The 114,601-nt window shown below is 63.1% G+C and carries 99 protein-coding genes, 1 tRNA gene, 1 other RNA gene and 1 pseudogene (2 of these 102 cut by a window edge); 38 read left to right on the top strand and 64 right to left on the bottom strand.

Annotated features, from left to right (window positions below):
* Positions 1–1,546: the 3' portion of an ABC transporter transmembrane domain-containing protein gene (locus tag ACN6KF_RS01535; protein WP_434955138.1), read on the top strand. Its footprint begins 257 nt before the window's first position; only the last 1,546 of its 1,803 coding nucleotides appear in the window; its start codon lies off the left edge, out of view; it ends in the stop codon at positions 1,544–1,546.
* Positions 1,547–1,649: 103 nt separating this feature from the next.
* Here the strand turns inward: ACN6KF_RS01535 and ACN6KF_RS01540 are convergent, their stop codons facing one another.
* Positions 1,650–2,066 carry a hypothetical protein gene (locus ACN6KF_RS01540; protein WP_434955139.1) on the bottom strand — a complete coding sequence of 139 codons (417 nt, stop codon included), beginning with the start codon at positions 2,064–2,066 and terminating at the stop codon, positions 1,650–1,652.
* A 376-nt stretch (positions 2,067–2,442) separates the two neighbouring features.
* On the opposite strand from ACN6KF_RS01540, the gene ACN6KF_RS01545 reads away from it, so the two are divergent.
* Positions 2,443–2,814, top strand: a complete 372-nt coding sequence (locus ACN6KF_RS01545) for a hypothetical protein (protein ID WP_434955140.1) — start codon at positions 2,443–2,445, stop codon at positions 2,812–2,814.
* An 89-nt stretch (positions 2,815–2,903) separates the two neighbouring features.
* On the opposite strand, the gene ACN6KF_RS01550 is transcribed toward ACN6KF_RS01545, so the two are convergent.
* The 4 genes from ACN6KF_RS01550 to ybgF all read right to left on the bottom strand — a co-directional run bounded on the left by ACN6KF_RS01550 (position 2,904) and on the right by ybgF (position 8,766).
* Complete coding sequence (locus ACN6KF_RS01550; protein ID WP_434955141.1) at positions 2,904–4,205, bottom strand: IS4 family transposase; 1,302 nt, start codon at positions 4,203–4,205, stop codon at positions 2,904–2,906.
* A 133-nt stretch (positions 4,206–4,338) separates the two neighbouring features.
* Positions 4,339–6,267 (bottom strand): ATP-dependent zinc metalloprotease FtsH, encoded by a 1,929-nt coding sequence (gene ftsH / locus ACN6KF_RS01555; RefSeq protein ID WP_434955142.1) that lies wholly within the window; start codon positions 6,265–6,267, stop codon positions 4,339–4,341.
* A gap of 243 nt (positions 6,268–6,510) precedes the next feature.
* On the bottom strand, positions 6,511–7,554 hold the full coding sequence (gene tilS / locus ACN6KF_RS01560) for a tRNA lysidine(34) synthetase TilS (protein WP_434955143.1): 1,044 nt from the start codon (positions 7,552–7,554) through the stop codon (positions 6,511–6,513).
* A gap of 72 nt (positions 7,555–7,626) precedes the next feature.
* The gene (ybgF, locus tag ACN6KF_RS01565; RefSeq protein ID WP_434955144.1) at positions 7,627–8,766 is read right to left on the bottom strand and encodes a tol-pal system protein YbgF; all 1,140 of its coding nucleotides are present in this window, start codon (positions 8,764–8,766) and stop codon (positions 7,627–7,629) included.
* A 197-nt stretch (positions 8,767–8,963) separates the two neighbouring features.
* Here ybgF and ybgC point away from each other — a divergent pair, with 197 nt between their 5' ends.
* The 5 genes from ybgC to tolB all read left to right on the top strand — a co-directional run bounded on the left by ybgC (position 8,964) and on the right by tolB (position 14,022).
* Positions 8,964–9,398, top strand: a complete 435-nt coding sequence (gene ybgC / locus ACN6KF_RS01570; protein ID WP_434955145.1) for a tol-pal system-associated acyl-CoA thioesterase — start codon at positions 8,964–8,966, stop codon at positions 9,396–9,398.
* 530 nt (positions 9,399–9,928) lie between these two features.
* Positions 9,929–10,648, top strand: coding sequence for a protein TolQ (tolQ, locus tag ACN6KF_RS01575; protein WP_068285660.1), 720 nt, complete (start codon positions 9,929–9,931; stop codon positions 10,646–10,648).
* A gap of 40 nt (positions 10,649–10,688) precedes the next feature.
* Positions 10,689–11,144: an ExbD/TolR family protein gene (locus ACN6KF_RS01580; RefSeq protein WP_434955146.1), complete on the top strand. Its 456-nt coding sequence runs from the start codon at positions 10,689–10,691 to the stop codon at positions 11,142–11,144.
* 147 nt (positions 11,145–11,291) lie between these two features.
* The gene (tolA, locus tag ACN6KF_RS01585; protein ID WP_434955147.1) at positions 11,292–12,656 is read left to right on the top strand and encodes a cell envelope integrity protein TolA; all 1,365 of its coding nucleotides are present in this window, start codon (positions 11,292–11,294) and stop codon (positions 12,654–12,656) included.
* A 37-nt stretch (positions 12,657–12,693) separates the two neighbouring features.
* Positions 12,694–14,022, top strand: a complete 1,329-nt coding sequence (gene tolB, locus ACN6KF_RS01590) for a Tol-Pal system beta propeller repeat protein TolB (protein ID WP_434955148.1) — start codon at positions 12,694–12,696, stop codon at positions 14,020–14,022.
* A 46-nt stretch (positions 14,023–14,068) separates the two neighbouring features.
* On the opposite strand, the gene ACN6KF_RS01595 is transcribed toward tolB, so the two are convergent.
* The 6 genes from ACN6KF_RS01595 to ACN6KF_RS01620 all read right to left on the bottom strand — a co-directional run bounded on the left by ACN6KF_RS01595 (position 14,069) and on the right by ACN6KF_RS01620 (position 20,666).
* Positions 14,069–15,103: a bile acid:sodium symporter family protein gene (locus ACN6KF_RS01595; RefSeq protein ID WP_434959587.1), complete on the bottom strand. Its 1,035-nt coding sequence runs from the start codon at positions 15,101–15,103 to the stop codon at positions 14,069–14,071.
* A 223-nt stretch (positions 15,104–15,326) separates the two neighbouring features.
* Positions 15,327–16,439, bottom strand: coding sequence for a sulfate/molybdate ABC transporter ATP-binding protein (locus ACN6KF_RS01600; protein ID WP_434955149.1), 1,113 nt, complete (start codon positions 16,437–16,439; stop codon positions 15,327–15,329).
* Positions 16,440–16,453: 14 nt separating this feature from the next.
* Positions 16,454–17,359 (bottom strand): sulfate ABC transporter permease subunit CysW, encoded by a 906-nt coding sequence (cysW, locus tag ACN6KF_RS01605; protein ID WP_434955150.1) that lies wholly within the window; start codon positions 17,357–17,359, stop codon positions 16,454–16,456.
* The gene (cysT, locus tag ACN6KF_RS01610) at positions 17,352–18,206 is read right to left on the bottom strand and encodes a sulfate ABC transporter permease subunit CysT (protein WP_434955151.1); all 855 of its coding nucleotides are present in this window, start codon (positions 18,204–18,206) and stop codon (positions 17,352–17,354) included. The genes cysW and cysT overlap by 8 nt, the downstream gene beginning before the upstream one ends.
* A 180-nt stretch (positions 18,207–18,386) precedes the next feature.
* Positions 18,387–19,361 (bottom strand): sulfate ABC transporter substrate-binding protein, encoded by a 975-nt coding sequence (locus tag ACN6KF_RS01615; protein ID WP_434959588.1) that lies wholly within the window; start codon positions 19,359–19,361, stop codon positions 18,387–18,389.
* A gap of 255 nt (positions 19,362–19,616) precedes the next feature.
* Positions 19,617–20,666 carry a sulfate ABC transporter substrate-binding protein gene (locus tag ACN6KF_RS01620; RefSeq protein WP_434955152.1) on the bottom strand — a complete coding sequence of 350 codons (1,050 nt, stop codon included), beginning with the start codon at positions 20,664–20,666 and terminating at the stop codon, positions 19,617–19,619.
* Between the two features lie 362 nt (positions 20,667–21,028).
* Here ACN6KF_RS01620 and pal point away from each other — a divergent pair, with 362 nt between their 5' ends.
* Positions 21,029–21,559 carry a peptidoglycan-associated lipoprotein Pal gene (pal, locus tag ACN6KF_RS01625; protein WP_434955153.1) on the top strand — a complete coding sequence of 177 codons (531 nt, stop codon included), beginning with the start codon at positions 21,029–21,031 and terminating at the stop codon, positions 21,557–21,559.
* A gap of 122 nt (positions 21,560–21,681) precedes the next feature.
* Here pal and ruvB read toward each other — a convergent pair whose 3' ends face one another.
* From ruvB to ACN6KF_RS01675, 10 genes are all read right to left on the bottom strand, one after another.
* Entirely contained in the window at positions 21,682–22,755 is a 1,074-nt protein-coding gene (gene ruvB / locus ACN6KF_RS01630) for a Holliday junction branch migration DNA helicase RuvB (protein ID WP_434955154.1), read from the bottom strand.
* Positions 22,752–23,369: a Holliday junction branch migration protein RuvA gene (gene ruvA / locus ACN6KF_RS01635; protein ID WP_434955155.1), complete on the bottom strand. Its 618-nt coding sequence runs from the start codon at positions 23,367–23,369 to the stop codon at positions 22,752–22,754. Before ruvA ends, ruvB begins: the two co-directional genes overlap by 4 nt.
* Before the next feature lie 72 nt (positions 23,370–23,441).
* Positions 23,442–24,260, bottom strand: a complete 819-nt coding sequence (locus tag ACN6KF_RS01640) for an isocitrate lyase/PEP mutase family protein (protein ID WP_434955156.1) — start codon at positions 24,258–24,260, stop codon at positions 23,442–23,444.
* A gap of 118 nt (positions 24,261–24,378) precedes the next feature.
* Positions 24,379–24,888 carry a crossover junction endodeoxyribonuclease RuvC gene (ruvC, locus tag ACN6KF_RS01645; protein WP_434955157.1) on the bottom strand — a complete coding sequence of 170 codons (510 nt, stop codon included), beginning with the start codon at positions 24,886–24,888 and terminating at the stop codon, positions 24,379–24,381.
* A 93-nt stretch (positions 24,889–24,981) separates the two neighbouring features.
* A complete protein-coding gene (locus tag ACN6KF_RS01650) occupies positions 24,982–25,728 on the bottom strand; it encodes a YebC/PmpR family DNA-binding transcriptional regulator (protein WP_434955158.1) in 747 nt (248 codons plus the stop codon).
* A gap of 134 nt (positions 25,729–25,862) precedes the next feature.
* On the bottom strand, positions 25,863–26,681 hold the full coding sequence (locus ACN6KF_RS01655) for a TIGR00282 family metallophosphoesterase (RefSeq protein ID WP_434955159.1): 819 nt from the start codon (positions 26,679–26,681) through the stop codon (positions 25,863–25,865).
* Positions 26,682–26,997: 316 nt separating this feature from the next.
* A complete protein-coding gene (locus ACN6KF_RS01660) occupies positions 26,998–27,576 on the bottom strand; it encodes a 5-formyltetrahydrofolate cyclo-ligase (protein WP_434955160.1) in 579 nt (192 codons plus the stop codon).
* Between the two features lie 22 nt (positions 27,577–27,598).
* A non-coding RNA gene (gene ssrS, locus ACN6KF_RS01665) (6S RNA) lies at positions 27,599–27,756 on the bottom strand.
* Positions 27,757–27,862: 106 nt separating this feature from the next.
* Positions 27,863–28,228 (bottom strand): cell division protein ZapA, encoded by a 366-nt coding sequence (locus ACN6KF_RS01670; protein ID WP_434955161.1) that lies wholly within the window; start codon positions 28,226–28,228, stop codon positions 27,863–27,865.
* 1 nt (position 28,229) lies between these two features.
* Positions 28,230–28,511, bottom strand: a complete 282-nt coding sequence (locus ACN6KF_RS01675; RefSeq protein WP_434955162.1) for a DUF4164 domain-containing protein — start codon at positions 28,509–28,511, stop codon at positions 28,230–28,232.
* 265 nt (positions 28,512–28,776) lie between these two features.
* Between ACN6KF_RS01675 and tkt the strand changes: the two genes are divergently transcribed.
* From tkt to ACN6KF_RS01695, 4 genes are all read left to right on the top strand, one after another.
* A complete protein-coding gene (gene tkt, locus ACN6KF_RS01680; protein WP_434955163.1) occupies positions 28,777–30,765 on the top strand; it encodes a transketolase in 1,989 nt (662 codons plus the stop codon).
* Positions 30,766–30,902: 137 nt separating this feature from the next.
* A complete protein-coding gene (gap, locus tag ACN6KF_RS01685) occupies positions 30,903–31,913 on the top strand; it encodes a type I glyceraldehyde-3-phosphate dehydrogenase (protein ID WP_434955164.1) in 1,011 nt (336 codons plus the stop codon).
* Positions 31,914–32,085: 172 nt separating this feature from the next.
* Positions 32,086–34,203, top strand: a complete 2,118-nt coding sequence (locus ACN6KF_RS01690) for a tetratricopeptide repeat protein (RefSeq protein WP_434955165.1) — start codon at positions 32,086–32,088, stop codon at positions 34,201–34,203.
* A gap of 2 nt (positions 34,204–34,205) precedes the next feature.
* The gene (locus ACN6KF_RS01695) at positions 34,206–34,919 is read left to right on the top strand and encodes a DUF3142 domain-containing protein (protein ID WP_434955166.1); all 714 of its coding nucleotides are present in this window, start codon (positions 34,206–34,208) and stop codon (positions 34,917–34,919) included.
* A gap of 46 nt (positions 34,920–34,965) precedes the next feature.
* Here ACN6KF_RS01695 and ACN6KF_RS01700 read toward each other — a convergent pair whose 3' ends face one another.
* Complete coding sequence (locus tag ACN6KF_RS01700) at positions 34,966–35,514, bottom strand: TetR/AcrR family transcriptional regulator (RefSeq protein ID WP_434955167.1); 549 nt, start codon at positions 35,512–35,514, stop codon at positions 34,966–34,968.
* A gap of 120 nt (positions 35,515–35,634) precedes the next feature.
* Positions 35,635–36,510 (bottom strand): NmrA/HSCARG family protein, encoded by an 876-nt coding sequence (locus ACN6KF_RS01705; RefSeq protein ID WP_434955168.1) that lies wholly within the window; start codon positions 36,508–36,510, stop codon positions 35,635–35,637.
* Between the two features lie 96 nt (positions 36,511–36,606).
* Between ACN6KF_RS01705 and ACN6KF_RS01710 the strand changes: the two genes are divergently transcribed.
* From ACN6KF_RS01710 to ACN6KF_RS01760, 11 genes and pseudogenes are all read left to right on the top strand, one after another.
* The gene (locus ACN6KF_RS01710) at positions 36,607–37,503 is read left to right on the top strand and encodes a LysR family transcriptional regulator (RefSeq protein WP_434955169.1); all 897 of its coding nucleotides are present in this window, start codon (positions 36,607–36,609) and stop codon (positions 37,501–37,503) included.
* Between the two features lie 167 nt (positions 37,504–37,670).
* The gene (locus ACN6KF_RS01715) at positions 37,671–38,861 is read left to right on the top strand and encodes a phosphoglycerate kinase (RefSeq protein ID WP_434955170.1); all 1,191 of its coding nucleotides are present in this window, start codon (positions 37,671–37,673) and stop codon (positions 38,859–38,861) included.
* A 47-nt stretch (positions 38,862–38,908) separates the two neighbouring features.
* Positions 38,909–39,973, top strand: coding sequence for a class II fructose-bisphosphate aldolase (fba, locus tag ACN6KF_RS01720; protein WP_434955171.1), 1,065 nt, complete (start codon positions 38,909–38,911; stop codon positions 39,971–39,973).
* 129 nt (positions 39,974–40,102) lie between these two features.
* Positions 40,103–40,753 carry a thiamine phosphate synthase gene (locus ACN6KF_RS01725; RefSeq protein WP_434955172.1) on the top strand — a complete coding sequence of 217 codons (651 nt, stop codon included), beginning with the start codon at positions 40,103–40,105 and terminating at the stop codon, positions 40,751–40,753.
* A complete protein-coding gene (locus tag ACN6KF_RS01730) occupies positions 40,750–41,856 on the top strand; it encodes a tetratricopeptide repeat protein (protein WP_434955173.1) in 1,107 nt (368 codons plus the stop codon). Before ACN6KF_RS01725 ends, ACN6KF_RS01730 begins: the two co-directional genes overlap by 4 nt.
* Before the next feature lie 56 nt (positions 41,857–41,912).
* On the top strand, positions 41,913–42,359 hold the full coding sequence (locus ACN6KF_RS01735) for a pyridoxamine 5'-phosphate oxidase family protein (RefSeq protein WP_434955174.1): 447 nt from the start codon (positions 41,913–41,915) through the stop codon (positions 42,357–42,359).
* 138 nt (positions 42,360–42,497) lie between these two features.
* Positions 42,498–43,286, top strand: a complete 789-nt coding sequence (locus tag ACN6KF_RS01740) for an inositol monophosphatase family protein (protein WP_434959589.1) — start codon at positions 42,498–42,500, stop codon at positions 43,284–43,286.
* A gap of 137 nt (positions 43,287–43,423) precedes the next feature.
* Positions 43,424–43,500: transfer RNA gene (locus ACN6KF_RS01745), tRNA-Met, on the top strand.
* A 165-nt stretch (positions 43,501–43,665) separates the two neighbouring features.
* Positions 43,666–43,797 (top strand): annotated as a pseudogene (locus tag ACN6KF_RS01750) (DUF2190 family protein); the annotation flags it as partial.
* A 382-nt stretch (positions 43,798–44,179) separates the two neighbouring features.
* Positions 44,180–44,611: a hypothetical protein gene (locus ACN6KF_RS01755; protein WP_434955175.1), complete on the top strand. Its 432-nt coding sequence runs from the start codon at positions 44,180–44,182 to the stop codon at positions 44,609–44,611.
* Between the two features lie 352 nt (positions 44,612–44,963).
* Positions 44,964–45,785: a GIY-YIG nuclease family protein gene (locus tag ACN6KF_RS01760; RefSeq protein ID WP_434955176.1), complete on the top strand. Its 822-nt coding sequence runs from the start codon at positions 44,964–44,966 to the stop codon at positions 45,783–45,785.
* A gap of 492 nt (positions 45,786–46,277) precedes the next feature.
* Here ACN6KF_RS01760 and ACN6KF_RS01765 read toward each other — a convergent pair.
* The 3 genes from ACN6KF_RS01765 to ACN6KF_RS01775 all read right to left on the bottom strand — a co-directional run bounded on the left by ACN6KF_RS01765 (position 46,278) and on the right by ACN6KF_RS01775 (position 48,791).
* A protein-coding gene (locus ACN6KF_RS01765; protein WP_434955177.1) for an IS5 family transposase occupies positions 46,278–47,035 on the bottom strand; the annotation gives its coding sequence in 2 pieces (ribosomal slippage) (positions 46,278–46,702 and positions 46,702–47,035; 759 coding nt in all).
* A 411-nt stretch (positions 47,036–47,446) separates the two neighbouring features.
* Positions 47,447–47,710: a hypothetical protein gene (locus ACN6KF_RS01770; protein WP_434955178.1), complete on the bottom strand. Its 264-nt coding sequence runs from the start codon at positions 47,708–47,710 to the stop codon at positions 47,447–47,449.
* An 871-nt stretch (positions 47,711–48,581) separates the two neighbouring features.
* Positions 48,582–48,791, bottom strand: coding sequence for a cold-shock protein (locus ACN6KF_RS01775; protein WP_434955179.1), 210 nt, complete (start codon positions 48,789–48,791; stop codon positions 48,582–48,584).
* A 511-nt stretch (positions 48,792–49,302) separates the two neighbouring features.
* Between ACN6KF_RS01775 and ACN6KF_RS01780 the strand changes: the two genes are divergently transcribed.
* The 4 genes from ACN6KF_RS01780 to ACN6KF_RS01795 all read left to right on the top strand — a co-directional run bounded on the left by ACN6KF_RS01780 (position 49,303) and on the right by ACN6KF_RS01795 (position 51,410).
* A complete protein-coding gene (locus ACN6KF_RS01780) occupies positions 49,303–49,842 on the top strand; it encodes a hypothetical protein (protein WP_434955180.1) in 540 nt (179 codons plus the stop codon).
* A 305-nt stretch (positions 49,843–50,147) separates the two neighbouring features.
* Positions 50,148–50,294, top strand: coding sequence for a hypothetical protein (locus ACN6KF_RS01785; protein WP_434955181.1), 147 nt, complete (start codon positions 50,148–50,150; stop codon positions 50,292–50,294).
* The gene (locus tag ACN6KF_RS01790) at positions 50,294–50,491 is read left to right on the top strand and encodes a hypothetical protein (RefSeq protein ID WP_434955182.1); all 198 of its coding nucleotides are present in this window, start codon (positions 50,294–50,296) and stop codon (positions 50,489–50,491) included. The genes ACN6KF_RS01785 and ACN6KF_RS01790 overlap by 1 nt, the downstream gene beginning before the upstream one ends.
* 226 nt (positions 50,492–50,717) lie before the next feature.
* Positions 50,718–51,410 (top strand): alpha/beta hydrolase, encoded by a 693-nt coding sequence (locus ACN6KF_RS01795; protein WP_434959590.1) that lies wholly within the window; start codon positions 50,718–50,720, stop codon positions 51,408–51,410.
* 109 nt (positions 51,411–51,519) lie between these two features.
* Here the strand turns inward: ACN6KF_RS01795 and ACN6KF_RS01800 are convergent, their stop codons facing one another.
* Positions 51,520–51,960, bottom strand: coding sequence for a baeRF12 domain-containing protein (locus ACN6KF_RS01800; protein WP_434955183.1), 441 nt, complete (start codon positions 51,958–51,960; stop codon positions 51,520–51,522).
* A gap of 435 nt (positions 51,961–52,395) precedes the next feature.
* On the opposite strand from ACN6KF_RS01800, the gene ACN6KF_RS01805 reads away from it, so the two are divergent.
* Positions 52,396–52,617 carry a hypothetical protein gene (locus tag ACN6KF_RS01805; protein WP_434955184.1) on the top strand — a complete coding sequence of 74 codons (222 nt, stop codon included), beginning with the start codon at positions 52,396–52,398 and terminating at the stop codon, positions 52,615–52,617.
* Positions 52,618–52,638: 21 nt separating this feature from the next.
* Here ACN6KF_RS01805 and ACN6KF_RS01810 read toward each other — a convergent pair whose 3' ends face one another.
* Positions 52,639–53,268: a TetR/AcrR family transcriptional regulator gene (locus ACN6KF_RS01810; RefSeq protein WP_434955185.1), complete on the bottom strand. Its 630-nt coding sequence runs from the start codon at positions 53,266–53,268 to the stop codon at positions 52,639–52,641.
* Between the two features lie 140 nt (positions 53,269–53,408).
* Here ACN6KF_RS01810 and ACN6KF_RS01815 point away from each other — a divergent pair, with 140 nt between their 5' ends.
* Positions 53,409–54,932, top strand: coding sequence for an MFS transporter (locus ACN6KF_RS01815; protein WP_434955186.1), 1,524 nt, complete (start codon positions 53,409–53,411; stop codon positions 54,930–54,932).
* Between the two features lie 306 nt (positions 54,933–55,238).
* Positions 55,239–55,748, top strand: coding sequence for a Ros/MucR family transcriptional regulator (locus ACN6KF_RS01820; RefSeq protein ID WP_434955187.1), 510 nt, complete (start codon positions 55,239–55,241; stop codon positions 55,746–55,748).
* 328 nt (positions 55,749–56,076) lie between these two features.
* On the opposite strand, the gene ACN6KF_RS01825 is transcribed toward ACN6KF_RS01820, so the two are convergent.
* The 7 genes from ACN6KF_RS01825 to ACN6KF_RS01855 form a co-directional block, all read right to left on the bottom strand.
* Positions 56,077–57,075, bottom strand: coding sequence for an NAD(P)H-quinone oxidoreductase (locus tag ACN6KF_RS01825; protein WP_434955188.1), 999 nt, complete (start codon positions 57,073–57,075; stop codon positions 56,077–56,079).
* A 194-nt stretch (positions 57,076–57,269) separates the two neighbouring features.
* Complete coding sequence (locus ACN6KF_RS01830; protein ID WP_434955189.1) at positions 57,270–58,004, bottom strand: GntR family transcriptional regulator; 735 nt, start codon at positions 58,002–58,004, stop codon at positions 57,270–57,272.
* A gap of 330 nt (positions 58,005–58,334) precedes the next feature.
* A complete protein-coding gene (gene sucD / locus ACN6KF_RS01835) occupies positions 58,335–59,252 on the bottom strand; it encodes a succinate--CoA ligase subunit alpha (protein ID WP_434955190.1) in 918 nt (305 codons plus the stop codon).
* Positions 59,252–60,451: an ADP-forming succinate--CoA ligase subunit beta gene (sucC, locus tag ACN6KF_RS01840; protein ID WP_434955191.1), complete on the bottom strand. Its 1,200-nt coding sequence runs from the start codon at positions 60,449–60,451 to the stop codon at positions 59,252–59,254. The genes sucD (ACN6KF_RS01835) and sucC (ACN6KF_RS01840) overlap by 1 nt, the downstream gene beginning before the upstream one ends.
* Before the next feature lie 171 nt (positions 60,452–60,622).
* A complete protein-coding gene (locus ACN6KF_RS01845; protein WP_434955192.1) occupies positions 60,623–62,773 on the bottom strand; it encodes an acetate--CoA ligase family protein in 2,151 nt (716 codons plus the stop codon).
* 409 nt (positions 62,774–63,182) lie between these two features.
* On the bottom strand, positions 63,183–64,490 hold the full coding sequence (gene oxlT, locus ACN6KF_RS01850) for an oxalate/formate MFS antiporter (RefSeq protein WP_434955193.1): 1,308 nt from the start codon (positions 64,488–64,490) through the stop codon (positions 63,183–63,185).
* Between the two features lie 558 nt (positions 64,491–65,048).
* Complete coding sequence (locus ACN6KF_RS01855) at positions 65,049–65,186, bottom strand: hypothetical protein (RefSeq protein WP_434955194.1); 138 nt, start codon at positions 65,184–65,186, stop codon at positions 65,049–65,051.
* 642 nt (positions 65,187–65,828) lie between these two features.
* On the opposite strand from ACN6KF_RS01855, the gene ACN6KF_RS01860 reads away from it, so the two are divergent.
* From ACN6KF_RS01860 to sucD (ACN6KF_RS01875), 4 genes are all read left to right on the top strand, one after another.
* Positions 65,829–67,586 (top strand): thiamine pyrophosphate-binding protein, encoded by a 1,758-nt coding sequence (locus ACN6KF_RS01860; RefSeq protein ID WP_434955195.1) that lies wholly within the window; start codon positions 65,829–65,831, stop codon positions 67,584–67,586.
* 81 nt (positions 67,587–67,667) lie between these two features.
* Entirely contained in the window at positions 67,668–68,942 is a 1,275-nt protein-coding gene (gene frc / locus ACN6KF_RS01865; RefSeq protein WP_434955196.1) for a formyl-CoA transferase, read from the top strand.
* Positions 68,943–69,182: 240 nt separating this feature from the next.
* Positions 69,183–70,346: an ADP-forming succinate--CoA ligase subunit beta gene (gene sucC / locus ACN6KF_RS01870; RefSeq protein ID WP_434955197.1), complete on the top strand. Its 1,164-nt coding sequence runs from the start codon at positions 69,183–69,185 to the stop codon at positions 70,344–70,346.
* 77 nt (positions 70,347–70,423) lie between these two features.
* A complete protein-coding gene (gene sucD / locus ACN6KF_RS01875) occupies positions 70,424–71,314 on the top strand; it encodes a succinate--CoA ligase subunit alpha (protein WP_434955198.1) in 891 nt (296 codons plus the stop codon).
* Positions 71,315–71,647: 333 nt separating this feature from the next.
* On the opposite strand, the gene ACN6KF_RS01880 is transcribed toward sucD (ACN6KF_RS01875), so the two are convergent.
* The 5 genes from ACN6KF_RS01880 to gcl all read right to left on the bottom strand — a co-directional run bounded on the left by ACN6KF_RS01880 (position 71,648) and on the right by gcl (position 77,397).
* Entirely contained in the window at positions 71,648–72,421 is a 774-nt protein-coding gene (locus tag ACN6KF_RS01880) for a fumarylacetoacetate hydrolase family protein (RefSeq protein WP_434959591.1), read from the bottom strand.
* 88 nt (positions 72,422–72,509) lie between these two features.
* Positions 72,510–73,538, bottom strand: coding sequence for a 2-dehydropantoate 2-reductase (locus tag ACN6KF_RS01885; RefSeq protein WP_434955199.1), 1,029 nt, complete (start codon positions 73,536–73,538; stop codon positions 72,510–72,512).
* 103 nt (positions 73,539–73,641) lie between these two features.
* Positions 73,642–74,532, bottom strand: coding sequence for a 2-hydroxy-3-oxopropionate reductase (gene glxR / locus ACN6KF_RS01890; protein ID WP_434955200.1), 891 nt, complete (start codon positions 74,530–74,532; stop codon positions 73,642–73,644).
* Positions 74,533–74,638: 106 nt separating this feature from the next.
* Entirely contained in the window at positions 74,639–75,415 is a 777-nt protein-coding gene (gene hyi / locus ACN6KF_RS01895) for a hydroxypyruvate isomerase (RefSeq protein ID WP_434955201.1), read from the bottom strand.
* A 212-nt stretch (positions 75,416–75,627) separates the two neighbouring features.
* A complete protein-coding gene (gene gcl / locus ACN6KF_RS01900) occupies positions 75,628–77,397 on the bottom strand; it encodes a glyoxylate carboligase (RefSeq protein ID WP_434955202.1) in 1,770 nt (589 codons plus the stop codon).
* Between the two features lie 261 nt (positions 77,398–77,658).
* Here gcl and ACN6KF_RS01905 point away from each other — a divergent pair, with 261 nt between their 5' ends.
* The gene (locus tag ACN6KF_RS01905; protein WP_434955203.1) at positions 77,659–78,081 is read left to right on the top strand and encodes a lysozyme inhibitor LprI family protein; all 423 of its coding nucleotides are present in this window, start codon (positions 77,659–77,661) and stop codon (positions 78,079–78,081) included.
* Between the two features lie 322 nt (positions 78,082–78,403).
* Positions 78,404–79,759, top strand: coding sequence for a bifunctional UDP-N-acetylglucosamine diphosphorylase/glucosamine-1-phosphate N-acetyltransferase GlmU (glmU, locus tag ACN6KF_RS01910; RefSeq protein ID WP_434955204.1), 1,356 nt, complete (start codon positions 78,404–78,406; stop codon positions 79,757–79,759).
* A 202-nt stretch (positions 79,760–79,961) separates the two neighbouring features.
* Here glmU and ACN6KF_RS01915 read toward each other — a convergent pair whose 3' ends face one another.
* The 13 genes from ACN6KF_RS01915 to ACN6KF_RS01975 all read right to left on the bottom strand — a co-directional run bounded on the left by ACN6KF_RS01915 (position 79,962) and on the right by ACN6KF_RS01975 (position 99,342).
* A complete protein-coding gene (locus ACN6KF_RS01915; protein WP_434955205.1) occupies positions 79,962–81,137 on the bottom strand; it encodes an endo alpha-1,4 polygalactosaminidase in 1,176 nt (391 codons plus the stop codon).
* Between the two features lie 87 nt (positions 81,138–81,224).
* Positions 81,225–82,259 (bottom strand): tetratricopeptide repeat protein, encoded by a 1,035-nt coding sequence (locus ACN6KF_RS01920; protein ID WP_434955206.1) that lies wholly within the window; start codon positions 82,257–82,259, stop codon positions 81,225–81,227.
* A 116-nt stretch (positions 82,260–82,375) separates the two neighbouring features.
* Positions 82,376–83,377, bottom strand: a complete 1,002-nt coding sequence (locus ACN6KF_RS01925) for an NAD-dependent epimerase/dehydratase family protein (RefSeq protein WP_434955207.1) — start codon at positions 83,375–83,377, stop codon at positions 82,376–82,378.
* Positions 83,378–83,524: 147 nt separating this feature from the next.
* Complete coding sequence (locus tag ACN6KF_RS01930) at positions 83,525–84,364, bottom strand: hypothetical protein (RefSeq protein ID WP_434955208.1); 840 nt, start codon at positions 84,362–84,364, stop codon at positions 83,525–83,527.
* A gap of 80 nt (positions 84,365–84,444) precedes the next feature.
* Entirely contained in the window at positions 84,445–85,623 is a 1,179-nt protein-coding gene (locus tag ACN6KF_RS01935; protein ID WP_434955209.1) for a KpsE/RkpR family capsule polysaccharide export protein, read from the bottom strand.
* On the bottom strand, positions 85,601–86,305 hold the full coding sequence (locus ACN6KF_RS01940) for a P-loop NTPase family protein (RefSeq protein WP_434955210.1): 705 nt from the start codon (positions 86,303–86,305) through the stop codon (positions 85,601–85,603). Before ACN6KF_RS01940 ends, ACN6KF_RS01935 begins: the two co-directional genes overlap by 23 nt.
* 5 nt (positions 86,306–86,310) lie before the next feature.
* A complete protein-coding gene (locus ACN6KF_RS01945; RefSeq protein WP_434955211.1) occupies positions 86,311–87,567 on the bottom strand; it encodes an ABC transporter permease in 1,257 nt (418 codons plus the stop codon).
* Positions 87,568–87,779: 212 nt separating this feature from the next.
* A complete protein-coding gene (locus tag ACN6KF_RS01950; RefSeq protein WP_434955212.1) occupies positions 87,780–89,063 on the bottom strand; it encodes a nucleotide sugar dehydrogenase in 1,284 nt (427 codons plus the stop codon).
* Positions 89,064–89,213: 150 nt separating this feature from the next.
* Entirely contained in the window at positions 89,214–91,097 is a 1,884-nt protein-coding gene (locus tag ACN6KF_RS01955) for a tetratricopeptide repeat protein (protein WP_434955213.1), read from the bottom strand.
* A gap of 27 nt (positions 91,098–91,124) precedes the next feature.
* Positions 91,125–93,221 carry a glycosyltransferase gene (locus ACN6KF_RS01960; protein ID WP_434955214.1) on the bottom strand — a complete coding sequence of 699 codons (2,097 nt, stop codon included), beginning with the start codon at positions 93,219–93,221 and terminating at the stop codon, positions 91,125–91,127.
* Complete coding sequence (locus ACN6KF_RS01965) at positions 93,218–95,410, bottom strand: glycosyltransferase (protein ID WP_434955215.1); 2,193 nt, start codon at positions 95,408–95,410, stop codon at positions 93,218–93,220. The genes ACN6KF_RS01960 and ACN6KF_RS01965 overlap by 4 nt, the downstream gene beginning before the upstream one ends.
* 121 nt (positions 95,411–95,531) lie before the next feature.
* A complete protein-coding gene (locus tag ACN6KF_RS01970) occupies positions 95,532–96,917 on the bottom strand; it encodes a tetratricopeptide repeat protein (protein WP_434955216.1) in 1,386 nt (461 codons plus the stop codon).
* A gap of 334 nt (positions 96,918–97,251) precedes the next feature.
* Positions 97,252–99,342 carry a glycosyltransferase gene (locus ACN6KF_RS01975; protein ID WP_434955217.1) on the bottom strand — a complete coding sequence of 697 codons (2,091 nt, stop codon included), beginning with the start codon at positions 99,340–99,342 and terminating at the stop codon, positions 97,252–97,254.
* Between the two features lie 1,094 nt (positions 99,343–100,436).
* On the opposite strand from ACN6KF_RS01975, the gene glmS reads away from it, so the two are divergent.
* The gene (gene glmS, locus ACN6KF_RS01980) at positions 100,437–102,260 is read left to right on the top strand and encodes a glutamine--fructose-6-phosphate transaminase (isomerizing) (protein ID WP_434955218.1); all 1,824 of its coding nucleotides are present in this window, start codon (positions 100,437–100,439) and stop codon (positions 102,258–102,260) included.
* Between the two features lie 289 nt (positions 102,261–102,549).
* Positions 102,550–103,893: a phosphoglucosamine mutase gene (glmM, locus tag ACN6KF_RS01985; protein WP_434955219.1), complete on the top strand. Its 1,344-nt coding sequence runs from the start codon at positions 102,550–102,552 to the stop codon at positions 103,891–103,893.
* A 135-nt stretch (positions 103,894–104,028) separates the two neighbouring features.
* Here the strand turns inward: glmM and ACN6KF_RS01990 are convergent, their stop codons facing one another.
* The 11 genes from ACN6KF_RS01990 to ACN6KF_RS02040 all read right to left on the bottom strand — a co-directional run.
* On the bottom strand, positions 104,029–104,475 hold the full coding sequence (locus tag ACN6KF_RS01990; protein ID WP_434955220.1) for an NUDIX hydrolase: 447 nt from the start codon (positions 104,473–104,475) through the stop codon (positions 104,029–104,031).
* 16 nt (positions 104,476–104,491) lie between these two features.
* Positions 104,492–105,601, bottom strand: coding sequence for an aminotransferase class I/II-fold pyridoxal phosphate-dependent enzyme (locus ACN6KF_RS01995; RefSeq protein ID WP_434955221.1), 1,110 nt, complete (start codon positions 105,599–105,601; stop codon positions 104,492–104,494).
* Between the two features lie 16 nt (positions 105,602–105,617).
* Positions 105,618–106,883 carry a cysteine desulfurase-like protein gene (locus ACN6KF_RS02000; protein ID WP_434955222.1) on the bottom strand — a complete coding sequence of 422 codons (1,266 nt, stop codon included), beginning with the start codon at positions 106,881–106,883 and terminating at the stop codon, positions 105,618–105,620.
* Positions 106,884–106,906: 23 nt separating this feature from the next.
* Positions 106,907–107,716 (bottom strand): inositol monophosphatase family protein, encoded by an 810-nt coding sequence (locus ACN6KF_RS02005; RefSeq protein ID WP_434955223.1) that lies wholly within the window; start codon positions 107,714–107,716, stop codon positions 106,907–106,909.
* Positions 107,703–108,434: an ABC transporter permease gene (locus ACN6KF_RS02010; RefSeq protein ID WP_434955224.1), complete on the bottom strand. Its 732-nt coding sequence runs from the start codon at positions 108,432–108,434 to the stop codon at positions 107,703–107,705. Before ACN6KF_RS02010 ends, ACN6KF_RS02005 begins: the two co-directional genes overlap by 14 nt.
* A complete protein-coding gene (locus ACN6KF_RS02015; RefSeq protein ID WP_434955225.1) occupies positions 108,431–109,129 on the bottom strand; it encodes an ABC transporter permease in 699 nt (232 codons plus the stop codon). The genes ACN6KF_RS02010 and ACN6KF_RS02015 overlap by 4 nt, the downstream gene beginning before the upstream one ends.
* A 220-nt stretch (positions 109,130–109,349) precedes the next feature.
* Positions 109,350–110,165 carry a transporter substrate-binding domain-containing protein gene (locus ACN6KF_RS02020; protein WP_434955226.1) on the bottom strand — a complete coding sequence of 272 codons (816 nt, stop codon included), beginning with the start codon at positions 110,163–110,165 and terminating at the stop codon, positions 109,350–109,352.
* 34 nt (positions 110,166–110,199) lie between these two features.
* Complete coding sequence (locus tag ACN6KF_RS02025; protein WP_434955227.1) at positions 110,200–110,970, bottom strand: ABC transporter ATP-binding protein; 771 nt, start codon at positions 110,968–110,970, stop codon at positions 110,200–110,202.
* Positions 110,971–111,087: 117 nt separating this feature from the next.
* The gene (pdxR, locus tag ACN6KF_RS02030; protein ID WP_434955228.1) at positions 111,088–112,563 is read right to left on the bottom strand and encodes a MocR-like pyridoxine biosynthesis transcription factor PdxR; all 1,476 of its coding nucleotides are present in this window, start codon (positions 112,561–112,563) and stop codon (positions 111,088–111,090) included.
* Between the two features lie 164 nt (positions 112,564–112,727).
* Positions 112,728–113,396: an SDR family oxidoreductase gene (locus ACN6KF_RS02035; protein ID WP_434959592.1), complete on the bottom strand. Its 669-nt coding sequence runs from the start codon at positions 113,394–113,396 to the stop codon at positions 112,728–112,730.
* Positions 113,397–113,669: 273 nt separating this feature from the next.
* Positions 113,670–114,601, bottom strand: partial view of a GH1 family beta-glucosidase gene (locus ACN6KF_RS02040; RefSeq protein ID WP_434955229.1) — the 3' portion only. The gene runs 487 nt beyond the window's last position; only the last 932 of its 1,419 coding nucleotides appear in the window; its start codon lies beyond the right edge, outside the window; its stop codon occupies positions 113,670–113,672.

A 114,601-nucleotide genomic window follows, 5' to 3' on the forward strand; every position in this document is an offset into this window, starting at 1 on the left:
CGTGGTGCTGATTCTCGCTTTGGCCAGTGCCTGCCGCTATTATCTGGTGATGACACTGGGCGAACGGGTGGTCGCCGACGTGCGTACCGCCGTGTTTGCCCACTTGACCGAACTTTCGCCAGTGTTCTTCGATACGGCCAAGACGGGCGAGGTGCTCTCGCGCCTCACCGCCGACACGACCCAGATCAAGGCTGCGTTCGGTTCGTCCGCCTCGGTGGCCCTACGCAATCTTTTCCTGTTCGCCGGCGCTGCGGTGATGATGGTGTGGACCAGCCCCAAACTCTCGGCGCTGGTGCTGATCGCCATTCCCATCATCGTACTGCCGCTGGTTGCCTTCGGCCGGTCCGTGCGCACCCGCTCGCGCAAGGCGCAGGACACCCTGGCCGATGCTTCCGCCTATGCCGGGGAGATCATCGGTGCCATGCGGGCGGTGCAGGCCTTCACGGCCGAGCGCCTCGCCATAGGGCGCTTTTCGGGCGAAGTGGAGAATGCCTACCAGGCCGCTGCGATTTCGACCCGCTCGCGCTCCGTGTTGACGGCAATCGCCCTCTTCCTGGTATTCGCCTCGGTGGTCGGCGTGCTCTGGCTCGGCGCTCATGATGTGGTGGCGGGTGTGATGACCCCGGGCACCCTGTCGCAATTCGTGCTCTATGCCGTGTTCGGTGCCGGTGCCCTTTCGGAGCTTGGCCAGGTCTGGGCGGAGATCGTGCAGGCGGCCGGTGCCGCCGAGCGTCTGGGCGAACTTCTTGGCGAAAGGCCGGCGATATCGGCGCCGGCCCGGCCGCTGGCCCTTCCCGAGCCGGCGCGCGGTGCCGTGGCCTTCGAGGGCGTGACCTTCGCCTATCCCACCCAGCCGGACAGGCCGGTGCTGCACGATATCGATCTTGCGGTGAAGGCGGGCGAGACGGTCGCCATCGTCGGGCCGTCCGGAGCCGGCAAGAGCACGCTGTTCCAGCTCCTGCTGCGCTATTACGACCCCCAGTTCGGCCTGATAACGCTGGACGGCGTGATGCTGCCGCAGGCCGATCCCAAGCGCGTGCGCCAGCGCATCGCGGTGGTGGCCCAGGATCCGGTGGTCTTCGCGGCGACCGCCCGCGACAATATCCGTTTCGGCCGTCCTGACGCCAGTGACGCCGAGGTCGAGGAAGCAGCTCGCCTGGCCGCGGCCGACGGCTTCATCCGAGCCATGCCACAGGGTTACGACACGCCGATCGGCGAGCGCGGCGTGACGCTGTCGGGTGGCCAGCGCCAGCGCATTGCCATCGCCCGTGCCATCCTCAAGGATGCCCCCGTGCTGCTGCTCGACGAGGCGACCTCGGCGCTGGATTCGGAAAGCGAAAAGGCGGTGCAGGCGGCGCTCGACGGCCTGATGACCCAACGCACCACCCTGGTGATCGCCCATCGCCTGGCCACGGTGCAGGCTGCCGATCGCATCATCGTGCTCGATGACGGACGCATCGTCGAAGAGGGCACACATGAGGCCCTGGTGGCGCGCGGTGGCCTCTATGCCCGGCTGGCACAGCTGCAATTCAGGGACGCGGCCTGAGCCGGAGGAGCGGTGTGCCGGTCTTCAGACCGGCATTTCCCGTGTTGATGAACGCGGTGTTTTCAAGAATGTCGATCTGAAGATCGGCACACCAGCCGCGCTCCTATCGTCCCGCCGCGTTCACGACGGCGCAGATATGGGTACGCAGGGCGCTTTCGGTCGAGAACTGGCCGGGCTGCACATGGAATTCGAGATCGACGCGGGTCGCGCTGCCAGTCTTGCGGGCGATGACCCGGATTGTCTGGGGTCGGCCGGAATTGGCGCCGTCCTGGGTTGCGATCAACACACCGGCCTTCTTGTTGACGCTGACGACGTCGATACCCTCGGCGGACAGGGCACGCCCGACATTGTCGAGCGCCTTGGCCGGAGCAACCTTGGGAAAGACTGCCCAGGTGCTGTAGGTCAGGCCGGTGAGCAACGGCACGCCGGAACTCTTGAAATTCTGCGCGCAGCTTTGCGCAGCGGCGGGTGAGGCGATCAGGAGAGCGAGCGCGGCGGCGCCGGTAATATTCTTCAGCATGGAAACATCTCTGGCTGCCGCCGGGCCCCGGTCGGCGATGGCTTAAAGCGTTTTGCGATTTGACGGGATCACTTCAAATCGCAAAGGCGCTCTCGCCAATCCGTTGGATTGGCCTGGAAACAAGGAGTTAGAGCAAGGCACGGTTCGGATAAACCGCACTTTGGTCCGGGGACATCACAGTGGAGAGCGAGGCAATCCATCATGACCATCCGTGCATAAGCTACCTACCACTACGGGAATAGAAGAAATTCGATGGCTATTGGGTTGCTGTTTCGCAGGGTACTTGCCGACCGAGGATGACAAGGCAGATCGGTAGATGGGATACGCCGTGACATAAAGAGTTCGGCTACGGCCTCTCTTCGATCGGAGATTTGGGGTGGAACAGGCTCCTGGGAACGAAGATCGCGGCCTTGCGGACGAGAAGAGCCGGGCTTGGCGCGATCTTGGCTGGGGGATCGGGTGGTCATGCCTGCTTCTGGTACTGATCATTGCCCTGATGTGGAGCGCGCTTGCCTTGGAAGGCATCCTGCCGAGCGGGGCAGTGGCCCTGTTATTCTTTTTCTCCCTGGCCGCCATCATCCAGCTCGTCTTCCTTTATCCGGTCTTCTCGGCGATGGGCACTTTGTTCAAAATCTATGTCGGGCGCCGTCTATGGCGGCTGACATGGGTACGGTGGCTGGTATGGTCCTTCCTCGCCGTGATCGCGGTCAGCGGCCTCTACCAAGCCTGGTCGGATCTGATGTCCTGAAATGCGGCTCGTCTCCGATTCCCCGGCGGCCAGCCGCAACCTTCGACGGCCGAGTCACGAAAAAGGCCGGTCGCGAGACCTAATGCGGTTCACTTAAGAGCCTTGACGAACCGAGTGGCATATTTTTGAGATCGGCTTTTCACGGCACGAGGGTATGTTCGCCCCCGTTTTTGCTGCAGGAGCAGGTCGCCGAGGCGGTTGCGTAGGCGAACGAGGTGGGCGGGTATTTTGCCTGGGGCCTCGATCGCCATCCAACCCCATTCATGGCGCAGATAATGGAGTGCGGTGGTGAAGCTGAGTTGGGTGGGGTTGACCTCAGCCTCGCCCGCCACTTCGGCCATCTCCAGCCGAACCAGATTATAGGCCAATAAAGCGCCCCAGACTTCCTGATAGACGGTCTCGGGTGTACCGCTGCGCAGGGTCAACTCGCTGCCAAGCATATCCTGCTTGATCTCGCGATAACTCGTTTCGATCCGCCAGCGTTCTTCATATTGATGCACGATCTCATGGGCTGGATAGGCTTTGGTATCCATGAGGGACGTCAAGAGGATACGCTTTTTGCCATGGCGGTTGGTTGTCTCGATAGCCCGTGCCTCCCAGAAGGCCGGCAAGCTCGGGGCGGCTTTGCGCGCTTGCAGGGAGACGCTCATCCGCACTCGGTAATCGTTGGGATTTGCATCCAGCCGCTCCCATACCAGGGATCTCTTGGCCGGGATCAGCCAATGACGCTGCTCCCCCGTCATCTGAAGCTGCAGCAGCAGGCCGGCACTGAAGAAGCCCTTGTCGAACACCGTCAGGGATCGGTCCGGTACTCCGACAAGCAGATCCTTGGCATAGAGCATTTCGTTCTTGCCATAGGCCCCGAATACCGCATCGCGAACCAGATGAGTGGCAAGGGCCGTCAAGATGAGGAGGCGCACCTGCGGATAGCTTGATACCAACCCCTCAGAATGAGCCTGGCCGCCAAAATGCGCGCGGTTTTCCACGCTGTCGCTGGCACGCAACGTGCTCCCATCCAGCGCATAGCGGGCAAGACCGCGCCAAGCCTTCCCCGCCTGGTGACGCTCATCCCAGCACGAGGCACTCATTGCAAACAACTGGGCGAGAGGCGCTCGCCCCAAGCGCTGGCGCGCCTGGGTCAACGCACTCTTGGCTATGTCCGGATTAACCGCATCCGGCAACGCCAGATCAAGATGGGCGGCCACTTCCGCAATGGACTGATGTCGGTATAGCGCTAATGCGATAACCAGCCAGACAACCTGCTCGGCCGGCAGCTTGCGTTTGCGAACGCTGGCCTTGCCCGTCAGCGCAAGCGCCTGCGCTATCCAGTCCACATCAAGCGATCGCGATAAGGCCGAAAGCTCGGGATAGCGACCAATCGTGCGCGTCATTCCAAAACAAAATCAGGGTGGGAAACAAATCCCACCCTGCCTCGTAAATCCTACTTTTTCGTGCAGCCCATCCTTAAGTGAACCGCATTAGGTCGCGAGACCGGCCTTGATCGTATCGAATATCAATGCGCCATCAGGCCGAAGGGGCCGGCTCCATGCCGCCTTCCGTCTGCGGGGGCGGGCGACGTGGCTTGCCGGCGGAGATGGCCGAGCCGCGGGTCGTCTGGGGCTCGTCCAGCGGATCGCGCGAAGGCGGCTTGCCGTTGAGGAGGTCGCGGATCTCGTCGCCGGTCAGCGTTTCATATTCGAGCAGCGCCTGAGCCAGGGCCTCGAGCTCGTCCCGTTTTTCGGTAAGGATGTGCTTGGCGTCTTCCCAGCCCTGATTGATCAGGCGGCGCACTTCGGCGTCGATCTTCTGGGAGGTCGCCTCGGACACGCTTTGCGTACGGCCCATGGACATGCCGAGGAAGACCTCGTCCTGGTTCTCGCCATACATCACGGTGCCGAGCTCATCCGAATAGCCGTAGCGGGTGACCATGGCCTTTGCCATGCGCGTGGCCTGCTCGATGTCGCCGGCGGCGCCGGAGGTGATGTTCTCCTTGCCGAAGATCATCTCCTCGGCCACGCGGCCGCCCATGGCGACGGCGAGCTGGGAGGTGAACTCGACAAATTTCATCGAGTAGCGATCGCCCTCGGGCAGGAACTTCACCATGCCGAGCGCGCGGCCACGCGGGATGATCGTGGCCTTGTGCACCGGGATGCCCTTGGGCACGTTGAGGCCGACGACGGCGTGGCCCGCCTCGTGATAGGCGGTGAGGCGCTTTTCCTCCTCCGACATCGCCATGGTCTTGCGCTCGGCGCCCATCAGGATCTTGTCTTTGGCGTCCTCGAATTCGAGATGGGTGACCATGCGCTTGTTGCGGCGCGCTGCGAGCAGGGCAGCCTCGTTGACCAGGTTCATCAGATCGGCGCCCGAGAAGCCGGGCGTGCCGCGGGCGATGATCTTGAGGTCGACGTCGGGGGCGAGCGGAACCTTGCGCACATGCACGCGCAGGATCTTCTCGCGGCCGGACAAATCAGGGTTGGAAACCACGATCTGGCGGTCGAAGCGGCCGGGACGCAGCAGGGCAGGGTCGAGCACGTCGGGGCGGTTGGTCGCCGCGATGATGATGATGCCCTCGTTGGTTTCGAAGCCATCCATCTCGACCAGCAACTGGTTGAGGGTCTGCTCACGCTCGTCATTGCCGCCGCCCAGGCCGGCGCCACGATGGCGGCCGACGGCGTCGATTTCGTCGATGAATATGATGCAGGGCGCGTTCTTCTTGGCCTGCTCGAACATGTCGCGCACGCGGCTGGCGCCGACGCCCACGAACATTTCGACGAAGTCGGAACCGGAAATGGTGAAGAAAGGCACGTTGGCTTCGCCGGCGACGGCACGCGCCGTCAGCGTCTTACCGGTGCCGGGCGGACCGACCAGCAGCACGCCGCGCGGGATACGGCCGCCCAGGCGCTGGAATTTCTGGGGATCGCGCAGGAACTCGACGATCTCCTGCAGGTCCTCCTTGGCCTCGTCGATGCCGGCCACGTCATCGAAGGTGACGCGGCCATGGGCCTCGGTCAGCAGCTTGGCCTTGGACTTGCCGAAGCCCATGGCCTTGCCGCCGGCACCCTGCATCTGGCGGGACAGGAAGATCCACACACCGATCAGAGCCAGGATCGGCAAGGCCTGCAGCAGGAGCTGCAGCAGCCATGGTGTTTCGGCGGGCGGCGCGGCACTGACCTGCACGCCCAAATCATTCAATGTCTTGGCCAGTCCCGGGTCGTTGGGCAATTGCGTGGTGAAGTTCGAGCCGCCATTGACGTAGCTGCCCTTGAGCTCACTACCCGTGATGGTGACGTCCTTGACCTTGCCTTCCTTGGCCGATTTCACCAGTTCGGAATAGGAGATCGAACTGTCGGCGGAAGCGCTTTGGCTACCCGTCTGCCGGAACAGAGTGAAGAGTGCCAGCAACAGCAGCACTACGATCACCCAAAGCGCAAAATTTCGGAAGTTCGCGTTCATCTCTTGCCTTTCGCGGCGGACGGCCTGCCTGTGCAGGAGACGCCACAGCATATCGCGGCTAAAATAGGCACGGGCGAGCCAAATGCCAAGCCAAGCCCGTGGGATAGATAGCCCTGCGCTCCCTTATAGAAGTGGCGAGGGCTTGTCACGGTGAAGATTCGAGTGGCGCATGCGCCGCTAATTTCTTGAAATAGGCCATTATTTTGCCGCTTCTAGGGCAAGGCCGGTGGAAAATGACAATTTCTACATCTTGGTTTTTGCAGCACCGCGCCGGCGTTCGGGCTCACGGGTGATTTGCAGATTGCCGGCCTTGTCCAGCCGCAGCAGCGTGCCGCCGAGGCTGCGCTGCCAGGATCCGCCTTGGCCGAGAGCCGGGTCGAGGGCTTGATCGAATGCTGCGGCCAGCGCCTCCAACCGTTCGAGGCGCAGGCCATAGACTGATGCCTTGCTCTCGTCCTGCATCAGCAGGACGGCTCGCTCCAGGATACGCAGCCTGATATCGGCGGGGCAGGCCGCAAACCCCGGGCCGTCGAGATGCAGGCGGTCTTGTTCCCGTCGGGCGAGAATCTCGAAACGCTCGGCCGCAACGGCCTCAAGGGCATCGTTGCTGCGCGCGGCGCGGCGGGCGAGCAAGGCCAGGCGTGCCGGGTCGAGGCCGAGCGGTGCGAGCTGGGCGAGAAGGGCGCGCAGGCGTACGCGCTCGAATCGGGGATTGCGGTTGGAGGGATCTTCGAGCCAGGCCACCCCGGCGGCCTGCAGGGTCGCCACCAGCCGGGCCCGCGTCGTGCCGAGCAGGGGGCGGAGAAGGCTGAGGTCGGCCAGGGGCGTGAGGGGACGCATCGCCGCCAGGCCGTCGACGGCCGAGCCGTGAAGCAGCCGCATCAGCACGGTTTCGGCCTGGTCGTCGAGCGTATGGGCTGTGGCGATCGCGTCCGCTCCGACTTCGGTGGCCACCGCAGTCAGCAGGGCGTAACGGGCGCTGCGAGCCGCTTCCTGCAAGCGTGCGGCCGGCTTGTCGCCCTCCCAGCGCTTGACGATACAGGGCAAACCAAGATCGACGGCCCTTGCGGAAACGATACGGCATTCCTCCGCGCTTTCGGCACGCAGGGCGTGATCGATGCTCGCGACGGTGAGACGGGTTTGCGGGCTTTGCTCGCGCCAGCGCGCGGCCAGCAGCATCAGGGCGGTGGAATCGCCGCCGCCCGAGACAGCGAGGATTACATGGGCGCGATTGTGGAAATCGGCGAAGAGGGCAGGAAGTTCCTGCAGGGCAATGGCTGCGGACACGGCTCAGTCCCCGAACGCGCGGTTTGCGTCCGCAATGGCAATGTTCCGGTCAGGCATCTGCAGATGCCTGACTCACCCCACCTTGCAGGCGTTCTTCTTGATCTCGCGATCGGCACCGCTGAGGATGGTCGGGCCGGCCTTGGGGTATTTGCTGCCGACGGCCTGAAGAGCCGCGCAGGCTGCATCCTTCTCACCCATGGCCGCCAGCGTGATGCCCAGCTTGAGCATGCTGGCGGGTGCGCGCCTGGAATTGGAATAGGTCTTGGTGACCTTCAGGAACTGCTCGGCCGCATCGGTATATTGCTTGCGCTGATAGAGGCTCTCGCCGATCCAATGGATGGCGTCGGGCACGCGCTTGTCCTTGGGATGGCTGGCGACGAAATTGCGAAAGGCGGCCTCGGCCTGGTCGTAGCGCTGGGTCTCGATCAGGCGATAGTCGGAAGCATATTCGGCCTCCGGCGTAGCGGGGGCGGCCGGTGCCGGTGCCGGTTCAGCGCCGGCTTCCGGCGCATTGCTGGCCATGGGACGCGATGTGTCGACGGCGATACCCGGCAGGCCAGGGGAGACGGTGGAGTTGCGCGGGCGCGGCGTCGAGGGCGGCGGCGCCTGTTCGGGAACATCGCCTGTGGAGTCCTGCATGGCGACATCGTTGCCACCGCGGGCGGGAAGGCTGCCCAGGGAATTGGGCTGCGTGGCCGGGGCGCTCTGGCCGCTCTTCTGGCGCGAAGGCGCGCTGGGCGCCGGCTTTGGAGCGGACGCCTTGCCCCCGCCGCCTTCGAGGGCCTGCAGGCGATATTCGGTATCCTCCTGCTGCCGCTTCATGTCGTCCTGAAGCTTGCGCACCTGTGACTGTAGATCCTCGACGGTACCAAGCAGTCGGCGGTTCTCGCCTTCGAGCCGTTGTACGCGCACGAGAAGATCGCCCATGGTGGATTCCTGGGCTACGACATAACCGTTCTGCGGCGCGCTCGGGGCCGCAGCCGCGGGGGGCTGTTCATCGGTCGAGCCTGTGACGTTGCCGTCATACCCGGCCTGTGCGGGCGGCTGGGGGTAAGGCTGGTCGGGCGTGTAGCTGTTGTCCTGCGTGGACTGGTCCTGCCCGACGCTGCCGGGCGGCATCAGTCCCTCGTCATAGGACGCTGCGCGCACCGGGCCCAAGGGCAGGGCCAGGGTCACGGCCAGCAAAAGCGCGGCGGAAGCGGGGCGGAGCATGAGGCGGCTCATTCGGTTGCAATCAATCCAAAGCGTTCTGCGATCTGGCGGAATCGCCGTAAATCGCAAGGATGGGTCGAAACTCGGTATTCGGGCAAGGCGTGTTCTCATAAAAACACATCTTGCTCCAGTCACGTCGATACCACACAGGTCAAGTCAGGCGAAACTTTGAACAAACGGCTTTCCCCATGATAGAAATGGCGCAAACCCCGCCGAATTTCGGCGGCGTGCTTAATGAGGCGTGCCACAGCCTGCCTCTTCGGGTCTATTACGAGGACACCGATTTCTCCGGCATCGTCTACCATGCCAACTATCTGCGCTTCTTCGAACGGGGGCGAACCGAGTTCATCCGCGCGCTCGGTGTCGATCAACTCGCCCTTCACCGCGAAGAGGGCATCGCCTTTGCCGTGCGTTCGATCCAGGTCGAGTTCCTGCGCCCTGCGTTGATGGACGACATCGTCGAAGTGGAGACCAAGGCCGGCGAGGTGCGCGGGCCTTCGCTGCATCTCGAACAGAGCATCCGGCGGGGCGAGGAAGTCCTGACCACCGCCAAGGTTCTGGTGGTCTGTATCCGCAACGGCCGGCCCCAGCGCCTGCCGGAGAGTCTGCGCAACGTGTTGTCCAGAGCATAGTGCATTGAAGCGTAAATGCTTTTTTGCGCCAACGTCTTGTTTCCGCACTTCTTCGCGGTTTGGGCTGTTTCCATCAAATCGTAAAACGCTTTAGTCGGGATCAGTAATCGGTCGGCTTTGGAGCCGCCGTCATCAATGTTGCAGCGCATCGTAAATAAGAATTCGCGAATCGAGGTCGGCCGTAACCCGACATTAACGGTACCGATGATCAATAGGCCTGGAATCCGCCGTTTATCGCGGTCGGGAAGGGGTGCCGCACTGCGGTCACATTCAAACGTCAAAAGGAGCCCGTGACGCTTGGTGTTGTTGCTCTGCACAACCAGGTGCGTGGATTTCCCGAGTAACGTTTGGTGTGTGCCGGGGCGGTGCCTGAGGCAGGCTTGATCTCGGCTTGAAGCGCGGGATCGAGATCAGGCTCGCCGATTATTGTTGCGACTATGCCGATCTTGCACGGATCTGCTTAGCTACGAATGTGCCGATCCCCTGCGGACCGGCTTGGCCCGTCGGCCTCAGGACGAGGAATTGAAGGAATGGAAGCGACCGCCGATATGGCCCAGACGGCCCTGGCTCCGGTAACCGATGTGAGCCTGCTCGGATTGATCATGAATGCCGGTCTGGTCGTCCAGATCGTCATGCTGGGCCTGATGGCAGCCTCGGTGTGGTGCTGGGCCATCATCATCGACAAGGCCATCCTGTTCTCGCGTTCGCGTGCCGCCATGAATCGTTTCGAGCAGGTGTTCTGGTCGGGCCAGAGCCTGGAAGAGCTCTATCGTTCGCTGTCGCAGCGCCAGAACTACGGCATGGCCGGCCTGTTCGTCTCCGCCATGCGCGAGTGGAAGCGCTCGCTCGAATCCCCCGGCCGCTCCTTCCTCGGCCTGCAGGCCCGCATCGAAAAGGTGATGGACGTCACCGTTCAGCGCGAGGTGGAGCGCCTGGAATCCAAGCTCCTGGTGCTCGCCACCGTCGGCTCCTCCAGCCCGTTCATCGGTCTGTTTGGCACGGTGGTCGGTATCATGACCGCTTTCCAGTCGATCGCGGCCACCAAGAATACCTCGCTCGCCGCCGTGGCGCCCGGTATTTCCGAAGCCCTGTTCGCCACCGCGATGGGTCTGGTCGCCGCCATTCCGGCGGTGATCGCCTACAACAAGTTCAACGCGGAAGTCGCCAAGCAGCAGGCGCGCCTGGAAGGCTTCGCCGACGAATTCTCCGCCATCCTGTCGCGCCAGATCGACGAGCGCCTGGCCGCCTGAGCGGCCGCCTCGTTCCGGTCCCTCATTCAAGGAAAGCATCATGGGTGGAAGTGTCGCGACAGGTTCAGGCGGCTCGGGTGGCGGAACACGCCGCCGCCGCCGTCACAAGGCGCCGATTGCCGATATCAACATGACGCCGTTCATCGACGTCATGCTGGTGTTGCTCATCATCTTCATGGTCGCTGCGCCGCTGTTGACCCAAGGCGTCGATATCGATCTGCCACAGACCCAGGCGAAGGCCATTTCGGTGGACAAGCGCCCGATCACCGTCTCCATCAAGGCGGACGGCCAGTCCTATCTGAACGACAGCGACAAGCCGGAGCCTGATTTGCTCGGCCGCCTCAAGGCGATGACGGAGAACGGGGCAGGGGTCGAAGAGCGCATTTTCGTCAAGGGCGACGGCAAGGCAAGCTGGGATCAAATTGCCAAGGTGATGAGCGATATCACGAGCGCGGGGTTCAAGAAGGCAGCGCTGGTAACCCAGCCGCAGAGCTAGAAACGGGAATGCTCGCATTTACCTCGTTTCGGCTAATGTTCGCGCTGACAGGCGGGCGGCACGGGGGCGGGGTAGCTTGGCGACGTCGCGGAATATCGAGCAGGCGATGACGTCGGGATTGGGGTTTGAAAGGCCGGTTTGAGTACGATGCGTGATTATGGACTTCCCGTTTCGGCGGCGGTGCATGTAATTTTGCTGGGAGCGTTGCTGTTCGCGTTTCCGGCCGCCAAGCCGCTCGACTCGGCCCCGGCCGTTCCGGTGGATATGGTCACGCCGGAACAATACGACCAGATCATGAAGGGCGATCCGACACCGTCGGCCGGCGGTGGCGGCGGACAGGAAGCGCCGCAGCAGGTGCAGGCTCCGCCGACGCCGCCCACGCGTGACGTACCGGATGCCGAAGTCGCCGACAATTCCGACGACGCCCCGCCGCCCCTGCCGACACGCAAGCCCGAATCGAAACCGGATACGCAGGCCCTCGCCAAGCTGGCTGAGGCCGCTGCCGCTGCCGAGGCCGCCGCCAAGGCCCAGGAACAAGCCAAGGCCGAGGCTGCGGCCAAGACTGCGCAGGCCAAGGCGGAAGCTGCGGCGAAGGCGGCCCAGGCCAAGGCTGCCGCCGATGCTGCTGCCAAGGCGCAGGCCCAGGCCCGCGCCGAGCTTGCCGCCAAGGCCGATGCCGCGGCCAAGGAAGCGGCGGAGGCCGAAAAGCAGCAAAAGCTCGCCGAGGCCGCCGAAGCTGCCAAGAAGGCCGAGGCCGACAAGCAGCGCAAGGTCGCCGAGGCGGAAGCTGCCAAGAAGGCTGAGGCCGAGAAACAGCGCAAGATCGCCGAGGCGGAAGCCGCCAAGAAGGCTGAGGCCGAGAAACAGCAGAAGATCGCCGACGCCGAGGCCGCCAAGAAAGCGGAAGCCCAAAAGCAGAAACAACTCGCCGATGCCAAGGCCAAGGCTGATGCCGAGCGTCAGGCTGCCATCGACAAGGCCATCGCCGACAAGAAGGCAGAGGCTGCCAAGCAGGCTGCGGCCGCCAAGAACGCCAAGCAGCTCGACGGCATTGACGGTATCCTGGCCAAGCGCAAGGCCAAGGAAGGCCAGCAGGTGGCGAGCAATGTTCCGGCGACGACGCCGAGCAAGCCCTCCGGGCGGGCGGGCAATACCCGCGACAATGTCGGCCAGACTTCATCCACCGGCAGGCCGGATGCTAGTGCGCCCCGCCTGAGTATGGGCGAGCAAATGGCGATGCAGAGCATGATCAACAGTCAGATCAGGAGCTGTCTAAATCCCTCCTTTGGTAAGGATGGGGCCGGTGATAGCGCAACCATCCGCCTGCATATGAATGAGGACGGCACCATTGCGGACGCCCAATTGGTGAGTGCAAGCAATCCGACGGTCGCCGGTGCTGTTACGCGTGCAGTCAAGCGCTGCATCACAGCAGAGAACCCCTTGAAGTTCAAACGAGACCTCTACGCATCCTGGAAGGTCTTCAACTATGTCGTGAAGCCCGGCAGCTTTTGACCGAGTGTAAGGCCTTCCGAAAAATCGAGAGATGAGAATGTCCATCGCCTCCTTGTTACATAAAAAGGTCAGCCTTCTATTGGCCGCACTGGCCGTGGCCACTTTGAGCACGACGGTACCAGCGGCTGCGCAGAGCAGCATATTGACGCTGACCTATGATGGAGCGACGGCGGTTACCCCTGTTTCCGTTGCTGTTATGCCCATCAGCGGGGGCGGACGCGATCTCTCGGGCGTAATCAGCAACGACCTTGGTCGCTCGGGTTTGTTCCAGCCGATCGATTCCAAGGCTTTCGTCGAGCAGGTAGGACCAAACGCGGCGCCTAATTTCGCCAGCTGGCAGACGCTGAATGCCCAGGTCGTGGTGGCCGGCCAAGTAGTGGCAGGTGGGAGCGGTCTCAGCATCCAGGTTCGTGTCTGGGATGTCGTCCAAGGCAAGCAGATTGCCGGCCAGCAGTTCTCGACCTCTGCCAATAACTGGCGTCAGCTCGGCCATGTCGCCGCCAACGCGGTATTCAAGGCAGTGACGGGTGAGCCCGGCGCTTTCGACACACGCATCGCTTTTATCTCCGAATCCGGCTCCAAGGATAAGCGCGTGAAGCGTCTTGCCGTCATGGACCAGGATGGCGCAAATACCGTCTATCTCAGCCGTGGCACCGATCTGGTGCTGACGCCGCGCTTCTCTCCGACCAACCAGGAGCTGACCTATCTGTCCTTCGGCAATGCCGATCCCCGCGTCTATCTGGCCAATGTCCAGACCGGCCAGCGTGAAGTGGTCGGCAACTTCCCGGGCATGACCTTCTCGCCGCGGTTTTCGCCCGATGGCCGCAAGGTCATCATGAGCTTGGAGAAGAACGGCTCCTCGACCATCCAATTGCTGAATCTGCAGTCGAAGCAGGCGACGCAGCTCACCAATGGCAGCGCGATCGATACCTCGCCATCCTATTCACCGGATGGCAGCCGCATCGTGTTCGAATCGGACCGCGGCGGCACCCAGCAGATCTACATCATGAACGCCGATGGTTCGAACCAGCAGCGCATCACCGGCGGTGATGGCGGTGCTCGCTACTCGACTCCGGTGTGGTCGCCCCGCTCCGACCTGATCGCCTTCACCCGCCAGAAAGGCGGCCAGTTCGGCATCGGCATCATGAAGCCGGACGGTACGGGCGAGCGCATGATCACCGAGGGCTTCCACAATGAAGGCCCGACTTGGGCCCCCAACGGTCTCTATCTGATGTGGTTCCGCGACCTTGGCCAGGGCCCGCAGCTCTGGCAGGCCTCGATCTTCGGCACCCCCGAGCAGCGCGTGCCGACGCAAGGCTATGCCTCCGACCCGGCTTGGTCCGCCAATCTGTTCAAGCGGAATTAACGGGGAAAGCTGTTCGGCTTTCAGGTATCGGCTCAAGCCCTCCCCTTCATCGGGGAGGGTTTTTCATTTGGCCTGCGACGATTGCTTCCTTCGCGGCGGCCTTGCGGGTGGGCCAGTCCTCGTCCGCAATTTCAGCCTCGTCGAGTGCCACCGGTTTGAGGCGCCGGGCATAGCGCTGGGCCAGGATGGCGCAGGTCATCAGCTGGATCTGGTGGAAGAGCATCAGCGGCAGCACGATGGCCCCGATGTTCTGGCCGGCGAAAATCACGGTTGCCATCGGCACGCCGGTGGCGAGGCTTTTCTTCGAGCCGCAGAACACGATGGTGATCTCGTCCTCCTTGGAGAAGCCGAGACGGCGGCTGCCATAGGTGGTGATAACCAGCACCAAAGCGAGCAGGGCGGCATCGACGAACACCATGGTGAGCAAGGCCGTAGCCGAGAATTGCCGCCACAGGCCGCCCGTGACGGCATCGGAAAAGGCCAGATACACCACCATCAGGATCGAGCTGCGGTCGACGAAGCTCAGCACATAGCGGTGCCGGCGCACGAAACTACCGATCCAGGGTTGCAGCACCTGGCCGAGCACGAAGGGCAGCAGGAGCTGGGTGACGATGGTGATCAGGACGGAACCGGAAAAGCCCGCGCCGCGCGAAGCGAAAAGCAGGCCCGCCAGCAGCGGTGTGATGAAGATGCCGAGAATGTTGGAGCCCGATGCCGCGCAGACGGCAGCAGGGACATTGCCGCCCGCTATCGACGTGAAGGCGATCGAGGACTGTACCGTCGAGGGCAGGATGGCGAGGAAGAGGATGCCGCTGGCCAGCGTCGGCGTCAGCGCCGAGACCAGGCCGTAATCGAGGGCGAGCGCCAGTACCGGGAAGAGGGCGTAGGTCGATAGCAGGATGGTCAGGTGCAGGCGCCAATGCGAAAGACCGGCAATCACCGTTTCGCGCGAGAGCCGGGCACCGTGCAGGAAAAAGAGCAGGGCGATCGCGCCGTTGGTCAGGGCTCCGAATATCTCGGCCGGCTTGCCCGCGATGGGCATGAAGCTCGCCAACGCCACGACGCCCAGCAGCATCAGCATGAAATTGTCGGGGCGGAAGCGCGAGAACAAGTTGATGACCACCTGACGGGGAGAGACGGTGTTGCCGAAAAGACCGGCGCCGAAAATGCCGCTCAGCGTTAACCCATCCTTGCGAGGGGCGGAAGCCTCACCAGCGCCGTGGCGGGCAGGCGCAGACCTGCCATGCACGCGCCGTGTGGGAGCAGGACGCTCGCAGCGCTGCTGTGCCGCACCATCGGCGGGGTCAGGCGCGCTGGAAGGCGCTCGGCCGGACGACCACCGGTTCGGTGGCCGCGCCGCGGAAATAGCGGGCCTCGCCATTGCCGGCGAAAAGAGCGGCGTTGAGCAGCTTCAGGCCGACCGGCTTGTTGTTCTCGCTGGTCCTGAGACTGGGCGTATCGACCTCCACCACCGTGCCTTGGGTGCCCAGGGCCACCTCCAGGCGGCGGGTGGCGCCGACGCGGCGCTGCGCCACGATCAACCCGTTGAGGACCGATGCGCCCGGTTCGACCGGTGCGACGTCGTGCGGGCGTAAGAACAGGCTGGCCGGCCCGTCCGGCAGGCCGTCGGCATTGAAGGGCAAAGCGGTGCCTTCGAGCAGGATGCGACCCTGCGAAATCGTCACCGGCACACGGCTCGACTCGCCGATGAACCCGAAGATGAAGGGGGTGGCCGGATGGTCGTAGATTTCGTCGGGCACGCCGAGCTGGTCGATGCGGCCCTTGTCCAGCACGGCGATGCGATCCGACAGCTCCAGCGCCTCGTCCTGGTCGTGGGTGACGAAGATGGTGGTGTGGCCGGTCTTGTCATGGATGGTGCGCAGCCAGCTGCGCAATTCCTTGCGGACCTTGGCATCGAGGGCGCCGAAGGGCTCATCGAGCAGCAATACCTTGGGTTCCACCGCCAAGGCGCGGGCGAGGGCGACGCGCTGGCGCTGGCCGCCGGAGAGCTGGGACGGGAAGCGCTGGCCGAAAGCGCCGAGTTGCACCAGATCGAGGAGTTCGGCCACACGCCGGACGATTTCGCCTTCTGCCGGCCGCTTGGCGCGCGGGCGCACCCGCAGGCCATAGGCGACATTGTCAGCCACCGTCATGTGGCGGAACAACGCATAATGCTGGAATACGAAGCCGACCCGGCGCTCCTGCACCGTCAGGCCGGCCGTGTCGTCCGTGCCGAAAAAGACCGTGCCGGTGGTAGGGCGCTCGAGCCCGGCGATGATGCGCAGCAGCGTGGTCTTGCCTGATCCGGAAGGGCCGAGCAGGCCGAGCAACTCGCCCGACTTGATGTCGAGATCGATGCCGTGCAAGGCCGGCGAGACGCCGTAGCTCTTGGTCAGGCCAGTAACGCGGATATCCATGGATCTGGTCCTTATCAGTGCTTGGCGCCGTGGGCGAGTTCATCGCCATAGCGCCATTCGAGCAGCGTCTTGGCCACGAGGGTCACCAGGGCCAGCAGGGCAAGCAGGGAAGCGACGGCAAAGGCGGCAATCGCGGCCGAGCCTCCACCTTCATAGAGGATCTGGATATGCAGCGGCATGGTGTTGGTGCCGCCGATGACGTGGCCCGATACCACCGAGACCGCTCCGAACTCGCCCATGGCCCTGGCATTGCACAAGAGTACGCCATAGAGCAGGCCCCAGCGAATGTTGGGCACGGTCACCGTCCAGAACATTTTCAGCGGCGAAGCGCCCAGCGTCAGCGCCGCCTCCTCGTCCGCCTTGCCCTGGGCCTGCATCAGCGGAATGAGTTCGCGCGCCACGAAGGGGAAGGTGACGAAGATGGTGGCGAGCACGATGCCGGGCAGGGCGAAGATGATCTGGATGCGATGGGCTGATAGCCAGGGGCCGAGCAGGCCCTGGGCGCCGAACAGCAGCACGAAGACGAGGCCCGCCACCACCGGTGACACCGAGAAGGGCAGGTCGATCAGGGTGATGAGCAGGCTCTTGCCCTTGAAATCGAACTTGGCCACGGCCCAGGCCGCGATCACGCCGAAGACGATGTTGAGCGGCACCGCGATCAGGGCGACGATCAAGGTCATCCAGACGGCCGTGCGGGTATCCGGGTCCTCGAAGGACTCAAAATAGGCGGCCGCTCCGCTGCGGAAGGCCTGGTAGAACACCTCGATCAGCGGCATTACCAGGAAGGCCGCCAGGAAAGCGAGGGCGATGCCGATCAGCACGCGCCGGACCAGGCGGGATTCACTGGTGACGTTGTGTTCGCGCGAGACGGGCGGTTCGCGATAGAGCTCGATCGCGAGTTCGGAGGTCGCTTCAGGCATCACCCATCCTCCTGCGGCTCCAGGCCTGGATCAGGTTGATCGCCAGCAGCATGGCGAAGGAAATCGCCAGCATGATGATGGCGATGGCGGCGGCATCGGCATATTTGTTCTGCTCGAGCTTCTGGAAGATCAGGCTCGGCACGATCTCCGAGACATAGGGGATGTTGCCTGCGATGAAGATCACCGAGCCATATTCCCCGACGGCGCGGGCGAAGGCGAGGGCAAAGCCGGTCATCACCGCCGGCAGCAAGGGCGGCAGCAGCACGCGCGTCACCGTCTGGAAGCGCGTGGCACCGAGCGTGGCCGAGGCCTCCTCGATCTCCTTGTCGATCTCGGCGAGCACCGGCTGGAGCGTACGCACCACGAAGGGCAGGCCGATGAAGACGAGGGCGACGAAGATGCCCTTGGTGGTGAAAGCGACCTTGATGCCGGCAAGGGCGAAGAACTGGCCGATCCAGCCATTGGAGGCATAGAGGCTCGACAAGGCGAGGCCCGCCACGGCTGTCGGCAGGGCAAAGGGCAGGTCCACGGCGGCATCGACCAGGCGCTTGCCCGGGAAGTCATAGCGGACGAGCACCCAGGCGACGATGACGCCGAAGACGACATTGACCAGGGCCGCGAGGAGCGAAATGCCGAAGGTGACCCTCAGGGCGGCGGAAACCTGTCCCTCGGTCGCGATTGCCATGATGCCGGAAGGGCCGAGCACGGCCGCCTTCTGCAACAGCGCGGCCAGGGGGATCAGCACGATCAGGCTGAGATAGAAGATCGTGTAGCCCAGCGTCAGCCCGAAGCCCGGCAGGGCGGTCGGCTTGACGAAGGGGGCTCGCAAGGTGGCGGCAAGAGCCATGGGTGTCCTGTGGCGATCACATTCCCTTACCCTCCCCTGGAGGGGGAGGGTCGGCCCGAAGGGCCGGGGTGGGGTGAAATAGGGGGCGCTGGAAATGGATGCGGGGGGACCTCACCACGGAGAGTCATCCCACCCCGAGGCTTCGCCTCGACCCTCCCCCTCCAGGGGAGGGTAGGTCCACTACCCCTTCGGCTTGTAGATCTGGTCGAAGATGCCGCCATCGGCGAAATGCTTGGCCTGAACCTTGGCCCAGCCACCGAATTGGGGCTCGGAAATCGTAAACAGCTTCAACTTGGCAAAACGAGCGAGATCGGCCGGATCGGCGGCTGCCTCGTCGCTGGCGCGATAGCCGTTATGGGCGATGATCTTCTGGGCGGCCGGGGTGTAGAGAAAATTGAGATAGGCCTCGGCCTGCTTGCGCGTGCCCTTGGCGTCGACATTGGCGTCGACGATGCTGACGGGCGGTTCGGCCAGGATCGAGATCGAGGGAACCACGACCTCCAGCTTGTCCTCGCCGAATTCCTTCAGCGTCAGGAAGGCCTCGTTCTCCCAGGCGATCATCACGTCGCCGACTTCGCGCTGCGCGAAGGTGATGGTGGCGCCGCGGGCCGCCGAGTCGAGCACCGGCACGTTGTGGTAGAGCGCAGCCACGAAATCGCGGGTCTTGGTCTCGTCGCCGCCGGTCTTGTCCCAGGCATAGCCCCAGGCAGCCAGATAGTTCCAGCGCGTGCCGCCACCTGTCTTGGGATTGCCGGTGATCACGGCGACGTCGGGGCGCACGAGGTCGCCCCAGTCCTTGATGCCCTTGGGATTGCCCTTGCGCACCACGAAAACGATGGTGGAGGCATAGGGCGTGGAATTGCGCGGCAGGCGGGACTGCCAGTTTTCCGGGATCTTGTTGGTCGCCTTGGCGATGGAATCGATGTCGTTGGACAGGGCCAGCGTCACCACATCGGCATCGAGCCCGTCGATGACGGCGCGCGCCTGCTTGCCGGAGCCGGCATGGGACTGCTTGATGGTGACGTCCTCGCCCGTCTTGGCCTGCCAGTCCGCCGCGAACGCCTTGTTGATCTCCTTGTAGAGCTCGCGCGTGGCGTCATAGGACACGTTGAGAAGCTCGGCGGCATGGCCGCGCGCGGGCGCGCCAAAGGTCATCCACAGCACGAAGCCGAGAGCCAGCAGCACGGCGAGAGTGTCGCGAAGGCGGGTGGGGCTGGTCATGCCGTTCATTTCACAACCTGGAAGTGGGAAAGGAGAATTTACAACTTCTTTATATATCCACTAAATCAATCGACATTGTCAATGTGTTAAATGCAATAAATTCCACAACAATTGTGTGTTATATGGCGGCTGCCGCCAAAAGGAAAGCGGGCCCTTGGGGCCCGCTCTGATCGCGTTCGTTTGTGCGCCTTATTGCGGCTTGTAGATCTCGTCGAACACGCCGCCATCGCCGAAATGCTTGGGCTGGGCGGTCTTCCAGCCCCCGAAGCGGGGATCGTCGATGGTCACCAGCTTAAGCTTGGGGAAGCGGGCGAGATCGGCCTTGTCGGCTGCGGCTTCATCGATCGGCCGATAGAAGTTGTGGGCGATGATCTTCTGGGCGGCCGGGGTGTAGAGGAAGTTGAGATAGGCCTCGGCCTGCTTGCGCGTGCCCTTGGCATCGACATTGGCGTCGACGATGGCCACCGGCGGCTCAGCCAGGATCGAGGAGGAAGGTGAGACGATCTCGTATTTGTCGGCGCCGAACTCCTGCAGCGTTAGGAAGGCCTCATTCTCCCAGGCGATCAGGACGTCGCCGGTGTCGCGCTGGGCGAAGGTGACGGTGGAGCCGCGGGCGCCCGAGTCGAGCACGGGAACGTTGCGATAGAGCGCCGCCACGAAGTCGCGGGCCTTGGCCTCGTCGCCGCCATTCTTGTCGAAGGCGTAGCTCCACGCGGCCAGATAGTTCCAGCGAGCGCCGCCGCTCGTCTTGGGATTGGGCGTGATCACCGCAATGCCGGGCTTGACCAGATCGTCCCAATCCTTGACGCCCTTGGGATTGCCCTTGCGCACCACGAAGACGATGGTCGAGGTATAGGGCGAGGAATTGTGCGGCAGGCGTGACTGCCAATTGTCCGGAAGCTTCTTGGTCGCCTTGGCGATGGCGTCGATGTCGCCGGACAGAGCGAGGGTGACCACATCGGCTTCCAGGCCATCGATGACCGAGCGCGCCTGCTTGCCCGAACCGCCATGCGACTGCTTGATGGTCAGTTCCTCACCGGCCTTGGCCTTCCAGTCGGCGGTGAAGGCGGTATTGATCTCCTTGTAGAGCTCGCGCGTCGGATCATAGGAGACATTGAGCAATTCGGCGGCGCGGGCGCCGGCAAGAGCGCCGAAAACCAGCCAGAGCACGAGGCCGAGGGCCAGGAGTACGCCGAGCGTGTCCCTCAGGCGCGCAAGGCGGAGCGTTTTGATCGTCATGATGTCGGTTTCCAGTCGGGAGGAGCGTGTCCCGAATGTCCACTAAATCAATCGACCTTGTCAATCTATAAAATGCATAGATTAATGGTATTATAAATCAATTCACATGAAGTGAATGTGCGACAAGATTGCCACAGTGCATGAGAAAGGCGGCCTGCCTTGCCCGAGCCCAGCCGGAGCCACCTTTGCGCCGGAATTGATCAGCACTTGGTTAACCATAGTGGCAATTTGGCTCTTGCGGCGAGGCGCGGCGGTACCACAGCGGCCAAGAAATCGCCACGGGCCGTGTTTCCAGAACGTTCGATTAACCAGCTTTCGCTATGGCTGGTTTACCAATTCTGACGACCGGAGGAGTAACCGGAATGATGACGTCCCTGCGCGCGGTCCCCGCACTGCGCTTTGCCGCTGCACTGACCTGCGTGCTTGCACTGGCGGCCTGTAAGAGCAAATCGGGTGCCGATGGTGGCCTCGGCGGTCCCGGTGGAGCCGGCGGTGGCGGCTACGGAGCCGGTGGCGCTGCATCGCCCGGTAGCCAGCAGGACTTCGTCGTGAATGTCGGCGATCGCGTGCTGTTCCTCGTCGACCAGTCCGACATCACCCCTGAGGGTCAGCAGACGCTGAACAAGCAGGCCCAGTGGCTGAAGGCCTATCCGCGCTACTCCGTCACCGTCGAAGGTCATGCCGACGAGCGTGGCACGCGTGACTACAACTTCGCCCTCGGCCAGCGCCGCGCCCAGTCGGTGCGCGACTATCTGATGGCTCAGGGCATTTCCGGCGGTCGCATGCGCACGATCTCCTACGGCAAGGAGCGCCCGGTCGCGACCTGCAACGACATCTCCTGCTGGTCGCAGAACCGCCGCGCCGTCACCGTGCTGAACGGCGGCAATTCCTAAGTTGGGGGGCAGGTCTTCGGACCCGCCTGACCCGTGGCCGGATCGTGATTATGCATAAGAAGGGCGCCCATCGAGGCGCCCTTTCCATTGGAAGAAGACGGGTCCGAAGACCCACCCCACCATCACTCTTCGTCGGTGAACAGCGGCATCTGCGGCGTCGTCGAACTCGGCACTGCCAGGCCGAGATGGCGATAGGCATGCGGGGTCATCACCCGGCCGCGCGGCGTGCGCTGCAGGAAGCCCTGCTGGATCAGATAGGGCTCGATGATGTCCTCGATGGCATCGCGCGGTTCGGAGAGGGCTGCGGCGATGGTCTCGATGCCCACAGGGCCGCCGCCGAAGCTGAGGGCGACTAGATTGAGGTAGCGGTTGTCCATGGCATCGAGCCCGGCCTGGTCGACTTCCAGCGCGCTCAGGGCCTTGTCGGCGATGGTGCGGGTAATGGTCTCGGCGCCCAGAACCGAGGCGAAGTCGCGCACGCGGCGCAGCAGGCGCCCGGCGATGCGGGGCGTACCGCGCGCGCGCCGGGCGATCTCGTTGGCACCGTCCTCGGCGATCGGCGTACCCATCACGCGCCCGCCACGCTTCACGATGAGCTCGAGCTCCTCCACCGTATAGAATTGCAGGCGGATGGGAATGCCGAAGCGGTCACGCAGCGGCGTGGTCAACAGGCCGGCCCTGGTGGTGGCGCCGACCAGTGTGAACTTGGCAAGATCGATGCGCACCGACCGTGCCGCCGGTCCCTCGCCGATGATGAGGTCGAGCTGGAAATCCTCCATCGCCGGATAGAGGATTTCTTCCACCGCCGGATTAAGGCGATGGATCTCGTCTATGAACAAGACGTCGCGTTCCTCGAGATTGGTGAGCAGTGCGGCGAGATCGCCCGCCTTGGCGATCACCGGCCCCGACGTGGCGCGAAAATTGACCCCGAGTTCGCGCGAGACGATCTGGGCCAGCGTGGTCTTGCCCAGGCCGGGGGGACCGACGAACAGCACATGGTCGAGGGCGTCGCCTCGCTTGCGGGCAGCCTCGATGAAGACGGAGAGATTTTCGCGTGCCTTGGCCTGGCCGACGAATTCGGAAAGATCCTGCGGGCGCAGCGTGGAGTCGGTCGTATCCTCGTTGCGCTGGTCACCGTCCAGCAGGCGGGCAGCCTTGGGCGCCTCAGCGCCGGATTGTCGCCGCGTCGGCTTCATCGCGACAATTCCTTCAGGCCGAGGCGAATGAGCTTGGCCGTCTCGGCACTTTCGCCAGCTTCGCGCAGGGCGGAAGCGATGGCGGCCGAGGCCTGGGTCTGGCCATAGCCGAGATTGACCAGGGCTGAGACGGCGTCGCTGATCGGGCCGGCGGCGCGCTGCTCGCCGAGATCGGCCTGCAGGCTAATCACATCGGCGGGGACGTGGCCGAAGCTCGGCACCTTGTCCTTGAGTTCGGTGACGATGCGCTGGGCCACCTTGGGACCGACGCCAGGAGCCCGCGCCACGGCGGCTTTGTCCCCGAGCGCGATGGCAGAAGCAAGGTCCGCCGGTTTGAGCGTGGAGAGGATGGCGAGTGCCACCCGGGTGCCGATGCCCTGCACCGTCTGCAACAGGCGGAACCAGTCCCGCTCATTGTCGCTGGTGAAGCCGAACAGCCGGATCTGGTCCTCGCGCACATAGGTCTCGATGGCGAGCACAGCCGCTTCGCCGGCGGAGGGCAGGGCGCCGAGCGTGCGGCTGGAGCAATAGACGACATAGCCCACACCCTGCACGTCGAGGATCACCCAATCCTCGCCATAGCTGTCAACGATGCCGCGCAGTTTACCAATCATGAGACCCTCATCGGGCCATATCTAGCGGTTTCGATTGATTCGTGCGCCCGCTTCACGTGCCGAGGTCCCGTCTCAGGCGCCCTTGCCGAACAGGGCGCTGAGCTCGGCATAGGACATGGCATCCTTGGCAAAGCCGAAGCTCCCCTGGTCGCGCAGCTCGAGGGCGGCACGCTTCAAGGCGCCGAAAGCCGCCCGGGCGAAGGAGCCGCCGACGCTGACGCGGCGCACGCCGAGCCTGGCGAGATCGGCGACGGTGAAATCCTGCCCGCCCACGGTGAACAGGACGTTGAGCGGCCTGTCGATCGAGCTCAGCACGCTGGAAATCTGGTCGAGGCGGGTCAAGGCAGGCGCGTAGAGCACTTCGGCTCCCGCTTCCTGGAAGGCCTGGAGGCGGCGGATGGTGTCGTCGAGGTCGGCGATACCATGCAGAAAGTTCTCGGCGCGGGCGGTGAGCACGAATCCCCCGGCGCGTGCCGCCTCGGCCGCGGCGCGGACGCGGTCGACGGCATGGCCGAACTCGTAGATCGGCCGGTCGGGTCGACCGGTGGCATCCTCGATCGAGCCTCCGGCGAGCCCCACCTCGATGCCGGCAAGGATGGTGCGCCGGCAGTCCTCGGGTGAGTCGCCGAAACCGTTTTCGAGATCGGCGCTTACCGGCAGACTGGTCGCTTCCACGATGACCCGCGCATTGGCGAGGGTTTCCTCGCGCGTCATCTGGCCGTCCTTGCGCCCCACCGTGAAAGCCAGGCCGGCACTGGTGGTAGCGATCGCTGAAAAGCCTAGCGAATCAAGAAGCTTGGTGGACCCGGCATCCCAGGCGTTGGGTATGAGGAAAAGTTCGGGGCGCTGGTGCAGTTCGGAGAAGACGGCGGCGCGGCGAGCCTGGGTCATGGCGAATCCTTAGGTAAATTCACGGTTTGTTCTAGGGGTGCGAAGCGCGGGAGGCAAGCGCTATTTCCCTGGGGCCGGCGCTTCTCAACCTGCGGGTCCAGTGGGCACCGCCAGGGAATTACTTCAGGATCGCCGCCAGATTATGGCTGGTGCGGTGATGGGCGTGGGTGATGGCGACGGCGAGGGCATCGGCCGCATCCTCCGATTTCGGATCGGCCTTGGGCAGCAGCACCTTGATCATCAGGCCGATCTGCTTCTTGTCGGCGTGGCCGGAGCCGACCACGGTCTTCTTGACGAGGTTGGGCGCATATTCGCTGACGGCGAGGCCGGCCTGGGCCGGCACCAGCATGGCAATGCCGCGAGCCTGGCCGAGCTTCAGGGTCGCCGTGGCGTCCTTGTTGACGAAAGTCTTCTCGACGGCGGCCTCGTCCGGCTCGAAGCGCGTCATCACCTCCGTCAGGCCCTCATGCAAGGCGAGCAGGCGGTGGGCGAGTTCTTCGCTGTCATCGGAAAATACGGTGCCGCAGGCGATGAAGGTCAGCCGGTTGGCCAGTACCTCGATCACGCCCCAGCCGGTGCGGCGCAGGCCGGGGTCGACGCCGAGGATACGGATGGGGGTCTGTGACATGACTTCCTGGGACCGCCGGCATCCCTGCCGGCTCTTGGAATCGCTGTGCTTGCAGGATGGGAAGAGCCGGCTGGAAGCCGGCGATCCCAGGATTTACTCCGCCAGCTTCGCCATCATGGCGTCGGAAAGCTCGAAATTGGCGTAGACATGCTGCACGTCGTCATGGTCGTCGAGATTGTCGACCAGGCGCATCAGCTTTTCGCCGGTCTCGTCATCGACGGCCACTGTGTTCTGCGGCCGCCAGACCAGGCTGGATTTACGGGCTTCGCCGAGCTGGGTCTCCAGAGCCTTGGTCACTTCGGCGAGGTTCTCGGCGGCGCAGATGAATTCGTGGCCGTCTTCGGAGGAAGAACAATCATCGGCGCCGGCTTCCAGTGCCGCTTCGAGCATCGCGTCGGAGGAGCCTTTGTCCGCGTCATATTCGATCACGCCAACTCGGTCGAACATGAAGGACACGGCGCCGGTCTCGGCGAGATTGCCGCCAGCCTTGGTGAAATAGGAGCGCACGTCCGATGCAGTACGGTTGCGGTTGTCGGTGAGCGCTTCGACGATCAGCGCCACGCCGCCCGGGCCATAGCCCTCATAGCGGATCTCGTCATAGTTCTCGCCATCGGTGCCGGCGGCCTTCTTGACGGCGCGGTCGATGTTGTCCCTGGGCATGTTTTCAGCGCGCGCGGCCAGGATGGCGGCCCGCAGCCGTGCATTCATGTTGGGATCGGGCAGGCCGAGCTTGGCCGCGACGGTGATTTCACGGGCGAGCTTGGAAAACAGTTTCGAACGCTTGGCATCCTGCTTGCCCTTGCGGTGCATGATGTTGGCGAATTGGGAATGACCGGCCATTGTTTTGCCCTGGTTCGTTATGTGTGCGGGCTCGTCGGTGTGTACGAACCCAATGAATTGTGGCGCGGCTTATAGAAGCGGCGGCGAGAAAAATCCACCTTTGTGCGGAACGGGGAGGCGGGATGACCCGTCCTTCACCAGAAATCGGGCTCGGCCTGCGACAGCCTTCCACCGATGCGTACAGGCGCGATCTTCACCGCCAGGCCGGTGCGATCGTCGGTTTCCACGGCCAGGCCCGACAGGGTTGCCTCGCCCGTCGCCGGCTCGAAGCGCAGGCCCGGCGTCTTCTGGATGAAGCGGCGGATGGGCTCTTCCTTGTCCATGCCGAGCACGCTGTCATAGTCGCCGCACATGCCGGCATCCGACATATAGGCAGTGCCATGGCCGAGGATCTGATGGTCTGATGTCGGCACATGGGTGTGGGTGCCGATCACCAGGCTGGCCCGTCCGTCGGCGAAATGGCCGAGCGCCTGCTTTTCGCTGGTGGCTTCGGCATGCACGTCCACCACTACGGCGTCGGCGCCGAGGCCGAGCGGGCAGGCGGCGAGCTCGCGCTCGAGGGCCGCGAAGGGATCGTCGAGCGCGTCCATATAGACCCGGCCCATCACCTGGACGACCAGCAGCCGCATGCCGTTCTTCAGGTCCACCAGCGTGGCACCGCGCCCCGGCGTGCCCTTGGGATAGTTGGCAGGACGGATCAGCCGCGGTGCCCGCTCGATGAAGACGAGAGCTTCGCGCTGATCGAAGGAATGATTGCCGAGCGTCACGACATCTGCGCCGGAAGCGACGACCTCGTCGAAGATTGCCTCCGTCAGGCCGAAGCCGCCGGCGGCGTTCTCGCCGTTGATGATGACGGCGTCGAGCTTCCAGGCCTCGCGCAAGCCGGGTAGGCGTTCGATCACGGCGTTGCGGCCGGTGCGGCCGACGATGTCGCCCAGGAACAACAGACGCATATTAGGGCCTGCCCTCAGCTATGGATTGGATTTGACGGGAGCGATTTTGGCCGAGGATGTCCGCACTTGCTTCGCAAGTGCGTGGGAGTTCGAGGACGCAAGCCTTTCGGCTTGCTACGTCTGCCACAGGCTTTGCCTGTGGCAGGAATGACGTGCTCATCGGCCAAAAGCGCCCCGCCGCCGAAGGCGGTGAGGTGAAAAATGGTCGTCTGCAGCGTCGCTTCGCTTGCCAAGACAGAAGTCTTGGCAGCGCTCGCTCCTCCCATCCAACCATTTTTGACCTCATCAAATTCCAAACCATAGCTGAGGGCAGGCCCTAACGCCCCGTCACTGTGATGATTTCGTTTTCGGTGGCGATGGCATCGAGCGGCACGTCATGGTGCTCGGCCGGGAGGACCGCGACTTCCTGGCAGGCGAACGCGTAGCCGAGGGTGAAGACGGGATGCATCGCCCGCAATTGCGGTATGGTGCGATCGTAGAAACCCGCGCCATAGCCGATGCGGTAGCCACGCCGGTCGAAGGCGACGGGTGGCACCAGAAGCACCTGGGGATGCACTTCCTCCGCCTCGGGCGAGGGCTCGGGGATGTTGTGGCGTCCCACCACCAGCGGATCGCCCGGTGCCCAGGCACGGAAGGTGAGGGGGTGCCCATATTTCGGTGTGGTCGGCAAGGCCAGCTTGCGGCCCGTATGGTGCAGGCGCTCGGCGATTTCGCCGGGATGAATCTCGTCGCGAAAGGCCTGGTAGAGACCGACGATACCGCTGGTGTATTTCAGGCGGCTGAAGGCGTGATGGGCGGCTCTCGCCGTCGCTGACTGGCGCTGATGACCGCGGATCTCTGCACGTGCCGCCATTGCCTTGTGGCGCAACTGGGTCTTGTGATCGGTAGAGGCCATTACACGTTTGGAAAGAGGAGGGAGCGGGCCACCTCGGCCGTTGGACGTTTCGATCCCGGGTGCCTACTGATGTAGGTGGGCGCCGTAATGTCCGAGCCCTCGAGCAAGAACAGTGACAGCTCCCTTGGGAGTCGTATGGCCCCGGGGATACAGTTGTCCTGACGAACCAGGCAGCACCGCATTGAGATAATAAGGGCGAGACGGTGCGAGCGCCAGAGGGCGATGAAAATATTGCTGGAAGCGCTGGCTTCCTGAGATGCCCGCGCTCCCGGAAAATTCAGATGCCCTATACGCCTGTCTTCGACAGAGAATCGATCAGCTTCTCGACCCGGACGGCGGCATCGGTCAGGGCCTGGGTCACCCGCATCTGGGTCTGCTGCTCGCGCTGCAGCGCATTGTCGCGGGTCTGGCGCAATTCGTCGAGATCATGCTGCAATCCGGCCGCCCGCCGCTGCATCTCAGCCAGCTCGTCCGCGACCATGATGCCGGCCATCACGGCGAGACGCATATCCCCGATTTCGCCGAATGACGAACGCAGGGCATCGATCTTGGCATCGAGCTGGCGGCCGAGGCCGAGGAGATGTTCTTCCTGGCCCTCGTCGCACGCCATGCGATAGGCGCGGCCCGCAATGGTGACGGATACATGCGCCATGCTAGCTATCCTGCGGCTCAAGCACGTGACGGATGGAATCCATCGCCTGGTCGAGGCGTCGCGATACGTCGCGATTGGCGGTTTCCATCGCCGTGAAGCGTGCATAGCTCGCATCGAGTTCCAAGGCGAGGCGATTGCGATCTTCCGAGAGGGCCTGCACTTCGATGCGATGTCCGCCGATGGTCCGGTCGAGTTCCGCGCGATGCTCGGCGGCCTCTTCGAGCTGAACCAGGGCCATATTCAATCGTTGCAAGGCTGCATCCACAGACAAGGGCTTACTCACTCTTTCCCTATAGCGGCATTTCGTCGAATCATGACAGGGCCGCTCCGCGTTTTTGCTTAAATATCAAAGTATCGCGGTTTCGCCCAAGGGCCAAGTGAAAGCCGCCAGCCTTCCCCTGGTGATACGACCGGCTTTCGATCACCCCACCGCCGGTTGCGTGAATTTCAGGCACAAGCCCGGGGATCATTGACAGTCGGGGATGAGGTGCTAAGAACCCACCGCCCTTTTTTGCCAAATTCCGGCTGAAATCATCAGGAAACACTCCATGGCACTCACCGAAATGCAGAACCGCCTAGCCAATGCCATTCGTGGCTTGGCGATCGATGGGGTTGAGGCAGCCAAATCCGGTCATCCCGGCATGCCGATGGGCATGGCTGATGTCGCCACCGTGCTGTTCACGCGTTTCCTGAAGTTCGATGCCGCCAATCCCCATTGGGCCGACCGCGACCGCTTCATCCTGTCGGCGGGCCATGGCTCTATGCTACTTTATTCGCTGCTCTATCTGACCGGCGTCCCGGGCATGACGGTCGAGGAACTCAAGCATTTCCGCCAACTCGGCCACAAGACCCCCGGCCATCCTGAGAATTTCCACACCGTCGGCATTGAAACCACCACCGGTCCGCTCGGGCAGGGCATCGCGACCGCCGTCGGCTTTGCCTTCGCGGAGAAGATGCTCGCTGCCCAGTTCGGCAAGAAGGTTGTCGATCACTATACCTATGTCATCGCCTCCGACGGCGACCTGATGGAGGGCGTCAGCCAGGAAGCGATCGCTCTTGCTGGTCACTACAAGCTCAACAAGATGATCGTGATGTGGGATCACAATGGCATCTCCATCGACGGCCCGCTGACCCTTTCGGACTCGGTTGACCAGATCAAGCGCTTCCAGTCCGCTGGCTGGCGCGCGGTGAATGTCGACGGCCATGACCAGGATGCCATCGCCGCCGCCATCGAGGCTGCGCAGAAGTCGAGCAAGCCGACGCTGATCGCCTGCAAGACCACGATCGGCTTCGGTTCGCCCCATCGTGCCGGCACCTCCAAGGCCCATGGCGAGCCGCTCGGGCCGGAAGAAGCCAAGCTCTCCAAGGAGAATCTCGGCATCACCGGCGCGCCCTTCGAGGTGCCCGCCGACGTGCTCAAGGCCTGGCGCGAGGCGGGTTCTCGCGGCGTTGGTGCCCGCCAGGCCTGGGAAGAGCGTTTCGCCACTTTGTCCGAGCGCAAGCAGGCCGAGTTCACGCGCCGCATGGATCATGTGCGTCCCGCCAAGCTCGGCAAGGCCATCCTCGCCCACAAGAAGGCGCTCGCCGCCAATCCCACCGCGATGGCGACCCGCAAATCCTCCGAGGCTGCCCTCAACGTCATTGTCGAGGTCATGCCGGAACTGGTGCTGGGCTCGGCCGACCTGACGCCCTCCAACAACACCAAGGCCAAGGGCCTGGTGGAGATCACCCCGAAGGACTTCAAGGGCCGCTACATCCATTGGGGCATTCGCGAGCATGGCATGGCTGCCGCGATGAACGGCATCTATCTGCATGGCGGCTTCGTTCCGGCCGGCGGCACCTTCTTCGTCTTCACCGACTATGCCCGCCCCGCCATCCGCCTTGCGGCGCTGATGGGAACCGCTCCTGTCTATGTCATGACCCATGACTCGATCGGCCTCGGCGAGGACGGTCCGACCCACCAGCCGGTCGAGCATCTGGCGGCTTGCCGCGCGATGCCGAACATGCGCGTGTTCCGTCCCTGCGACGCGATCGAGACGGCGGAATGCTGGCAGCTCGCGCTGGAGCGCACCAACGGGCCGACCATTTTGGCGCTGACCCGCCAGAATCTGCCGCTGCTGCGAGAAGCCACCTCGGCCAATCTGTGCGCCCAGGGCGGCTATGAACTGGCCGGCACCGGCGGCGAGAAGGCCGCGGTGACGCTGTTCGCTTCGGGTTCCGAGGTCGAGATCGCCATGAATGCCCGCGCCATCCTCAACCAGCGCGGCGTGCCGACCCGTGTGGTCTCGGTGCCTTCGCTGGAACTGCTCATTGGGCAGTCGCAAGAGGTCAAGGCCAAGATCATCGGCGACGCTCCGGTGAAGGTCGCGGTGGAAGCCGCCGTCCGCTTCGGCTGGGATGCGGTGATCGGTGCTGATGGCGGCTTCGTCGGCATGACCGGCTTCGGCGCCTCCGGCCCGATCAAGGACCTCTACAACCATTTTGGCATCACGGCGGAAGCCGTGGCCGAAACCGCCTTGCGCCGCCACAATGGCTGAGCATGAGCTGTAAACGAGCAGGGCGCACGCAAGTGTGCTTTGCTCTAACTCTTTGTTTTGACGCATTTTCTTAATCGAAAAGCCTGTCGGCTTTTCTGTAAAATGCTCTAGCTGAAGGCAGAGAAAGGAAATATCGGATGACAGTTCGTGTCGCCATCAACGGCTTTGGCCGCATCGGCCGCAACATCCTGCGCGCAATCGTCGAGGGCAAGCGCAAGGATATCGAGGTCGTGGCCATCAACGATCTCGGGCCGGTGGAGACCAACGCCCATCTGCTGCGCTACGATTCGATCCACGGCATCTTCCCCGCCGAGGTGAAGGTCGAGGGCGACTCCATCGTCGTGCAGGGCAAGAAGATCAAGGTCACCGCCATCAAGGATCCGGCCCAGCTTCCCCACAAGGAGCTGAACATCGACATCGCGATGGAGTGCACCGGCATCTTCACCGCGCGTGACAAGGCGGCCGCCCACCTCAAGGCCGGCGCCAAGCGCGTGATCGTCTCGGCCCCCAGCGATGGCGCCGATCTCACCGTGGTCTATGGCGTCAATCACCAGGACCTGACCAAGGACCACCTGGTCATTTCCAACGCCTCCTGCACCACCAACTGCCTGACGCCGGTGGCCAAGGTGCTGCATGATGCCTTCGGCATCGAGCGCGGCTTCATGACCACGATCCACTCCTACACCAACGACCAGCCCTCGCTGGACCAGATGCACAAGGATCTCTACCGCGCCCGCGCGGCGGCGTTGTCGATGATCCCGACCTCGACCGGCGCCGCCAAGGCCGTCGGCCTGGTGATGCCTGAGTTGAAGGGCCGACTCGACGGCACCTCCATCCGCGTACCCACGCCCAACGTCTCGGTGGTCGATCTCAAGTTCAACACCAAGAAGAAGACCAGCGTCGAGAAGATCAACGAGGCTATCATCAAGGCTTCCAAGCGCGGCCCGCTCAAGGGCGTTCTGGCCTATACCGACGAGCCGCTGGTGAGCCGCGACTTCAACCACAACCCGGCTTCCTCGATCTTCGCGCTCGACCAGACCAAGGTCATCGACGAGAAGTTCGTGCGTATCCTGACCTGGTACGACAATGAGTGGGGCTTCTCGAACCGCATGGCCGACACGGCGGTGCATTTCGCCAGCCTGATCTGAGCGCCTTTTTTCAGTGAAGTGAGTAAGGTGCCGCGGGTAACTGCGGCGCCTTTTCTTTTGTGTAGCCTCCACATCCGAGTTTGCCGGCGCCAGGCATCGTTTGCTTGTCCCGGGATGGGGGGCTGTGATTGAGTGGCGCCGCAATGGGCGGCGCGAAGGGGAGTGAAGCCATATGGCTCGGCGAGGCGTCTGGTTTTTCGTTCTCATCGTCGCTGTCTTGAGCCCGATGGCGGCTCGGGCCAGTTCCGATGGCGACTGTAAGCCGAGTTGGAAGATTGCGGGCACGGGATCGAACAACTGCAGCAATCTCGCCGTGCTGCAACCCGGCAACGACACGCGTGCCAATCTGCTGCTCCTGCTCGCCGGCCAAGACGATGCGCAGCCCGCGCCGGTCCGGTCGGATGGGGAGGAGGCAAGCAAGGTGCTGGCTGAGCCGAGCGATTGGGCCACCTTCCGTAGCGCGCTCTACCCACCACCCTCGACGGGCGGCAACGGGCTCTATGCCGCGGGCGAGGGCTCGCGCTGCCGCAGCAACGATGCGGGTACAGCCGATTTCGTGACGGCTCTCAGGGCGGAGCAGGGCGTCACATCCGCTGAAAGGGATGAGTTGATCGCCGCCCGGCAGGGCCTGCGGCCCGATTGCAGCGGAGCCGGGGCGGGACGAGAGGCCGTTTCCGCGGCCGCCGAGCATGCCCAGTCGCCCCTGGCCAAGGACTTTGCTGCCTATCTGTCGGGAGCGGCAGCCTTCTATGCCGGTGATTTCGACGCGGCCGCCCGGCATTTTGCTGCCCTGAGCCGTTCGACCCAGCCCTGGCTGCGGGAGAGCGGACGCTATCTTCTGGGGCGCGTGGAGGTGAACCATCTGCAGGCCGGCGCCTTTGACGAATATGGCAATCTGAGGGAAGTCCCGCAGCGCGATACCGGCAAGGCGACCGAGGCGGAAACGGGCCTCCAGGACTATCTGACGGCCTATCCGAACGGGCGCTACGCCACCTCCGCGCGTGGCCTGTTGCGCCGGGTCTATTGGATGAGCGGCGCCAATGCCAAGTTGCTCGCCGAATATGAGCGCCTCGTGGAGCAGAAGGCGAGCGAGCGCGGCATTTCCGATGCCGATCTCGCTCAAGAACTGGATAGCAAGCTGTTGCCCCTTTTGGGGGCGGAACAGGTGCGCTCGCCCGTGTTGCTAGCAACCCTTGACCTGGTTCGCATGCGCAAGGGCGGCTCTCTCAGTGGTGAAGCGTGCTGCAGCAAGGCCCTGACCTTGGAGGAACTGAACGGGCAACGCGAAGTCTTCGCAGGCAAGACGGACCTGTTCGACTATCTCGTCGCTTCCTATCAGTTCCATGTCGCCCGCCAGCCGCGTGTCGTTCTGGGCTTGCTGCCGGATCGGGCACAACAGAAAAGCTATGGCAATCTCGAATTCAGCCGGCAGGTGCTGCGCGGGCTGGCGCTGGACTCGGTGAAGGACCGTAACGCCCGCGGCTTTTGGCTCGATCTCATCCAGGGGGCAAGCCCCGTGAGCCAGCGTTTGGTCATCGAACTCGCTTTGGCCCTGCATGACGAGCGGGCAGGGACGCCTGAACACATCTTCGAGCCGGCCTCGCCGGTCCGCAATGAGACCATCCGGCAAACCTTGCTGCGATACAGCGCCGGCCCCCAATTGCTGCGCCGCCAGGCAGGCGATGCCGCCGCCTCACCGGCCGAGCGGGCGACAGCCCTCTACACGCTGCTTTATCGCGATCTCACCCGCGGGGCCTACAAGGCCTTTCCGGAGGATGTGGCGTTGGTGCCTGCCGATGCCAAGGTCGAGACGGATCCCGGTGATGCGAGGGGCGACGATCCACCGTCCTCGGATTTGTTCGTCAAACCGCAAACGGCGTCGGATTTCACTTGCCCCGATCTCAAGAGCAGCGTTGCCACGCTGTCCGCCAATCAGCGCGACATCACCGGACGACTGTGCCTGGGCGAGTTCATTCGCCTCAACGATCTCGATCGCGCCTTCCTGGATACGCCGCCGGCCAAGGATGAACTCGGCGGCAAGGGGGTGCAGTTTCCGGGCAGGAAATTTTCGCGGCTCGACACATATCGCACCGTCATCGGCGCGGCGGGCGCGACATCGGATCAGAAAGCCTATGCCCTCTATCGCGCCGTCTGGTGTTTCGCGCCGACGGGCAAGAATGGCTGTGATGACAGCGAGGTTCCCGCTGCACAGCGAAAGGCCTGGTTCAAGGCGTTGAAACGCGATTACCCGCAATCACGCTGGGCCCAGTCCCTGGAGTATTACTGGTAGAGATGCTGCGGCCAGTCTGTGCCCTCGCGATTTTCCTGGCGGCAGCCGGTGCCGCCGCGACGGCCGCGCCCGTTGACATCAACCGCCATCACAGTTTCTGGCTGTGGGCGGGGGTAAAGACGCAGCCCGAACTCGCACGGGCTCGCGAACTCTATCTCCTCGGCTCGGAGGTCGGTGCCCGGGAACCGGTTCGCCTCCTGTCGCGGCGAAGCGCCGTTCCCCGCCTTCCCGACACGCCGCTGTGGCTGGTGGTGCGCGTCGAGACCCTGGCATGGCCGCCGCAGATCTACGATCAGGTTCTCGCTCAGCTCGGGCGCTGGCAAGCGGCAGGCAATCGTGTCATCGGCCTGCAGATCGATTTCGATGCCCGTACGCGCCATCTGGAGAGCTACGCCTCCTTCCTCTCAGGCCTGCGCCACCAACTGCCGGCGGAGTACAGGCTCGGCATTACCGGCCTGATGGATTGGAGCAGCAATGGCGATCCCAGGGGGCTCGAAGCGCTCGGCGGCGTCGTGGACGAAGTGATCATCCAGACCTATCAGGGCCGCATAACCATCCCCGGCTATGCCGCCTATCTTTCGCGTCTGGGCCGGCTGCAGATGCCTTTCCGCATCGGCCTCGTGCAGGCCGGCGACTGGCAGGAGCCGCCTGGCCTCACCGCCAATCCCTGGTTTCGCGGCTATGTCGTGTTCCTGCAGAATCCCAGGCAGCGCTGACTTAGGATTCGTCCGTCAACAAACGAGTCCAATTGGCTCGACCTTGTCATTGCCGGCTTGACCCGGCAATCCAGTTCCTCCTTCCGGACGTCGAAGAAGAGCCCCTGGATGCCCGGGTCAAGCATCGGCATGACAAAGGTGGCGCTTCAGTTATTTCCGGACAATGCCTTAGTGATGATTTGGAGACGGTCGGGGCCGCAGATGAGGTGGCCGTCTTGGCATGCTTCACGCGCGGTACTCTCTCTCGATCAATGCTCTGCCGAGCCGCGAGCCTTCGCCTCCTTCGCAAGGCGTCCGAGCTGGGCGGTCTGTGATGCATTGCGGTGATCGCTCCGGTAGCCGGCCGGAAAGAGGCGGACGCCGCTTTCGTGCTGCACCAGATCTCGATCGCGGCGGCGGCCATTTCCTGCACGACGAGCGATGCGAACAGCTCTTCCTGGCTGGCAAACAGGTCAAATGCCTTGGCCTCGGATAGGCCGGCGCGCGTGGCGATCTCCTCCATGCTCACGGCGTCATAGGGCTTGGTGAAGAACTTCCTGCGAGCGATGCGCAGCATCTGCCGGGCGCAGGCGATCATGTCGTCGTTGCCCTTCATGGGCATGAACGGGGAGGATAGGTCGGAGTTGAGATCGCAACTGTCTCCGACGGAAACGGCGCCTCGGATGATCCGGGGCTCCGTTTTGCGCATGATTGTCAGCGGCAATGGCCCGCATGTTTATTGCGGATCGAGGATGCGCCAGTCGAAGCTGCCTGCCCAGTCGGCGAAATTATGCCAGTTCACCTCGGGGAAATCCTTGTGCAGGCCGGCGACATCGACGTCGTAGCCGACCCGATCGAACCACTCGAACATGATGGCGGCATCCTCGCTCTGCTGGCGGATCGCGGCGGTCGGCACTTCCTGGTAACGGATCGGACGGTTGATTGCCCGCGAGAGAATTCTCACCAGCTCCTCGCCGGAGAGCTCGTCCCCTGCATAGTCGAAGCGTTTGCCGAAGACCTTTTCGCGACGCTCCACCAGGGCGGCATTGAACGCGCCGATGTCTGCCAGCGCCACCTGCTGCAAGGCGCGCTTGGCCGGGACAGCGAGGGCGTACACACCCTGGCGCAGGCTGTCGATCGACCAGGGGCCCACGCTGTTTTCCATGAAGAAGACCGGGGCGCTGATCGTATAGGGCACGCCGAGCCCAGCAATATGCTGTTCGACCAGATATTTGCTGTCGAAATGCGGAATGCCGGTAGCCTTGTCGGCGTCGGCGACGGATGAGTAGATCAAGTGCCCGATACCGGCTGCCTTGGCCGCGTCGGCGGCGGCGATGCCCTGGCGGGTTTCTCCGTCAGTCCCGTCAGCCAGCATGGTTCCCATCAAGAACATCGTGTCGACGTCGCTGGCTGCCTTGACGATAGAGGCCGTGTCGTCGAGGTCACCAGGCACAATCTGTGCGCCCGCCGCTGCCAGGGCCTGCGCACCGGCACTGTCGGGTCTGCGGCTCAATGCCTTGACGTGATGCCCCCTGGAAAGCAGGTCGCGGACGACTGCACCTCCCTGCTGACCCGTGGCACCGGTAACCAATACAGTCCGTTTGGTGGTCATTTCACCGCTCCTTGCTTGTGATGAAGCAAATTTAGCGCTGCCACATCGAACCATAATGGGCTATTATTGGAAAACATCGTTCCAAATTTGGATATAATGCTCGATCTCAACGACATTCTGGTTTTTGCCCGGGTGGTCGAGGCCGGCAGTTTCACCGGAGCCGCACGGCTGCTCCGTGCGCCCAAGACCACAGTGAGTCGCCGCATTGCTGCGCTCGAACAGGCCGTCGGTGCGCGCCTGCTGCAGCGCACGACGCGGAGCCTCGCCATGACGGAGGCCGGACGCCTCTATTACGAACGCAGCAGCGTGGCGCTGAGGCTGATCGAAGAGGCAAATCTGCGCCTTGCGGAAGCAAGAACGGAACCTTCGGGTACGATCCGCATTTCCGCGCCTGCCGGATTTGCCGACCATCTGCTCAACAGTGCCGTGTTCGATTTCCTTGCCGCCTATCCCAAGACCAAGGCTGAATTGATCCTGACCGATGACCGGCTCAATCTGATCGAGCATGGCATCGATCTGGCCTTCCGGACCGGTATCCTCCCGGATTCCACTTTGATCGCGCGCAAGCTCGGCGTCACGCATAGAATCTTGTGTGCCGGCCCGAATTATCTCGCGCAGTTCGGAACGCCGCAGGCCACAGCGGATCTCGCCCGGCATGCCTGCGTCATCGTCGGCCCATCGGTGGACGGCGCGCCATGGGTACTGGAGGGGCCAGGGGGCCAGGAAACGGTGACGGTTTCAGGCCGTTTCGCCGTCAACGACATGCATTCGGCGTTATCGGCGGCGATTGCCGGCTATGGCATTGCCCAATTGCCCTACCAGTTCGCAGAGTCTGCCCTGCAAGACGGGAGGCTGCGGCGTATTCTCGAAGATCATACCATGTCAGCCGGTGGCCTCTATGTCGTCTATCCCAGCAGCCGGCATCTATCGCCGCTGATCAAGGCTTTCATCGAGCTGGCGGTGCGAAAGCTCGATACGCAATTGTTCCGATGAGCGCTGAAGACGACCGCGCGCCGAGCAATCTTTTGACGCAATTTAGGTCCTTCCGTCGTCTTGAGCGCTTTATCGATCCGGCAGCTTGCTCTATTGCTCGCCGGTGATTTTGCGTGGCGGGCGCGGTATGCTAGGCACCTTGCCGAAAACAGATGGACAGGACAGGCATGAGCGCTTTTCGCACCCTCGACGACGTCAATGTGGAAAACAAGCGCGTTCTGGTACGCGTCGACCTGAACGTCCCGATGGAGAATGGCGTCGTCGGTGATGCCACCCGCATCGAGCGTGTGATCCCCACCATCCTGGAGCTGGCGCGCGCCAGGGCAAAGGTCATCCTGCTCGCCCATTTCGGCCGGCCCAAGGGCGTGGATCCCAAGGAAAGCCTGAAGCCTGTCGCCGCCAAGCTCGCCGAGATCGCCAAGCGTCCCGTCGCCTTTGCCGAGGATTGCATCGGCGAGGTTGCGGCCAAGGCGGTCGCCGCCCTGCAGCCGGGCGACATTCTCTGCCTGGAGAACACGCGTTTCCATCCCGGCGAAGAGAAGAACGATCCTGACTTCGTCAAGGCTCTGGCCGCCAATGGCGACATCTGGGTGAACGACGCCTTCTCGGCCGCCCATCGCGCCCATGCCTCGACCGAAGGCCTCGGCCACCTCCTGCCGGCCTATGCCGGACGCACCATGCAGGCCGAGATCGAGGCGCTGTCGCGCGCGCTCGAGCAGCCCAAGCGCCCTGTCGTCGCCGTGGTCGGCGGTGCCAAGGTCTCGACCAAGCTCGAGCTGCTCGGCAATCTCGTCAGCAAGGTCGACGCGCTGATCATCGGTGGCGGCATGGCCAATACCTTCCTGCACGCCCAGGGCGTCGGCGTCGGCAAATCGCTGGCCGAGCGCGACCTCGCCGATACCGCCCGCGCCATCCTCGCCAAGGCGGAGAAGGTCAACTGCGCCATCATCCTGCCGGTGGATGCCATCGTGGCCTATCATTTCGCTGCCGATGCGCCGAACCACGCCTATGGCCTCGATTCGATCCCGCATGACGGCATGATCCTCGATGTCGGGCCGCAATCGGTGGAGCGCATCAAGGGTGCCATCGACGAGGCGGAGACGCTGGTGTGGAACGGCCCGCTGGGCGCTTTCGAGCTGCACCCCTTCGACCACGGCACGGTGGCGGCGGCCAAGCATGTCGCCGCGCGCACCAAGGCCGGCAAGCTGCTGTCGGTCGCCGGCGGTGGCGACACGGTGGCGGCGCTCAACCATGCCAAGGTCGCCGAACAGTTCTCCTATGTCTCCACCGCCGGCGGCGCCTTCCTCGAATGGCTGGAAGGCAAGCCGTTGCCGGGCGTGGAGATCCTGCGCGCCTGACGCGTCCGGCCAATCGCTCGCGCCTCGGCAAATTTCGGAGACTTCTCATGGCACGCATCACCCTTCGCCAGTTGCTCGACCACGCCGCCGAGCATGGCTATGGCGTCCCCGCCTTCAACATCAACAATATGGAGCAGGTGATCGCCATCATGGAGGCGGCCAAGGCCACCGGCTCGCCGGTGATCATGCAGGCCTCTCGCGGTGCGCGCCAATATGCCAACGACATCATGCTGACCAAGATGATGGATGCGGCAGTCGAGATCTATCCGGACCTTCCGGTCTGCGTGCACCAGGACCATGGCAACAACGAAGCGACCTGCCTCACCGCCATCCAGGCCGGCTTCACCTCGGTGATGATGGACGGCTCGCTCAAGGAGGACGGCAAGACGCCGGCCGACTATGGCTATAATGCCGGCATCACCCGCCGCGTCGTCGACATGGCCCATTGGGTCGGCGCCTCGGTGGAAGGAGAACTCGGCGTGCTCGGCAGCCTCGAAAGCGGCACGGGCGAGGCCGAGGACGGCCACGGCGCCGAAGGCGATCTCTCGCATGACCAGCTCCTCACCAATCCCGACGAGGCGGTGAAGTTCGTCAAGGACACCAAGGTCGATGCGCTCGCCATCGCCATGGGCACCTCGCATGGCGCCTATAAATTCTCCCGCAAGCCCGATGGCGCCATCCTGGCGATGAACGTCATCAAGGAAATCAACCAGCGCATGCCCGACATGCATCTGGTCATGCATGGTTCTTCCTCGGTGCCGCAGGAGCTCCAGGACATCATCAACAAATATGGCGGCGAGATGCCGCAGACCTGGGGCGTGCCGGTGGAGGAGATCCAGCTCGGCATCAAATACGGCGTGCGCAAGGTCAATATCGATACCGATTGCCGCATGGCCATCACCGGCCAGATCCGCCGTATCTTTGCCGAAAATCCGGGCGAATTTGATCCGCGCAAATATCTCAAGCCGGCCCAGGATGCGATGATCAAGCTGTGCAAGCAGCGCTATGAGGAGTTCGGCACCGCGGGCCAGGCTGCCAAGATCAAGGTCATTCCGCTCCACGAGATGGCCAAGAGCTACAAGGCCGGCAAATTCGAGCCGAAATTCGCTTGAGCGGTTCCGGAAAACCGCCTCGCGCCTCTCGGCTTGAGCGAGACGACAACGAAATCGTACAGTATCGGAGCCGATCCCGGGATCGGCCCCGATGCCGTAGCAAGAAGAAGGACGCCCGGGATTCCCTCCATGGCTGAAGTTCCATCCCGCCCTCCCGTCCAGATCTATCTGGTCACCCCGGCCCTCGACGATGTCGCCCCCTTCCTGCCGGCCCTGCGGGCCGCGCTGTCGGCCGGCGACATTGCCTGCGTGTTGTTCACCCCGGTGGCCGGCGACGACAACGGCGCCAAGAAGCTGATCAAGGAGATCGCGCCGGTAGTGCAAGGCGCGGGCGCGGCGCTGCTCGTCAGCGGCTGGAGCGCGGTGGTGGCGCGGGCGGGTGCCGATGGCGTGCATCTCAATGACGGCCGCAAGGGCCTGACCGACGCGCTCGACAGCTTCAAGCCTGAGCGCATCGTCGGAGCGGGCGGCATCCGCACGCGTGACGAGGCCATGACCGTGGCCGAAAGCGGCGTCGACTATGTCATGTTCGGGGAGCCGGCGCGCGATGGCCGCCTGCCGCCGCTGGAGGGCGTGGTAGAGCGCACCGCCTGGTGGGCCGAGCTCTTCGAAGTGCCTTGCGTCGCCTTCGCGCCGGATCTGGCGGCGGTGCCGCTGTTCGCCGATGCCGGTGCCGATTTCGTGGCGCTCGGCAATGCCGTCTGGAATCACGAGCAGGGGCCCGCCGAAGCGGTTGCGCTGGCGGACCGGCTGCTGAAGCAGAGAGGAAGTCTCGCATGAAGCGCATCGCTGTTGCGGCCGCGCTCGCGCTGCCGGTCCTTCTCGCCTCGTTGCCGGGCCGCGCGGAACCCTCGCCCCCTGCCGACGCCGCACAGCCGGCCGAAGCCAATGGCGGCGAGGCGGGCAAGCCGGCAGAGGCAGGTGCGCCGGCCACGGCTGCTCAACCCGCATCGGAAGCCGCCAAGCCCGCGGAGAACGCGCCTGGCGAGGCCGCGCCGCCATCCGGTGCCGCCAAGCCCGCGGAGGTGGCAGCCCCCGCCGTGCCGGGCGGGCCGCCGCCGGATCTTGCCTATGGCGCTTTCCAGCGCGGCTACTATCTCAGGGCGCTGGAGGAAGCCACCAAGCGCGTGGTGGCCGACAAGGATCCTGCGGCGATGACCCTGATCGCCCAGCTCTATGCCAATGGCCTGGGCGTGCCGCCCGATCCTGTGAAGGCAGCGCAATGGTATTCCGAGGCGGCCGAGCGCGGCGATCGCAACGCCATGTTCGCCTATGGCATGACCAAGCTCCTGGGCAAGAACGTGCCCAAGGACGAGCCGGGTGGCATGCTGCTGCTCAACCGCGCCGCCGAATTGGGCGTGCCCGAGGCGGCCTATAATCTCGGCATCATCGCCCTGCGTACCACCAACGGTCCGCCCGACTACGCCACCGCCTATAAGCGCTTCAGCCAGGCGGCTCTCGCCAATAATGGCGATGCCCTCTATTCGCTCGGCGTGCTGACCAAGGACGGCAAGGGCGTGCCGGCCGACAAGAAGAAGGCGACCGAGTTCTTCCTGGCCTCGGCCAATGCCAGCAATATCGACGGCATGGTGGAATATGGCATCGCCCTCTTCAACGGGGAGGGCGTGCCGCGCGACCAGGAGATGGCGGCCGACTGGTTCGAGCGCGCGGCCCGGCGTGGCTCGCCGATCGCCCGCAATCGCCTGGCGCGGATGTATGCGGCCGGCATTGGCCTGGCGCCCAATCCGGTGCTGGCCTGCATGTGGCATCTGCTCGCCAAGGCGGCGGGGCTCGACGACAAGCAGCTCGACGAATATGTCGCCCGACAAACGCCGGAGGTGCGGGCGGCGGCCATTCAGGGCGCCCGCTACTACGGCATGTAATGCCAACCGATCTTTTTCTTCAGGTTGGTACGAAGGATCGATAGGGGAGGTTGGCGGTGCTGGATGCGGCGGCGAGGGCAGTGATCGAGCGCCATTCGCTCGGCTATGTGGCGAGCGTCAATCCTGACGGCACCCCGAATCTGTCGCCCAAGGGCATGATGCTGGCCTTGGACGACCACCATATCGTTTTCGGGGAGGCGCGCTCCCCGGGAACCTTGCGCAACATACGCGAGCGCCCGGTGGTGGAGATCAATTTCGTCGATGTGCTGGCCCGCAAGGGCGTGCGCATCCGCGGCCGTTGCGAGGTCATCGCCAAGGAGAGCGAGGCTTTCGCGGCTTTGCGTCCGCATTTCGACCGCTGGGGCGCCCTGGCCGACCGCATCCGCCATTTCGTGCGTGTTCGCGTCGAGACGGTGAAGCCGATTTCATCGCCCGCCTATGACATCGGCGCCGAGGAAGAGGCGCTGCGCAGCCATTGGAAGGCCTATTATCAGGGCCTGTGAACCTTAAGGGCCGCTGCGATTCGAATTTTCACGCCGGTCGCATTTTCCCGTTCATATCGGCGGCATTTTCCATTAGACAGGCCGCTTCCCATTCCCGTGCCCCGTGCTCCGGGGCGGCTGTTATTTGAAAGTTTCATGATGCTGCGTTCACCTTTGATGAATGTGATGGTTGCTGCCGTGCTCAAGGCCGGCAAGGGTCTCAAGCGCGATTTCGGCGAGCTGGAGAACCTGCAGGTCTCGACCAAGGGGCCGGGCGATTTCGTGTCCGTCGCCGACAAGAAGGCCGAGCGCACGCTGCATCAGGAACTGGAGCGGGCCCGTCCGGGCTATGGCTTCGTGATGGAGGAAGCCGGCGTCGTCGAAGGCGCGGACAAGACCCATCGCTGGCATATCGATCCGCTCGACGGCACCACCAATTTCCTGCACGGCGTGCCTTTCTTCGCCGTTTCCGTGGCCTTGGAGCGCGAGGGCCTGCTGGTAGCCGGCGTCGTCTACAATCCCGCCACCGAGGACCTGTTCGTGGCCGAGCGCGGCAAGGGCGCCTTCCACAACGAACGCCGCATCCGTGTCTCCGGCCGCCGCCTGATGGAGGATTCGATCGTGGGCATGAGCCTGGCGCGCCTCGGCCGCGGCCAGCACCAGACCAACCTCGCCGATCTCGGTACCGTGATGGGCAAGGTTGCCGGCGTCCGCAATTTCGGCGCCGCCGCCCTGGACCTGGCCTATGTCGCTTCCGGCCGGCTCGACGGCCTGGCCGCGCGCTGGCTCTCCTCCTGGGACCTAGCGGCCGGCATCGTGCTGGTACGCGAAGCCGGCGGCTTCATCTCCGACATCCGGGGTGGGGACACCATGCTGGACACCGGCGACATCGTGGCCGGCAATGAGGCCATCCACAAGGGCCTGCTCGGTCTGCTCACCAAGGCCTGATATTGGGCCTGACATCGCGGCCGCAGGGGCGAGACGCCAGCAAAAACGGGGAGGGGAGAAGATTTCCTCTCCCGCCCGCTTGACAGTTTCGGCCCAGCCTTGCATAAGCCGCCCGTCCCGGCAGTGCCGGGCTCCGTGGCGGGGTAGCTCAGCTGGTTAGAGCAGCGGAATCATAATCCGCGTGTCGGGGGTTCAAGTCCCTCTCCCGCTACCATTTTTCCCTGAGAAAAGACGATCGAGCAGAGCGCGGCTCTTAAGCGCAACCTTGCAAACGACTGCGGTCCTCTAGGCGTTTATGTCGGCTTTGGCGCGGGCGGCCGCTTCATGCGCCGCACATCGCCCATTGAGGGCACTGTCACCGTAATTCCAAGGCCTCAAGGTAGGCGGCTTGTTCGGCATCGCCACCAACGCGGCCAAGGCCGGCGAAATTGTCGAGGCCAAGCTGAAAGGTGTCTTGGAGATCGACAAGGCCGAAGCCCAAGCCTGGGTCCAAGGCCATCTCATCTACTGAGACAATACCGCCAGGGTTGCCACCGCTACCGTCGGCTCAAACGCCAAGATCGGTGTTGCCGTCCTTGATGCGGCCAATCGCTCCACGACCGGCCGAGTACGGCTCAATGGCACCTTCTGACAGCTAAGGCCGGCCCTGCCTTTCCCCGATATCCGGGCGCGGCCTACTGTGCCAATGCGCACAGCAAAGACTTCCCCAGATAAATAGGTTCCCCCTCGGCTCTTAATTGCACCTGGCGCTCTCCTCCCTGCGACTGGGAAGAGGGCGCTTTTTCTTATGTGCGAAATCGCACATTCAAATTTTATCACTGTGATTAGTCATGCGGCACCTGTCGGACAAATCGACAGCGCGCAAAGACAAGGCACAATCGAGAGCCCCGGAAATGCCCAACAAGACCACTATTCGCCTGGCCGTGATGGCTTCGGCAGCAATTCTGCTCGGCGTGCTCGCCGGCACCACCTATGCCAATGCAGCGTCCCGCGAGGACAACTGTCGGGTCGCCGACGGTGCCGATCGCGCTACCTGCTGCAGCAAGGTCGAAAGCACCTCATTCTTCGGCCGTCTCTTCGGTGGCGGCTGCACCGTCCTTTCGCGTGGCGACCTCGGCCACAGCGGCCAGCAATCGGCAAGCGCGACTGGCCCCAAGTCGAGCGGCGGCAAGGCGTCCAGCGGATCCGGCAGCACCGGCAGCGGTACCGGAAGCAGTGGCGGGGCCGGCGATAGCGGCGGTGGTGACACCGGTAGCGGAGGCCAGAATGGCGGCGGTAATAATGGTGGTGGCCATAACGGTGGCAGCAGCGGCGGCAACAACTGATCCAGTCAACTGGACGAAATGAAAAGGCCCCCGTCGGAAATGGCGGGGGCTTTACTTTGGGCTATCGTCCATCATGCGGGCACCCGATTGCGGCAACGATCGATCTGGTGAGTGCGCGACCATAGAGCGCGCTTTGTTTTGTTGCCGGCGGCAACGATGGTTCTGATGATGCCGACGGCCGGCCGATCTATACCCCCCTTGATCGACCCGCCGACAAACCCAACTGCGCCCGGCCCCCCACAAGGGTCGGGCTTTTTTGTTGTCGGCCGACTGCAGCGCGCTGTACGGGCAGCGTTTTGCGTCAGGGCGCTGCCATGTACTGTGTGCGGGTTCTCTAAAGCGGTGCCCCGAAATGCTCACCTTCAATTCTCTCCTCTCCGCCACTGGCATCGACCTCGCAAGCACCAAGTTCGTCCGACACCAAGACAATCGCGCAGGTAAGGGGCGATCCCCGTATGACCTATGGAGGGCGGCGGATGGGCGTTTCGATCTTTTCCAGCGGATCCAAAGTCGCCGGGCGTTCGATGGAGCTAAATGGATCGCATCCTTTGTCGCGACGCCGCTGGGCGAGACTTTATTCGCCGGAATATATGAGGTCGGCTCCGTCTCGGCAGTGGCCTCGGGGACGCTTTATCCCCTGGACGACACACTGGTTAGTGAAAGCGAGCACCTGTACGAGTTACGCCTGTCACCACTTCTTGCCGATTATCGCGGGCGTGTTGTCATCGAATGGTGCCCGGGCTATCGGACCTGGGCTCAGCGTGCTGACCGGAAAGAAAAACCTATCGTCGAGATCCGCCGAACTGTCGTCGATCCGCCTTTCCCAGGCTTCGGTGCTTTCATGTGGCGGATCCGCGATCTGGCAACTGTACCGGTGGCATGGCGCCAAGCGCTGGCGGCGGTGGCTGGCGTCTACCTTTTGGTTTGTCGATCGACGGGACAGCGCTACGTCGGATCGGCCTACGGCACCGGGGGCTTCTGGGGCCGGTGGGAGCAGTATCTAGCGACCGGCCACGGTGGAAACGTGGGAATGAAGACCCACGGGAGCGACGACTTTCAGGTTACGATCTTGGAACTGGCGTCCCTGTCGACGACGGTCGATGAGGTCATCGCGCTTGAAAACCGATGGAAGGACAAGCTGCTGACACGCCAATTCGGGCTGAACCTGAACTGACGGGTCACGCCGGGCGGCCCGTCATCGGATCGGGCTTTTTGCACCCATCTCTTTCAATTTGCGATGTGTCTTGAATACATCAGTTGGGGGAATAAGCAGGCTTTGCCGGATATGATCCCATAGTTACTTGTTGATCAACTCTCTCAAGTTCGGTAGCCAACGAAATTGGGGAGTGATGGAAATGGAATACGCTGAGGCATTGCCGGCCAACTGCCCGCCCGACGCGGCGGCTGACATTGAATTGAAATCGGTATTTCGTGTTGTCAGGAAATTGCAGCCGGTGCGAGAGGATTTTCTCTCTCACGCTACGTTGGGCCGTCAAAAGCTTCCGGACATGGATGACTGCCGCTTCGCTTCGTGCTCGCTGTTCTCTTGCAAGGATAAGGCTCGAAATCTCGCCAAGCGGCTGCCAAAAACACAATGTGAAACCCCCCACATAAGTGAGTTGAAAGTGGCTGCCGGCAGCGGCCGCTCCTTAGGGTTCAGACTCGTTCAAAGCCAGAAAGCGATGGCGGCGGCGAGGGATAGGGCTGAGAGGAAGTTTCTGGCGAGCTTGTCGTAGCGGGTTGCGATCCGGCGGAAGTCTTTGAGGCGGCAGAACATGGCCTCGACGCGCCAGCGGTCCTTGTATCGGCGCTCGTCGTACTGGATCGGGCGCTTGGGGTTACGGCGGCCCGGGATCACGGGGATCGTGCCCTGTTTGCGCAAGACAGCCCTGATGCGATTGGCATCATAACCGCGGTCGGCGATCACCCTTTTCATCCCGGCTGTTTCACCGATCAACAGGTCGGCACCCTTGACGTCGGATGTGTTGCCGGGCGTCAAGACGAGACGAAGCAGCCTTCCGAGGACATCGACAAGCGCGTGGACCTTCGTCGTCCGGCCACCGCGCGAGAGGCCAATGGCATTGGCTCGCGCGCCCCTTTTCCTCCTCCAGCAGAGCGGTGGGCCTTGATGGAGCTACTGTCGATCTGGCCGGTCTGTGCGATCCAGCCTTCCTCAGTCAGCGCGGCCAGGATGCGAGTCCACAAGCCCCGGCGGCTCCACCTGTTCCAGCGATTGTAGACCGTTGTCGTCGGTCCGTATTCGGCAGGGCAATCCGCCCAGCGGCCGCCGCATTTGAGCATGTGAATGATGCCGGAAATCACTCGCCGGTCATCGACGCGACGCGCCCCCGGCTGGTTCTTCGGCAGATGGAGTTCGATCACCTTCCATGCTTCATCCGACAACCAGAACAATGAACGCGACATCTCAAGGTATCTCCTTCTTCAACAGAGATATCTTGAATCAATTTACGCCTTAATTTTCAATACTATGATTGGGTTTTGACCCTAGCCAGGTCCTTGTCCGAGTTCTCGATCACCAATTTCATGGAAACGACCCCGCCTGACGCTCCGAGGGCAATTGCATAGCATGAATTTGGAGGGAAGGAATCCCCCCGACATCTGTTGAATGTGCCAACAAAAAGGCCCGCCTGCTTAAGATCCCCTATTCCTGGATCACAGGCTATTACCCTGGGCTGAATTTCGGCCGAATTGCCGACGTTATGAAGGGCCGATTGTTTCCTGGGATACCGGCTGCCGAGGGGTTGCCGCCTGACTTTCCGACATCGGGAGCAAGGGCGTAAAACACCGAAGGGGCGGCTCCGGCTGCCCCTTACTTTATTCTAATTCTTCCAGATTTTCCGGCGTCTCCCCATACCGCTCGAGGATCACGGCATCATCGAAATCGCCAAACTGCAGATCGCCGGTTCGAGAGAAGGCTATCGCGCCCACAATCATGTCATCGAGGCGCTTCTTCCCGGTCATATTATAGGCTCGGAACTTGGCCTTAGCCGCGTCGGGCGCTTCCTCGGCCTCGATCGCGAACAGGTCGCCCTCTGAGGCGCGTACGAAGGGGCACGACATAGTAGGCGTGTGGGGCATGTTAGCTTCTACTTTTTCCGAGAGCTCCCCACCGATCCAGAATTACCCCAATTGCCGTAAGCGGCGGCAAGCCTTGTGCTCTCCGATTCAGTTCAACTGCGATTGCCTGCGGTGCATCGCAAATCCTCGATGCTTGGTGGCCTTTCAGAGGAACGGCCGATCCTAATTGACCAGGCCGATATTCCAACTCAACCATGCGGCAACAATGTGCCACAATCTCCTTTAGTGCGGCATCGGGAAAGAGGTCAGGGTTTACGCCAGCAGCCCGCATTTCCTGTTTCAAAAGAAGCGGGCCGCTTGTCTCAATGGAGACAGCTGCCCCCACGAAAAGTTTGAACAGCCAGATTACGACAAGGGCGATTATTATCCCTGCTGCAATATAAAATGCTAGCATGCGCCCTCGCCTAATAGTTCTATTTGATCATATTTTTCACATTCTAGCGCATCTAAGCACAGATGCTTACTGACTGCTACAATCTCCCAAGCTCTGCTGGCGTTTTCTTCTATCGCACCAAGACTGCGCCTTTTAGCCGGCAGTTAACCCACTGAAATCCTTGGACTGCTCAGATTTGAGCATACCCTTCAAGTATCTGCGGTTTGGGGCAGACATCTTGTTCGCCGCCCGGCGGGATCCCGTCCAAGCAGGGAAGTGCTCACCCCGGAACATTACGCGAACTTCCGGCTTATGCGGTCGAGTTGCGCTAATGAATTTCCCCGCGACTTTTCATGCCGTTATCGGAGGGGATAGCGCCAAGCGCGGGGAGGGTGCAAAGGTACTCACCGCTTCCCCACTTTGTGCCGTTTCCACGGATTTCGTTTCAGATTTGTTCCCTCTGGCCTTCGGGCCAGAGGGCTTTGCGCTTCAGAGGCCTTATTTGGCCTGCAGGTTATCTGCCGACAGCTTGCCGGAACGGCGATCTTCAACCAGCTCATAGCTGACCTTCTGGCCCTCCTGCAGGGAACGGAAGCCAGCACGCTCTACGGCGCTGATGTGAACGAAAACATCCTTCGAGCCGTCATCCGGCTGAATGAAACCATAGCCCTTTTGCTCGTTGAACCATTTGACCGTTCCAGTGCTCATATCGAATTCATCCCATAAAGAAGCCTTTCGGCGCGTCGAACTTATACCCCCCGATCGGCCTCATGAACAGGTTGCATTCTGGCCTTTGGGCTGCAGAGGGAGGGCGCTCCCTTCACACGGGAGGTGTCGGCAGTTCAAATCCCTCCCTCTGATTTGAACCGTCCTACCATCCCCGGACGGCCACCGTTCCCGCACCGTAGGGGATACTTTGTCGGTGAGATTGAACGAAACGCTCTCACGCTACCGCCAACCTGGCCGAAGTGATGCTCCCGACAAGGGGGCGGATATCCAGTGATATGGAGCAGGCATGGCTCGCGTGCTTGCCTGCGGTGGACAGTCATGCTGGCGATAAAAACGCAGAACAGGTCGCGCGGTTCGTTAGGTGCCTATCCACTCGCTTATTCGTTTTCATTCACGATGCGGGCGGGACTTGCAGAACAGGGCGAGGCAACGCATGCTTCCTCGAGATTGAGGCGAAGCTGCAATGGGACCTGCGTCTAAGACTCTTGCCTTGAGCATCGTGATCGTCGCCCTTTGCTCATCGGCAGGCGCCGCCGCGGAAGCGGTAGTCGATGCTTCCTGCCAGCCGCTACTCGAGGCCAATGACAAGCTAGGGTCACTTGAGCAGTTTCAGGTCGTCAGAGACCTGAAATACTCCGATGGAAAGGTGGTCCATGGTGAGCTTGTCGTGATCGGAACGAAGGCCTACCGACGCAACAATCCCGGATCGAAATACGTTGAAAGCAATTTCGTATTCAGGCGGGATGGGCTGCCAAAAGAGGCCATCCATTCCGATTGCGTCCTTGCCGGTTCCGAGCGCCTTTTGGGCAAGGACTACGACATATGGAATTATCAGTTCAGCTACGCGGATGAAAAACCGAATGCCCGGCAGGCGCTAGCCTGTCACACTTGGCTGGATCATCAAACGGGGCTGCCCCTCAAGCGCCGTTGCTCTGCCTCACAGCCCGATAGCAGGATTTCCGCAGTTTCGCTTTTTTGGAGCTATCGTCGGGGTTTTGAGACGCCGGCCGTCGAGGCGGCGCCGCCGTAGAGCGGAAGGGAGGCCGGCATCGATAAGATGTCCGGTAAAAATTACCGTTTCTACCGGCGTTGAGCGATCGAATGCACCTTCGCTGGACAACAGGAATTACTTTGACGGTGCACCTTCGTTTGCCCGGAGCTTGCCGAATGGGCGCGCCCGTTCAAATAGCTTCTTCTTGGTCGCCACAAGACGTGATGCCCGTGAAGCGAACCTCGTCCGCAACCGGTTGTTCTGGCGTCTTTTCCCAATCTGAAAAACCTGCCGGCTTTCGGCAAAAGATGCAAGACTGCCATCCGGAACGTCGGGAGCGCGCGATGAAGGGCGGCAACTGGCTTGCGGTAGGCGGACTGCTCATCGGGGCGGCGTCCTTGCTGTGCAACGGGCCGGTGCAGGCGCAGGGCTATGATGCCTGGCTCGCCTGGCCCGACGACTACAAGCGCGGCTTCGCCTGGCCATCGTGATGGAACAGCTCTCGACCTGCCTCGGTGAGGGCTGCAGCCTTACACGCCACCGCAGGCAATGCCTCGCCGGCGTGACCGACAAGGCGGTGGTCGAACTGCTTGAGCGATATATTGGCCGCCATCCCCAGGCCAGGTTGCGCCCGGTCAATGTGACCCTGAGCCAGGCACTCTCCGAGTTGTGCGGTCCGGCCCCCTAAGGGGTGCCCATGGGGCGACCTGAAAATCGATAACCGGCGTATGAGGTCCTGGTGGGGCCACAGCGGATGAACCCGCGCGATACGGCTGTCCAGGTCCTTCGAGGGCGCGTTCCGGCGATGCCCGTTACGAAACTGCGTTCTTCCTTGGCGTCATTTCATGCGTGGCCGACCCAAAAGCGCGATAGAATGGCGCGCGCAAGGGCACTCAGCACAGGTGAGGCATATGATGGCTAAGGATACGACGATTGTGCTCGTCCATGGCTTCTGGGGCGGCGCGGCCCATTGGGCCAAGGTGATCACGGAACTCACGCGCCTGGGATATGACAAGGTCCGCGCTGTGGAACTGCCGCTCACCGGCCTGGCCGATGATGCCGAGCGTACCCGCAAGATGGTCAAGCAACAGGAAGGCAAGGTGGTGCTGGTCGGCCATTCCTATGGGGGCGCGGTGATCACCGAGGCCGGAGGCCTGCCGAATGTGGCGGGCCTGGTCTATATCGCCGCCTTCGCGCCGGATGCCGGCGAGAACCCCGGCGCGATCAGCCAGCAGAGCCCGCCCGAGGCGTTCCCCAATATCGCGCCGGACAGCGATGGCTATCTCTGGATCAAATACGACAAGTTCGGCGAGAGTTTCTGCCAGGATCTGAGCGCGGAGGAAGCCAGGATCATGGCCGTCACACAGAAAGCGCCATTGACCTCCACCTTCGGCGACAATGTCACCACACCTGCCTGGAAGGCGAAGCCGGTCTGGTATCAGATCTCCAGCCATGACCGCATGATCGCACCCGACAACCAGAAGCGCATGTCCGCGCGCATGAACCCGCGCAAGGTCATTACGCTCGAGGCCAGCCATGCTTCACTCGCCTCCAGGCCGGTGGAGGTCAGTCAACTGATCGACGAAGCCGCAGGCGCGGTTGGATAGCGGCATCGCCGGAGAGATGAGGAAGCGGGCGGGGAGGCTGCTGCCTCTCCCTTGCCAGCTTGGTGTTCCGGACTCAGGCCAAGTTCGATGGCATCGGATGGCGGCGTGGCTAGTCCCGCAGCATCTTTGCGATATCCTCGATCGGATGCGAGGTCAGCTGTTTGGGAATTTCGCGGCTGATGCGCTCCACCACTTCCTGGTGGAAGGCTTGGCGGAGGTCGCCGAGCACCTTGGGCGGGGCGACCACGATCAGCTTGTCGAACTGGCCGGCATGGGCGCGTCGATACAGGATTTCGGCGAGCCCGGCCGCAAAACGTTCCTCGCCCAGCCGATGCCAGTCGGTCTCCTTGATGGCGCTGGTGCGGCCATTGGTGCCGGTGCCGGTACGCCCCGGCTGATCGGTGCCCTGTTCGCGTGTGGCGGGATTGTCTTCCTGCAGGACCTGGTCGACGGTGAGACTGGCCTTGTTGCCACGTCCGACCTGGCGCAGAAAGAGCGCCTTCCTGCCGTCTCCGACCAGCACAAGGGTGTTCTTGTCGTCTAGGATCATGATTGCACTACCTCTCTGTAAAGGGAATGCATCCAGGCGCTCAAATGTTCCTGTCTCAAGCTCAGGATGCTGGGCCTTCGGCTGGGCAACAACCCCAACGCCTACCGAACGAGGCTCCTTCGATGCGATGTCGTTTCGATCCGAGCGGCATGGAGATCAGCCGCGGGGACCGGATAATGTCGTAGCGTAAGGGGTAACGAGCGCTTCCTTGCATCAAAATGGAAGGCATTCTTACAGAATTGCTTCCCATGTAACGCCCAGATTTTTTACATCTTACGATAACACGTCATCTTTTTGAACCAAAATGTATCGTCATTTCTTGTATCGGAGAGCCAGAATTTCAAAAGACTGCTGTGCCATTTCGCACAGAGCGGAGCACCGGTCCGCTGTCATTGAGAGGTATCGGAAGCCTGTCGTGACAGAGGGAGTGCTGCCATGCCTCGCGACGAAACGCTGTTGGACTTCACCGAGGAAAATCATCGCCTCCGCCGCGTCTCGCGGGGCGATGCCGGTCGGCAGTTCCACTTCTCCATCTGCATCGTCGCCGTTCTGGCAATTGCGATCCTGCTGACCGTGATCGTCGAATCCGCCACCTTGAAGAAAAGGCCGATGTCGGGACCGGGCCGCTCGGTATCGCTCACCCAATCGCTGCGCTAAAACGTTTTGCGATTTGACGGCTCAGGCCGCGAGCATGCGCGAAAACAGGCCGGACAGCAGTCGGCATAGAGGTTGCGGTTCGTGTTCGCCCGCGGCGATGGCGTCGTCGACGACCCCGTGCATGCCGTCGAACAGGACGAGCGCCACCGCGCGGCTGTGCGGAACGGTCCAGATACCGGCGGCGCGCCCCTCGTCCAGCAGGGCGACGAGCTGGGCAATCACGGCGTCCTTCTCGCGCGATTGCCGCTGGCTGTGGGGGAAATCGTGGAAGACCACGTCGTGCAGCTGGAAATTGGCGAGATAGGCCGCAACGGCGCCGCCGATCCAGGCCGAAAGCCGGGCGACATAGTCGTTACGGGGGCAGGCATCGACGGCCGCAGCGACCCGGGACAGGAAATCCTGCGAGAAGCGCTCGCGGAGGGCGTGGATGACATCGGTCTTCGTTTTGAAATAATGGTAGAACGTGCCCTTGGCCACGCCTGCGCGTGCCACGATGTGGTCGACCGTGGTGGCCTCGATGCCGCGGGCGATAAAGAGTTCCGCCGCCGCAGACATCAGATCGTCCACCCGCACCTCGGCCGGCTGGATGCGCCGCTGGCGCGGCCGCTCGCCCCGCATGGGCGCACCCGGGCCCTCGATCTTTCCGGCCATGCCTCTCCTCTTTCGCCCAGGTCCTGAATGGAATGGCTCTCTGCCATATTTAGAATGATTTTGGAATAGCTTAGTCAGATTGACTGACCGTCGGTCGATATGTATCGATGCCGAAAAATCCTCCTTGCCAGGTAACGATCATGTCCTCCTTGCGCAGAAAGGCCGCCGTCGCGGCTGTTTATCTCGGCACCTTCATGGCCACTTTGGCGATCAGCATCGTTACGGTGGCGCTCCCCGCCATCCAGAAGGGCCTGGGCGCCGAGCTTTCCGACCTGCAATGGGTCGTCGGCTCCTATGCTCTCTGCCTTTCGGCCTTCATGCTCTCTGCCGGTCCCCTCGGAGATCGCTATGGACGCAAGCGCGCCTGGCTCATCGGTATTGTCTTGTTCACCCTGGGATCGGCGATCTGCGCGATGGCGCCCTCCCTCATGGTGCTGATCACCGGCAGTGCCGTTCAGGGCGTCGCCGGTGCCCTGGTCATTCCGGGCGCCCTGTCGATCCTAACACAGGCCTTTCCCGATCGCGGCGAGCGGGCCCATATCATCGGCGGCTGGTCATCCTTCAGCGCTGTTTCGCTGATCCTTGGCCCGATGCTCGGCGGGCTGCTGGTCGACAATGTCGGCTGGCCCAGCATCTTTCTGGTGAACTTACCGCTCGGCGCGCTCGCCTTCGGTCTCGGCATGATCGGCATCAGCGAAAGTGCCGATCCCGATCATGCTGCGCTCGATCCGCCCGGCCAACTCCTGAGCATCCTGTTCCTGGGTACGTTGACCTATGCACTGATTGTCGCGGGGCAAGCGGGCTGGACCGCGCCGGTGACGCTCGGCGCCTTGGCCGCCGCGGCGCTGGCACTCCTTGCCTTCGTCGTGGTCGAGAGCAAAGCGAGCCGTCCGGTGCTGCCCGTCGATCTTTTCCGCAGCATCCCTTTCGCCTCCCTCAATTTCGCCTCCTTCGCCCTCGGATTGTCCGGCTATAGCAGCCTGTTCTTCTTCTCGCTCTTCCTGCAGCAAGCGCAGGGATGGCCGGCCACGCAAGCCGGTTGGCGCATGGCTCCGGTCTTTGCGGCCATGGCGCTGACGGCGGTGCTGTTCGGCCGGCTCTCTGCACGCTACGGCCTGCAGCGCCTGATGCTGCTCGGTTATGTGCTGCTCGGTGGCGCCATGCTGATGATGGCACGGTTCAAGCCGGACACGCCCTATTTCACCATCGCGCCGCTTTTTGCCCTGCTTGGCATCGGCATGGGGCTGGCGGTGCCGGCAACCAGCGCAGCCATCATGGCCGCTGCTCCGCGCGCGCGGTCCGGCGCCGCATCCGCAACCATGAACGCTCTGCGCCAAGGGGGCATGACCATCGGTATCGCCCTGCTCGGCACCATGATGGCTGGCCGCGCGGTGGCGACGATGGCGCAGGCCTTGGCTGGAGCCGGTGTCACGTCTCCGCTGGCGGTGGCCAGTCTTGCCGTGCGTCGGCATGAGATGCCGGCCGGCTTGATCATGGCTGAACACGACTTCCGGCACGTGCTCGCTCGTGCCTTTGCGGACGGGTTCTGCCTAGCCGTCGTCGTCGCCGGCCTTGTCGGTCTGGCGGCGGTCCTGGTGCTGGTGCTTGGCTCTCGAACCGGTGTGCAACGCTCCGAGCCGCTTTCTGCCCTCGACGATCTCTAACCGCTCTCTGACGAAGGGAACCTGGCGATGGGCTGGTGGAGGGGGCGGGGGAGCGCCGAGGGCTACTTGCTCAGAAAAAGAGGTCGGATGACCCGAATCCCGCAACCCAATGCGCCGACGCCAGTTAGCAGAGGAAGCAAGGCGATCATCTGTGTTGTTGCATGCTCAGTAAACCAAGGCATGTCTGAGGAATGAGGAGAGATGGTATTTGAGCAAATATTCCCGGTTTATCTATGCCGCTGCCTCAATATGTCGCGGTCTTTGGATGCCGACCCAGGCAGAGATTCCTAACTATAACGAAATGTAATGTGCTTTTTTGGCCCAACGTGGCAAAATGCTGCTTTCGTCAAACGTAACGCGGGGATCATTTCGGATATGCAGGAAGCTCACAATAATTTAATCGATATTACGGTGGATATCGTCGCAGCTTACGTCGCCAATAATTCTATTCCGACGGACGGATTGCCATCTTTCATATCAATGGTTCACGACAGCCTGTCTAAGCTGCGGGAGCAGCCAGTAGTCGAAGAAGCCACCCCGTTGCGTCCAGCTGTACCAGTACGCAAGTCGGTTACGCCGGATTTCATCGTCTGCCTGGAAGATGGCCAGAAATTCAAATCGTTGAGGCGGCATCTGCGCAGCAAATACAATATGTCGCCGGAGGAATACCGTAGCAAATGGGGTCTTGCGGACGACTATCCCATGGTTGCGCCGAATTATGCTGCTGAACGCTCCCGTCTCGCCAAGGCCGCTGGCCTTGGGTCGCTGCGTTGGGGGCGCAGCACGCCGCCGGCCAAGACCGCCAAGGCTGGCTGAGGGGCTCGCCTTATCTCGAGTTGATGGCTGGAACGGTCCCGCGAGGGACCGTGCCGGCTTTTTTGCGTTTTACCGAAGAGGTGATCGAAAGACGGGATGAGGCCCCGGCCTCATAGTCTTGCCGCAGCATGAGGACTTCGGACCTGCGGAAAAGAGCGGATACGATCGGGCTGAATTTACGAGAGCAAAGTGCGATTTCTCTGCACCGTACTTTTACTCTAACTCTTTGTTTCCCAGCCAATCCGACGGATTGGCTGGGGCCTTTTTGCGATTCCAGGTGATTTCATGAAATCGCAAAATGCTTTGGCGGTGCGATGAACCGCCGGGCTCACACGGTGAGCACGATCTTGCCGCTATGGCTGCTGCTCTCCATCAACGCATGGGCCTTGGCCGCTTCCGACAGGGGGAAGACGGCATGGATCAGCGGGCGGCAACGCCCTTGCGCCAGCAGGGGCCAGGCATGCTCTTCCACCGCGGCTGCGATGGCCGCTTTGGCTGCCACCGACTGGGCCCTCAAGGTGGAGCCCATATGGCTCAGGCGCTTGGTCATCAGCCGTACGAAATCGACCTCGACTTTCGAACCCTGCAGGAAGGCGATGTTGACGATGCGCCCTTCCATCGCCGCCACCTCGTAATTCTTGGCGATGTAGCTGCCTCCCACCATGTCGAGAATGACATCGGGGCCGCGCCCGCCCGTCGCCTGTTTGACGGCCGCGCTCCAGTCCTCGGCCTTGTAGTCGATGGCAACATCCGCGCCGAGCTTGCGGCAGGTCTCGCATTTCTCGGGAGAGCCGGCAGTGACGATGACGGTGGCGCCGAAGGCCTTGGCCAGCATGATGGCCGTGGTGCCGATGCCGGAGGAGCCGCCGTGAACGAGGAGGGTTTCGCCGCTCTGCAGGCGGCCGCGCTGGAACACATTGTGCCAGACGGTGAAGAAGGTTTCGGGGATGGCCGCCGCCTGGATCATGTCGAGGCCGGCAGGAACCGGCAGGGCATGGCCGGCATCCGTCACGGCATAGGGCGCATAGCCGCCGCCGGGCGTGAGGGCGGCCACCTTGTCGCCGATCTTCCAGCGAGCGGCCTTCGGTCCGACGGCGACGACCTCGCCCGCAACCTCGAGACCGGGCAGATCGGAGGCGCCCTTGGGCGGCGGATAGGCACCGGCGCGCTGCAGCACGTCCGGGCGATTGACGCCAGCGGCGGCGACGCGGATGAGGATCTCGCTCTCACCGGGCTGCGGCACCCGGCGCTCCTCGGGCACCAGCACTTCGGGGCCGCCCGGCCGGCTGATGGCGATGGCGGTCATGGTGGTGGGCAGGTCGGGCATGGTCGATTCCGATCGTTTGAGGGGAGGGGACCGATCGCAAAAAGCTGCTTTTGATCGGCCTTTCCCAGAGCAAAGTGCGTTTTTAGAAAAAAGCCCCTTTGCTCTCACTCCCTGTTTCGACGCGTCTTGGTTTCGACGCGTCTTGGCGGTTCTCGCTCGCTACCTTACGGTCGCAGGGCGCTTTGGCCGGGACGTCAGTCGAAGATGCCTTCGCTATGCTTGGCGACATAATCGGCCAGGCCCAGCGTGTGGTCGCGGGCATAGGCCTCGGCCTTGGCGATATCGCGCTTTTCGAGGGCCTCGATGATGTTGAGGTGATCGACGATCGATTTGCTGGCGCGATCGTCGCGGCCGATGGTGATCTGCCGGATGCCACGCACATGCAGTACGAGGTTCTCGGTCATCTCGGCCAGGATCTGCGAGCCGGAGAGCTCGATGATGGTCTGATGGAAGCGGATATTGGCGGTCGAGTATTCGTGTGGATAGTCAGCCGGCTTATGAGCCTCGTTGAACTCGTGGAAGATCGTGCGCAGCCGCGCGATTTCCCGGTCGCTGGCGCGCTGGCAGATCAGGCGCACCGCCATGCTTTCAAGCGCTGCCCAAGCCTGGATCATCTCGATCACCTCGCGCTTGGTTTTTTTCAGCACGATGATGCCCCGCCGGGGCAGGGATTTGACGAAGCCCTGCTGCTCGAGCATTGCGATAGCCTCGCGCACCGGCGTCCGGCTGACACCAAGGCGTTCTGAGAGCTGGCGCTCGTCGATCCAGGTGGGGTCGGGCGAAGAGTAGATGTCCATATGGGCGATGGCATGCTTGAGCGCGGCATAGACTTTGGTCTTGTAGGTCTGTTCCGGAGAGAAACGTTCCAGCACCAGTTCGGGGGTGGATTCGTCGGCGATTGGCCAACGCGCTTGAATCTTGGGGGCCACGAACTCTTCCTCTCTCAAAACGCCTATATCGACCGGATAGTGCCATGCTCTTCATAGCGCATATACGTGATCCGGTCTTGCATTAGGTATACCTAAAACGGCCTATAAGTCGCCCTCGAGCCGATGACGCCCGGACCGGAAGAGCGATTCTCGTTATTGTTGTCCTCGTGGCTTCCTCGTCGCAGTCTGTCGCTGTTTCATCGTCGTGTTGGCGGCGGGATCGCAATGCCGCGCACCCGCCGCCGGAAGGAAAGACCCATACCGCCCGGGAGAAGGCGGTATGGTGAATGTCGGGGGACCGGCATTCATGAGTGTTTCGGGAGCACCGTGTCAGCCCGTGGCTGCCTGGCGGCGGCGAGGCGACCAGTCGTTCAGCAATTCGGTGAGCGTGGTACCGAGGCGAGCGGGGGATGGGGATACCCTGACGCCAGCGGCTTCGAGCGCGGCGATCTTGGAGCCGGCATCGCCCTTGCCGCCGGAGATGATGGCGCCGGCATGGCCCATGCGCCGTCCGGGCGGTGCGGTGCGGCCGGCCACGAAGCCGACGGTGGGCTTCTTGCGCCCGCGCTTGGCCTCGTCGATCAGGAACTGCGCCGCATCCTCCTCGGCCGAGCCGCCGATCTCCCCGATCATCACGATCGAATGGGTGTCGGGATCGGCCAGGAACATCTCCAGCATGTCGATGAACTCGGTGCCCTTCACCGGGTCGCCGCCAATGCCCACCGCCGTGGTCTGCCCCAACCCCTCATTGGAGGTCTGGAACACTGCCTCATAGGTCAGCGTGCCCGAGCGCGACACGATGCCCACCGAGCCCTTCTTGAAGATGTTGCCCGGCATGATGCCGATCTTGCACTCGTCCGCCGTCATCACCCCCGGGCAGTTCGGCCCGATCAGGCGCGACTTCGAACCCGACAGCGACCGCTTCACCTTGATCATGTCGGCGACCGGAATGCCCTCGGTGATGCACACGATCAGCGGGATCTCGGCATCGATGGCCTCGCAGATCGCATCGGCCGCCCCCGGCGGCGGCACATAGATCACGCTGGCATCGGCCTGCGTGACATGGCGCGCCTCGGCCACGGTGTCGAACACCGGCAGGCCCAGATGCTGCGAGCCGCCCTTGCCCGGCGAGGTGCCCCCCACCAGCTGCGTGCCATATTTGAGCGCCTGCTCGGAATGGAAGGTGCCGTTCTTGCCAGTGAAGCCCTGGCAGATCACTCGGGTTTGCTTGTTGATCAGGATCGACATTACTTGGCTTCCCGCACGGCTTTGACAATCTTCTGGGCGGCATCGTCGAGGTCGTCGGCAGCAATCACATTGAGGCCGGATTCACGGATGATCTGCTTGCCGAGTTCGACATTGGTGCCTTCGAGCCGCACCACCAGCGGGATCTTCAGGCCGACTTCCTGCACCGCGGCGATCACGCCCTCGGCGATCACGTCGCATTTCATGATGCCGCCGAAGATGTTGACCAGGATGCCCTTCACTTTCGGATCGGCCGTGATGATCTTGAAGGCCGCCGTCACCTTCTCCTTGGTGGCACCGCCGCCGACATCCAGGAAGTTGGCCGGCTCCTCGCCATAGAGCTTGATGATGTCGAGCGTGGCCATGGCCAAGCCAGCCCCGTTCACCATGCAGCCGATCGAGCCGTCGAGAGCGATGTAACTGAGATCGTAGCGCGAGGCCTCGATCTCCTTGGGATCCTCTTCCGACTCGTCGCGCAGCGCCACGATGTCGGGATGGCGGTAGAGGGCGTTGGCATCAAAGCCCATCTTGGCGTCCAGGCATTTGAGCTGGCCGTCCTTGGTGACGATCAGGGGATTGATCTCCAGGAGCGCCATGTCCTTGGCCACGAAGGCGGTGTAGAGCTTGGTGGTCAGGCTGACCGCCTGCTTGGCCAGGTCCCCGGAAAGCCCGAGCGCCTTGGCGACCGCCAGGCCGTGATGGTTCATCACCCCGGTGGCCGGATCGACCGAGAAGGTCACGATCTTCTCCGGCGTCTCATGGGCCACCTTCTCGATGTCCATGCCGCCCTCGGTGGAGACCACGAAGGCAACGCGGCTGGTCTCGCGGTCGACCAGCACCGAGAGGTAGAACTCCTTCTCGATGTCCGAGCCGTCCTCGATATAGAGGCGGTTGACCTGCTTGCCGGCCGGACCGGTCTGCACCGTCACCAGCGTGTTGCCCAGCATCTCCTGCGCACTGGCACGCACATCCTCGATCGACTTGGCCAGGCGCACACCGCCCTTGGCATCGGCAGGCATTTCCTTGAACTTGCCCTTGCCGCGCCCGCCGGCATGGATCTGCGACTTCACCACATAAAGCGGACCCGGAAGCTCCTTGGCCCCTTTCACCGCTTCCTCAACCGTCAGCGCAGGCACGCCCTTAGATATGGGCAGGCCGAATTCCTTCAGGACCGCTTTCGCCTGGTATTCATGGATGTTCATTCTTCTTGGACCTCGTCGCTGTCATGGGATGGTGCCTGCCGGTCATGAGGCATAGTTCCGCCATTCCCGCGATCCCGATGAGGGAGCACAGGCTGGATGGGCTGTTCGATTGAGGGAAGAGGGGGTGAACGACGCCGGCGCGGTGCGTCGACGTCATCAGCAAGCCTGGCCTCAGAGCAACCCAGCCCCGCGAGCCCATTTATATTTGGCGCCGAGCACTTCCACCGGCAGCTCGGTGGAATAGGCATAGGCTGGCACGCCATGGGCATAGAGATATTCGGAAGCTTCCTCGACCTGTACGTCGCCGGCGAGGGAAGCAACGATCGGCTTTTCGATGCCGCGAGTCTTCATCTCTTCCTTGGCCTCGATCACCAGCTTGGCGAAGGTCATCGGCGGCGTGATGATGGTGTGCCAATAGCCCAGGATGATCGAGTGGATGCGGTCGTCTTCCAGGCCGAGCTTGATGGTGTTCTTGTAGGTCGAGGGCGGTTCCCCGCCGGTGATGTCGACCGGATTGCCGGCTGCGCCGAAGGGCGGGATGAATTTGCGGAAGGCCGCGTCGAGATCATCGGGCATCGACATCAGCGACAGGCCGTTGTCGACGCAGGCATCGGAGAGCAGCACGCCCGAGCCGCCGGCGCCGGTGATGATGACCACGTTTTCGCCCTTGGGCGTTGGCATGATCGGCACGCCGCGGGCGAATTCCAGCAATTGTCGCAGCGAACGGGCGCGGATGACACCGACCTGCTTGAAGACGTCTTCATAGATGCGGTCATTGCCGGCAAGCGCGCCGGTGTGGGAGCTCGCCGCCTTTGCGCCGGCCGAGGTGCGGCCGGCCTTGAGCACGATCACCGGTTTCTTCTTGGAGACGCGCTTGGCGACTTCGGCGAAGGCGCGGCCGTCCTTCAGGTCCTCGCAATGCTGGGCGATGATCTTGGTGTTGTCGTCCTGCTCGAAGAAGGTGAGCAGGTCGTCCTCGTCGATGTCGGATTTGTTGCCGAGGCCGACGATGGCCGAAACACCCATCTTGGCCGAGCGGGAGAAGCCGATGATGGCCATGCCGATGCCGCCCGACTGGGAGGACAGGGCGGCCGAGCCCTTCACGTCATAGGCGGTGCAGAAGGTCGCGCAGAGATTGGATGGAGTATAGTAGAAGCCATAGATGTTCGGTCCCATCAGGCGGATATTGTATTTGCGCCCGATCTCCTGGATCTCGCGCTGGCCCTCCTCATTGCCGGTTTCGGCAAAGCCCGAGGGAATGAGTACGGCGCCCGGGATGGCCTTCTCGCCGCATTCGATCAGGGCGCCCGCCACGAATTTCGCGGGAATGGCGAAGACGGCCGTATCGATGGTGCCGGGCACATCCTTGACGCTCTTATAGGCCTTGTAGCCCAGGATCTCGTCGGCCTTGGGGTGGATCGGATAGATCTGGCCCTTGTAGCCACCATTGATCAGGTTCTTCATCACCGAATTGCCGATCTTGCCATCCTCGGAGGAGGCGCCGATCACGGCCACGGCCTCGGGGCGCATGATGCGGTTCATCGCGGTAACGATGGCCTCCTGCGAGGGCCGGGGGCGGGATGGCCTGACCTCGAAGTCCACCACGATGCGGACGTCAGCCGCAACGGCACCATCCTTGGTGGCGAAGACCGGATTGAGATCGAGCTCGGTGATCTCTGGAAAATCGGTGACGAGCTGCGAAACCCTCGCCAGCGTGTCGGCGAGCGCATCGCGATTGACCGGATCGCCGCCGCGCACGCCCTTGAGCATCTCGGCAGCCTGGATGCCGTCGAGCATGGACAGAGCCTCGTCACGGTCGATAGGCGCCAGGCGGAAGGTGATGTCTTTCAGCACCTCCACCAGCACGCCGCCGAGGCCGAAGGCGACGAGCTTGCCGAAGCTGTCGTCGGTCACGGCGCCGATGATGACTTCCTGGCCGCCCTTCAGCATCTGCTGGACTTGGATACCTTCGATACGGGCATCGGCCTTGTAGGCCTTGGCATTGGCGAGGATCTTGTCGTGGGCGGCTTCGGCTTCGGCCGCGGAGGCCACCCCGACGATCACGCCGCCGGCTTCGGTCTTGTGCAGGATGTCCGGCGAGACGATCTTCATGACGACCGGAAAGCCCATGTCGCCTGCGAGCTTGGCGGCCTCGGCGCCGGAACGCGCCAGCCCCTCCTGCGGCACGGGAATGCCGTAGGCGTCGCAGACGAGCTTGCCTTCTGGTGCGGTGAGGCTGGTGCGGCCGGATGCCTTGACGGCATCGAGAACGGCCCGGACATCGGCCTGGATGGAATGCGCGGGTTTCGCCTGGATGTTCATGGGGGTTTCTCCCTGGTCGTTGCCGGTTCGAAGCGTCGTCCTATCGGCGAGAATTCGAATTTTTGGTATCTGGTATGCCAGAATTTGAGTTTGTCAAGCCCGGTCTTGGCTGTCGTGCGAGGCCTAAAGCAGGCTTTGAAGGAAACGCACTTTTGCTCGAACTCTTTGTTTAGGCTTGTCTTTGCGAATCCCGACAAATCTGGCGGCGGCAAGTGCTTGAGTGCGAAGAACCGTATTCGGTTCTTGGCCGCATGTCGGAGGATCCAGGGCCTCAACGCCGCTGGAGCATCGTGTCGCGATCGTGACGAAGAATGCAGCCTGGATCGGGTTCGATAATCCCGGCCGGTGCCTGTCGGCGGCACCGGCTTTTGCTGATCGGACGTGGCTGTTGATGCCCGCCACGCGAGGGTTATGCGGCTGCGGTGCTCGCCGGCTGTTGCAATTCGTGCTTGCGCACCACGCCCGCCCGCCAGGGCTTGAGCACCCCGATGGCGAGGACAGCAGCCAGGATGTTGGCACCGGCTGCGATGAGGAACACCAGGTCCCAGCTACCGGTCTGCTGCTGCAGGACGTTGGCGAAGGGGACGAGCAAGGCGGCCGTTCCCTTGGCCGTGTAGAGCAGCCCGGCATTGGTGGCCGCATATTTGGAGCCGAACGTATCCGTGCAGGTCGAGGGGAAGAGAGAGTAGATCTCGCCCCAGGCGAAGAACACGAAGCCGCTGAGCAGCACGAACCAGACCGGGTCATGGCCGAATTTGTACAGCAGGTAGATGCCGACCCCTTCCATCGCAAAGGCGATGAACATGGTATTCTCGCGGCCGATCTTGTCCGACACCCAGCCGAAGAAGGGACGGGTGAGGCCATTGAGGATACGATCGAGCGTCGCGGCGAAGGTTACGGCTGTCATGGTCAGGCCGAACAGCGAGACCGGGATGCCGTCGAGCTTGAGATCGGCACCGATGGGCTTGAGGTTGGCGGTTACCATCAGGCCACCGGCCCCGACGATCACGAACATGAAGTACATCAGCCAGAAAATTGGCTGGCGCAGTACCTCGGTCGGTGCGAAATTGCGGCGGGTCTGCACGATGTTCTTGTTCTGCACCGGAGCTGGCACCTGGCCGCTGCGAGGCGTGTGCATGAATAGCGCGAAGATGATGACGATGATGCCTTGGCCGAGGCCGAACCAGAAGAAGGCAGCCTGGAACCCGTCATTGGCGATCATGGCCTGGATGGGGGCCACGGTCAGGGCCGAGCCGGCGCCGAAGCCGGCTGCGGTGATGCCGGCCGCCAGGCCGCGCTTGTCCGGGAACCATTTCAGCGCATTACCTACGCAGGTACCGTAGACGGCGCCGGCGCCGATACCGGCAATGATCTGCCCGAGATAGAATAGAGAAAGCGAGGTGGCGTAGGAATTGATCACCCAGCCGATGGCGCAGAGCGCGCCGCCGAAGACCACCACGAGTTTCGGCCCGTATTTGTCGACGAACCAGCCTTCGACCGGCACGAGCCAGGTTTCGAACAGGACGAACAAGGTGAACGCCCATTGTATCGCGGCCCTGTCCCAGCCGAACGTTTTCTGGATGTCGGGAACGAAGAATGTCCAGCCATATTGAAGGTTGGCGATCATCACCATGCAGACGACGCCGATTGCAAGCTGTGTCCAGCGGAAGGCATTGGATACCTTCGGCAGGCTTTCCTCTCCTTGCGACCCTACCATTGCAGTCCCCCTTGGTTTTTGTTGGAGGTTGGACGGAGCTCAGGCTCCATTAAGCAGGTTGTGAGGGCATATTGGTATCTTGCATGCCAGTTGGCAAGCGTCGTTTTTAATCGACGCATGCCGAACGGCCCCGGAAGAGACGTCTTCCAGGGGGCTTCAGCACGGATGAGCAGGAAAGACGATCGGCATCAAGTTACGGAAAGAACTGAGATCTTCGTTCCGCGTACTTCGATGGCCGGCGCAGTTGCGAATAGATCAAAAAAAGTTGCAGGGAAGCAGTCGCAACGCTGCCCCACGTCGTAAATAAGGTAGGAATAGTCGATTCTTAGATATAATCTTCTGGCATGCCAGATTCGGATTTGCTCTCCAGATAATGCGTCTGGCTGCGCCGAAGGGGCGTGATCGCGTCCACCCGGCCCACGCTTTCGACAATTGGAGAGAGGGCCTGTCAATCGAGTGACCCGCCAGCGATCCCAGTCGAATCGTTTTCACCAGCGCGGTCTCCGGGACCATCGTGCCAGGCCATTGGCGAGGCACGGCAGCGACGATCCAGAGTATTTAGAGGCCGAAGGGTTCGCGGGAGCCGGCGCGGATATCGGCCTGGGCCATCTTCATCAGGAAGCCCGAGAAGGCAGTCCAGATACGGGCCGACAGCGGACGGGCGGCGGGGCTACGGGACAGAGCAGAAGTGGTCATGGTCGTTCTCCGCGTTGGGATTCGAGGAAAGATCTTTTGTTGCTGCGAATCTGGCATGCCAGAGCCCAGATGGAAAGCGCCGATATTGCATTGCAGTCATGCGCTCTTTGCAATGCGAAGTAAACAACCGCCACTTACCTCCAGGCCGTCAGTGTCCCTGTTGGGCGGGGCGACATAGGCTGAAACTGGTTTAGGGGTAGCTCCATACTAAACACGAAAATTCGAGGCTTTCTTATAAGCTTTACTGCATCGCGGCATGAATTTGCGCACACCATCATGACGCGAGCTTGGCTGCAGAGACGGTCTTTCAAGCCGGCAAAATCGTGCTTCCCTGCTGCCGTAACTCCACGCGATTTTCGCTTGGAGTTGAATGTCAAACCCTTGAAATAAAAGAGAATTCATCTTTCCTCATGGCAGTGGAAGAGGTAGATGCCAGCCGCCACGCAGGCCGGAAAATTCGGATTGACACTCTGGTATCTGGCATGCCAATGTCGAGACATACGGCATGCCATGGCGTCACTCCGCCAAGTAGAAGGCGATATCGGCACAGTTGATCCCGTCCATTCCTATGCGATGGGCAACAAGCCGGCCGATGCTTTCAGCGGCATATCGTTGCGAAGAACAACGGGAGGAATTGCCCCAATGGCAACGGTTACAGCACTGCAAAAGCCCGTGACCACGACGGCCGAAGATACGCTCAAGCAAAAAGCCCGCGACGGCAGTATTGTCTCCGGCGGACATCTCGTCGCCAAAGCGCTCAAGGCCGAGGGCGTCGATACGATCTTCACCCTGTGCGGGGGGCATATTATCGACATTTATGACGGCTGTCTTGACGAAGGCATCCGCATCGTCGACGTGCGTCACGAACAGGTTGCCGCCCATGCCGCCGATGGCTATGCGCGCCAGACCGGCAAGCTCGGCTGCGTCGTCACCACGGCCGGTCCAGGCTGCACCAATGCGATGACCGGCATCGCCACCGCCTTCCGTTCGGAAAGCCCGGTTCTGCATATTGGCGGGCAGGGTGCGTTGACCCAGCACAAGATGGGGTCGCTGCAGGATCTGCCGCATGTCGACATGATGAAGCCGATCACCAAATTCGCCGCGACGGTCTCCTCCACCGAACGCGTGGCGGACATGATCTCGATGGCGGCGCGCGAATGTTTCGCCGGTGCCTATGGCCCGTCTTATCTCGAGATCCCGCGTGACGTGCTCGACCGGGAAGTCTCCCTCGACCGCGCGGTCCTGCCGGCCTCCGGCAGCTATCGCGCCTCGACCAAGTCGATCGGTGATCCCGCCGATATCGAAAAACTCGCCGATATCCTGGTTGGCGCCGAGCGCCCCGCCATCCTCTATGGCCAGCAGGTCTGGACCGGCCGCGGGCAGGATGAGGCCATTGCGCTCTTACGCGGGCTCGACATTCCCGGCTATTTCAACGGCGCCAGCCGCGGCCTGCTGCCCCCCGGCGATCCCCACCATTTCGACCGCACGCGCTCGCTCGCCTTCGCCAAGGCCGATGTGCTCGTCATCGTCGGCACGCCCTTCGATTTCCGCATGGGCTATGGCAAGCGCATCAGCAAGGACTTGAAGCTCATCCAGATCGACATGGATTACCGCACCGTCGGCAAGAACCGCGACATCGATCTCGGCCTGGTCGGCGACCCTGGTGCGATCCTCGGCGCCGTGCTGCAGGCGGCTTCCGGGCGCATGGACAAGGGCAAGCGCCAGCTGCGCCAGCAATGGATGCAGATGCTTCAGGACGCCGAAGCGGTGGCGACCGAGAAGCTGATGCCTCTGTTCCTCTCCAACCAGACGCCGATCCATCCCTATCGCGTCGCCTATGAGCTCAACGAGTTCCTCGGCGAGGACACCATCTATATCGGCGATGGCGGCGACGTGGTGACGATCTCGGCCCAGGCCGTGCGTCCACGCGGACCGGGCCAGTGGATGGATCCGGGCGCGCTCGGTTCGCTCGGCGTCGGTACCGGTTTTGCCCTGGCGGCCAAGCTCGCCAATCCCAACAAGGAGGTGCTGTGCTATTACGGCGACGGCTCCTTCGGCATGACCGGCTTCGACATGGAAACCGCAGATCGCTTCGGGGCGCCCTATCTGGCCGTCATCGGCAACAACTCCTCGATGAACCAGATCCGCTATGGCCAGGTTGCCAAATATGGCGAGGAACGCGGCAATGTCGGCAACAAGCTCGGCGACGTGGCCTTCTCGAAATTTGCCCAGATGCTCGGCAATCACGGCGAGGAAGTCCGCGACCCCGCCGAGATCCAGGCGGCGCTGCGACGGGCCCGGGATGCCATGGCCAAGACGGGACGCTCGGCACTGGTGAACATCTGGGTCGATCCGAACGAATACGCGCCGGGCACCAAGAACCAGACCATGTACAAGTGAGACCGCGGGATGGCCGGCCTTGCGCAAGGCCGGCCATCCCGCTCCCTCGCCATAACAGATGATATTTCCGAGGAGGGAACCATGGGACAAGCACTCGAAGGCGTGCGCATCCTCGATTTCACACATGTCCAGTCCGGCCCGACCTGCACCCAGTTGCTGGCTTGGTTCGGTGCCGACGTGATCAAGGTCGAAAAGCCCGGCGTGGGGGACATCACCCGCACGCAGCTGCGCGACATTCCCAATGTCGACAGCCTCTATTTCACCATGCTCAACCACAACAAGCGCTCGATCACGCTGGACACCAAGAACAAGGCCGGCAAGGCGGTGCTCGAGGAACTCGTCAGGAGCTGCGACGTGCTGGTGGAGAATTTCGCCCCCGGTGTGCTCGACCGCATGGGCTTTTCCTGGGCCCGCATCCAGGAACTCAACCCCCGCATGATCGTGGCCTCGATCAAGGGCTTCGGCCCCGGTCCCTACCAGGACTGCAAGGTCTATGAGAACGTCGCCCAATGCGCCGGCGGCGCGGCCTCGACCACCGGCTTCGATGACGGCCCGCCTCTGGTGACGGGGGCCCAGATCGGCGACTCAGGCACGGGCCTGCATCTGGCGCTCGGCATCGTCACCGCGCTCTACCACCGCACCCATTCGGGGCGCGGCCAGCGCGTGGATGCCGCCATGCAGGACGGCGTGCTCAATCTGTGCCGGGTGAAGCTGCGCGACCAGCAGCGCATCGAACGCGGGCCCATGAAGGAATATCCGCAATATCCCAATGGCAAATTCGGCGATGCCGTGCCGCGCGCCGGCAATGCCTCGGGTGGCGGCCAGCCCGGCTGGATCCTCAAATGCAAGGGCTGGGAGAGCGATCCCAACGCCTATATCTACTTCATCACCCAGGCGCCGGTCTGGGGCGCCATCTGCAAGGTGATCGGCAAGGAAGAGTGGATCACCGATCCCGATTATGCCACGCCGGAAGCGCGCTTGCCGCGGCTCCGTTCCATCTTCGACACCATCGAGAAATGGACGGAGACCAAGGACAAGTTCGAGGCGATGGATATCCTCAACAAATACGACATCCCGTGCGGACCGATCCTGTCAATGCGCGAGATCGCCAATGAGCCCTCGCTCAGGGTGACGGGGACCGTCGTCGAGGTCGACCATCCCGAACGCGGGCCTTACCTCTCGGTCGGCAATCCGATCAAGCTTTCCGACAGCCCCACCGTGGTCGAGCGCTCGCCGCTGCTAGGCGAACATACACAGGAGGTGCTGCGCGACGTCCTCGGCTTCGATCAGCACCGGATCGACGAGATCGCCGGAAGCGGTGCGCTTGGCAATCCCGTGGCCATGGCGGCGGAGTGAGGTTGTCCCGCTGAGATGATGGGGCGGGTGCCGTGGTGGTGCCCGCCCTTTTTTGTGTTGGTGGGGCTACCTCCAGACCGGCCCGTGCCTTTGCAGGCAAGCATGGCATTTCCGTGCCGGTCTGAGGACCGGCACGCCAGGGCGGTACTCCATTCGCGCTCCCAGACTTTCCGCTTTGACAGTTTTTGGTATCTGGTATACGTTATACCAGATAAGAGCGATATCCATGCATGGGAGGGAATGATGAAACTGCACGAATTCCAGTCCAAGCAGATCCTGGCATCCTATGGCGTCGAGGCGCCGCAGGGTGCCGTCGCCATCACGGCCGGCGAGGCCGGGCAGGTGGCACGTCGCCTCGGTGGTTCCCGTTTCGCCGTGAAGGCGCAGATCCATGCGGGTGGCCGTGGCCGGGCCGGGGGCGTCCCTATCGTTTCCTCTCCCGAGGCGGCGGAGGAGGCGGCCAAAGCGCTGCTAGGCCGGCGTCTGGTCACCGAGCAGAGTGGCGCGCATGGGCGCGTGGTCGAACGCGTACTGGTAGAGGCGGCCGTCGACCACATCCGCAGCTTCTATCTGTCGCTCAGCGTGCATGCCGCCAGCGGCACCCTTGTCCTTGCCGCGAGTGGCGCCGGCGGTGACGACATCGAGGATCGTGTCCTGGCCGGAGAAGATGGCCTGGAGCGCCTGCCATTCGGGGATGGAAGCCAAGTCAGGATCGAGGAACTGCGTACCCTCGCGGCACGCCTGGGCCTGGTCGGGACGCCGGCTGAAGCTTTCGCCAATCTTGCCGATGGCCTGCGACGCGCTTTCCTGGAACTCGACGCCAGCCTGATCGAGATCAACCCGCTGGTCCTGACCGCCGACGACAGGCTGCTGGCGCTCGACGTCAAGATGATCATCGATGACCATGCCCTGTTCCGCCAGGCTTCCCTGGCGGAGCTGCGCGAGGAAGATGGCGACGAATACGAGGTCAAGGCCCGCCAGCGCCAGCTCAACTATGTCCGCATGGACGGCACCGTTGGCATCGCGGCCAATGGTGCCGGGCTCGGGCTTGCCACGGTCGACCTCGTCCACGCCGCTGGCGGTGCGCCGGCCAATTTCATGGATATCCGCACCACGGCAACCAGCCTCGACATCGCGCATGGCTTCGGCCTGCTGCTCGACAATCCCCAGGTGCGCGCACTGCTCATCAATGTGCATGGCGGCGGCATGCAGTCCTGCGACACGGTTGCCGAAGGTCTCGGCATCGCCATGCGCCGGGCCGGGCGCACGCTGCCGGTGGTGACCAGGCTTGCCGGCAACAATGCCGATTATGCCCGCTCGCGTTTCGCCAATTTCGGCTGCCGCGTCATCGAATGCCCGGACATGTGGACGGCAGCCGCGAAGGCCGTCGCCGCCGCACGCTGACGGCGATTTTGCTGCAGTTTTAGACTGATAAATCCAAAATAACGCGATAGCGCCGTTGGTGCGCACGGGAGGGCGAAATGGCTATCCTCATCGACAATGAAACCCGCGTCGTCTGCCAGGGCATGACCGGCTGGGCGGGAACCCATCATACTGCTGCGATGATCGAGTATGGTACCAAGGTCGTGGCCGGCGTCACGCCCGCCAAGGGCGGGCAATCCCATCTCGGCGCGCCGGTGTTCGATAGCGTCGCCGAAGCCGCGAGGGAGACCGGCGCCAATGCCAGCATGGTCTTCGTGCCGCCGGCCCGGGCAAGTGCCGCCATCATCGAGGCTGTCGAGGCCGAGATCGCGCTGGTCGTGGCCATCACCGAACGTGTGCCTGTACTCGACATGATCAGGGTGCGCCATGCGCTCGCCGGATCGAAGACTAGGCTGATCGGCCCCAATTCGCAGGGGATCCTGTCACCGGGCCTATGCAAGATGGGCGTGATGGCAACCGGCAGCGAGCGCCCGGGCAGCGTCGGCATCATCTCGCGCTCGGCCTCCCTGACCAGCGAGGTGATCGCCCAGATCTCCGCCGCGGGTCTCGGGCAGTCGACCACCGTCGGGGTCGGCGGCGACCCCGTGCATGGCCTGTCGATGCGCGATTGCCTCGAACTGTTCCTTGCCGATGCCAAGACCGAGGGCGTCGTGCTGATCGGCGAGATCGGCGGCGAGGAAGAACAAGAAGCAGCCGATTATGTCGCCTCTGTCAGGCCGGCCATGCCGATCGTCGGCCTAGTCGTCGGGCTGCATGCCCCGGCCGAGCGACGCATGGGCCATGCCGGTGCCCTGACCATGCATGGCCGTGACCGGGCCGACGCCAAGATCGCCGCCTTCGAGAAGGCCGGTATTACCGTTCCGTCAAGCCCGCATCTGGTCGGCGCTACGATTGGCCGGGCGCTCGCCGCGAAGGCGAAAGCGGCTTGAAAGCAATTTCGCCGCGTGCGCGGGCAGGATGCCCAAAGGCGACAACTTAAGCCGAGAAGGCGCTGGTTCTTTACCCTCCCCTGGAGGGGGAGGGTCGGGCGAAGCCCCGGGTGGGGTGACTCCTTTGTAAGAAATTGCGATTATCCTCTTCACGACCTATGCAATTTCACCCCACCCCGACGCTTCGCGTCGACCCTCCCCCTCCAGGGGAGGGTAAAGAACTGGCGTTCTTCCTGCTTAGGTTCGCGTCTACGGGTATCTTTCTCGCTCTTTCTTTCTGTCGGTATTTGCTTGGGTTGGGCAAGATGCCGGCACACCCGGCTTCTTCGTTGCTTACTGCACGAAGCGGTTCTCCAGGCAGCCAATGCCTTCGATGCTGACGCGGACATCGTTCTGCGCTTCCTTCATGGCGCCGACGCCGAGCGAGGTGCCGCAGCAGATCAGGTCGCCCGGCAAGAGGGTCATGTCCCTGGAAATCAGGCTGACCAGCCTGGCCGGCGGGAAGACCATGTCGGCGATCGGGTAGTTCTGGCGCTCGTCGCCGTTGAGCAGCGTCCGCACCACCAGGGTGGCGGGATCGATGTCGGTGGCGATCACCGGACCGAACGGCCCGAAGCCGTCGAAGCTCTTGGCGCGAACCCATTGGGCGAAGGTCGAGTCCCGCGTGATGATGTCGCCGGCGGTGATGTCGTTGACGCAGGTATAGCCGAAGATGGCGTCCGCTGCTTCCTCCTCAGAGGCGTTGCTGCAAGGCTTGCCGATGACGATGCCGAGCTCACCCTCATAGACGACCCGGCCATCATAGGAAGAAGGCCTTGCCACGGTCGCGCCCGGGGCGGTGACGCTGGTGGGCGCCTTGAGCAGATAGAGCGGCTCCGGCGGCACGGCGACATTCAGCTTGGCGGCGAGCTGGTGGAAATTGTTCCAGAGCGCGATGATCTTGCTAGGCACCGTCGGTGCAAGGATCCTGGCCTTCGCCAAAGGCAGCGTACGGCCGGTGGCGGCGGCGATGCCGAACATGTCGCCGCGATGGACATGGATGGCATCGCCTTCGAGCGTACCGAACTGGGCCTGCCCGTCTTCCTCGAAACGGATCCATTGCGACATGGCGGTCTTGCCTCTCTGTGATGGCATGAGGGATTTTCGAAAGACGGCGAGATCGTCGCCGCCTTTCGACAATGTTCGTCGTGCCCGGTCAGGCTTGGCCGACGGCGCGCAGCGGAGCCGGCGCCACCTCTTGCGGGAAGGTGGGGTAGAGGCCCCTGACCCGAGCCATCTGCTGCACCAGAGCGAGCACGGCATCGATATGCGGCGTCGCGATCCCGGCGATGCGCCCCATTTCCTGCACCGAAGTGAGCAGGGCGTCGATCTCCAGCGCCCGGCCCTTGTCGAGATCTTGCAGCATCGAGGTGCGGTGGGCGCCGACCCCTGCCGCCCCGTCGATGCGCCGGTCGACGCCGACCCGGAAGCGTGCACCGAATTTGAGCCCTATCTGCTCGGCCTCCACCATCATGGCGCGCGCCAGCGCCCGCGTGCCCGGCTCGGTCGCGATCACGTCGAGCGTGGCATGGGTGAGGGCGGAGATCGGGTTGAAGCACAGATTGCCCCAGAGCTTCAGCCAGATGTCGTCGCGGATATCCTCGTAGAGCCGGGGCTTCAGGCCGCCGGCCGTCATCGCTTCGGCGAGCCTGGCCACGCGCAGGCTCTCCGTGCGGTTGGGCTCGCCAAGGCCGAACTGGTTGCCGTAGATGTGCTTGACCACGCCGGGCTCGGTGATCTCGGTGGCCGGATAGACCGTGCAGCCGATCACCCGCTCGGGGCCGATGGCCTGCCACTGCCGGTTACCCGGATCGACGCTGGCGAGGCGGGTGTCGCCATGAGGCGCGGGCAGGCCGTAGAAATACCACCAGGGCACGCCGTTCTGGGCGGTGACGACGGCGGTGTCGCGGCCGAGCAGCGGCTTGAGTGCTTCAGCCGATTCCCAGGCCTGGTGCGCCTTGAGGGCGACGATCACATAATCCTGCGGTCCGAGATCGGCCGGGTTCTGCGTGGCCGTGGGCGAAGCCGTCAGTTCCTGCCCGTCGACGAGCAGTTTGAGGCCGCGGGCCTGCATGGCCTTGAGGTGGTCTCCGCGTGCGATGACCGAGACTTCGGCACCCGCCTGCTGCAGCATCACTGCCATGTAGCCGCCGATCGCGCCGGCGCCGTAGATGCAGATCTTCATGATGTCGCTCCCCTAGAGTATTTTTCAGAAAAGTTGATAGACTTTTCGATTAAAAAAATGCGCAAAAACAAAGAGTTGCCGCCCGCCTTGCGGGTCTTCAGTTTCAGTTGGTCGTGGTGGTGACGGCGTGGTTGGCCATGAGTTCGAGGGCCCGCACCATGGCGGAATGGTCCCAGGCCGCGCCGCCATGCGAGACGCAGGCATTGAACAGTTCCTGGGCGGTGGCGGTGTTGGGCAGGGAAAGACCGAGCTGGCGGGCCGTGGTCAAAGCGAGATTGAGATCCTTCTGGTGCAGGGCGATGCGGAAGCCCGGATCGAAAGTGCGCTTGACCATGCGCTCGCCATGCACTTCCAGGATACGCGAGGCGGCAAAGCCGCCCATCAGGGCCTGGCGCACCTTGGCCGGGTCGGCACCGGCGCGCGAAGCGAACAGCAGGGCCTCGCCGACGGCCTCGATATTAAGGGCGACGATGATCTGGTTGGCGACCTTGGTGGTCTGGCCATCGCCATTGCCGCCGACCAAAGTGATGTTCTTGCCCATCTTCTCGAACAGCGGCCTGGCGCGCTCGAAGGCGGCTTCCGGGCCGCCGACCATGATGGTGAGGGAGGCGGCCTTGGCGCCGACCTCGCCGCCCGAGACCGGCGCGTCGAGATAGTCGACGCCGAGCTCGTTGATGCGCTTGGCGAACTTCTTGGTCTCCACCGGGGAGATCGAGCTCATGTCGATGACGAGCTTGCCGGCGGAGAGGCCTTCGGCGACGCCGCCCTTGCCGAACAGCACGGTCTCCACGTCCGGGGTGTCGGGCACCATGGTGATGATGATGTCGGCCTTGCGGGCGACATCGGCGGCGCTCGGCTCGGCCTTGCCGCCGGCCTTGATCAGGTCCTCGGGCACATTGCCGAGCGTGTTGAGGAAGAGGGTGTGGCCGGCCGCAATCAGGTGCCCCGCCATCGGGGAACCCATGATGCCAAGTCCGACAAAGCCGATATTCATGGTGACGGTCCTTTGAATAGAGTCAAAACATTGGGGAGTTACCCCCTCATCCGCCCCTTCGGGGCACCTTCTCCCACAAGGGGAGAAGCGAATATCTGGGACGGGCTCAGCGAGCCTGCTTGAACCAGCCCAGGCCCGCTTCAGTCTCGCCCTTGGGCTTGTATTCGCAGCCGATCCAGCCGGCGTAGCCGAGCTGGTCGAGCCATTGGTAGAGGAAGGGGTAGTTGATCTCGCCGGTGCCCGGTTCGTTGCGGCCGGGATTGTCGGCCAGCTGCACGTGCCAGATCTCAGGCAGGTGCTTTTCGATGGTGCGAGCCAGATCCCCTTCCATGATCTGCATGTGGTAGATGTCGTATTGCAGACCGACATTGTCCGAGCCGGTCTCGGCAATGATCTCGGCCGCCTGGCGGGTGTTGGTCAGGTAGAAGCCGGGAATGTCGCGCGTGTTGATCGCCTCGATCACCAGGCGGATGCCGGCCTTCTTGAGCTCGCTTGCGGCATAGCCGATGTTTTCGACGAAGGTGGCCCTTGCCTGCCCCGCATCGACGGAGGCGGGCGCGATGCCGGCCAGGCAGTTGACCAGCTTGCAGTCCAGCGCCTTGGCATAGGTGATGGCCTCAGCAACGCCCTCACGGAACTCCGCCTTGCGATCGGGCAGCACGGCGATGCCGCGCTCCCCGTCCGCCCAGTCGCCGGCTGGCAGATTGTGCAGGACCTGGATGAGCTTGTGCTCCTTCAGGGCGGCAGCCAGATCGGCCGCCGGGAAGGGATAGGGGAACAGATATTCCACGCCCGCAAAGCCGTTGCGGGCGGCTGCCGCGAAGCGCTCCATGAACGGCACTTCGTTGAACAGCATGGTCAGATTGGCGGCAAATTTAGGCATGGCGGTTCCCGGTGTCTTACCCTCCCGTCGATGGGGAGGGGCGGCCCGTAGGGCCGGGGTGGGGTGGCAGCCCGGCCGTTGATGAATGAGCCGAACTCCCCCTGGAATGGTTTTGGTTAGGGCAGCACTTCCCACCCCACCCCGACGCTTCGCGTCGACCCCAGATCATTCCAAGAGGAATGGTCGACCCCTCCAGGGGAGGGTAAAGAGCCTCATTCGGCCGCGACGGCTTCCGACCGGATGGGCAGGTCGAGGATGTCCTCGAACTCGGTCACCGCGTCGATCTCCGGGCCCATGGCGATGTTGGTGACACGCTCCAGGATGAACTCGACGACGACGGGCACCTGATAGTCGCGCATCCATTCGCGGGCCTTTTCAAAAGCCTGCCCGAACTCGTTGGGACTGCGGACCCGGATCGCCTTGCAACCGAGCCCCTCGGCGACGGCGACATGATCGACGCCATAGCTTTCGAGGTCCGGCGCGTTGATGTTCTCGAAGGAAAGCTGGACCTGAAAATCCATGTCGAAGCCGCGCTGGGCCTGGCGGATCAGGCCGAGATAGGCGTTGTTCACCACGACATGGATATAAGGCAGCTTGAACTGGGCCCCGACCGCCAGTTCCTCGATCAGGAACTGGAAGTCATAGTCGCCGGACAAGGCCACGATTTCCCGGTCGGGATCGGCCGCGCGCACGCCGAGGGCGGCGGGAATGGTCCAGCCCAGCGGGCCAGCCTGGCCGCAATTGATCCAGTGGCGCGGATGGTGCACACGCAGGAACTGGGCGCCGGCGATCTGTGACAGGCCGATGGTGGAGACGTAGCAGACGTCTCGGCCGAAGGCGGTGTTCATCTCCTCATAGACGCGCTGGGGCTTGAGCGGCACATTGTCGAAATGGCTGCGCCGGAGCAGGCTGCTTTTACGCCCGCGACATTCGGCGGCCCATTCGGAGCGGTCCCTGAGCCGGTCCTGCGCCTTGAGGTCGCGGGCAACCTCGAGGAAGAGGTCGAGGGCGGCGCCGGCATCGGAGACGATGCCGAGATCGGGATTGAAGACCCGGCCGATCTGGGTCGGCTCGATGTCGACATGCACGAATTTACGGCCCTTGGTGTAAACCTCCACCGAGCCGGTGTGGCGGTTGGCCCAGCGATTGCCGATGCCGAAGACGAAGTCGGAGGCGAGCAGCGTGGCGTTGCCATAGCGGTGGCTGGTCTGCAGACCGACCATGCCGGCCATCAAGGGATGGTCGTCGGGGATCGCACCCCACCCCATCAGGGTCGGGATGACAGGCACGCCCGTCAACTCGGCAAAGGCGACGAGCTTGTCACAGGCATCGGCATTGATGATGCCGCCGCCGGCCACGATCAGCGGGCGCTCGGCTTCTTGCAGCAGCGCGATGGCCTTCTCGGCCTGAAGCCGCGTCGCCTCCGGCTTGTAGACGGGCAGCGGAGCGTAGACCTCGTCGTCGAACTCGATCTCGCCCAATTGCACGTCAACGGGAAGGTCGATCAGCACCGGGCCGGGGCGGCCCGAGCGCATCAGATGGAAGGCCTGCTGGAACACGCGCGGCACCAGAGCCGGCTCGCGCACGGTGACCGCCCATTTGGTGACGGGCTTGGCAATCGCCTCGATATCGACGGCCTGGAAGTCTTCCTTATAGAGGCGGGCGCGAGGGGCCTGGCCGGTGATGCACAGGATTGGGATGGAGTCGGCTGCCGCCGAATAGAGGCCGGTGATCATGTCGGTGCCGGCCGGGCCGGAGGTACCGATGCACACGCCGATATTGCCGGCCTTGGCGCGCGTATAGCCTTCGGCCATGTGGGAGGCGCCCTCGACATGGCGGGCGAGGTAATGGTTGATCGAACCGCGCGCCTTCATGGCCGAATAGAGTGGGTTGATCGCAGCGCCCGGCACCCCAAAGGCGCACACCACACCCTCGCGTTCCAGCACCCTGACGGCAGCGTCGATTGCGCGCATTCTGGCCATGGATGTTCCGCCCTCTTTGTGGTCTTCTGGTATACAAGATGCCAGCAAATGAGAGCGTGTCAACCGCTTTATGCAACCTGACCTTTGCGTTGGCCGCGGCCGATTGGCGCAAATCGCCCTCGAATCCGCTGGGCTGACGGAGCGAAGAGTCCCTTTCTGTTGATGGTTGATGGGGGCGTCGTATTAGTCCGATGCCCGCAGCTGAAAATTGTGAGAGGCTGCCCGTCCTTCGTGATCGCCATGCCTATCGAGGAGAATGACATGCGGCTGCCCAGCCTGATACGAACCATTTTGATGGGACTGGCAGTCCTCTCCGCGGCAGGACCGGCCCTTGCGGCCGGGGACTGCGCCAATGCACCAGACGAGGCTGCACTCAACCAATGCGCCGGCAAATCGTTGAAGGCGTCCGACGGCGAGCTCAACACGCTCTACAAGCAGATCCAGAAACGCCTGAACGACGATGCGGACAAGACGAAATTGCTGGTGGCGGCGCAAAGAGCCTGGGTCGCTTTTCGCGACGCCGAATGCAATTTCTCGAGCGCCGGGGTCACCGGCGGCACCCTCTATCCGTTGGCGGTGACGCAGTGCCGAGACGGCTTGACGAAGGATCGCATCAAGACCTTCAAGACCTATCTCAACTGCTCGGAAGGTGATTTGAGCTGTTCGGTGCCGGCGGCGAATTGAGCGCGCGCTCCATCCCTTCGCCTGTATTTCTGACATGATCCACGTCGATAGGTTTCCTGCAGCCGCTCTCTCGGAGCAGGTTCGTATTGTCTCATCCTCTCATGGAGGACTGGCGCGGCCTGCGTTGATCACTGGCGGCTGGAACTTTATAAAGCCCCAGGATTCGACCGAAGAATCACACAAACGTCATGATGAGGAGACAGGAGTGTCGACATCAATGACGTAACGCTGTCGCTCTGACACTGAAACTGTCGTTCGATCAACTGATGCCGAACGTCTTATGGAGCGCAGGAAACTTATCGCAACGTATACGGATCATGCCATGTCCCGACCGACCCTAGCCGTCATCCTCGCTGCAGGTGAAGGCACCCGCATGAAATCATCGCTGCCGAAGGTGCTGCACGCCATCGCCGGCCGTTCCATGCTGGCCCATGTCCTGGCGAGCGTGAAGCAGGCCGGTATCACCGACGCGGCCGTCGTCGTCGGACCCGGCCGGGAGGACGTCGCCAGGCTCGCGCAGAAGGAACTGCCGGGCTGTGCCGTGTTCACCCAGGTCGAGCGCAAGGGCACCGGCCACGCCGTGCTGGCGGCGAAGGAGGCCCTGGCCGACGGCAAGGATATCATCGTCCTCTATGCTGACACGCCGCTGGTGCGCCCGCAGTCGATCGAGACGCTGAAGGCGGCCTTGGCGGATGGCGCCAGCGTGGCCGTGCTCGGTTTCCATGCCGCCGATCCTACCGGCTATGGCCGCCTGATCGTCGAGGGCGATGCGCTCACTGCCATCGTCGAGGAAAAGGATGCCACGCCCGAACAGAAGACCGTCGGTTTCTGCAATGGCGGCCTGATGGCCCTCAGCGGCGAGCACGGCCTTGCCTTGCTCGAAGCCATCGGCAATGACAATGCCAAGGGCGAATACTACCTCACCGACGCAGCCGAGATCGCGCATCGGCAAGGGTTCCGGGCCGTTGCCCGCCCGATTGCCGAGGAAGAAGTGCAGGGGGTAAACGATCGCCTGCAGCTGGCAGCGGCGGAGGCCGTCATGCAGTCGCGTCTGCGCACCGTCGCCATGCGCGAAGGCGTGACCATGATCGCGCCCGAGACCGTCTTCCTGTCCCATGACACCCGTCTCGGCAACGACGTGGTGATCGAACCCAATTGCTGGTTCGGCCCGGGCGTGACCATCGAAAGCGGCGCCGTGATCCATGCCTTTTCCCATCTGGAAGGTGCGCATGTCGGCAGCGACGCCTCAGTCGGCCCCTTCGCGCGGCTGCGGCCCGGAGCCAAGCTCGCCGAGGACGTCAAAGTCGGCAATTTCGTCGAGGTCAAGGCGGCCAGCGTCGAAAAGGGCGCCAAGATCAGCCATCTCAGCTATATCGGCGATGCCCGGGTGGGTGCGGAAGCCAATATCGGCGCGGGCACCATCACCTGCAATTATGACGGCTATCTCAAGCATCGCACCGATATCGGCGCGGGCGTGTTCGTCGGTTCCAATTCCGCCCTCGTGGCCCCGGTGACGATCGGAGACAACGCCAATATCGGCGCCGGCTCGGTGATTACCAGGGACGTGCCAGCCGATGCCCTGGCGGTGGCCCGCGGCCGGCAGGTCGGAGTCGATGGCTGGGCCAAGGCCTATCGTGCCAAGAAGAAGGCTGAGAAGGAAGCCAAGTCCAAGGGATGAAGATACGCCGGGAGCGCGGACATCTCGCGACATGCTCGCATGTTGCGGTGTCCGCTGCTTTGGCCGTGAACGCCGGGCTTGGCATGCAAAAATGCGGACAGGATGTCCGCGATCCGAGAACGTCCTCGGTAAACAATGAAAATAGCCGGCTAAAAGCCGGCTATTTTCATTAATGTATCCTTGAAACCATCTCAGATGGCAATCATCCCTCCGCCCGGAGCAGCACGACACCAGATCGCGGTTTGAGTTCGATCGGGCCGCTGACCGCCTGGCCGGACAGGTCGCGCCAGCTGCCCGCAGGCGGCTGGATCGTGGCCGATTCCCGGTCCGAGAAGTTAACGGCGGCGTAGCCGCGCTGGTAGTTGCGCCAGGCGAGCGTGCCCTGAAGCTGTGAGGCGCCGACCGGAGGACCGACGGGCGGATCGAGATTGGGATATTCGACCCAGCGCCCGGTGTCCTTCTGCGGCAGCACGGCGAGATAACTGCGATTGTTGCGGTTTACCAGGAAGCTGGCGACGATCCAGGACAGTTCGGCGTTGTCGGGGGGCGCGGGGGCGTTCGTGCAGGTGTAGTTGATCGAGACATAGGCCCGATCCTTGCGCTGCTGGATCAGCTCACGCTTGAGGCGCCAGGCATCGTCGGTGATGCGGCGCCGGCAACTGTCGCTGAAGCCGCCTTCATCGACCCAGATATCGGCAAGGTTGATCAGGGCCTTGGTCTCATCGGGTTGCTTGGGGTCGATCTTGGCATTCAATGCGATCAGGCCGCCGCGTTGATGGATCTCCTTGGCGAGCCAGCCGATATAATCGAGCTTCTGGGCGGTATGAGCCGGGTCACGCGACTGCCCGCTGAAAAGTTGCATCCATTTGCCGTCGCGCCAGACACCGCAACGCTTGTCCGTGTTGGGCAGGGCGACATTGTCGAACGCGATGGAATGATAACCCTTGGCCAAAGCCGGCTCGATATAGGTCTTCAGGAGATATTGGCGCACCTCGGGATTGCTGGTGTCCAGAGGCGCATAGGCACCCCAGGAATAGGTGTAGCCGAAGGAGGGCGTCTGCTGGTCGCACTGATAGGTGATCCAGCTGGGATGATTGGCCTTGTACCATTCCGCCGTGTGGGCGCGGTTGAGATCGCGCTGATTGGGATAGTAAAAGCTGTCGATAACCTTGTTCGAACGCAGGGGTGTCTTGGAGCCCCAGACGAAGCCGACATTCGGCAGATTGCCGGGTGACTGCATGTGATTGTTGAAGATCTGGGCGCGCGGAATCCGGTCCACGGTCTCCGGATGCGCCACGCTTTGCTGCCCCAGGGCCGCGGTCGCAGCAACGAGGGAGACGGTGACGGCAATGCCGAAACTCAGATGTTTTTGCAGCATGGCTCTTCCGTTGATCTGTGTGCGTATGCGCCGCGTCCCGACCTCGCCGAGAAGTTGACAGCCCCCAGCGGAGCTGGAGGCTGACGCCTATTCCCGGCCCGGCAGGAGGTGATCCAAGAGAACCAGGGCGGTGGGATCCTCGTGGCGCAAAGCGAGGGCATCGAAGCAGGCGCCGATGGCGTTTTCGATATCCTGGCTGGCCCGGCAGGCACGCGCCAGCTGGACATAGTCGTCGGCCGTGGCGGCGCCCTGCGCGGAAACAGCCTGAAGGAGTGTCTTGGCCTGCGCATAGTGCCGGTTGGCGATCAGGGCGCGGGCATGCAGGCTACGGGCGGCACCGTCCTCCGGATAGTCCTCGAGCAGGGCGGCCGTGTGCTCATGGCTGTCCGGTTCCTTGGCGACCAGCGCCTTGCGCGCTTCGGCCAGCCTGCGCGCCTTGATGCGCTCGGCGAGGTCGCCGGCCGCTGCATCCAGGCCGAGCCGGCTGCCCGCCTGCAGCCATGCATGGGCTTCCTGCCAGGCCTGGTCCCGGAAGGCTTGCCTGGCGCGGTTGCCGACATCGCGAGAGAGGGTTGCCGAGGCATCGGCCAAGGCGGCGGCATCGGCAACCAGCCCGGCATTGCGGGCGAACTCGCCGGCTTCTCCAGCGGCGGCGAGCAGGCGCAGGAAATCGATGCGAAGGGCGACGTTGTCCGGGGCGAGGGAGAGCGCCATTTCGAAGGCCGTCACCCGCTCCTGAGTCGGGTTCTGCTTTCGCAACGCCTGCTGGCGCAGCAGCGTGACGATGCGCGGCAGCACCTCGGAATCGCAGGACTGGATCCTGACCGGTGACACCGTCGCGACACGCGCGGCCGCCTGTACCTCGCCATGGCGCAGCAGGCCGCGGATGCCGGCTACGGCCTCGTTGATCGAAGACGGCAGGAGATTGGTGAGGGCGGCGATGGTGCCTTCGATATCGCCCAGGCTCAGAGTGCTGCGCGCCAGGGTGCGCAGGGCAATATTGTCATCGGGCGTGATCGCCAGAGCGGTCCGTGCTTCCTCGGCAGCTTCGGCGAAGCGTTCAAGCTTGAAGAGTGCCACGCTGGCGCGTGTATGTGACTCCGCTGGAGAGGCTAGGGTCATCTTGACAACTCGGCGTTTGCCCCAAATCGGGGGAGGTGGATCTGGCATCCGGCTCGTCGCGGAATTCCTTTGCGGCGAGCCGGGCCGGTGGCGTGCAATCGAGGTCGGAGCTCAGCTCAGACCCGGTAGTAGGAGCGGTACCATTCGACGAAGTTCCTGACGCCGACATCGATCGTCGTCGTGGGCTTGTAGTCGATCAGCTTCTCCAAGAGATCCGCAGCCGCGAAGGTCGCGGGAACGTCACCCTTCTGCATGTCGAGGAAATTCCGCTTCACCGGCATTCCCAGGCATTTTTCGACGGCGTCGACATAGTCGAGCAGGCCGACGGGCTGGCCGCCGCCGATATTGACGACACGATAGGGGCCGGCCGGTGACAGGGAATCGATGTCGCTGACGGGCTGGCCCTCGATGGGCGGCACCTGGGTGAGGCGCGCGATGGATTCGACCAGGTCGTCGACATAGGTGAAGTCGCGCTGCATCTTGCCATGGCCGTAGACGTCGATCGGCTCGCCGGCCAGCGTCGCCTTGACGAATTTGAACAGGGCCATGTCAGGCCGGCCCCAGGGGCCGTAGACCGTGAAGAAGCGGAAGGCCGTGGTCGGGATCTTCCACAGATGCGCATAGGAATGCGCCATGTCCTCGGTGGCCTTCTTGGTCGCCGCATAGAGCGTGAGCGGATGGTCGGTACGCTCGCGCTCGTTGAAGGGCATGTCCTTGTTGGCGCCGTAGACCGAACTCGTCGAGGCGAACAGGAAATGGCCGACGGAATGAGCCCGAGCCAGTTCCATCACGTTAAAGGTGCCGATCAGATTGGCGTCGACATAGGCGCGTGGATTTTCGAGGCTGTAGCGTACGCCGGCCTGGGCGGCGAGATGGACGATGACATCGGGCTTCTCGTCGGCGACGACCTTTTCGAGCGCGCTGAAATCCTCCAGCATGAGGATGTGTTCGCGGAACGCATTGGTCTTGGCCAGCATGGCGTGCCGGGCCTGCTTGAGCGTGACGTCGTAATAGGGCGTCATGCCGTCCACGCCCGCCACGAAGTGGCCGTCGGCCAACAGGCGGCGGGCAAGGTGGAAGCCGATGAAGCCAGCCGTGCCGGTAATCAGAAAGCGCATAAAGGGTCAGTCCTTTCATAGCGTTTTGCGATTTGGCGGTATCGCCGAGAATCGCAAAGACGCGTCACAATAAAGAGCTGGAGCAGAGCGGCGGTCGCACCAAAATGCGCTTTGCTCCGAGGTGGATAAAGCCGACGCGGCGGACCGTCAGGCCGCCAGGTCGGGAATGGCAGAAACATTCGGCTTGATCACGCGGTTGAGCAGATACCAGCCATACATTTGTTCGAAGCCCGGATCGTAATGGTCGAGATCGGCGCCCTGGCGTTCGAGGGCACGCGTGCGGCCGACGGCCTCGATCACGCCGCGCGGCTCGAAGACGGGAATGCCGAGTTCGGCGCCGACCTTCCTCACCCGGGTGATGAAGGCCTCGCGGCTCTGCAGGACGCGTCCGTCCTGGAGCGGCAGGCCGACATGCGACACCGCGGCCATCGGCTTGCCCCAGAGCTGCTTGAGCTCGATCAAGCCCTGGCGCAACGCATCTTCGTCGGCAAGTTCGCAATGGGCATCACGCAGGATCCGGGCGTCTGCCTCGCCGAAGCCGGCCTCGGCGAACTGCTCGGAAGCGATGACTTTCTTGGCAGTCTCGGCCGAGATGCTGCGTTTCTGCAGCATTTCCTTCCACCACACTTTGCCCCCTTCGCCCAGGGGACTGAGCAAATGGCGGTGAAGATAGTTGAGCTGGAGATAGATGCCGTCGCAGATCAGCTCCTTCTCGGAAGCGACCTCCACGAGGAGGAAATCGGCCTTGGCCTGTTCTTTCTGGGCATTGGCAGAAAGCCTGGGCACCCGCTCCGTCGAGAAGACATAGGGCGCCATACCGTCGGGGATGACGCATTCGCCGCGCATCCAGCGCAGGCGCTGGACGGCTTCGCCGACCGAATGCAGATAGGCGCGTGAACCGCCGTCATAGTGGCTGCAACGGCCCGTGGCCGCGATCTCTTCCATCGGCCTGTGCAGACGGCAGGACCCCAGAACGAATACCTTCATCGCGCGTCACTCCTTGCATGAATGGGATAGCGGGAGAGTTGGAGAGTTGAACGGCCAAAGCCAAATTTCATCGCCAAACCTCATCGGCCTGAGATCGCGTTTCGGATCAGGCCGCCGGCCACCGAAGTGAGAAAGACCAGCGCCAGGCCCACCAGCAGGGAGGAGCCGAGAGCAGTCAGCTTCTGCGGGTAGGTCGGCGTATAATCGGCCTTGGGCTGGGCGATCGGCGAGACATAGCGCTGCTGGCGCAGGATTGCCACGCGCGCCTGGTCGAGGGACTGGCGGGCCGAGGCCAGATTGGTGTCGGCGAAGTCCTGCGCGATCTTCAGGCTTTCATAGGTGGAAAGCTGCTTGGCCACCGTCTCGCTGCCGCCACCCAGCCGCTGGCGGGTATCGTCGATCTCCTTGCGGAGGGTGACGATCCGCGTCTCCACGCTCTTGCGTCGCGGATTGTCGCCCTGCGTTACCTTGAGCTGACCGAGATCGGTCTGGGCTGCGGCCAGCTGGGCTTCGAGCTGCCCGATCAAATTGGTCAGCACGGTCAGATCGCCTGTCGGATCGACATTGGCGTTGCGGTTGCGCCAGTTTGCCACCCCCAGGCGGGCATCGGCTGCGCGCTGTTCGCTGCGCGAGACCTCCTCCTGGGCGACCTTGAGGGCATCGTTGAGGGCGCGCTGGTTCATGTTGTTGGCGAAGGTGTCGGAAAGATCGATTAGCGCATTGGAGATCTTGACGGAATCTTCCGGGGTGAAGGCCTCGACCTGCAGGACGACGATCTGCTCGATCATGTTGTAGCGCACGGTGATCAACGATTTATAGGCTCGGTAGAGATCGTCGGGCGTCGGATCGTCTGGCAGGCGCACCAGTGGGTCGGCCGGATGCTCGGTGAGCATCTTGGTCAGGTCGATCTTCTTGGCGAGCCCGTCCATTGCTTCGCGAGACTGCAGGAAATCGCGAACCGCGTAGCCATCGACGAAGCCGGTGACACCCATGCCGGACGAGCCGGGGGTGAGCAGGCCGCCGACGCCGGCCTGTGGCTGGACATCGCCGCCCCGGATCGCAAACCGCGACTCCGCAGTATAAAGAGGCGTGGCGAGAACGAAGACATAGAGCGCCGTCAGCGCCAACGGTAGCAAAGCCAGCGTCAGTGCGATCAAGGAAAAACGCCGCCGTCGCCGCCGCACCTTGTGCTGGTAGCGCAGAAATGCCGCACTCTCCTCCGGAGCGATCTCGCTTTTAAGCGAATTGATCGTCGACAAGGGGCTCGGGTTGACCTCGTCCAGTGTCGTTGATGTCGGGACGGAGAGGGAATTTGCGGATGACTTCGTCAAGTTGGCTCTCTATTTCGATCAGACCCTGATTGAGGATGAGGGCGGTGTCACAGAACTCGTCGACTTCGGTTTTTCGGACGGTCGACAGGAGGAGCATCCGACCGGCAATGCGCTGCTCGAAAAGGGCTCTCCACAACAAGGTGAAGCGATCTTTCCGATAGGGGAATGTGCCGTCGACGACGTAAATTTCAAATGTCGGCAGGAGCGGCAAAATATACCCGAATTCCTGACGCGCTGTGGCCGGCCAATGCTCTACGAACTCGTCGAGATATTCCGGCAGAGTCAACATCGACTCGACGAGGTATATACAGAATCTATAGTCAAGATGATACAAACGGGAGATTAAGGCTACAATTTGTCTCCCGCTCAATTTACCGCGAACAAAGCCCGCGCGGCCGATGGGCCAGGAGCAACTGCCACCGCGGACAACATGGCCGCTGCTGGGAGGGCGCAGGCCGGCGAGCAGGTCGATGGCGGGCTTGCGCGCGATCGGATCCGGCGAGACGACGGCATAGCGTGCTGTCGGCAGCGTCATGGTGATGTCGAGTGCCACCGGGTAGGGCGAGCCCCCCACCAGCGGTGTATCCACAACATGTTCGAGCGCAATCATGGTCCTCACACGGGTTGGATACGAGGCCGCGCGTGCTTTTCGGCCAGGAGGCCGATGCCCAACACGGCAATCAGACACAGAAAGAAATAGGTCGGGTTGGCGTCCGAGGAGGCGTAGCCTGGAAAATAGGCCGCCCGCAGAAGCTGCATGCCATGAGAGGTCGGTGACCACAGCACATAGCCGCGATATTCCTCGGGCAGTTGCTCGGTCACGAAGAAGACCGACGAGAACAGCTGCAAGGCGCGTTCGAGCACCGAAGCCAGGCGCAGGAAGAATGGCCAATGCACGGCAATGGCGCCGAAGATGAGACCGATCGCCAGCCCGTAGAGCCACATATTCACGACATAGCTGATCACCAGGGGCACGTTGGCCGGCAGGGTGATCATGTTGACCAGTCTTCCGCAGGACAGCAGGATCATGAAGACGACGGCGTAGATGATCAGATATTGGACCGCATAGGCGAGCGCCTGATGGATCGGCCGGACAGGCGGCAGATTGATGAAGACGCGGTTGTGCGCGACGGCGGTGCTCACCCGGAAGATCACCTGGCGTACCATGATCCAGGTCGTGCTTCCGACCAAAGCGAAGGTCGGGACGTCCATGTTCATGATGAACTGCGTCTGAAGAATGAAGTAGACCAGCGAGATCAGCGTCAGCAATACGGCGGGCTGAATCAGCATCCAGAGGATGCCGAAGCGGCTTTCGGAGGCGATGAGCTGGAACTGGACGATGAGAATGGCGCGGATCACGCCGATCGCGCCGGCGACCCGCGTGCCACGGCCGTTCTTCCCGCGGGCAGGATCGGCGAGAAACAACCCATTGCTGAGATGGGCGATCAGCTCCAGATCCTGGCGGCTGGCGCGGCTGAGATAATCCTCCTGGACGCCGCCCTCGACCAGGCGTGCCTCCCGGGCGGCGGCGTCGCGCTTACGGGAGCGCCTGAGATCGCGCGCTTCGGCCAGCTTGATGGCGGCTTCGCGCAGATCCGACGGTGCATAGCCATCGTCGAAGACGTCGATATCGGCCCGGATGTCGTTTTCGAGAATCCGGATCGTCGTCCTCAGCAGACGATGGTGATAGTCATGATCTTCGGCATCGTTCCCGCCGTCGTCTTCGTCAAAGATCTGCTTTTGGGTCTTTTCGGCATGATTGTAGACGGCCCGCCGCGTCTTGATGTTGTTGTCAGGCAGATCGCGTAGCGCATGGCGCAGGAGGGTGAGATATCCGTCCCAATCCTGTTGAAGAACGTTAGCGGAGGTCATCGGCCATGATCCTTCTGTCTGCCATGGGCCGGTGACGGCAGGAACCGCGAAGGAGCTGCGCACTCCTCGTCACGGCATCGACAGGGGCACGACGCCTCGACCCCGCGCCGGATCGGCGCAGGGAGAGGCAAAGGCCTGTGCCTGTCCCCCAAGCGGGGGACAGGCGAAGCGCCGAAGCGCCTATGGTCTGTTGGGCGTTCAAGGGCGCGAGGTCACAGCCGCCAGACTGTGACACCCTCCGGCGCGGTCGCGCGATCGAGCACACCCTTGACGTCCATGACCACGCCCGTGCCGTTGCGCAGGCGCGACTTGATCAGTGGCCAGCCCTTGGTGGCATATTCCTTGTGGGGAACGGCCAGGATGATGGCATCCGCTGGTTCGACGTCGTCCAGCTCGGAAAGCTCGACGCCATATTCGTGCAGCGCCTCCTCGTTGGAGGCCCAGGGATCGTGCACCGCGGTCTGGATGCCGAAACGGTTGAGCTCCTTGAGGATGCTTGCCGCCTTGGAGTTGCGCAGATCCGGCACGTCTTCCTTGAAGGTCAGACCGAGCTGCAACACGTTCTCGACCTTGCGGCCCTCCTGCAGCAGCAGGCGCACGCATTCGCGGGCGATGCGCTCGCCGACGGAGTCGTTGATGCGCCGGCCCGACAGGATGACCTGGGGATGGTAGCCGGCCTTTTCCGAACGATAGGTCAGGTAGTAGGGGTCGACGCCGATGCAATGGCCGCCGACCAGACCCGGCTTGAAGGGCAGGAAGTTCCATTTGGTGGAGGCCGCTTCGAGCACGTCGCTGGTATCGACATCGAGGAGCTGGAAGATGTGCGAGAGCTCGTTCATGAAGGCGATGTTGATGTCGCGCTGGGCGTTCTCGATCACCTTGGCGGCTTCGGCAACCTTGATGGTGGGAGCGACATGCACGCCGGCGGTGATGACGGAGCCATAGACGTCGGCGACGATGCCGCGGGTCTCCTCGTCCTGGCCGGACACCACCTTCTTGATCTTGGTGAAGGTGTGCTCCTTGTCGCCCGGATTGATGCGCTCGGGGGAATAGCCGACGGTGAAGTCGACACCGCTGGTGAGGCCGGAGGCCTTTTCCAGCACGGGTACGCATTCTTCCTCGGTCGCGCCGGGATAGACGGTGGATTCGTAGACGACGATGTCGCCGCGCTTGAGGGCGCCGCCGACGGTGCGCGATGCTGCGCGCAGAGCGCCCAGATCGGGCTGGTTGGCGCTGTCGACCGGGGTCGGCACGGTAACGATGAAGAAATCGGCCTTGTTGAGGTCGGCCGGGTTCCAGGAGAAGATCGGCGGCGTTGCCTTCAGCTCTTCGCTGGAGATCTCACGCGTCCGATCCTCACCAGACTGCAGTTCCTTGACGCGGGCCTGATCGATGTCGAAGCCGATCGTCTCATAGCCATGCTTGGCAAAGGCTACCGCGACCGGCAGGCCGACATAACCCAGCCCGATGACTGCGATCTTGCGTTTCTGACTCAAGACATAACTCCTTGCGGTTTGTCATTGCGACGCCCTAAGGGCGGTTGAGTGGGTCGATCGCCGAAGCCGGCGGATCGTCCGTACGTCACCGTCCTCCTGCGGGAGGCGGACAGGTTTTCGAAAAAGGCGAAAATGTATGGATCGGGACCATCAGCGGATGCCTCGCCAGATGCCGCCGCTGAGCCGAAGGTTTTCGGGGCCGCGCAGGATCTGCCGCTCGACTTCCCTGAAGAACGCGCCCTGATAGGCTTCGGCGAAGGCCGGGAATTCCTGGCCCCCCTGCTTGGCAGGCATGGCCTCGACGTGGAACTTCACCCGGCGCTCCTGCCAATAGGGAATGGTGATGAAGCTTGGAACGCCGAGGCGATGGACGAGCCCGGCGGCGAACTGGGAATAGGTCACCTGCCGGCCTTCCCAGCCGACCCGAGGAGCCGAAGGGCTCATGGCACCGTCGATGGCGATAACAACCGCACTGCCCTGGCGCAGGGAGGTCATCACCTCGCGCGTCACCTCGAGTTCGGAGTGCTCACTGGTGGAAATCAGGGAGCCGACATGCGGGAAGGAGGCGATCTTGGGGGCAGAGGCGAGCCATTTCATCGGAATGTCCGCCATGTGCAGCGCCAGGGGCCCGGCATACATCGGTCCCATATGCGGGCTGATCAGCAAGGCGCCCTTGCCCTTGTCCAACCCCTCGCGGATGCCGGCCACGGCCGCGTCGATGCCATCGAGGATTTCAGCCACTTCGCCGGTTCGTTCGGGCGCGCATTCGAGCCAGTCGAGCAGCAGCAGGTCGGCGAGGCAGCCCCACCGCGCCCGGTCGTCCCAGGCCTTGCGATCCCAGGCCTTGCGATCACTGGGCTCGCCGCCGGCAAGACGGGTTGCGAGCGACCAGGCAAAATCGAGCCTGCCCTTGGGGATGGGCGCGCTGGCCAGGTTCTCGTCGAGACGGGCCAGGGTATCGGCGAAGGAGTCCTTGAGATAGGCCCGCTTGCGGCCGACGAGGTCGGCATAATGCCCCTGGGCTTCTTCCTTCAGGCCCGCTTGCAGCAGCGTCGAGATGGTGTAGCGCTGCAGGGCCGGCGAATGAGGGTCTTCCTGAGCCAGCTTGCGCAGCAGCGTGGCCGCCTCGTCATAGTGGCGGGCCAGTCGCAGGGCACGCGCCAGCAGCATCTTGAGATTGCGCAGATCCGGTGCGAGCTCGCTGGCCTGCCGGAGGACGTCGACCGCCTCCTCGTTCTGCCGCAGCCTGAGCAAAGTCTCGCCGAGTGTGCGCAGCAGCAGCACGTCCTTGGCGGCCTTGTCGCGCGCCTGGCGCAGATGCTCGAGGATCTCAGCGTCGTTCCTGCCGAGCGACAGCATCGCATTGGCGACGACAAGATGCAGCCTCGGGGATTCCCCGCCCTGTTCAAGGGCCTTGCGGCCGATGGCCAGCGCCTGTTGGTGGCGCCCCGCCAGTTGCAGGACCTGGGCGACTTCGAGGGCGAGATCTGCCGTAAGGTCGGTCCGGTCCTGCAAGCGCTCGACGATGACGAGACTGGCATCGAGCTCACCCGCCCGCGTCAGGGCGATCAGGCAGAGCTGGGCGAGCCGCGCATGCTCCGGACTGCGCTCGGCATAACGGCGTGCGAAGTCGCGGGCGGCATCGAAATCGGTCGCCTGGACCAGGGCCTGCAGCCTTACCGCCGCGATAGCAAGATTGTCGGAGTCGAGTTCTCCGGCCCGTTCGATATGCGCCTGGCCGGCATCGCGCTGGCCCGAGCGCATCATCACGCTGCCGAGCGTGAGGAGGTCGTCGCTGGAAGAGGGATTGGCCTCGACCAGACGTTCCAGGAAGTTGCGGGCGGTGTCGAGTTCGCCGGCGCGCATGGCCGGCGCGACGACGAGGCGCCGGACCTGGTTGCGATTGCGCGGCACGGCGGCCACGGGCAATGTCAGCAGGGCGAGGGCGTCCTGCATCCGACCGCCCCCGGCCAGAGCGAGGACCTCGTCGATCGCCTGCCTCGAATCCGTGGCCTTGGTGTCTTGTTCGGTCATTCGCTTCATACGCTGTCGCCTCGCGAATTAGCGGTCGAGATAAGCATCGACGGTCAGCTCCAGCATGCGGCGCATGGAAAAGCGCTCGCGGGACCATTGCGCCACATTGGTGGCGAGTTCCGCGCGCTCCTGCGGGTCGCGGCGCCAGGCCAGCACCTGGCTGGCGATGGCATCCGGTTCCAGATTGTCGATCGAGGGCAGGACGGTGCCGCTCACCTTGGGCACCAGCGTCTCGGCGGCGCCTCCGGCCGGCGTGGTGACGACCGGAACCCCGCTGAACTGCGCTTCGATCAGCACATTGGGTAGGCCCTCGTGCCGGGACAGCAGCAGAAACACGTCCATATGCGACAGCCAATGGCCGACCCGAGGCGAGCGCCCGGTGAACAGCACGCGATCGGCAATGCCCAGCTCCTCGGCATAGGAGGTGGCCTTGCCGAGCAGGGGCCCATCACCCACCAGGATGAAGCGGGCATCGGGCACGCGTGCGGCCAAGCTCGCCGCGGTTTCCAGCCAGAGCAGCGGGCGCTTGTTGTCGTCGAAGCGCATGACCGAACCGATGGTGAAGCCGGCCTTGACGTCGAAGCTCTCGAGCTTCTGGGTCAGGGCCAAGGTCTTCTCGTCCGTCGCCGTGCTCAGGGGATCGAGCCCGTTGGGGATGATGCGCACCGATCCGCGCGGCAGCTTGAGCCAGGCCTCGTAGCGCTCGCCGGCGGCCTGCGAGTTCGCCACGATGGCAACGCCCCGAGCCGAGAGCAGCGAGCGATAGACCGCTTCATATTCCGGCTTGTTGCGTTCGAAGCGATCTTCGGGCGGCAGCGTGCGCACGCCGAGCAGGATGCGAGGCACGCCCGCCAGCAGGGCGGCCAGCCCAGTGGCGAGGACCGAGCCGTCCTGCCAGATATGCACGATGTCGGGGCTGATATATTTCAGTGCGTCGGTGAGCCGGATCACGCCTGTCCGCATCTGCGTCGGCAGGTGATCGAGGAAGCCGATCAGGTCCTTGACGCGGGAATAGCGCGGACGTCCGCCATATTCGGCAAACAGCGAATATTCGTGGATCGGCAAGCCCGCTTCCACAAATTGCGGCACGAAGAAATCGGCGCCGGCACGCGAATGCAGCGAGCTGCAGACCACATGGATGGGGCCCATGATGTCGGCATCGGCAATAGGGCTCGCCGCATGGATGGCGCGATTCAGGCCGAGCGCCGTGTTGGTGAACTGGCGTTCGGCACCGCCCGATCCCAGGCTGCCATTGATCAGCACGACCGGTCCGACGAAGCGGCGCGGCTCGAAGGTCGTGTTCGCCTCGCGCTGGGCGATAGCCATCTCGAACACGCGTTCGATCACCAGATTGGGCAGATGGTCGTCGCTGTTGGCGTGATCGGGCACGAGTTCGCTGAGACTGCGCAGATCCTGTTCGATCCGTGCCTGCGTCTGGGCGATGTGCTTGGTCTCACCGAACTTGTCGCGCGCAAATTCGATGATCTCGCGGGCCCGCATTGGCTGTCCCAACGAGACATAGAGACGTCCGAGCGCAACCAGCACCGATTCGGGCGTCGAGTCCATCTCGACGAGCTGGCCGAAGGCCGCCTCGGCGCCATCGAAATCCTTCAGCTCGATCAGGCCGCGCCCGTAGATCAGCAGCTGCGAGGGATCTTCCGGTTCTTCGGCGAAGCGATCGGAATGGAGCGTCCTGCCGGCATCGACGCCGTCGATGCGGATGGTCCAGCGCAGCACGCGAAAGAAGGCCTCGCGCGAGGTCGGAAAACGCTCGTCGATGCCGCGCCAGACCAGGAGGGCCCGTGGATCCTGCACGCGTTCCAGGGCCCGGGCGACCAGTGCCTGGAAGCGCTCCTCGCGTGGGTGCTTGATCACATAGGGAAGCAGCTTGTCGAGAGCTTCGGACAGTTCGGGCAGCCGGCGCATCGCGCCGGAGATGTCGCGGGCCTGGTTGACCTCGGCGGTGGTCACGCGTTGCGCGCCATTGCCTGCGCGCAGGCCGCTGGCTACCGCGGCCGAGACGATGTCACGGGCCGAGGTCTCGAGGGGAGGCGCCGGCGTGGCGTCGCTCGCCCCGGCGTCATCCACCGGCTGTACGGTAGACTGGGTGCGGAAAGCCATCATGACGATGAGACCGCCCGCGCCTTGCGAAGCCGTTCGACCAGGGCCCCTGCGGAGGACAGCGAGCGCCATTCCTCGGCGCGGCCGGCACTCTTTTCCTGCTGCGCGCTACGCTGCGAGGCGTCGCCAGCGAGCTGGCTGAGCGTTTCGACGAGACCATTCTCGCCTTCACCGATCCAGACCGCGGCGTTGCCCAGGATGGCGCGCGCCACCGGCCCATCGGATGCAACGATGGTCTTGCCATGCAGGAGCGCGTCGACGAGTTCGAACCGGGTCCGCTCGGTTCGGCTCGAACCTGCGAGCGTCGGGGTGACGAAGATGTCGATGGTCTTGTAGGCTTCGGCGATCGAGCCGACCTTGGGACGGCCGGGGAAGAGCACGCGCTCGCCATGGCCCATATGGCTCAGGCGCTCATGCAGCTTGAGGAAGCGGGAACCGACACCGAAAACCGCCAGTCCAACATCAATGCCATTGGCGACGAGCTTGTCGAAAGCATCCCCGATACCTTCCAGATCGAGGTCCTCATAGGGATCTCCGACATAGCCCAGGACCAGCCGGTTTCTGAGGGCGGGGTCGCTGCGCCAGGCGGGGGTCTTCTCATCCGCCTTGAAGGCGGGCACGCTCTCTCCGAGCATCAGCAGCTTGGCCGGCGGCACCTTTCGGGCGGCCACGGCATCCGATGCGCCGGGCCAGCGGGTGAGGACGAGGCTCGCCTCCGCGATGAGAGCATCGTCAGCCTGGCGAAGCAGCGTTTCCTTGTCGTTCGCCGACGTGGTGTCGGTCCCCGCCGCGACACGCTGGCAATCAAGCACCAGAGTGGCGCCCGACATCCGCGCCGCGATGGCGGCCGGATAGGCCGCCTCCAGATCGGTGGCCACCACAATGATATCGGCTTCGAGCGTCCTGGCAGTGCGCCCCAGTGCGACGCCGGCGTCGCGGCCGTATTGATCGATGATGGCCGGTGCGGTCTCGATAGGGGCCATACGGTGATAGGCGATGCCATCGACCATGTCAGGCCCGGATTTACGGGAAGCCCCGGTGTTGCGCACGGGATATCCGGGCTGGGTCACCACCCGCACCGAGCAGTCATGCTTGGCCAACTCCTGGGCCAGGGCATGCGTACGCATGCTGATGGAGGACCAGTGATAAGGCAGGGATTGCGGCACATAGAGCAGCACGTTGAGGCGTGCTCCTGGCGCCTTGCGCGAGACCTGTTTGGGCAGACGGATGCCTTGGTCCTTGAAGCGCTCCAGCGCCATCAGTTCCTTATAGCGTCGGGTTTCCGTCGCATTGAGGGCCGCACCGGCGCGCAGGGCTTCCTGGAGAATGGCGCTGGCCTCATCGATCGAGCCGGTATCCATGAGCGTGAAGGCCAGGAGCTTGACCCGTCCCTCGTTCGGATCGGCTTCGGCAGCGGCCTTGGCGAGCGCGACGGCGGTGGCCGGATCGGCGGCGCGGGCTTGCTTGGCGAGATCGAGCAGCACGCGCGACAGCACGCTGCCACGCGGGCGCTGGTCCTGGATCCAGCGTTCGGCCGCTGCCAGGCCATCCTTCTGCGCCTTGGCGAGGGCGATCTCGGACAGTTGCAGATATTCGGGGGCCGCGCCGGTCGGGATGAGATCGGCCGGCAGCGAGAGCGAATGGCGATAATCACGATACCATTCGGCGATGCGGGCCGGCAGGCGCATGCTGTCACGCCAGCTCGAAAATCCGGTCATCATCACCTGGCCGAGCCGGTAGGTATGGCTTTCGCGCAGCTTGGTGATGCGTTGCTCGGCATGCTTCCAGACACTGCGCGTGTCGAGCACGGCGAGTTCCGCACTGCGTTTGGCCTCGCGATAGACGTCGAGGTCACGTTCCAGCTGCTGCAGGCGGGTGGTGAGCGCCACCTTATCCTCGGCCAGTGAGCGCTCGGCCAGTTCGGCTTCGAGCTCCCTGATGCGCCGTGTCGCAGCCGCTTCGCGGTCGAGCGCAGCCTGAAGCTCGGTACCGGAGGAAGCAGGCGGCGCGGAAACGGCCGCAAGCCTGGTTTTGCGGCGGTCGGGGGAGTTGGAATCGTGCAAGCCGCCGTCCATGGTAATCGCCGCCCCTTCGAGCTGACGGTCGTCGAAGAGCGTCGTCCTGGGACTCACATGCTCCGCCGTTCCATCACCATTACGATGCAGCCTGGGCGCTTCGGTCACTCTGCTCACCTTGATCTCCGGCTCCTCGGAACAAGGCGCGTTCAGGCAGAACGCGCCTTTGCTCCAACTTTTCGTGCGGATGCGTCATGCGAAGCCTGGTGCGGACACCGGATCGCAAGACGTTTTGGGCTCAGCTCGCCAGCTTCAGGTTCAGCAAGCCTTCCAGGTTCTTGCTGGCGCTGTTGTCCGGGGCGAGTTCGCGGCTGCGGGCGACCGCGGATGAGGCCGTGGCAAGATCACCGGCCCGATGGCTCGCGCGAGCCAGATGCAGCCAATGGGTGGCTGAGTCAGGCTTGAGCTCGAGGACGCGCTGGTAGTAGTCGGCCGAGTCGGTGAAAGCGTGCGTCTGGTAGAGATGATGAGCCACCGCTGTCAGAGCCGGCACGTTCTCCGGATCGATCTGGAGCAGGAGATAAGCAACCTCGGCAGCCTCGGCCGGCCGCTTCTCGCGGCGATGGGCGCTCAACTCCTTGGAGAGGATGGCGGCGACCTTGCGGCGGAGCAGTTGCAGTTCGTCGTCATCCTGGCCAACCTTGGCCAGCAGCGCCAGGTGAAGCGCTGCCTGGCGGGCCTCGCCACCGCGCAGGGCAAGCTTGCTGGCACGGCGGACACGCTGGATCAGGCGGCCGACATAGTCGACCTCGGGTGAAGCCAAGCCGGCCTGATACAGGGTCACCAGACCCGTATATTCCAGTTCTGCTTGTCCGGCGGCCCGGGCGAGGCGCTTGGCGGCAACCTGATCGGTGGGATCGATATCGAGCAGGCGCGACCACAATTCCAGCGCTCGTTCCGGGATGCCGGTGCGCTCGGCGGCGGTCGCCAGGCGCTTGGTCGCCGTGGGATGGCGGGGATCAACCTTCAGGACCTGTTCCCAAGCGGCCGCGAAACCGGCGGGATCCTGCTCGAGATCGGCCTGCTTGGCCTGGTCCACCACGTCGTTGCGCAGGGCGATGATGCGCTTGCGCAGGATCGGATCGGCGGGCGCCACCGCGTTGCCGAGGCGAAGCACGCGACGATAGCCGTCCTGGTCGCCAGCCCGATCGAGCTCGACGGCGGCCTTGGCGAGATTGCTGCCGACCCGCGCGATGATCTCCTCGAAACCTTCGATCGTGCCGGCGTCGGCATGGCGAATGGCGATCAGGACCTTGGCTGCGTCTTCGATCTGCTGGCCGCTCAGGAGCTTCTTGGCGGCCAGGAATGCGGTCGAGGGATGCGCTTCGGCTGCAGCGACGGCTGATTGCGCGACCTTGTCGAGCACGCCGGTATTCATGGCCGCTCTCAGACGCATCTTCAGCGCATTGGCGTGGCTGGGCGAAATCGCCAGCAGTTTGTCGGCTTCCGCGATCACCGCGTCCCAGTTCGAGGCCTGCCAGGCATCGCGCATGGTTTCGAGATGGCTGCGCAATTCCGGTGCCGAAGGCGACATACGCCGCTTTGGCTGGGTCCAGCTTGCGGGGCCGGGAATGACGCTATGGCCGAAGGAGGCGTTCGAGAGGGCGTCGTTCGCAATATCCATCTTCTATCTCACTCGTCATATTTGCCTGGGCAGGCACTCGGCGATCACCACATGTGATCAATTGATCTGATCACTCGGAGATGATCAGAAGCGTTCTGTAGGAATCAATGTGTATTTTTGGGCTTTAAGCCAGTACAGCATCTGAATTTGGCGTTACGGTGGCAATAATTAAATTTTAGTAAACTATATTATATTTCATATACTTAGGGATGTTGATCATAATTATTACAACGAACGCATTTTACTGCAGATTTAATTTTTTATGGCCCGATCTCTGGTGCTATCAGGTCCCATGTCGTCGGTATCGTCGACAGCTCGCCTCCGGCTGTGGCGTTCAGCGGGCGCGGGCCCTCTTGTATTTCCGTGGTTGCTCGGCTGGAGGATCTGCCGCCGGCGGACTTGCCAATAAATCCACGGTTCGCTGCACCATCAGGGTGGTGGAGAAGCGTTCGGAAGCGATCTGCCGGATGCGATCCGCAAGGCTTGGATCGGAGCGCCGCCAGTCGACGACGTGGGCCACCTTGGCGCATAAGGCTTCGAGATCGACCGCCTCGACCGTGTCGGTGGCCAATCCCGTCACGCCCGGCGTGAAGGTTTCGCAGGCGCCGCCGGCCGGGGTGCTCACCACCGGAATGCCGGCGAGCTGGGCCTCGATGAGCACGTTGGGCAGGCCCTCGAAGCGCGACAGCAGCACGAAGGCATCCATCTTCGCCAGCCAATAGCCGACGCTGGCCGAACGGCCCACGAACAGGATTCGGTCTGCTATGCCGAGTTCGGCGGCACGTTGGCGCACCCGGGGCAGCAGCGGCCCGCTGCCGACCAGGACGAAGCGGGCGTTGGGCCGGGCCTCGTGATAGGCGCGGGCGAAATCGATCCAGAGTTCCGGGCGCTTGTCGACATCGATGCGGAACACGCCGCCGATCGTTTCGGTGGCATCCGCCGTACGGCGCTCGAATTTCTGCCAGCGTTCTTCATCGGTCTCGTTCGGGTCGGGCGGCAGATGCTCGACACCGTTATGAACGATGTTGAAGCGCTCCTGCGGCAGGCCGAGCCAATCGCAATAGGCCTTGGCGGCTGCATGGCTGTTGCTCATGAACTCCACGCCTGGAATTTGAGCCAGGGCCCGGTACATCGGCTCATATTCACCCCGGAACAGATGGGGGCGCAAAACCGGCGGCAGGCCGCGCGCATTGAGGACGATACGTGGAACACCGGCCACGAGCGCTGCCAGTGCGGCGAACAGCACGGCACCGTCCTGCCAGATATAGGCCACGTCGGTGTCATGGCGGCGGAAGTGCTCGACCAGGCGCTGGGCGCCGAAGGCGGCATGGGCCGGCACCAGGGGCAGCAAATGCCGAAGATCGCTGTCTTCCGCCACGAGGTCCACCGGGCGGGCCGGCGTCATGTTGTCGATCTGATAGGCCTCGACCTGTTCGCAGGCGATCATGGGCAGAAAGAAATCGTGATTGTTCTCGCGGCTGAGCGACTTGACCACGACCTGAATCGGACCGCGGATCTGCCGGCCGGAGATGCTGCCGCTTTCGCGCCGGGTGCGCTCCAGCCGCGCCGCCGTGCGGGCAAGCTGCCGTTCCGCGCCGCCGGTGCCGAGGCTGCCCGTGATCAGCGAGACGGAGCCGAGCCGGCCCGGCGCCACCGGACGCACGGATCGGTTGCGGAAGATGTCGATGGCCGTCCTCAGCACCACGATGCGTGCAGGTATGCCGCATGTCCGCCAGTCCGGTGCGTGCCGGTCGAGGACTTCCATGCCCTTGCGCAGTTCCTCGGCCATCACCGAGGCATTCTTGGGCGCCTGTTCGGTTGCCAGAAGCCGATCCAGGATCGCCAGGGCTTCGGTCAATTCCCCCCATTCGCGCAGCCGCTTGGCGTAGATGAGCGACGCGTTCTTGGAGTCCGGGAAATCGGCCAGGGTTGAGACGAACAGTGCCTTGGCAGGTGCGATTTCTCGCAGTTCGACGAGGAGTTCGGCCTTGTTGAGGCGCCGATCCGCGTCGGAGGGCACGCCGGGATAATGGCGCTCCAGGATTTCGAGGCCTTCGGTGGTGCGCTGATGCCGTGACAGCCAGCGCAACCGATATTGCAGGGCTCGGTAATTGTCGGGGAATTTTTCGTGGACGTCAGTCCATAGCTCCAGCATGCCCTCGCGGACACGGGTCATCTCGGCGACGAGTGCGTGGGAGAGATTGACGTCCAGCTCCCCCGGGAAGCGGGAAAGCAGATATTTCAGGCGCGGAAGCGCAACCTGGGCGGTTTCGACATTGTCGGCACGCTTGACCAGATCGGCGCATTCGGCGCGCACGGCTTGCGAATAGACGTCGACGGTAGAAAACCAAGCGTGTCCACTCTCATGGACCGAGAGTAAAGGCGCGTCGGCGGTCTCCGACGATGGAAATCTGTTAGGTTTCAATAGTGCCTATCCCGTGGTTGCCCATGTATAGATTCCATACTCAATCATTAATTCCATAAAGATCAGATAATCTTTACAAAAGAATGACGCAAGTAAGGCAACTATTTGGTTTTCAACTGATGATTGTCTAGGCGTCTACAGCAAGAAATGTGGGTCGCTTCTTTGAGCGATTCCAATTTCTTTTGTTTTCCCCACGGGCGGCGTCATGTCCGTTTCGAGCAGTCGGTTGCAGCGCGTGGCGGTGGACCGACATGCGCAATCACGCCGAACATTCGCCCCGCACGAGACCTGCAGATATTGCAATGCAGCAATGTCCGCGCAGCCGAACGAAGCGCCGGAGCTCTGGCGAATGGATGGGCAGCGTGAGCGAGTGGAACTGCTGCGCCCAGAAACATCGATAGCGCACAGGCCTCTTTCGCCATCCGTCCTCCGATTCAACCAATGCCCCATACGGCACGATTCATCAGTACCTATGGCATTGCCAACCTCAGCGAGTCAGCTTTTTAGACTCATCGAAAATGGATTGCAAGCTTATAATGTTTTCTGCTTGGTGAAGCCAATTTTGAATAACCATAAATAGGCTGATCAAACCCCATTTTGTTCATCAATATGAACGTGATGGGTATAACAGAAGAAATGTGCTGTATTTACACTGACCATATTCTGAACATATTGTGTATGTTGAGTTCACGGGGCTGACTGTAGATGAATCTTTTATGACCGGGGTGCGATCAGTTGCGAGGCAGGGAAGTATGGGGCGGTTCGATTTCGGGCCGCTATTCCGTGCGTTTTGGCGCTGTGTCCGGACCGGTCGCCGCAGGGTGGGCAATCCAACACCAGCCTGTCGCGGCAAGGGATTTCGACGGTTGACCGTCAATCTCATCACAACAAATCGGCAGGGGGTGGCGGGCGCCTTGTAAGGTGCCGGAAGCTTGCTCGAATGTCTGGCCAACCCCGTCATGCGGTTTTGCGCCGAGATGGGTGGCGGCCGCCTGCCGTTACAAAACATAGGGCATTTTGAATATGCCTACTATCCAGAGTTCCTTAATCGAAAACATCATTGTTTTGATTCGGACCAAGATAAGGTAGAGCACATGTGTGGTATTGTTTGTGTTCTTGGCAGCGAATCAGTGGCCATGCCGCTGGTGGATGCGCTGCGAAGACTGGAATATCGGGGGTATGATTCCGCCGGTATTGCAACCCTGGAGGGCGGAGCCATCGTCCGCCGGCGCGCCGAGGGCAAGCTGGTCAATCTGGAAGCCAAGCTCGGTCGGGCACCACTTAGCGGTACCAGCGGTATCGGCCATACCCGTTGGGCGACTCACGGCAGGCCTACTGAAGACAATGCCCATCCGCATGCAACCGAGCGGGTGGCCGTCGTTCATAACGGCATCATCGAGAATTTCCGCGAATTGCGCGACGAATTAAGGGCCGATGGCGCCAGCTTCCAGTCGGAAACCGATTCCGAGGTCATCGCGCATTTCGTCACGCGAGAGCTGGAAAAGGGCCTTACGCCGATCGAGGCCGTGCAGGCATGCCTCAAGCGTATTCGCGGTGCCTTCTCGCTCGGATTCCTGTTCGCGGGGGAGGATGATCTCATCATCGGTGCCCGGCTTGGGCCGCCACTGGCGGTCGGCTATGGCAATGGGGCGATGTTCCTGGGATCGGACGCTATTGCTCTCGGTCCACTGACCAATACTTTCGCTTATCTTGAAGACGGCGATAGCGTCGTGATCACCCGCTCTACCGCGACTATCTACGATGCGGGGTTCAATCAAGTCGATCGCCCCATCCAGAAGGCAGAGATTTCGGCGGCCATCGTCGAAAAGGGCAATTATCGCCACTTCATGGCCAAGGAGATCCATGAGCAGCCGGAGGTGATTTCCCACACCCTGGCTTCGCTGATCGACATGACCAGCGAAACCGTTCGTCTGCCGGACCTGCCTTTCGATTGGAAGAACCTTAGCCGCCTTACCATCTCGGCTTGCGGCACGGCATCCTTCGCCGGACAGGTGGCGAAATACTGGTTCGAGCGCTATGCGCGCCTGCCGGTCGAGGTCGACATCGCTTCCGAGTTCCGCTACCGCGAAGCGCCGCTCGAAAAGGGCGGATTGTCGCTCTTCGTCTCGCAGTCGGGCGAGACGGCCGATACAATGGCAGCGCTGCGCTATTGCCAGGAGCATGGCCAGCACACGCTTGCCGTCGTCAACGTGCCGACCTCCACGATGTCGCGCGAGGCGGACGCCATGGTGCGCACGCTTGCCGGCCCTGAGATCGGCGTTGCCTCCACCAAGGCCTTCACCTGCCAGTTGGCGGTGCTTGCCTGCCTGGCGATCGGTGCGGGCAAGGCCCGCGGCACGCTGACCGTCGAGGCAGAAAAGGAGCTGGTGCGGGCGTTGATCGAAGCGCCGCGCCTGATGACGGAGGCGCTCCGGCTCGATCATGAGATCGAGGCCTGCGCGCGCGACCTCACCAAGGTCAAGGATGTGCTTTATCTCGGCCGCGGCACCAGTTACCCGCTCGCCCTGGAGGGTGCGCTGAAACTCAAGGAAATCAGCTACATCCATGCGGAAGGCTATGCCGCTGGTGAGCTCAAGCACGGCCCGATCGCCCTCATCGACGAGAGCATGCCCGTGGTGGTCATCGCTCCCTTCGATGCGATCTTCGAGAAGACCGTCTCGAACATGCAGGAGGTTGCCGCCCGTGGTGGTCGCATCATCCTGATCACCGATGAGAAAGGCGCCGAGGCCGCTTCGCTTTCCGGTGCAAGGACGATCGTGATGCCGGCAATGCCGGAAGTGGTTTCGCCCCTGGTCTATTCGGTGCCGATCCAGCTGCTCGCCTATCACACAGCGGCGCTCGTCGGGGCGGATGTCGATCAGCCGCGCAATCTCGCCAAGAGCGTGACGGTGGAATAGGCACCGGATCGCCGAAGCGCCCTGCGATTTGACGGCATTACCTGGAATCGCAAGGGCGCTCTAGCCAATCCGTTGGATTGGCCAGGAAACAAAGCGTTGGAGCAGACGGGCGTTCAGCCATGAACGCGCCTTGCTCTGTGAGATTGCAGCATCGGGCCGGAACCGAGCCTCAAGACGGCAACTGGGCCGGCCCGATGCTGGTGCAAGCGGCGCAAGTAACGCGGAAACAATAATTGAGGCTCTGCAGTCAGGATGCTGCAGCCATGCCTCGAAAGCTCGGGGTTATCACATGAGTCGCAAATATTTCGGCACGGACGGGATCCGTGGCCTGGCCAATAGTGTCATTACGCCAGAACTGGCGATGAAGGTCGGCATGGCGGCCGGCCTTGCCTTCCAGCGCGGCGAACATCGCCACCGGGTGGTGATCGGCAAGGATACCCGCCTGTCGGGCTATATGATCGAGAATGCCCTGGTAACAGGCTTCACCGCCGTGGGCGTCGACGTGATGCTGCTGGGCCCGATGCCGACGCCCGCCGTGGCGATGCTCACCAATTCACTGCGGTGCGACATCGGCGTGATGATCTCGGCCTCGCACAATCCCTATGAAGATAATGGCATCAAGCTGTTCGGCCCCGACGGCTTCAAGCTGTCGGACGAGACCGAGCGCGCCATCGAGGCCCTGATCGATACCAATCTGTCGTCGCGGCTGGCCGGTTCGCGCGATCTCGGCCGCGCGCGGCGCATCGACGACGTGCATGCCCGCTACATTGAATTCGCCAAGCGCACCTTGCCGCGCGGGCTGCGTCTCGACGGCCTCAGGGTCGTGCTCGACTGCGCCAACGGCGCCGCCTACAAGGTCGCGCCCGAGGCACTTTGGGAACTCGGCGCAGATGTGATTACCATCGGTGTCGAGCCGGATGGTTTCAACATCAACCGCGATGTCGGCTCGACCGCTCCGAGGGCACTCGCCCAGAAAGTGCGGGATCTGCGTGCCGATATCGGCATCGCCCTCGATGGCGATGCCGACCGTGTCCTCATGGTCGACGAGAAGGGGCGGGTCATCGACGGCGACCAATTGATGGCGGTGGTTGCCTCCGACTGGAAGGAAGAAGGCAAGCTGACACAGCCCGGCATCGTCGCCACGGTGATGTCCAATCTCGGCCTGGAACGCTATCTCGGCGGGCTCGGCCTGCAACTCGAACGCACCGCGGTGGGCGATCGCTACGTGCTCGAACGCATGCGGGCGCAGGGCTACAATGTCGGAGGCGAGCAGTCGGGCCACATCATCCTGTCGGATTTCGCCACCACCGGCGATGGTCTGGTCGCCGCCCTGCAAGTGCTGGCGGTGCTCAAGAAGACCGATCGCCCGGTCAGCGAAGTCTGCCATCGCTTCGATCCGCTGCCCCAGATCCTCAAGAATGTACGGATCCGTCGCCGCAAGGTGCTGGATGATCCCAAGGTGGCCAGTGTGATCGAGGGCGCGCGCAAGCAGCTCGGTGATGGCGGCCGCCTGGTCATCCGCCCCTCCGGCACCGAACCGGTGATTCGCGTCATGGCCGAGGCCGACGACCGCGCCAACGTCGAAACGGCCGTGGACGAGGTGATCGACGCCATCACCAAGGCGGCGGCGTGAAGTTTTGGTGGTCGGGTCCCGGGACCCGACCACCAAAGATCGCGATCAGGATGCATAGCGTGACAATTCAACCTTGCATGAACGCAAAGCTGGATTGCTTCGTTGCTTCGGCAAGGACGGCCGCCATTCAATCTCTCAACGGGCGAATTTGCGGATGAGCGAGACGAGCTGCGGCTCGTCGATCAGCAAGGCGGCGTCTTCGGGCGAGAGCCATTTGCGCAGGCGTTGGGCTTCTTCGGGCCAGCTTTCAAGTTCGTTCTCGACCTTCAATGGATAGACGTCGACCTCGACCATGCCAAAATGGCTCTTGAAGCGCTTCCAATAGCGGTATTGGCCGATAGGCTTGCGCTTGATCTTGCCGAGGATCCCGGCTTCCTCCAGCGCTTCGCGCTCCGCCCATTTCCAGGTCTTGGGGCCTTCGGCCCAGCCCTTCGGGATGATGAAACGGCGGGTCTGGCGCGAAGTGAGCACCAGCACCTCGATGCCGCCGCCCTTGCGCCGGCGAAAAGGCAGGGCCGCGACCTGACGGAGCGCCGCGCCGCTCGTCAGTGACTTCTGGTCCCTGGCCTTGATCTTCGCCATTGCCCGCCGTTCCCGCTCAGGCGCCGTGCTTGCGGATGGCGGCCGAGATCTGCGCCAGGCCTTGCTTCAGTTCTTCCTCGAGCGGATAGGCAAAGCCGATGCGCAGATGGTTACGCGGCATCTCGAACCAGTGCCCGGGGCCGACATAGGTTCCGAAGCTTTCCAGCAGATCCTTGTAAAAGGCATCGAAGTCGAAACCGGGCGGATGGCGGAAGCGCGGAAAGCAGACCACGCCTCCCTTGGGTTCGACCCATTCGAGCTTGGGATCGCCCGCGATCCACTCGCGCATGATGGCAAGGCGATCGGCGATCAAGCCCGCCTGCTCCCTGAGGAAGGGGCCGCGCCGTTCGAGCACGCTGCCGGCGATCCATTCGTCCACCACGCTTCCGCAGATGCCGATCTGCTCCTTGGCGGCAAGGAAACGCTCCTGCAGTTCGGCGTCGCGCGTGATGATCCAGCCCACGCGAATGCCGGGCACGCCGTAGGCTTTGGAAAGCGAGGAGACGCTGATGGCGCTCGGGCTGAGCGAGGCCGCCACCGGCAGGACCCCACCATGACTGAGGTCGCGATAGGTTTCGTCGACCAGCAGCTTGCAGCCGGCCTGCTCGACCAAGGCGACCAGCCCGTCGAGATCGGCCCGGCTGAGCATGGTTCCGGTTGGATTATGCGGGCAGGTCACGCTGACATAGCGGGTTTCTGGCCTCATGGCCTCCGCAACCTTGACGAGATCGAGCGCGAAGCCGGTCTCGAAATCGAGATCGACACAGGTGATCGCGCAGCCGATGGCGCGGGGCGTCTCGATATTGGTGGCGTAATTGGGCCTGACCACCACGAGATGGTCGCTCGGCGACAGTAGCGTGGTGGCGATGATGAAGAGGGCGCCGGCCGCGCCCGCCGTCACAAGCACGTCGTCGGGCGAGAGGCCTTCATCCTGGGAGGCGATCAGCCGGCGCAGACGCTCCTCGCCACGATGTTCGCCGTAAAACAGCGTGAGATCGGGAATATCGAGGCCGAAATCGGAGAGTTTTCTGTCACGGACCGAGCTCTCGGAGAGGTTGTAGCGGATACGGTCATAGCCATATTCCTCCGGCGCCTCCTTCTCGATCACCATGCGGGCATATTTCATTGCTGTTTTTTCCCACTCAGGATTTCGACGCGAAGCGGGCGAGCGCATCGAGGGTGGCGTCGACTTCGGCCATGCTGGTGTAGTGCGACAGGCCGAGACGGGCGACGCCGCCGGTCTCGCGCAGGCCGAGGGCGCCCGACGCCTCATGGGCATAGAAATCACCGGCCCAGCCGAAGATGTTGCCGGCGGCGAGATGCGCCATGGTTGCCTGCGGTGTCCGGCCTTCCAGGCGAAAGCTGAAGGTCGGCACGCGGGCATCGAGCCGGTTGCGGCTGGCAACGCCGAAGAGCTTGAGTCCTTCGATATCGGCAAGGCCAGCCAGGAAACGGTCCATCAGCTCAGCCTCATAGGCGGTGGCGGCCTCCAGGCCGGCGACGATCCGGGTCCGGAGCGGCTCACTTGCCTGCGTCCCGCCGAAAGCCTCGCCGAGCCAGGCCATATGCTCGATGGCGGCCTGCGTGCCGGCGAGGGCCTCGAAGGAGGGCGTGCCCGGGGCGAGACGCCAGGGCATGTCCATGGCGGCGGGTCGGACCTTGAGGGGAACCAGCCTGTCGCGCAGCTCGGCGCGCACATAGAGCACCCCGGCATGCGGACCGAAGAATTTGTAGGCCGAGCAGGCGAGCAGGTCGCAGCCGATCGTCTGCACGTCGACCGGAATGTGCGGGGCGGATTGCACTGCGTCGACCATGGTCACGGCGCCGACCGCCTTGCCGGCGGCGACGATGCGGGCGACGTCGTTGATGGTGCCGAACATGTTGCTGGCGTGGTTGCAAGCCACCAGCCGGGTGCGCGGCCCGATCAGCCGGTCGAGCGCCTCGTAGCGATATTCGAAGGTCTCGGGATCGAAATCGAGCCAGCGCACGGTGACGCCGCGCTCCTCGGCGGCGATCAGCCAGGGGCCGACATTGCCGTCATGGTCCATGCGGGTGAGGACGATTTCGTCGCCGGCTCGCCAGTCGCGTGCGATCATGCGCGAGAAATGGAAGAGCAATGAGGTGCTGTTCAGCCCGTACACGATCTCGTCGGCGGCCGCGCCGAGCAGGGCCGCGGCCGCCTGGTAGGCCCCTGCGAGGATGCGATCGCTGTCCTGCGAGGTGCGGAAGGGACCGCCTTCGTTGGCGCAGCTGTCGACCAGCACGCGCGTCATTGCGTCAACGACCCGGTGGGGGACCTGCGAGCCGCCGGGCGCGTCGAGATAGATGCGCGGCTTGCCGTCGTCGCGGAGGGAAAGCGCCGGGAAGGCGGAGCGAACGGCTTCGATGTCCCAAATGCTTGTGGTCATGGTCAAATCCTTTCCGGCCAACGTCAGCGGCTGGCGCGTAGGCTGGGCGTCTGCGTGGACAGGCAGGCGAGCACCTGCACATGCAGAGCGGGCGTGGCGCTGGCGGCGATGGCCTGGCGGCCGGAGCGGATGGTCAGTTCCTCGCCCTGCCAGGTGCTGATGGCGCCGCCGGCATTGCGGATGATCGGGGCAAGCGCGCAATAGTCGAAAGCGTCGAGCCCGCCATCGGTGCTGATGTCGAGCGCGCCATCGGCCACGCGGCCATAGGCATGGCAGCCGCCGCCATAGACGCACCAGCGGGTCTGGCCGCGCAGGTCCTGGAACGCGGCCTGTTCTGCCGTGTCGAAGGGCTCGGGATTGCCATTGGCCAGGATCGCGTTGTTCAACTCGGTGCAGGCGCGCGTGCGAATGGGCCTGCCGTTCAGCGTGCTGGGAACACCGTCGGCGCCGATCCAGCGTTCATGGGTGACGGGATTGTCGATCACGCCGAGCACCGGCACGCCGCGATAAGCGAGGGCGACCAGGGTGCCGAAAGTCGGGATGCCGGTGATGAAGGCCTTGGTGCCGTCGATGGGATCGATCACCCAGACCCATTCGGCGTCGAGGTCGGCCGATTCGAATTCCTCGCCGAGAATGCCGTGTCCAGGATAGTGCCGCGCGATCTGCTCGCGCAGCCGGGCCTCCACCCGGCGATCGATCTCGGTGACCGGGCTGGCATCGTCCTTGGTGAGGAATTCGCGCTGATTGGCGAGGGCCTCGCGGATGATGGCGCCGCTGGCATCGGCAAGAGAATCGGCAAAAGCGGCGAAGGCTTCGAGGTCAGGTCGTTGCATGGGAGCTTTCGGCAAGGTTGGTACGCGATTGGACGAGGGGGCGCCTATGCCGGCTCAGCCGGTGCTCGAGAGCACGCAGGGCCGAGGTGAGGACATAGGTGATGACGAGGTAGATCAATGCGGCGGTGATGAAGAGCTCATAAGGGGCGAAGGTGCGCGCTACGATGGTGTTGGCGACGCCGGTGAGCTCCATCACGGTGATAGTGCTGGCGAGGGAGGTCGACTTCAGCATGCTGACGACCTCGTTGCCATAGGCCGGCAAGGCAAGGCGGAAGGCATGCGGCAGGATGATGGTGCGATAGGCAAGGGCGGTCGACATGCCGCAGGCCCGTGCCGCCTCGATCTCGCCGGCCGGCACGGCCTGGATGGCGCCGCGCAAGATATAGGCGGTATAGGCCGCGGTGTTCAGGCTGAAGGTCAGAATGGCGCAGACCGAAGCCTGGCGCAGATAGGGCCAGAGGGCGCTGTCGCGCACCACATCGAACTGGGCGAGGCCGTAATAGACCAGGAAAATCTGGACTAGCAGCGGCGTGCCCCGGAAGAAATAGATGTAACAATGCAGGATCAGGCGCACCACGCCGTTGCCGTTGATGCGCAGGATTGCCACCGGAATGGCGATGAGCATGCCGCAGGCGAGGGAAGCGGCCAGGAGCTGCAGCGTGATCGCCGTGCCCTTGAGCAAAGCGGGCAAGCTTTCGAGCATGAGATCGAGGTTCATTGCGCGAGCTTCCTTTCGCCGCGCGCGGCCCAGCGCTCGAGGGCGTCTACCGCCGAGGTGTTGACGATGGTCAGGATGAGATAGGCGATGGCGGCGATCACGTAGAAGCGGAAGGGGTCGCCCGCCACGGACGTCGCCATCGAACTGACGCGCATGATCTCCTCCAGGCCGACGATCGAGATCAGCGAGGTGTCCTTGATCAGCGAGATCCAGTTGTTGCCGAGGCCCGGCAAGGCGTAGCGCCACATCAAGGGAAGGCGGATATGAATGAAGCTGGTCAGGGAGGACATGCCGAAGGCCTGGGCGGCTTCGACTTCGCCCTTCGGGAGGGCCAGGAAGGCGCCGCGCAGCACCTCGGACGCATAGCCGCCGAAGACGAGGCTGAGTGCGAAGACGCCCGCCGGCAAAGCCGGGATCTCGACATAGGCGGCATCGGGCCGAACGGTCTTCATCAGGGCCGTCAGCGCGACGGTGCCGCCGAAATAGACGATCAGGATGATCAGGAGTTCGGGCGTGCCGCGCACGACCACGGCAAACCCCCGGCCGAGGCCGCGCAGGAAGGCGTTCGAGGACAGTTGCGCCAGCGCGCCCAGCATGGCCCAGACGAAGCCGAGCAGCAGCGAGAGTACGGCGACCTCGATGGTTACCAGCAAGCCGAAGGCGATCTGCGTCCCCCAGCCCAAGAAGAAGTCCATGGCCAACACGCTCCGACAGCGGGGTTGGAAGAGAAGCCAGCGCAGCTGACGGCGAGGCGTTTGGGGTTGCTTGCGGTTCGTGCCCCGTCATCCCTGGCGCCACCGGAGGTGGCGGGAAGGGGATCCAGGGTCGTTGGTCGAGTCCTTCAGCCCCTGGACCCCCTTCCCACGGCCTATGGCCGTGCCGGGGATGGCAGAACATGTGCCTGCCAGCGCTGCCCTACTGGGTTGCGGCCGGCAGCACGCTGAACGACCAGTATTTGTCGTTGATGGCCTTGAAGGCGCCGTCGGCGAACATGGCCTTCAGGGCGCCGTCCACCTCGTCTCGCAGCTTGGTATCGTCCTTCCTCAGGCCGATGCCGACACCGGGCCCGAAGAATTCCACGTCGTTGATCTCGGGGCCGACAAAGGCGTAGTCCTTGCCGCGCGGCTTATCGAGGAAGTCCTGGGCGAGCTTGATCGGCCCGGCAAACACCAGGTCGACGCGCTTGGAGGTGAGATCCAGCAGCATGTTGTCGACGGTGTCGTAGAGCACGATGTCCGCATCGGGAAACTTGTCGCGCATGTATTTCTCATAGGTCGAGGAGCGCTGGATGGCGATCGCCTTGCCCTTGATCCCGTCCGGATTGGCCTTGCCGTCAGCCGTCAGCGGCGCAAGGCTGGACCCCTTGGCCGCGATGAAGCGGGCGGTGGAGGAACGGTAGGGCAGGCTGAACTCGATGCTCTTCTTGCGCTCGTCGGTGATCGACATGCTGGCAGCCAGCATGTCGAACTTGCCGGCCATCAGCGCGGGGATCAGCGAGTCGAAAGGCTGGCAGACGAAACTGATATCCGCGCCGACGCGCTTGCCCACTTCTTTGGCGACGTCGACATCAAAGCCCTGCAGGGTGCCGCTGGCGTCCTTGAAGTTGAAGGGCGGATAGGTGCACTCGCTGCCCACCCGCAACTCCCGGGCCTGGGCCATGGAAGTCAGCGAGGCCAGGCAAGCCAGTGAGGTCACTGCACTGGCAGCCAGAAGGATGGCGATCTTCTTCATGGAATTCCCCTCCATTGTTCTTGAAGCTCTGGATTCACAGCACGCGCTGCAGAAAGGCGCGGCAGCGCTCGGATTTCGAAGCGCCGAACACCTGGGCCGGCGGGCCGCGTTCCTCGATCACGCCCTTGTGCAGGAAGACCACCTCGGCCGAGATCTCGCGGGCGAAGGCCATTTCGTGGGTGACCACGATCATGGTGCGGCCTTCCTCGGCCAAGGTACGCATGACGCCCAGCACCTCGCCGACCAGTTCGGGATCGAGGGCCGAGGTCGGTTCGTCAAACAGCATCAGCCTCGGCTCCATGGCGAGGGCCCGCGCGATGGCGACGCGCTGCTGCTGGCCGCCCGAAATATGGGCTGGGTAGTGCGAACGCTTCTCCCATAGACCCACCTTGGCGAGATAGGCTTCGCCGCGCTCCTGGGCCTCGCGCCGGGACAGGCCGAGCACCTTGATCGGCGCGATGGTGACGTTCTCCAGCACCGTGAGCTGGCTCCAGAGATTGAAGTTCTGGAACACCATGCCCATACGGCTGCGCAGGCGGTTGATCTGCCTGGCATTCAGCTTGGTGCGGTCCCCGCGCCGGTCGAGCGTGATCTCCTCGCCTTCCACGGCGATGGAGCCGGCGCTTGGAATCTCCAGGAGGTTCATGCAGCGCAGGAAGGTGCTCTTGCCTGAACCGGAGGCACCGATCATGCTGATGACGTCATGCGTACGAGCCGTCAGGTCGACGCCGCTCAGCACCTCAAGAGTGCCGAAACTCTTGCGAATACCCGTCGCGCGAAGCACGACTTGTTCTTGATTCCCCATGGAATTTCCCGTGCTGTGGCGCGGTGGTGTTTGCACGAGATTGGGCGACTAAGCGGTCGTACCCAAGAGCCAATTTCTAGTGGTGATACAGTCCAATTCCACCGCGGGAGCGAAGCATCAGCCAAGCTCTTCGATGGCATGGGCGAGGATTTCGGCGTAGCGACGGATGCGCTTGACCGGATTGTTGCCGAAGCCGAGCACGAAACCATGCCGCTTCAGCGCGCTGCGGCAATAGCGCGAGAGAGGCGGGCAATCCATTTCGTGATCGAGCAGTCGCTTCGAGACGGCGCGGTCGTCGAAGGGCCGATGGGACCGGATGGTGAGGTGGAGTCCAGCCCTGACGTCGGGAACGATGAAATCGCCACCGAGCCGGTCGCGCAGGCCCTCCGCCAGCGCTCCCGCTCTTTCGCGATAGATCGCCCGCATGCGCCGCAGATGCGACGCCAGGTGGCCCGAGCTCATGAATTCGGCGACCAGGGCTTGGTCGGGCAGCGGGGCATAGAAGGAGAAAATGCGCTGGGCCAGCTTGAAGGCCTCGATCAACTCCGGCGGGGCAACCAGATAGGCAAGCCTCAGCCCTGGTGCCAGCACCCGGTTGAAGGAACTGGTATAGATCACACGGCCGGAATGGCCGGCATAGAGCGGTGGGACGGGAGTACCCGACCAGCGGATCTCGCTATTGAAATCATCCTCCAGGATCCAGCCGTCTTCAGCCACGGCCCAGTCGAGGAGAGCCTGTCGGCGCGGCGCGGACATGGTGCAGCCGAAGGGGAACTGCTCGACCGGCGAGACGATGGCAAGCCGCGCCGGCAGGCTGGAACTGGTGACGGCGGCGATGTCGAAGCCTTCGTCATCGACGGGGATGGGCTCGACCTTCAGGCCGCTGGCCGTCAGCGTCGCGAGCTGGGTGACGTGGCCGGGGTCTTCCAGCAGCACGCGGTCACCCTGGTTCAGCAGCACATGGGCGGCCATGGCGGCCGCCTGTACCGTGCTGGAGAAGATGACGACCTGCTCGGGGCGGCAGACGATGCCGCGTGTTTCCTCCAGATAGGCGGCGATCTGCCGGCCGAGCGGCAGCGTCGCCCGGGCATAGTCGTAGCCCGTATGCGAGGCGGCATGAGCGCGCCAGTGCTGCCCGGCAAGGCGTGCGAAAACCTCGTAGGGAAATTCGTTGAGGGCGGGAATACCAGGACTGAGGCCGAACCGCTCTCGGCGTTCGGGTGGCACGTCGAGGGCGAGCAGGGCTTCGGCATGGGCGGAGGGGCGGGCAGGGCGTCGCTTGCCGACAGGTTCCATGATCGGTGGGCGCGGCAGGTGATCTTCCGGAAAGACCTGTTCCACGAAGGTGCCGGAACCGACGCGCTTCTGCAGATAACCTTCCGTCGCCAGTTTCTCATAGGCCAACACCACCGTGCTGCGGGAGATGGCGAGTTCGTCCGACAGCATGCGGCTCGGCGGCAGGCGTGCGCCGCGGGGGATCCGTCCGTCGGCGATCAATCCACGCAACTGGGCGAAAAGCTGCTGGTAGAGGGGGATGACGGAGCCGCGCTCGAAGGAAATCAGGTTCCAGGCAGGATAGTTGAAGACTTCCATCGGCTTTCCAGCGGCGTGATCGTCCGGCCGGCCATGCGGCTGCATTGCGACGGCAGCGATCGGGCGTCGCTTCCCGGCCCGTTCTTCGTCGCCATGCCTGTGATTACACGTTCAGCGACGCCGCGGCCATATCGTTCATCCGATGCGTTGTCGCACTGCGTGTCTCACCAGGCGATCGGCCGTCCATCGAAGGCCTGGAAACTGCCACTGTCGGCCAATGTGGCCCGCTCAATCAGACCCTGCAGGGCCGCCGCGCTGTCCGATACCGGAATTTCGGCTTCGATGCCGCCCATATCGGTTCGTACCCAGCCGGGATGGAGGGCAAGTACGGTGATGCAATCGGGCTTGAGGTCGTGGGCCAGCTTGGCCGTCGCCATGTTGAGCGCTGCCTTGGAGCAGCGATAGGCATAGTCGCCGTCATCATCGCCGATCATGCCTTCGGCGATGGATCCGGCGCGGCTCGAAATATTGGCGATGATCCGGCCGCCTCCCGCCCGCAGGTTCGGCAGGAGCGCCCGCGCCACCAACAGGGGCGCCAGGGCATTGACGCGCATCACCTCGATGAAATCGTCGGCGTCGAGCGTGGCGAGGCCATCGACGTCGCCGCGGATGCCGGCATTGTTGATCATGAGGTCGAGCGGGGTGCCGGCGAGGCCGGCGGCAAGCTCGGCTATCGAGGCCGGGCTGGCGACATCGAGCCGGCGCCATTCGAGGCCATTTTCGTCAGGGTGCGGCGTGTCGGCGCGGGTGCAGGCAATCACCCGCCAGCCCGCGCCGGCATAGTGCCGGGCCAAGGCCAACCCAAGGCCACGCGAGGCGCCGGTAATCAGCACCGTGCCGGGCGTAGGGGTTCGTTCTGGTGTGCTGTCGAATTCACGCATCTTGATCATGCCGAGTGGAGCGCGGGAGTCCCTCCCCGGTTTCGGGGAGGGTGGCGCGACCATACTTTTTCCGGCCCGCCGCGCATCGCGCCCCCCCTTCCGTCGCTGCACCGCATCGATGACAGGAATATCTTCGTCTTCGAAGATATTCCGGACTTCCCCGAAGTCGGGGAAGGATACCCGCGCTCTATTCCGACATCTTGCCGCATATGAATCAGGTCGCTATCAGCCAAGTTGGGCGCTCCGCGCCGGCTGGACGACGCTCCGGGCCTGATCCGCGATCTGGGCATAGACCTCACCCGAATATTTGATCCTCCGCTCCTGCGTTGCGAGATCGACATGGGTGATGCCGAAGGGCGTGGTGTAGCCATAGGCCCACTCGAAATTGTCCATCAGTGTCCAGGCGAAATAGCCCTGCACCGGCACGCCCTCTGCCGCGGCCCTGGCGACCTCGGCGAGATGGTTGACATAATAGAGCGCGCGCTGGTCGTCCCAGATGCGGCCGTCGGCGGTCACGGTCTCGGGGGCCGTGGCCACGCCGTTCTCGGAAATGAAGATACGCCTGGGCCGGTAGTTGGCATGGACGTAATGGAGGACGTCGTAGATGCAGCGCGGCCAGATCTCGTAGTCGACGGCGGAATAGACGCCTTCGGGCTGGATGCGCCTGTAGTTGAGCGGCGCCAGCTCGCTGCCCTCAGCGATCACCGAACGGCGGTAGATGTTGACGCCGAGATAGTCGACCGCGGCGGCGATGACGGCGTTGTCGCCGGGCCGGATTTCCGGCAGCATCGGGCCGTAGAGCGCCAGCATGTCCTCGGGATAGCTGCCCTTGAAGACGGCGTCGAGGAACCAGCGGTTCTGGGCGCCGTCGAAACGCCGGGCGGCGGCGGCATCGCGCGGATCGGCGCTGGCCGGCTCGACCACGTTGAGGTCGAAGACGATGCCGACGGAGGCTTCGGACGCTTCTGCGCGCACGGCCGGCACGGCCAGGCCATGGCCGAGCAAAGCGTGATGGCTGGCGGCGACGCCGCCCTTGGCGCCGTCATGAAGGCCCGGCGCGTCCTCGCCAGTGGCATGGCCAGACCAGCAGAAGGTCCAGGGTTCGTTCAAGGTGGTCCAATGCTTGACGCGGTCGCCGAAGGCGCGCGCCACCACCG

It is taken from the genome of Labrys methylaminiphilus subsp. lupini, from assembly GCF_051161885.1.
Lineage (GTDB): Bacteria > Pseudomonadota > Alphaproteobacteria > Rhizobiales > Labraceae > Labrys.

What these genes read in the sequence shown, in the direction of transcription:
- ACN6KF_RS01540 (WP_434955139.1), bottom strand. Translation starts at nt 2,066, where the DNA reads ATGCTGAAGAATATTACCGGCGCCGCCGCGCTCGCTCTCCTGATCGCC.
- ACN6KF_RS01550 (WP_434955141.1), bottom strand. Translation starts at nt 4,205, where the DNA reads ATGACGCGCACGATTGGTCGCTATCCCGAGCTTTCGGCCTTATCGCGA.
- ftsH (WP_434955142.1), bottom strand. Translation starts at nt 6,267, where the DNA reads ATGAACGCGAACTTCCGAAATTTTGCGCTTTGGGTGATCGTAGTGCTG.
- ybgF (WP_434955144.1), bottom strand. Translation starts at nt 8,766, where the DNA reads ATGCTCCGCCCCGCTTCCGCCGCGCTTTTGCTGGCCGTGACCCTGGCC.
- ybgC (WP_434955145.1), top strand. Translation starts at nt 8,964, where the DNA reads ATGGCGCAAACCCCGCCGAATTTCGGCGGCGTGCTTAATGAGGCGTGC.
- tolQ (WP_068285660.1), top strand. Translation starts at nt 9,929, where the DNA reads ATGGAAGCGACCGCCGATATGGCCCAGACGGCCCTGGCTCCGGTAACC.
- ACN6KF_RS01580 (WP_434955146.1), top strand. Translation starts at nt 10,689, where the DNA reads ATGGGTGGAAGTGTCGCGACAGGTTCAGGCGGCTCGGGTGGCGGAACA.
- tolA (WP_434955147.1), top strand. Translation starts at nt 11,292, where the DNA reads ATGCGTGATTATGGACTTCCCGTTTCGGCGGCGGTGCATGTAATTTTG.
- tolB (WP_434955148.1), top strand. Translation starts at nt 12,694, where the DNA reads ATGTCCATCGCCTCCTTGTTACATAAAAAGGTCAGCCTTCTATTGGCC.
- ACN6KF_RS01595 (WP_434959587.1), bottom strand. Translation starts at nt 15,103, where the DNA reads ATGCTGATGCTGCTGGGCGTCGTGGCGTTGGCGAGCTTCATGCCCATC.
- ACN6KF_RS01600 (WP_434955149.1), bottom strand. Translation starts at nt 16,439, where the DNA reads ATGGATATCCGCGTTACTGGCCTGACCAAGAGCTACGGCGTCTCGCCG.
- cysW (WP_434955150.1), bottom strand. Translation starts at nt 17,359, where the DNA reads ATGCCTGAAGCGACCTCCGAACTCGCGATCGAGCTCTATCGCGAACCG.
- cysT (WP_434955151.1), bottom strand. Translation starts at nt 18,206, where the DNA reads ATGGCTCTTGCCGCCACCTTGCGAGCCCCCTTCGTCAAGCCGACCGCC.
- ACN6KF_RS01615 (WP_434959588.1), bottom strand. Translation starts at nt 19,361, where the DNA reads ATGACCTTTGGCGCGCCCGCGCGCGGCCATGCCGCCGAGCTTCTCAAC.
- ACN6KF_RS01620 (WP_434955152.1), bottom strand. Translation starts at nt 20,666, where the DNA reads ATGACGATCAAAACGCTCCGCCTTGCGCGCCTGAGGGACACGCTCGGC.
- pal (WP_434955153.1), top strand. Translation starts at nt 21,029, where the DNA reads ATGATGACGTCCCTGCGCGCGGTCCCCGCACTGCGCTTTGCCGCTGCA.
- ruvB (WP_434955154.1), bottom strand. Translation starts at nt 22,755, where the DNA reads ATGAAGCCGACGCGGCGACAATCCGGCGCTGAGGCGCCCAAGGCTGCC.
- ruvA (WP_434955155.1), bottom strand. Translation starts at nt 23,369, where the DNA reads ATGATTGGTAAACTGCGCGGCATCGTTGACAGCTATGGCGAGGATTGG.
- ACN6KF_RS01640 (WP_434955156.1), bottom strand. Translation starts at nt 24,260, where the DNA reads ATGACCCAGGCTCGCCGCGCCGCCGTCTTCTCCGAACTGCACCAGCGC.
- ruvC (WP_434955157.1), bottom strand. Translation starts at nt 24,888, where the DNA reads ATGTCACAGACCCCCATCCGTATCCTCGGCGTCGACCCCGGCCTGCGC.
- ACN6KF_RS01650 (WP_434955158.1), bottom strand. Translation starts at nt 25,728, where the DNA reads ATGGCCGGTCATTCCCAATTCGCCAACATCATGCACCGCAAGGGCAAG.
- ACN6KF_RS01655 (WP_434955159.1), bottom strand. Translation starts at nt 26,681, where the DNA reads ATGCGTCTGTTGTTCCTGGGCGACATCGTCGGCCGCACCGGCCGCAAC.
- ACN6KF_RS01660 (WP_434955160.1), bottom strand. Translation starts at nt 27,576, where the DNA reads ATGGCCTCTACCGATCACAAGACCCAGTTGCGCCACAAGGCAATGGCG.
- ACN6KF_RS01670 (WP_434955161.1), bottom strand. Translation starts at nt 28,228, where the DNA reads ATGGCGCATGTATCCGTCACCATTGCGGGCCGCGCCTATCGCATGGCG.
- tkt (WP_434955163.1), top strand. Translation starts at nt 28,777, where the DNA reads ATGGCACTCACCGAAATGCAGAACCGCCTAGCCAATGCCATTCGTGGC.
- gap (WP_434955164.1), top strand. Translation starts at nt 30,903, where the DNA reads ATGACAGTTCGTGTCGCCATCAACGGCTTTGGCCGCATCGGCCGCAAC.
- ACN6KF_RS01690 (WP_434955165.1), top strand. Translation starts at nt 32,086, where the DNA reads ATGGCTCGGCGAGGCGTCTGGTTTTTCGTTCTCATCGTCGCTGTCTTG.
- ACN6KF_RS01695 (WP_434955166.1), top strand. Translation starts at nt 34,206, where the DNA reads ATGCTGCGGCCAGTCTGTGCCCTCGCGATTTTCCTGGCGGCAGCCGGT.
- ACN6KF_RS01700 (WP_434955167.1), bottom strand. Translation starts at nt 35,514, where the DNA reads ATGAAGGGCAACGACGACATGATCGCCTGCGCCCGGCAGATGCTGCGC.
- ACN6KF_RS01705 (WP_434955168.1), bottom strand. Translation starts at nt 36,510, where the DNA reads ATGACCACCAAACGGACTGTATTGGTTACCGGTGCCACGGGTCAGCAG.
- ACN6KF_RS01710 (WP_434955169.1), top strand. Translation starts at nt 36,607, where the DNA reads ATGCTCGATCTCAACGACATTCTGGTTTTTGCCCGGGTGGTCGAGGCC.
- ACN6KF_RS01715 (WP_434955170.1), top strand. Translation starts at nt 37,671, where the DNA reads ATGAGCGCTTTTCGCACCCTCGACGACGTCAATGTGGAAAACAAGCGC.
- fba (WP_434955171.1), top strand. Translation starts at nt 38,909, where the DNA reads ATGGCACGCATCACCCTTCGCCAGTTGCTCGACCACGCCGCCGAGCAT.
- ACN6KF_RS01725 (WP_434955172.1), top strand. Translation starts at nt 40,103, where the DNA reads ATGGCTGAAGTTCCATCCCGCCCTCCCGTCCAGATCTATCTGGTCACC.
- ACN6KF_RS01730 (WP_434955173.1), top strand. Translation starts at nt 40,750, where the DNA reads ATGAAGCGCATCGCTGTTGCGGCCGCGCTCGCGCTGCCGGTCCTTCTC.
- ACN6KF_RS01740 (WP_434959589.1), top strand. Translation starts at nt 42,498, where the DNA reads ATGCTGCGTTCACCTTTGATGAATGTGATGGTTGCTGCCGTGCTCAAG.
- ACN6KF_RS01755 (WP_434955175.1), top strand. Translation starts at nt 44,180, where the DNA reads ATGCCCAACAAGACCACTATTCGCCTGGCCGTGATGGCTTCGGCAGCA.
- ACN6KF_RS01760 (WP_434955176.1), top strand. Translation starts at nt 44,964, where the DNA reads ATGCTCACCTTCAATTCTCTCCTCTCCGCCACTGGCATCGACCTCGCA.
- ACN6KF_RS01770 (WP_434955178.1), bottom strand. Translation starts at nt 47,710, where the DNA reads ATGCCCCACACGCCTACTATGTCGTGCCCCTTCGTACGCGCCTCAGAG.
- ACN6KF_RS01775 (WP_434955179.1), bottom strand. Translation starts at nt 48,791, where the DNA reads ATGAGCACTGGAACGGTCAAATGGTTCAACGAGCAAAAGGGCTATGGT.
- ACN6KF_RS01785 (WP_434955181.1), top strand. Translation starts at nt 50,148, where the DNA reads ATGAAGGGCGGCAACTGGCTTGCGGTAGGCGGACTGCTCATCGGGGCG.
- ACN6KF_RS01790 (WP_434955182.1), top strand. Translation starts at nt 50,294, where the DNA reads ATGGAACAGCTCTCGACCTGCCTCGGTGAGGGCTGCAGCCTTACACGC.
- ACN6KF_RS01795 (WP_434959590.1), top strand. Translation starts at nt 50,718, where the DNA reads ATGGCTAAGGATACGACGATTGTGCTCGTCCATGGCTTCTGGGGCGGC.
- ACN6KF_RS01800 (WP_434955183.1), bottom strand. Translation starts at nt 51,960, where the DNA reads ATGATCCTAGACGACAAGAACACCCTTGTGCTGGTCGGAGACGGCAGG.
- ACN6KF_RS01805 (WP_434955184.1), top strand. Translation starts at nt 52,396, where the DNA reads ATGCCTCGCGACGAAACGCTGTTGGACTTCACCGAGGAAAATCATCGC.
- ACN6KF_RS01810 (WP_434955185.1), bottom strand. Translation starts at nt 53,268, where the DNA reads ATGGCCGGAAAGATCGAGGGCCCGGGTGCGCCCATGCGGGGCGAGCGG.
- ACN6KF_RS01815 (WP_434955186.1), top strand. Translation starts at nt 53,409, where the DNA reads ATGTCCTCCTTGCGCAGAAAGGCCGCCGTCGCGGCTGTTTATCTCGGC.
- ACN6KF_RS01820 (WP_434955187.1), top strand. Translation starts at nt 55,239, where the DNA reads ATGTGCTTTTTTGGCCCAACGTGGCAAAATGCTGCTTTCGTCAAACGT.
- ACN6KF_RS01825 (WP_434955188.1), bottom strand. Translation starts at nt 57,075, where the DNA reads ATGCCCGACCTGCCCACCACCATGACCGCCATCGCCATCAGCCGGCCG.
- sucD (WP_434955190.1), bottom strand. Translation starts at nt 59,252, where the DNA reads ATGTCGATCCTGATCAACAAGCAAACCCGAGTGATCTGCCAGGGCTTC.
- sucC (WP_434955191.1), bottom strand. Translation starts at nt 60,451, where the DNA reads ATGAACATCCATGAATACCAGGCGAAAGCGGTCCTGAAGGAATTCGGC.
- ACN6KF_RS01845 (WP_434955192.1), bottom strand. Translation starts at nt 62,773, where the DNA reads ATGAACATCCAGGCGAAACCCGCGCATTCCATCCAGGCCGATGTCCGG.
- oxlT (WP_434955193.1), bottom strand. Translation starts at nt 64,490, where the DNA reads ATGGTAGGGTCGCAAGGAGAGGAAAGCCTGCCGAAGGTATCCAATGCC.
- ACN6KF_RS01855 (WP_434955194.1), bottom strand. Translation starts at nt 65,186, where the DNA reads ATGACCACTTCTGCTCTGTCCCGTAGCCCCGCCGCCCGTCCGCTGTCG.
- ACN6KF_RS01860 (WP_434955195.1), top strand. Translation starts at nt 65,829, where the DNA reads ATGGCAACGGTTACAGCACTGCAAAAGCCCGTGACCACGACGGCCGAA.
- frc (WP_434955196.1), top strand. Translation starts at nt 67,668, where the DNA reads ATGGGACAAGCACTCGAAGGCGTGCGCATCCTCGATTTCACACATGTC.
- sucC (WP_434955197.1), top strand. Translation starts at nt 69,183, where the DNA reads ATGATGAAACTGCACGAATTCCAGTCCAAGCAGATCCTGGCATCCTAT.
- sucD (WP_434955198.1), top strand. Translation starts at nt 70,424, where the DNA reads ATGGCTATCCTCATCGACAATGAAACCCGCGTCGTCTGCCAGGGCATG.
- ACN6KF_RS01880 (WP_434959591.1), bottom strand. Translation starts at nt 72,421, where the DNA reads ATGTCGCAATGGATCCGTTTCGAGGAAGACGGGCAGGCCCAGTTCGGT.
- ACN6KF_RS01885 (WP_434955199.1), bottom strand. Translation starts at nt 73,538, where the DNA reads ATGAAGATCTGCATCTACGGCGCCGGCGCGATCGGCGGCTACATGGCA.
- glxR (WP_434955200.1), bottom strand. Translation starts at nt 74,532, where the DNA reads ATGAATATCGGCTTTGTCGGACTTGGCATCATGGGTTCCCCGATGGCG.
- hyi (WP_434955201.1), bottom strand. Translation starts at nt 75,415, where the DNA reads ATGCCTAAATTTGCCGCCAATCTGACCATGCTGTTCAACGAAGTGCCG.
- gcl (WP_434955202.1), bottom strand. Translation starts at nt 77,397, where the DNA reads ATGGCCAGAATGCGCGCAATCGACGCTGCCGTCAGGGTGCTGGAACGC.
- ACN6KF_RS01905 (WP_434955203.1), top strand. Translation starts at nt 77,659, where the DNA reads ATGCGGCTGCCCAGCCTGATACGAACCATTTTGATGGGACTGGCAGTC.
- glmU (WP_434955204.1), top strand. Translation starts at nt 78,404, where the DNA reads ATGTCCCGACCGACCCTAGCCGTCATCCTCGCTGCAGGTGAAGGCACC.
- ACN6KF_RS01915 (WP_434955205.1), bottom strand. Translation starts at nt 81,137, where the DNA reads ATGCTGCAAAAACATCTGAGTTTCGGCATTGCCGTCACCGTCTCCCTC.
- ACN6KF_RS01920 (WP_434955206.1), bottom strand. Translation starts at nt 82,259, where the DNA reads ATGACCCTAGCCTCTCCAGCGGAGTCACATACACGCGCCAGCGTGGCA.
- ACN6KF_RS01925 (WP_434955207.1), bottom strand. Translation starts at nt 83,377, where the DNA reads ATGCGCTTTCTGATTACCGGCACGGCTGGCTTCATCGGCTTCCACCTT.
- ACN6KF_RS01930 (WP_434955208.1), bottom strand. Translation starts at nt 84,364, where the DNA reads ATGAAGGTATTCGTTCTGGGGTCCTGCCGTCTGCACAGGCCGATGGAA.
- ACN6KF_RS01940 (WP_434955210.1), bottom strand. Translation starts at nt 86,305, where the DNA reads ATGATTGCGCTCGAACATGTTGTGGATACACCGCTGGTGGGGGGCTCG.
- ACN6KF_RS01945 (WP_434955211.1), bottom strand. Translation starts at nt 87,567, where the DNA reads ATGACCTCCGCTAACGTTCTTCAACAGGATTGGGACGGATATCTCACC.
- ACN6KF_RS01955 (WP_434955213.1), bottom strand. Translation starts at nt 91,097, where the DNA reads ATGACCGAACAAGACACCAAGGCCACGGATTCGAGGCAGGCGATCGAC.
- ACN6KF_RS01960 (WP_434955214.1), bottom strand. Translation starts at nt 93,221, where the DNA reads ATGATGGCTTTCCGCACCCAGTCTACCGTACAGCCGGTGGATGACGCC.
- ACN6KF_RS01970 (WP_434955216.1), bottom strand. Translation starts at nt 96,917, where the DNA reads ATGGATATTGCGAACGACGCCCTCTCGAACGCCTCCTTCGGCCATAGC.
- glmS (WP_434955218.1), top strand. Translation starts at nt 100,437, where the DNA reads ATGTGTGGTATTGTTTGTGTTCTTGGCAGCGAATCAGTGGCCATGCCG.
- glmM (WP_434955219.1), top strand. Translation starts at nt 102,550, where the DNA reads ATGAGTCGCAAATATTTCGGCACGGACGGGATCCGTGGCCTGGCCAAT.
- ACN6KF_RS01990 (WP_434955220.1), bottom strand. Translation starts at nt 104,475, where the DNA reads ATGGCGAAGATCAAGGCCAGGGACCAGAAGTCACTGACGAGCGGCGCG.
- ACN6KF_RS01995 (WP_434955221.1), bottom strand. Translation starts at nt 105,601, where the DNA reads ATGAAATATGCCCGCATGGTGATCGAGAAGGAGGCGCCGGAGGAATAT.
- ACN6KF_RS02000 (WP_434955222.1), bottom strand. Translation starts at nt 106,883, where the DNA reads ATGACCACAAGCATTTGGGACATCGAAGCCGTTCGCTCCGCCTTCCCG.
- ACN6KF_RS02005 (WP_434955223.1), bottom strand. Translation starts at nt 107,716, where the DNA reads ATGCAACGACCTGACCTCGAAGCCTTCGCCGCTTTTGCCGATTCTCTT.
- ACN6KF_RS02010 (WP_434955224.1), bottom strand. Translation starts at nt 108,434, where the DNA reads ATGAACCTCGATCTCATGCTCGAAAGCTTGCCCGCTTTGCTCAAGGGC.
- ACN6KF_RS02015 (WP_434955225.1), bottom strand. Translation starts at nt 109,129, where the DNA reads ATGGACTTCTTCTTGGGCTGGGGGACGCAGATCGCCTTCGGCTTGCTG.
- ACN6KF_RS02020 (WP_434955226.1), bottom strand. Translation starts at nt 110,165, where the DNA reads ATGAAGAAGATCGCCATCCTTCTGGCTGCCAGTGCAGTGACCTCACTG.
- ACN6KF_RS02025 (WP_434955227.1), bottom strand. Translation starts at nt 110,970, where the DNA reads ATGGGGAATCAAGAACAAGTCGTGCTTCGCGCGACGGGTATTCGCAAG.
- pdxR (WP_434955228.1), bottom strand. Translation starts at nt 112,563, where the DNA reads ATGGAAGTCTTCAACTATCCTGCCTGGAACCTGATTTCCTTCGAGCGC.